Below are 115,343 nucleotides of genomic sequence, written 5' to 3' on the forward strand. Positions count from 1 at the left end.
CCCCCCGGCCTGGTCGTTGCCTTTGCATTGATTGGCTGGCATGTGCCCGGAGGCCTGGAATTAGCCGTTAAACCGGTCAAAGGCGGGCCACCGCTGCTGGTGGTACCGCTGCAGCCAGGCGAGCGCTTTACCCTACACTATCATCATTCGGTGGAAAACGCCCCGATCTGGGAAGAACACAGCCTGGATGCCGAGGGGCGTATTTTCATTGAAGAGGAGCGTTATTTGAAATTCGGCGCCGGCATGGGACGCATGCCCGGTGTGGGCCGCATGGTTAGGCGCGGCGACTATGAGGTCATCGAAGATATGCACATGCCCACCGGTGACTTTATCCTGCGGGTGGGCAGCCCCGGGGTGGATCACACCGTGATCTGGCGCGGTCGTGAAAAAAACCTGTCGGCAGTGGCACCGCACGTGGCGGTGCAGTTTGCAGCCCGACCGGTGAGCTGGCTGTATAGCCTGTGGCGCCGAATCTGGCCGCACCCGGCCACACCGCGGTAAGTATCTGAGTTTTATATTCACCGCAGAGACGCAGAGTTCGCAGAGTAAGTATTTTTTTCATTTGTCGCTGAGACGCCGACAAATGAAAACCACTCAACCGCTTCGCGGCAAAACAATAAAGCTATTTAATATAGCTTGGTAAACAACGGAGCCCTTTATTCTTGCCGGAGGCAGATTTTTTTTGCTTTCCGTCCTCTCAACGGAAAGCAAAATTAAAAAATCATCTCTGCGGACTCTGCGTCTCTGCGGTAAAAAAATTACATTTTTTATTTCGCGCGGCGGGTGGTGAAAAATCAATATAGCTGAATGCGACTATGGACGAATCTAAAGCCACAGAAACGAATACCCCGACGGCCCGCATCATTGCCTGGTGTCTGACCGTTATCGGTGTGGGGCTTAGCCTGTTTCAGCTGTACACCGCCGGGATGGTGGCCATGACCGCCATGCGGCATCGCTCTGTCTTTTTAACCTGCATTCTGGCATTGACCTTTTTAACCAAACCCCTTTACAAAGGCGTCCGTAAAGATAAATTCAACTTTGCCATGCTCATCGATCTGATCTTGATCGCCATGGCAGTTTTCATCGGGCTGTACATTTTTATCGATCTACAGGGTATTTTCGAACGCCAGGGGGAATGGAGCCCGTGGGATTTTCGAGTGGGGGTTGCCCTGGTATTGCTGGTGCTGGAGGCCACCCGCCGGGTGATCGGGCTGAACCTGACCGTCATTGCCATTATGTTTTTGCTGTTCGGCTATTTTGGCCCCTGGATGCCAGAGCTGATTGTCCACAAAGGCTACAGTGTTGAACGCATCGCCACCACCCTTTCGCTGACCACCGAGGGCATCTTCGGTCTGCCCCTGGGTGTTGCGTCCACTTTTGTTTTCATCTTTATCCTCTTCGGTGCATTTTTGGACAAAACCGGCGCCGGCAGCTTTTTTATCAACCTGTCTTATTCGGTAACCGGGCGCTTTTCGGGCGGGCCCGCCAAAACCGCTGTGGTGGCCAGCGGATTTATGGGCTCGGTGGCCGGCAGTGCCGTGGCCAACGTGGTGGCCACCGGCTCTTTTACGATCCCGATGATGAAAAAAATCGGCTACCGCAAACATGTAGCCGCCGCCGTGGAAGCCGCCGCCTCCACCGGTGGACAGCTGATGCCGCCGATTATGGGGGCCGGCGCCTTTCTGATGGCCGAATTTACTCAAACGCCTTATCTGGACATCATTAAAATAGCTTTCATTCCGGCGGTGCTTTACTTTTTTTCGGTGATTTTGTTTGTCCATTTTGAAGCCCAAAAACAGGGCATCTGGGGGCTTCCCAAAGACCAGCTACCAAATATTCTGCAGACCCTCAAAGACGGCATCCATTTCATTATCCCGGTGGCCATTTTGATCATCGTTCTAGTTATGAACTACAGCCCGATGATGGCCGGTTTCATCGCCATTTTAGCCGTCTATTTTACCGCCCTGCTGCGCAAAGGCTCCCGAATTTCTATTGGCACCCTGATCAAAACCCTGGAGCAGGGGGCCCGCAACGCAATTGTGGTGGCCGTGGCCTGCGCCGCCGCCGGTATCATTGTCGGTATTGTCAACTTGACCGGCACCGGTCTGCGTTTTTCCTCGCTGGTGGTATCACTGTCCCAGGGAATTCCCCTGCTGGCCCTGCTGCTGGTGGCCCTGACCTCGCTTTTTCTGGGGATGGGGCTGCCCGTGACCGCTTCTTATATTGTGTTGATCATTCTGGCCGGCCCCGGGCTCATGGATCTGGGCATCCCGCTGCTCACCGCCCATATGGTGGTTTTCTGGTACAGCCAGGATGCCAACGTCACGCCTCCGGTGGCCCTGGAATCCTTTGCTGCATCCGGTATTGCCGGCTCAAGCCCGATGAAAACCGCCTTCACCTCATGGAAACTGGCCAAGGGATTGTATATTATTCCGATCATCATGGCCTACCACCCGCTGCTGCTGAACGGGCCCGCTCCCGAGGTCATCAAAACCGTTATCTTTTCCATTTTATCGATCATTGCCTTTGTGGTCTGCATGGAGCGCTACTTTCTGACCCACCTGAACTGGCCGGAAACCATCCTGCAGGGCGCGGCTGCGCTTTTGCTCATCTGGGCCAATCCGCTTCTTAACTATATCGGCCTGGCGCTGTTCATCCTTCTGCTCATTTATCAATTGATCCGCAGAAAAAAATCCTCCAAATCATTATCCATACAGAAGCCATCTAACAAAAACGTTTAATATCTCCCTTGGCCCATTGAACTGGTTAGGCCGACTTAACCGACACATTTTGTTCAATAAAATTGACGCCTTGTACACAAAATCAGACGGTTTTCTGACATTTAAACCTGGCAGCCGAGATCAAGTCTATATAACCTGCTGAAATTTCTTGGTTTAATTTTATCTGTGCCGTTCTGGAATGCTTCTTGCTGTATATGAGCCGTTAACTGAAATTTATATAAAAAAATCAACGATTAACATAATTTGGGAGGAAAAATGATGAAGAACAAAATCGCCTTTCTGGTCGCCGGTCTTCTGCTGTTGTACTCGGCCAATTGCCTGGCGACAGAGCCAATTGAGGTCCTCACACCGAACCATGAAACCAAACTGACGCATCAGCCGGCCGGTGAAAACAGCCTGCTGATATCGGTGAAAGATGCCAACAACAACCCTATCAAAGGATTAATGCCCAAAGACTTTGTGATCAAAAGCGGCAAACGGGAGGCTCAGATCCAATCCATCGAATCGCTGGAAACCAGCGAATCCGTGCCGCTGAACATTGTAATGGTGGTGGACAATTCGTATTCCATGAGACAACGAAAGGCCATCAAACCATTGCTGGCGGCTTTGGATAAATTTTTTGACAGCCTGCGTCCGATGGACAATGTGTCCATCGTGACGTTCAGCAAAAAAAGCGGCATGGATGTCAAGGCCTACTGGCTCCATACCCAAGCCGCCACCGCCAAGTCGATTCCGGAGCTAAAACAGTTTTTAAAAGACGCCTTTGGCGATGGGCTGACCAGAACGACCTATCTGTATGAAGCCATGGTGGCCGGACTCAGCTTGATTCGCAAAATGCCCCCTGAAGAAAATAAATTTTTGGTGGTTTTTTCAGACGGCGAAGACCTCAACAGTAAATTTAAAAGCTTTGTGGTTGAATCCGAAGCCCACGACATCCGCAACCTGGAAGTTTTTGCGGTTGATTATATGCCCGGTCGAAAAATGGATAAGTTCCTGCAAGCGTTTGTTGAGAAACACAATGGGCAAATTTGGAAAGCCCATTCCGCATCGGAGCTGCTGCCGATCTTTCAATCCTTTTCCACCACCTTATTGCATCGCTATGTTGTCAATTACAAATTTTATCAGCCGCCCAGCGGCACTTTGAGTCTGCAGCCGGCTCAGCTAAATTTTGATATGCTAACCCTGCTGGATGGCTCTCCGGTGCTCAACCAGGTGTTTTTTAAAACCGGCAAAAGCGATATCTCCGACAACTATGTGCTTATAAAAGACCGTGCCCACACAGCGGCCTTTAATGAAAGCATACTGACCAACGCAACAGACCGTTACAAGAATGTGCTCAACATCGTCGGCCGGCAAATGACCGCCGTACCAGAGGCGCAGATCAAAATTGTGGGCTGCAACTCGGATTCCGGCGTTGAGAAGGGCAACCTGGAACTTTCAAAAGCCCGGGCGGAATCGGTGAAAAGCTATCTTTCATCGGTCTGGGGCATCGACAGCTCCCGCATGACGGTCGAGGCCCGTAATTTGCCGGCACAGCCGGCACCGGCCGATAAGCTGGGCAGTCGGGCTGAAAACCAGCGCGTCGACATTATTTATGACTCCGGCGATATGCAGGCCATGGCCGCCAACCAGTTTATTGCCGAAAGCTCCAATCTAAGTGAGATAAAAATCCTGTCTCAGATTGAAGCCGAATACGGGATGGCGGACTGGGAGCTGGATATCCAGGGCGATCAGCAAACCATCAAGACCGTAAAAGGCGCCCAGTTGCTGGCGCCGGAGACCGCCCTTTCACTGGATGATATCGGCCGTGACAAGTTGGCCGCCTGCAGCACCCTGCAGGCGCGCATCAAGGTGACCGACACCAATCAGGATACCTATGAAACCATGACCGCCACGTGTCCGGTTACAGTGACCCGCAGAGAGTTGATCCATGAACTGATTGGGCCGCCAAAAGGCACAGTGGCCCTTGAGCCCGCCAGGCTGACGATTGAAGAGGTCACCACCATCGACAGCTCACCACTGCTCAATTATGTCTTTTTTGAAACCGGTCAAAGCGACATACCCGCCCGCTATGCAACCTTCAGCGGTCAGTCCGAGACCAAGTCGTTTAGCGAAAGCAAGTTAAAAGACACGATGGAAAAGTATACCCATACCCTTAACATTATCGGGAAGCGCCTGCGCGACAACCCCGAAGCGCAGATCAAGATTGTGGGCTGCAACGCCCATCGGGATAAAGAATATAATCGCAAAGATCTGTCCCGCAGCCGCGCGGAATCTGTCAAGGCCTATTTAAAATACATCTGGGGCATCGAGTCTTCCCGCATGCAGCTTGAAGTGCGCAATCGACCCGCGGTGGCCAGCGCCAGCAGCGTGCCCGAGGGCCGCGCTGAAAACCAGCGCGTGGAAATCTATTCCGAATCCCCAGCCATCATGGACACCATCAAAAGCACCTATGTTGCCAAGATCAGCAACTCGGAACAATTGCAGGTCAAGCCCCAAATAGACAGCGGCTATGATCTGCAGCGCTGGAATGTGGCGCTGGTGGGCGATGGAACGCTGATTGATTCGGCCTCGGGACAGGGCGATTTAATGTCCGCATACCAGTTTAACCTCAAAGAGCTGGGCTTGGGTAAAATCGGCACCTACGAGAATATCGGCGCCAACATTGAGGTCGAAGACCGCAAAGGCCGCGTTTATAAAACCCATGCCAGCACCAGCGTGCGCCTAATTAAACGCGAAGAGCGGTTGGCCAAAAAGGAAGGCTACAAAGTCATGGAAAAATACGCGCTGATTCTTTTTGAATTCAATCGCGCCGACATCAAAGAGCGCAACCGGGCTGTGCTGGATCGGATCATTGCCCGCATCAATGAAATTCCGACCGCCACAGTCTCTATCATGGGTCACAGCGATACCATCGGCAAAGAAGCCTATAACATCGATCTGTCCAAGCGGCGGGCCAAGGCGGCCTTTGAAATGATCATCGCCGGCGGCGGCATAAACAGCGGCAATATCTCTTATGACGGCGCCGGCCCGCACAACCCGTTGTTTGACAATGAGCTACCGGAAGGCCGCGCGCTCAACCGCACGGTCACCGTCACACTCGAATACGAACGAAGCAACTAACCGCAAACCTCCCTTAAACAAAGCGCCCGTTTTGAACCGGCACTCGGTTCGAAACGGGCGCTTTAGCTTGCCAATACTTCAACTATTTTATAACTTAAACATTGCGATCTTTGCTTGATGACAGTCTGCCTGAGGATTATAAAAACTCTACTTTTTCAGTCGCTGATTTGACAACGAAAATTCGTTCATTGTTACCCTTCAGATCGGCCGGCGTTAAATAAAAACCCTGGCGATCCGGAGAATAGCCAAGGGTATAGCCGGTGATCTCCTCGCCATCGGAGAAACTAACTTTCATTTTTCGACCGCCGGCGGCAATTTCGTCAGCATAGTTATCCTTGTGCTCTTTGTTGCCTTCAAAATCCTTTACAAAAAATACGGCTTTTAGATCTTCCAGGTTAATTTCAAATATTTTCCCTTCAGCATCTTCCAGGTGAAATTGATTTTTGTTGGGAAATAAGTCGTTGGTTTTGCCTTTCATGATGGTGTTGTCTTTGAATTTGACCACGACCTTATTGGGGGCCATTGCATCCTCCACTGAACAGTTAAGTCAAAATGATATATCGTTTGCCTGCGTCACTTTTTCAATGTAATTTCTATTTTAGCATATTTCCGGTTAAAAGGTGAATTTAAATGCTGGCAGATGCAAACCAGGAAAGGAAACGTATCGCATTTTATTTTAAGGAGGTAAGAATCGAAGAAGGAAAATTAAAAAGCGGGCTCAAGAAATAGCAGATCAATTTATCAGGTTTGCCCGCTGAGTCCGCCTCCGGCGGATTGCGCCCGTAGGTATATAATGTAGAAAGATCTTATATAGAGTAAAAGCGGGCTTAAAAGTGTAGATAACGTTCCCCGCATGAATGCGGGATTTCACATCTGATCCATGCAAATTAAGGTGTTCAACAAAGCAAGGCGAAAACCGATTCAAAAGTGGAGTCCGCCTCCGGCGGATTAGTATTCAAGCATTTTGAAATCGGTTTTTAATCCGCCACGAATATTGGCGGACCATTGGGGGTTAAATGCATTTTTAAGCCCGCTTTTTAGTCGTGCTGGAGGATAAAATTAACTGCCTCATCCAAATCCGTTTGATCTTCCAGGGCCCTGGACACCCGCTCGGCCAGTTCACTTAATATTCTTCTCAAAGCCGTGGCCAGTTTGAGCGCATCAGCATCATTGTGAACATAAGATCCTTTGCTGATCGCCTGGTCCAGCAACGCGAGGGGATTGTAGCCATTAATTAAAAGGGCCTGCGGCATGGCATCGCTGATCAACGCCACCGCGTCTTTAAAGTGCTTTTCCTTCTTGGCTGATTTGAGCTTTTCGATTTTAGAGTCGGACGAACCGCTTCGACGCATCACCCGGATGATCTCATCAAAAATATGAACCTTTTGATTTCTAATCACCCTTTTATAATAGGCCAGCGCGCCGATACCCAGACCCTGAATTTCCGACCGGCGACCCATCAAGAACAAGTCCTTATTTTCTCCCAGGATAGAGATCACGCGGGGGGAAACTTTGGGCCCAAAGGGCGGCCATTCACCGACTTTGATGGCTTCGCCTTCGTCATGGTCCGCATTCCAGCGCGCCATGATGGCAAATATTTTAGAATGGGTCCGGCAGTTGGCGCAGGAATAATGCAGAAAAATTCGGGACCACTTCTCGCTTAAAGGTAATTTTTTGGTCTGGTAGGAATCGAAAAACCGAACACCATTGCAAATGCTGTTGGGGCAATTCAGTTTTAGGCGTGGTTTAATTAAAATGGGCGTTGAATTGGGTGTTCGGCTGATCCCCAGATTAGAGATGATTTGGACTTCTCCGGGTGGGTAGTTGCTCAGAAAATCTTCAAATTTGACCGATTCATTTCGGGCAAGAACTTGCTTTTCTGCAACGGCAGTATTCATGCTAAAGCCTTTATACAAAAGCACCTATGGAGTATCGAAAAATATTGAAACGCCAGTATTGTTTGGCGACTTAATATGATTACCCGAAGCATATAAGAAAGTCAAGTATTATAAATAGTTAGATCATTTTATCTCATATAGTTTTCTACATTTCGACATATTAATTTAAATAGCAAAAAAGGGCGGCCATACGGCCGCCCCTTATCAAATGGATCATTTAAAATCAATCAGGCGCATTGTTATTTAAGATCTTTGATCCAGGCTGAATTTTGAAACCAGCGTTTATTGAGCAGCATCAGTTCACCACTGCCGTCGAGCATTTTCATATAGTTGGTCAACCAGTTAATGAGCAATGTATCTTCTTTGACAGCGATCCCCAGGGGCTCAAAGGTAAGCCGCGACTGTCCGGCCACCAATCCTTTATCCTCATAACGGTAGGCCGTAAAGGCACAATACGGAAAGTCGGCGACGAGCACATCAATTTTATCCTCCATTAAAAAGCCCAAGGCTTCATCATAAGATTCGGCAAGCACCAGTTTGGCATCGGGAGCGGTCTTTTTAACAAAAGCCTCACTGGTCGAAGCTTTGAGGGCAACCACTTTAAATCGGGAATCGTTCAAACTGTCAGCCGCCTGCAAGGAGGCTATGGTTTTCGATTTGGTTAACATCCCTTTACCGGAAACGTAATAGGGGCCAATGAAAGCCACCTTTAAATTGCGTTTAGGCGTCATGGTCATACTGGATATAATGATATCCACTTTATCTTTATGAAGCGCCGGAAGCAGCTTTGGAAACGGCATGGTCTTAAAACGCACTTTGACACCCATTCCGGCTGCGATTCGGTTGGCGATATCGGCATCCAGGCCAATAATTTGACCATCCTTTGTCGTAGCGTTCAAAGGCGGTTGCGAGCCAGTTGTGCCAACGACCAACTCCCCTTTTTTCAAGATGCGGTCCATTACCTTTCCGGCCGGGGCGCTGGTAACACAGACAAATATCAGCACCGATACAAGTGCAGCTATGAAGATGGTCTTTCTCATGGGTGTTCTCCTCTCAGTTAGGTTATCCAGTTGAGCGCGTTAGAGATCGCAAAAGCCTCATCTTATTCTTTGACCGTCAAACGGGGCGATCCGCCAGAGGCGAACAAGCGGGTAACGGGTTCAACCCAAGAACTTTAGATGCCTTTTTAAATAGAAGTTAGTCTTTAAAGGTAAACCCTGTTAGATAATCTTCAAGTCCCTGGCGGGATTTCTTGGAAAGTTCGGTGCAGTCCGCTGGAACCTGAATGCCTTCTGCCAGGCGGGTGGCAAAGACCAGGCAGGTGCGCTGACCGCATTTGCGGCAATTGGTTTTGGGCAGCTGCCGCAGGATCTCAAGGACACCAGGCCGCGGTAATCCTTCGAAGCTCGGTTCGATGCCGTCTCGCGCTTCCCAGGCCGCATTGATCTCAGCCATCAGCCATTGTAATAACTTTTCGGCTTCGTCCGCGTCCTTGAGGGCATTGATAGCAATTTGACGCGCATGCAGCGTAATCAGGCGCCCCCGTGATTTTAAAATCAATGCCGGTGGATCGTTTAAGTATTCAAATCCGCCCAGAACGGTATTCAGATAAGGCAATACCAACGCGATATCCTGCTCCAGATCGGCAATGCAATGCAGGGATTCAAATTCCGGATTTTGCTCCGGCCTGAAAATCACCTTTTTATAGCCACTCAGTAAAGCGATGGGTGTTCTCCGGGTCCAGGTTTAATGGGTTAAAGTATTCCGGATCAAAGCAACCTAACATCATCAACTGTCGAATAGCAAATCGTTATTGATACCCGCTTGTTCTGCTAATGATGAGATGTTGACATCTTCGCCGCTGTTTTCATCCTTTAAAAAATTGCACATCCCATTCAGAGCACACTTCGGGCAACCATCTAAAAACCTTGACGATAACAAAGATCTCATGGTATTTAGCGGTTGGAATTTCTAAACGCGCACCCCTTGTTAAGGGAATGTCATGAAACGAGTAAAAAAAACCCTGTTTTCTGATAGAAAGACAGGGTTCTGAGTTTGTAGCGCCTGCCCTGTCACTGTTTGAATATAAGTAAAGTGGATTAGGGAACAACTTATCTGAAAATAATCCAGAGGGCGCAGATGAAGCCATTACAGCTGGACGTCATATATAAGCTGTTGGGAACCCATAACATACCGGGCTCTCCCCAAGAACTCGAAATTTTGTCCATCCGGATTACGGAACTGGTTCAAGCCAATGGCGAGCAGTGGGTCCGTGAAAACCGCCAAAAGCTCATCGATGAATGGTACTATATCGTGCGCCAGGGAATCATCCATTGAAATCATAGTTTTAAACCTTATACTAATATCTAAATTGTGCATGAGTCGGAGGCTTTCATAGGCAACCCATTTAAGGGCGAAGCTAACCGCCGAAGAGCGGATAGCTTCGCCCTTAAACATCCGCCTGTGGCGGGCCTATAGGAGCCTCAAGGCGAAGACCAAAGGGTGAAATTTAGGTATCAAGGAGGAGAAGATGAAATCCTTGTTCGAAACCTCTGAAATTAACGGTATGCAACTGCAAAATCGGTTTGTGCGCTCGGCCACCTGGGAAGGCCTGGCTACCGAAGACGGAAGCTGCACGCCACCATTGGTTGAAATGATGGAAGCACTGGCTGCCGGTGGTGTTGGATTGATCATCAGCAGCCATGCCTATATTCAAAAAGTCGGCCAGGCCGGTACCGGTCAACTGGGCATCCATAACGATGATATGATTTCAGGGCTCAAAGAGATGACCGCTGCCGTCCACGGCCAAAAAGGCAAGATTGTCTGCCAGCTGGCTCATGCCGGCTTTTTTGGCAATGAGAAATTGTCCGGTCAAACGCCGATCGCACCTTCGGCTATAGACGGTATTGCCGAGGGCATGCGCAAGGAGATGACAATGGATGATATCCAGAGAGTGATCAGCGCCTTTGCCACGGCAGCCCGCAGGGCCAAAGTCGCCGGCTTTGACGGTATTCAGATCCACGGTGCCCACGGCTATCTGCTCAGCGAGTTCATCTCGCCCATGTTCAATCACCGCACGGATGAATATGGCGGTTCCATCGAAAATCGCGCCAGACTGCCCCTGGAAGTGCTGCGGGCCATCCGGGAGGCTGTCGGTGCCGATTACCCGGTTCTCATCAAAATGAATTGTAAAGATTTTAGCGACAACGGTTTACAACCCGCAGAATTTGTTCAGGTTGGAAAGATACTTGCAGATGCCGGTATTGACGCCATTGAAATCAGCGGCGGTCTGCCGATCAGCCCCAAGACCCGCCCAAGCCAACTGGGTATCAACAAAGAGGAAAAAGAGGCCTATTTTCAGGAAGAAGCCAAAGCGCTCAGAAAAGAATCCGATGTGACCCTCATACTGGTCGGCGGAAACCGCTCTTATCACGTCGCCGAAAACCTGATTACCGATGGCGTGGCGGATTATATTTCCATGAGCCGTCCGTTTATTCGGGAACCCCACCTGATCAACCGCTGGAAAGCCGGCGATCTCACCAAAGCCACCTGTGTATCGGATAATATGTGCTTCAAGCCGGCCATCAAGGGCGAGGGCATCTACTGCCTCACCGAAGAACGGGAACAGGCCAAAGAATAAGGTGTCAGGTGTCAGGCCACAGTATGTCAATCGCAGCCTGAAATCTCTCTCAAAATGCTTGTTGTCCACAGGTTTTAAGGCCAAAATTAGGCCCATCGGGCCAAAGACTGACACCTGACACCCGAAACCTGACATCTCCATTAAATAGTAGAAGGCTATATAGCTGGAGCGAATCCCATTGATAGAAAGATCTATAATGTAGACTTTAAATATGAAGACGGTGACGGCGGCGATATTGGAAAAAGACGGCAAGATCCTGATTGCCCGGCGCAAGGCCGATGACCGCCAGGCCGGCAAATGGGAATTTCCCGGTGGTACGCTTGAAGCCGGCGAGACGCCGCAGGCCTGCCTGCAGCGGGAAATGAAGGAAGAATTCGGCATTGGCGTCACAGTCGGCCGATACTTTGGTCAAAGCGTCTATCAGTACGACCACGGTGCGATCAGGCTGATGGCGTATCGCGCAAGCTGGACATCCGGCAGCATCACTTTAAATGATCATGCCGATTACAGGTGGGTATCCCCCGAACAGTTATCTAATTATGATTTTGCGCCGGCAGATATTCCTTTTGTCGACCAATTGCAGCGCAAGGATAAATAGGACGCTTTTTTTCGGCTAATTGGATGGCTTCGCATTCAGCCGGTGGGCACCGCAGAAAATGTATAACCCCTCGTCGTCGACCAGAGTTGCCAGGGTCATGTTGAGTTGAGTGGCCAGATCAACAGCCAGCGCCGTCGGTCGCGATAATGCAAAAATGGCCGGAATGCGCGCACGGGCCGCTTTCTGTACCAGCTCGTAGCTGATACGGGATGACAAAATAACCAGCGCCGCGCTGTCAAGCTTTCCTTCGAGCAACGCCTTGCCAATGGCTTTATCCAGGGCATTGTGCCGCCCCACATCTTCAGCCACAGACAGCAACTCGTAATTTGAATCGTAAAGCACTGCCGCATGAGACGCTTTGGTCCGCCGGCGCAGGGTTTGCTGATCGGTAATATTTTCAAGACAGGCACAGGCCCGCTCAACATCCAGAGGCGATTCGTTTTTGACGGGTTCAATCAACTGGTAAAGCTCTTCGACCAGCTCTTTGCCGCAAATGCCGCAACTGGTCTGGCTGATGTAGCCGCGCCGATCAAGCGTATCCGGTATATTTTTTCTTCTGGCAGAGGTTAAGGTGACAGCAATCACATTGGTATCTTCGCCGTCGCAGAAGGCAATCGAGGTGACGTCATCCAGTGTGTCGATGATGCCTTCCCCCAGGCAAAATCCGGCCGCATGGGCTTTTTCATCTCCCGGTGTGCGCATGATCACCGAATAGGGCTTTCCCTCCAGACGGATCGAGAGCGGTTCTTCGCCGACAAGGTGATTGCCGGTGGTTTTATGGGCCCCTTGATCCCAGAAGAAAATCTTATGATTGTTTGAATCGCTCATCGGTTTTTCCGAAAGACAGCAAAAATTGAAGCATCACCAGTGTCGGTGCTAAATTTAAGATAACGGTCACAAACGACATTTTCAAGAGCTGCAACCGTTTAAGATCACAGCAACTGAATATCATCCCTGGCCAGTAGGCGGTGCATCTTGCCGGCAAATTGTTTCTTGAAAAAGGATTCCAATTCCCGGCTGATGGCAGCAACCTTGCCGGCATCGATACCAGTATCAATCCCCATCTGAGATAGCATCCACACCAGATCTTCGGTGGCGATGTTGCCGGAGGCACCTTTGATAAAGGGGCAGCCGCCGATGCCACCGAAGGTCGTATCGAAATGATCCACTCCAAGCGACAGCGCCGCCAGAACATTAGCAAGGCCTTTGCCTTCTGTATCATGCAGATGCAAAATCACCGGAGTCCCATTGGCCAGCTTAATGACCCGGGCGCAGATCTGTTGAATCGATTGTGGATTGGCCATACCGGTGGTGTCTGCCAGCACGATTTCATCAATACCCTGGTCGAGCTGCTCTTTGACGATATCAAAAACAACTTCAGGATCGATGGCCCCCTCGAATCGACAGCCAAAGACACATTGCAGACCGCCACTGACGGTCAGCCCATGTGTTTTACCGATCTTGATCATGTCGGCAAACTGCCGTCGGGCATCGGTCAGAGAGGCATTGGCATTTTTGCGACTGTGGGTATCACTGGCGGAGATCGAAGCCGCAACGTGCTTTAGACCCGCAGCCGCTGCGCGCTCGATGCCTCTGGCATTCAGCACCAGGGCGCTATAGGTCACGCCGGGCCGCTGTTTCAGGCCGGCACACAGCGCTTCGGCATCGGCCATTTGCGGCATCAGTTTGGGATTCACAAACGAAACGATCTGAATACGCCGCACACCGCCATCGACCAGAGCGTCGATCAGCGCTAATTTCTTTTCGGTGGGCACGAGGGCTTTTTCGCTCTGCAGACCATCGCGCAGCCCCTGCTCTTCAATGACCACCTTGGAAGGATGTTGCTTCATCGTCTTTACCGGCTATTAGGGCTGCTTCCTACAAGCAGTAGGGCAAACTACATTTAATGTAATCAATCTTCTTTAAAAATGAATTCGTTAAAATCACAAATTTCAAGCATCAAATAACAAATAAATCTCAATTCTCAATTTCTCAATGACCCAAACATGTTTGATATTTTGAATTTTGGTCATTTGGATTTATTTGATATTTGAGTTTTGGGATTTGGGATTTAATAATTTGTGTGTTTGGAAATTTTCCTCATTTAAGAATCAATGAAATGTTGTTATATCTTTAAGACCCATTAGGATCAACCTCTTTTGACTATCGCACCCCTGCACCCTCTCCATCATCTGCTTTGACCTATTCCAATTTTTAATATAAAATTAAAGTTTATGGTTGAACAGATCCCTGGAACATTCCACACAGTTATACAACACTAACTTTGCATATGAAGCGACGGAGCAAACATAAAGCATGCTGGATTATCGCGCTCTGCCTTTATGGCGCCATGATGCTGGCACCGGCTGCCATGCCGCTGGTCTGGGCCGAACAGAAGACCAAAGAGGAAAAACAGCGGCAGCGCATGCTTAACCTGGAAGCCGCCAATGCACTCTGGCGATTGAAACGGGCCCTGGAAAAGGAAGGGTTTTACGCCGGTCGCGTCCGGCTCAATGTCTGGCGGGCGGCCGCCATCGATGCCGGCAAATTCGATCCCCAGAAATACGAAGAATTTAGGCTGCAGTTGTATCAAAAATCGGTAGACGTCTCCTTAGAATGTTTTGAATTTTACATCCAGCAGAACAGCCCGCATGATGCCAAAATGTGCCTGCAGACCTGGAAGGCGCACGCTCAGGAGATTGACCAATTCGACGAGGACACTTACAACGAGCTCGACCAGCGTCTCGAGGATTTAAAAAATAATCCGCCCCAATCACCTTCCGAATAATATTCCGGCCCGGGCGGTAGGATTTGACAATCCCAGCTAATTTTTAGTAATTTAGCTCCTACCAGCAATACACCCATACCTTCTTCTAAATAACGCTTTTTTCTAGCCGGTCAGGAGGGCAATTCATGCCAGACAAAACAGCCGGTTTTATCACTGCTATCCTATCCCTTGCCCTTTTCAGCGCCCTGCTGTCATGCGCCTCTGACAACGCAACCTTGCAAATTGAAAACAGCCTTCCGCAAACTGAACTTTCTCATTACAATGATTCTTTTGATGAAATGCGCGAAGATCTGTGGGATAGAGCCGACCATTTGTATCGCGAAGAACAAATGCAAAATTTCAAACCGGCGGACATGTATTTTAAAGATGGCAAATTGTTGCTTCAAACCCGAACCGAAGGTTTCAGCAAAGGGGGGCTTGTTAGCAAGTACAGGCTCAGGGGGGATTTCGACATTCAGCTCGATTTCTTGATGGATTTTACCAGAGATACCGCTGTTGAATATATGGATCAGGTATTCCTTATAAGTGTATTCGACAATCGTGAGCAAATATCTAAAATCAATGCTGTAACGATCGGCCTGTCCATCAGATGGGGAGACGAGCAGGGCTACCTCTTCAGCTTAGGTTTCATCGATGGGAAAAGAAAAGGCAGCTTCGGGAATAGGAAACAAGGCTTCTCCGATAAAATCAGTAATTTCAAAGGATCGTTTCGTATTGTCAGAAGCGGGGAGTACATTAGCACCTTATATAAAGAGGCAGGCGCAACCGACTGGACCCAAAAACTCACAGCCCGCGTAAGCGCTAATGATATGCTGTTTGGCTTTCAGTTACGAAATTTTTTCCCGGAGAGCACCACTATACGGGCAAAACACTCGACAAAGGCAATGATTGATCGCTTTACCGTAAATGCTGCGCACAAAATAATTGAAGAAAAAATCTGAATTTGCATTTTAACCCGCTGTTTCACAAGCAGGGCTAACATGCATGATTATCGCGCTGATGCGCCTACCAGACGGAGGCCTGCATAATGAGACATAAAAAGACCGGTTTCATCATCGGGTCTCTGTCACTCACCATTCTCACCGCCCTGCTGTCATGCGCCACCGATAATGCGCCCTCGCAAATCGAAACCAGCCTGCCGCAAAGCGAGTTTGCCTATTTTAACGACTCGTTTGACAACATGCGAGAAGATCTGTGGGACCGGGCCGGATATTTGTACCGCAAACAGCAAATGAAAAATTTTAAGCCGGCACATATGGGTTTTAAAGACGGTAAGCTGACGATTGAAACCCGCACCGGCGGATTCAGTAAAGGAGGCTTTGGCTCCCGGTTCGCGTTCAGAGGAGATTTCGACATCCAGCTGGATTGCCGTATGATTTTTAAAAAAGGCATCTACGGCATGGATCAAATGTTCGCTTTGGGCGTTGTCAGCACAGGCGCAAAAACGGGCAAATTAAGCTTTATGAGCATTGGCCTGTCCATGAAGGGGGGAACGAACCAGGCCTATCTGTTCTGCAATTACGCCGTGAATGAACGCAGGAAAAAAGGTTATTCGAAGAAAATTAAGTATTTCAACGGTTCATTTCGTATAATGAGAACTGGTATAAAGATCATTACACTTTATAAAGAAAAGGGCTCCATCGAGTGGACAAAAATGAGCACCTTCAGCGTAACGGATGGTGATATGCTGGTTGGTTTTCAAGTTCGGAATTTCTTTGTTAACAGAACATCCATTCGGGCGGATTATTCGGTAAGCGCTGCGATCGATAGATTTCAAATAAATTCCGCCCAGCAAATAATTGAAGACGACATTTGAATTTAGATTCAATTGTGTCCGTTATGTTCAACTTATGCATGAGGCATTTGATATTCGATCAAAACAGGCGATCACTTAGGTCCAAGCAATGTATTATGTGAAGCTCATCGCGGTCTTTTGTTTTTTGTTTCCGTTATCGGCCGGTCAGGCCCAAGCAACTGACAGTGCAAATTTGCCGGCCGGATGCGGTGAGGCCTTGCATTTATTCTGGAAGGGCCGTATGGCCAAAGACGCCAACCGGGCCCGCCAGTATTTTGAGGAAACCATCAAATTGTGTCCGGGCTTCATCCGGCCCTATGAACTTGTCGGCAATTATTACCGCAAAGAAAACCAGACGGGAGCGGCTATCGACTATTTTGAAAAAGCCGCCGAGCTGGGCACCACCAATTACAAACTGTACTATTTGTTGGCCAGTTTGCAATTTCAAAAAGGCGATATGGCGGCAGCTGATCACAACATCAAAAAATCTCTGAGCATCCGCAAAGATTACCCCAAAGCGCTAAAATTAAACCAGGAGATTGAAAAAGTCAGTGATAACGAAGGGCCTGAGATTATTTTGTACGAGCCTTCCACCCGGCGGGGGATGAAACTTGTTAAAACTTATGAAAACCTGACGGTGCGGGGGATGGCCAGCGACAAAAGCGGGGTGGCCTGGGTCAAGGTCAATCAACTGGAGGCGTCCCTGGATGAACACGGCAACTTCCTCAAAGACATCCCCATTCAACTGGGGACCAATACCATTCGGGTGGAAGCCGCCGATACGCTCGGCAATCGGTCGCATATCTCTATTGATATCGAGGGTGAAAAATACGCTCTGCCGCCGCTGACCCGGGTTGAATCCGCAACCCAGCAAAAAGCGCTTTACGGCCGCTCGTTTGCGGTGGTTATCGGTATTAACCAATATGAAAAATGGCCGGGGCTGGAATTTGCGGTGGCTGATGCCCATGCGGTCAAAAATAGACTTCAAAAAACAGGCTTTGATGACATTACCATCATCATGGATCAAGCCGCCACGCAGCGGCGGATCCTCAGCGAGCTTTTCCACGAGCTGCCGCAAAAAGTGGGCCGCAATGATCGCGTTCTGTTTTATTTTGCGGGCCACGGGCAAACGCAAGATATGCCCAGCGGCGGCAAAAAAGGCTACATCATTCCGGTGGATGCCGAAACCGACAGTTATGCCTCAAGCGCCATTTCGATGGAGCAGATTCGCAGCCTTTCCAGCCGGATTGCAGCCAAGCACATCTTTTATGTCATGGATTGCTGTTATTCCGGTCTGGGGCTGAACCGTTCGGCCGGGGTTTGGCCGGGGATCAGCGATTATCTGCGCAAGGTATCGGCCATGCGCGTGGTTCAGATCATCACCGCCGGCGGCCAGGGCGAGCAGGTCCAGGAAAAAGAAGGCCACGGGTTGTTCACCACGTATTTCATAGAGGCCATTGCGGGGGCAGCCGATCTCAACAAGGACAACGTGGTTACGGGCACCGAACTGGGGGCCTACCTGCGACCCACGGTGTCAAATGCATCCCGGCAAACGCAAACACCGCTGTTCGGACGCCTGGAGGGTGAAGGCGAGTTTCTTTTCTTTGTGGATCCCAACCGCTAACCAAAATGAAATTTTAAACATCAGGCTAAAGCCATCTTCGCCAGCACGGCAACGGTTAAATCCGAGGTGCTGGCATTACCGCCAAGATCCGGTGTCAGAACCTGCCCTTCTGCGGTAACCGCTTCAATGGCTTTCATCAAATCAGCGGCAGCAGCGCTCTGATTAAAAAAGTCCAGCATCATCACCACCGACCAAAGCAGGGCGATGGGGTTGGCAATTCCCTTGCCGGCGATGTCCGGCGCCGAACCGTGCACCGGCTCAAACATGGACGGATGGTTGCGCTCCGGATTGAGGTTGGCCGAGGGCGCAATGCCGATACCGCCGGCCACTGCCGGCCCCAGATCTGACAGGATATCACCAAACAGATTGCTGGCCACCACCACATCAAACCAGTCTGGATTCTGAACGAAATGGGCCGTTAAAATATCAATATGGTACTGATCGGCGCTGACATCTTTAAATTCTTTGGCGATGGTTTTAAAGCGCTGGTCCCAAAACGGCATGGTGTGGATAATGCCGTTTGATTTGGTGGCTGAAGTCAGATGTTTTTTCGGCCGGCTTTGCGCCAGTTTGAAAGCATAGCGCAAAATCTTATCGACGCCCTGACGCGTAAAGATCGACTGCTGGACAACGATCTCGCGCTCGGTGCCCTCATACAGCCGCCCACCGATTTGAGAGTACTCGCCTTCATTGTTTTCGCGAACGATATAAAAATCGATGTCCTGGGGTTTTCGTCCGGCCAGCGGCGATCGAATGCCGGGCAGCAGGCGCACCGGGCGCAAATTAACATACTGCTCAAAATGACGGCGAATGGGAATCAACAGGCCCCACAGGGAGACGTGATCCGGCACATCGGGGTCGCCCACCGCCCCCAGCAAAATGGCGTCAAAAGCGCTCAACTGCACAAGGCCGTCTGCGGGCATCATCACCCCGTGCTCCAGAAAATGCTCACAGCCAAACGGAAAGCTGTCGAATTTGATGTCAAAACCATACCGGGTGGCAAGGGCCTCGAGCACCCGCACTCCCTCGGGTACGACTTCTTTGCCAATCCCATCCCCCGGAATCAGCGCAATCTTAAAATTCTTCTTATTCTTCTTTTGATTCATTTTATCGTATAGTGGCGCAGTAATAATTTATTACACTTCAGGAGATGCAAATAGTCGTTGCTCAATTGCTTTTGGATGAAAAAGGTAAACAGGATTAAGCGATTTGTTATGAATCTTATGTTTTTATGTTTATGGGGTTCAGAGGTTTACCTTCAATCGTCATCACCCTTAGAAGGAGGCATGTTTTTTTTATTTATTGCCTCCACAATAAAGGAAGGAACTGCAATAGCAAAGCCGATCCAACCGTATATTAAAGGTATAATCTTAAACCAGGTGAGTGCTATCAAAGCCAAACCAACCCACAGGCCAATCGATGTAATATTGTCGAATTTCAATTTATTATTCCCCTGTTCATAGCATTGTGTTAGATAGCAAATTTTCCATCTGTTGTAATATCTTTATAGAAAAGTGGACAATACTGATCTTGTGATCTTTTGCCAGTATCACAAAATGACACAAATTTCATATACGTAAATGAAATCCCAATAATTTTAATTCTCTAAAAACCTAAATTACCGTGCCGCAGCACAGCTTCGTCAAGTTTACATGTATATTAAGATAATCCAAATATTTCTGATATTCCATTGAATCACTTATCGCCGGTGTTTTTCACAGCATGGAATACAGGTTGGCTTCCCACCCAGTTGATTTGTGCGTGATTCCATAACATTTTCACCGCAGATCGAACATGGAATTGAATCTCGAATCTTGGCCGGTTCAGGTTCCGGGATAGATATTGGCTCTATAGAGAGAAGACTATCTCTGGGGGCTGACATGATCCATTTGGCAAGGGCGCTTTTGTCCTCGTGCAACTCCTCTGGAATTTCCTTGCCGTGGAAATATACACGAACGCCTGATCTTGACGATCGGCAGTATATCGTAAAGACGTGTTTACCATAATCGCGAAATATCAAATTTCCCTTACCAAATGTGCAGCCAGTAACACACTGCAAAGCATCAACACCGCATGCGTCATTCTCTACGATAGCCACAATTTCTTCGTCTTCAGCACGAATCGAGTCAAGTTTGTTCATTGCAGCGGTGGCCATTCTATACCCCGTAGCTAGCCCAGGGCATACATGTCCGTGAAACTGAATAATCTCCTCATATGTCATTTAAAATTTACCTCTTTTTTCTAGAAGCCATCTCAAAAATGCACCTAACGCTCAAGGGCTGTGTTCAAAACCGATTCAAAATGCTCGAATACTATCGTGTATGCTCCACTTTTGAATCGGTTTTCGCCTTGCCCTTGAGCGTGATCTACTATTTTTGAGACGGCTTCAAATCATTTTTTTATGGTTTATTATTTACCGATTTCAAGAATTTCTCTGGCTTCATCACAGGTCGCCACTTCAAATCCCATCTGATGAATCAGCGACACGATTCTTTCGACCAGCTCGGCGTTTGTTTCAGCAGCTTTGCCCGACGCAAAATAGGGACTGTCTTCAAAACCCACGCGCACCACCGCAGCCCCCATGCCGATGGCGGTAGCCAGCAGGGAAAAATCCTTCATCCCAGCATGGATCACTCCCCAGGGCACATCTTTTTCGGGCAGCAGGGTTTTCATAAATAACAGTGTTTCAGCATTGGCCGGCAGCGCCCAGCGCACCCCCAGGACAAACCCAATCGAATAGGGCGCTTTGAGCACCCCTTCTTCCAGCAGCTTGATGTAGGCGGGCAGCATACCGGCAGCAAAAATCTCAAGCTCCGGGACGACGTGGGACTCTTCAATGCGCCGGGCCCAGTAGCGAATATCCGGCATTCGGTTGACATAGACATCTTCACCGAAATTGATGGAGCCCATATTTAATGATGCCACCTCGACCCGGGCATCATCTAAAGCCACGCAGCGTTGCTCGAGGGTCAAATCAGTCAGACCGCCGGTGGAGCCCTGAATGACAATGTCCGAATCTTTGCGAATGAGATCTAAAGTTGCTGAGAAATCCGTGATATCTTCGGTCTGCTCCCCTTGCTGATCGCGCACATGCATATGCACCATGCTGGCACCGGCCTTTTCACAGGCGATTACCTGCTGCGCCACATCTTGCGGGGTCAAGGGATTGGTTGACGGCGGTTTAATTTTTTTGCCGGTCGGGGCAACGGCCACAATAATTTTGCGGGCTTTTTGATGTTTCATTGCATCTATTCCTGGTAAGAAGTGTTGGGTTGGAAGTTTTGAAATGGTGTAGATTGGAACGCGACTACCTGTCAATACATAATCGGTAATTGGCATCGAAGATATCCAATTGGGGTTGCCACACAGTCAATTTGCTAGGTATAAGGCATCACGTTAAAGCGCACGCCGGATTCTGCAAAAGAAAGCCATTGGGCATGTCTAAATTTATCTATTCCTTCAGTATCATTTTATTCGGTTTGTCACTGGGATACATCATTCAGATCCTGGTCAAACAACAGTGGATCAAGTTGCCCCTTCATATCGATGACCTCAGAAAGCTGCTGCAGCGCATTGCGCTTCTTTTTCTCAATCCGATTGCTATTGTCGGCGCGATCTGGGTGGTGAGCTTAAAAAGTGTTGCCCTGGTGGCGCTGCCCTTTATCGGGCTTTTTGCGCTTCTGGCCGGCGGCGTGATGGCGCTGAGCGTCGCCCATATGTTGAAGCTGGAACCGCAAAAAACCGGCGCACTTTATGGATGCGGAGCGTTTACCAATATAGGTTCCATCGGTGCCATGGTGTGTTTTGTGTTTTTGGGCGAGAAGGGATTTGCCCTGGTGCCGATCTATAAACTGTTTGAAGAGCTGTCCTATTATTCGATTGGATTTCCAATTGCCAAATACTACAGCAGCAGTTCGAGCAAAGAGCACATCAGTGATCGGATTAAAAGCTTTACCCGGGATCCGTTCATTCTGGTGGCGGTTTCCAGTATTGTCATCGGTGGTTTACTCAATTTTAGCGGTGTTCAACGGCCAGATTTTTATAAAAACGTTATTTCGGTTTTTGTTCCGCTGGGTACCATCTTGCTGTTGACTTCCATCGGGCTTGCCCTGAAATTCAGAAAAGTGCGTGATTATCTCAAAGAGTGCATGTCGATTTCAGTTATCAAATTTATCCTGGTGCCCATTTTGGCAACCTCACTGGCCTACCTATTTGGTTTCAGCCAAATCGACAACGGCCTGCCGCTAAAGGTCGTTATGATTCTGGCCTCTATGCCGGTGGCATTCAATGCCCTGATCCCACCCTCGATTTATGATCTGGATCTGGATCTGGCCAATTCATGCTGGTTTTTTACTACGGCGCTGCTCATTGTCGTTTTGCCGGTTTTATTGATCCTCATTACCTGGATATAAGTTTTATATCTATAATCCGGGATGTTACCAGCCGACCTGCCATCTTCTATTGGGTGTAATCCGTATCTTCATCAAAGCCATCGAGCATATTGACGCTTACAATGACAGATTATCTGCAAAAAATCTTTTATCTTACTAAAATTATTAGCTATACGTTATATAAAATATTTCTTGACAATAAGGCCCCAAAACGGTATTAAATTTTGCATACAAAATGCAAAATACAAAATTATCCTGCATGCGGCACTCTACACCTCTGAATCCATGAACCAATTTCAACCTTCCCAGCCGCTGAACATGCAATCCGACCAGACGTGTGAAAGGATAAGGCGATGAAAAATCTAGGCGCAGAGCATGAAAATTTAGATCAAAAGGCCTATGAAATCGTCAAGCACATGATCACCGAACGCCAGATTCTGCCCGGCGAAAAAATCCCCCAGGAAAAACTGGCCCAGGAGCTGGGTATCAGCCGCACTCCCCTGGTCAGTGCCCTTAAATTTTTGGAACATGAAAAATTGGTGGAGTCCAAGCCCCGCCGCGGGTATTTCGTGCGCCTGTTTTCCAAAGAGGAGATGGTCAGCATATTTGAGCTGCGCGAAGTATTGGAGGGTCTGGCAGCCAAACGGGCAGCGGCCAACATCACCGATGAACAAATCGACATCCTAAGGGGTTTTTTCAAATCCTTTGCCGAATATAGCGACATTACCGATTTTAGAGCTTATGCCAAAGAAGACCGTCGGTTTCATAATTATATTACCGAAATCGGCGCCAAGGAATTTTTAAAGAGCATCCTGCAAACCTACAACTTTATCACCGCCAGTTATCAATACCTGTCGACTGAAGGGTTGGTCAGGCCGCCCAATGAAACCATCGAAGAGCATCTGGCCGTGATAAAGGCCATCAGCGAAAGGAATCCGGAGGCGGCCGAAATTTTAATGCGGCGGCATTTAAGAAAGACCATTGCACACCTCAGACAGGATATTAACGATGAACAACAGGAATCTGACAGTGATAACATTATCCGGCCGTCATTTTGATCTGACACCCGGGCTTTGAAGGAAAGTGATATGGAATACCGTCGGCTGGGACGATCCGGCCTAAACATTTCCAAACTGGCGCTGGGCACAATGAATTTCGGCAATCCAACCGATAAGACCGAAGCATTTAGCATTATCCATGCGGCCTTGGATGCCGGGGTTAATATCCTGGACTGCGCAGATGTTTATGCAGACGGAGAAAGTGAACGCATCCTCGGCAAAGCCCTGGCTGACAATGGCAAAAGAAACGAGGTGTTCCTGACGTCGAAAGTATTTTTACCCACCGGCAGCGGGCCCAATGATGCCGGAAATTCAAAGCATCATATTATCAGCGGCTGCGAAAACAGTTTAAGACGACTCAAAACCGACTGGATCGATATTTATTTTCTGCACCGCACTGATTTTAACGTGCCCCAGGAAGAATCGCTGGCAGCCCTGGATTTGCTGATGCAGCAAGGCAAGGTGCGCTACATCGGCTGCTCAACCCATCCGCCCTGGCGGACAGTGGAGGCCTGGTGGATCGCCGACAAGCACCATTATCCCAAATTCATTTGCGAGCAACCCCCCTATAACCTGCTCGATCGCCGGGTTGAACAGGAGATCGTGCCCATGTGCAAAGCCTATGATATGGGCATCATCTCCTGGTCGCCGCTGGCCCAGGGTGTTTTAGCCGGCCGCTACCAGGATGCGGCTGATATACCAGCGGGCAGCCGGGGGGCTTTTAAGTCGATTTATGCCGAACGCATCACCCAGGCGGGCATTGAAGTCGCTCGGCAGCTGGCCCGACACGCTGCAGACAAAGGCTGCAGCCTGCCCCAGCTGGCGGTGGCCTGGGTGCTGCATCAACCGGGGATAACCGCCTCGATTATCGGCCCGCGCACCCTGAATCATTTAAATGAATTACTTCTGGCAGCTGATCTTGATCTCGATGATGCCGATTTGGCACTTTGCGATCAGCTGGTAGAACCCGGTGGATTTGTATCGAATCATTTTAATACAGCCGGCTGGCGCACCTAAACCAAGGTGACCGCCGGAGCGAACAGAAAGTGGTCTTAGCTAAAATTGATGTACACTGAAACCCGTTAAGGCCGGTTGGTCGTGAGTAGCCGGCATCATGCAGAAAGGAGGTATAAAAAAAGCGTATCCTAAAGGCGTTTGGTTTTGCCTGAAATTTAATTCCTGGTGAAATCGGCAGCGGAGCGTATCGATCACCCGATATCGTGCAGCAGGCTGCCAAACATTAGATGGGCCTAAACGGTCCAGGAAAACCAACACATCAAAAAAGGAGGGTTAGGCAATGAAAAAGGTATTGTTTATTGGTCTAGTAATACTGCTGGCCATGGCAACCGGCGTTCACGCCGCTGATAATTTTCCAAAACGCAACATCACCAATGTGGTCGTCTGGGGCGCAGGCGGCGGAACCGATACCTGCAACCGCATCATCTCCGCTGAGATGCAGAAATTTTTAGGGGTCAACATCAATGTGATCAACAAAACGGGTGGAGTGGCCGGTTCGGTGGGTATGATGTACGGTTTTTCCAGACCCCACGACGGATACACCTTAACCGGTCTGTCTGAATCCAACGTCACCGCCGGTGTGCAGGGTGGCTGGGACAAAAATTTTAACGTTTGGGACGTTTTTATCGTTGGCGGTTCACCGGATATCATTTCGGTCACCCCGGACACGCCCTATAAGACGCTTAAAGACCTGATCGAAGCCGCCAAAGCCAAACCCGGCAGCATTAAAGCAGCGGCCAGCGGTGCCGGCTCCATCCATCATCTGAATCTGCTGGCAGTGGAAAACGGCTCCGGCGCTGACTTTAACTTCATTCCTTACAAAGGTTCGGCACCCAGCCAGAATGCGGCCATGGCCGGTGAAGTATCGGTGGTGGTCACCTCTTTGGCCGAGCAACAGCAACTGCTGCGCGGCGGCAAATTAAGAGCTCTGGCCATGCTGATTCCGCAGCCGTTTGAAGTCGAAGGACTGGGCACGATCCCTTCATCGTTTGATTCATATCCGAACCTGTCCAAGTACCTGCCCATCTCCCAGGCCATCGGATTTGCGGTTCCGGCCGATGTTCCCGAAGACCGTAAAGCTGTTCTGGTGAAAGCGTTCAAACAAGCCATGGCCACAGATAAGGTCAAAAACTGGGCCAAGGAAAATTACTACCTGCTGTCGGGCAAAACCGGCGCAGAGTCAAGAAAAGTATTTGACGCCCTGCAATCCAATTTTGCCTGGACCCTGTGGGAGCTGAAAGCGGCTAAAGTAGACCCGGCAAGCCTCAACATACCCAAACCATAAACATTGAATGTGTCAGAGGCAGGTATTGGAAAATACCTGCCTCTGACAATTCTTAATTTGGAACAGCCGAGCGCCTAGCGCTCATTCGGTATAATATAGAAGGTCGTTCATCATGCTGGAAAAAGAAAAACTTCGTAAGGCAGATGCCTACTCGGGCATCATCATTGTTTTGTTCGGCGCCTGGGTGGTCTGGCAGGCGTCTAAAATGCCCATGAAAGACAGCTGGGGCGGTGTGCAGAATGTCTGGTTCGTTTCGCCGGCCCTGTTTCCGCTGTTTGTCGGCGGAATGATCATGTTGCTGGGTCTGCTGCTCGTTCGAACGGCGCTGAAAACCATTGGTCTGAAAGCCTTCGGCAACACCCTGCAATGGCTGTTCAGCAAAGAATTGCTTCAGTTTTTAAACACCATGTCCAATTTGCGGTTTTATGCGATTGCCGCGCTTTTTTTGGCACTGGTTTACCTGTATATCCCGCGAATCGATTTTTTTCTGAGTGCGTTTCTGTTTTTAAGCGTTTTTATTACAATGTTCTACTTTGATGAGCCTGAGCTTCTCAAAAAACTCTTCTTTTTCTACCTGGCCGGAACGGTCTTTTTTATCATTTACTTTGCAGCGCGAATAGACGGGTTGCTCAGCCAGGCAGTGCCCTTCGCAAAAGACATTCTGGCTCTGTTGTTTATCCTTGGATACTGTTTTTATGCCTGGCGGCTGACTCGAAGCAGTCCGGTATTGCGCAGGAAATATCGAATTGGTCTGATTGTTGCCATTGTGGCGCCCCTGCTCGTTGGTGCGATTTTCAAATATTTTCTGCTGGTGCCCATGCCCGCCGAGGGTATGGTGGTCGCCCTGTTGGATGCGATTTGGTACTTTGAATTTTAATATAAGGGAAGCGTTTTTTCATGGTGATTTTCGAAAGAATCGGGACCTATTTCCAGATGGTATTTCATCTGGCATCAGACCCGTTAAATATATTGATTCTGCTCAGTTCTGTGATGATGGGCATTATGTTTGGCGCCATGCCGGGACTAACGTCCACTTTAGGAGTTGCGCTGTTAACGGCCTTGACCTACGGCATGGACACCCCCACCGCCATGCTCTGCCTACTGGCGATCTATGTCGGTGGGACCTACGGCGGATCGTATGCCTCCATTTTGATCAATATCCCCGGCACAGCAGCTTCGGCCGCCACCGCTCTGGACGGCTACCCGCTGGCCTGCAAAGGTGAGGGCGGTCGCGCCATTGGCCTGACCACCACCGCATCGGCCATCGGTACGATTATCAGCATGCTGTTTCTGGTCAGTATATCGCCACTCATTTCGTTTTTTGCGCTTCAGTTCACGTCATTTGAGTTTTTCCTGCTGGCATTTTTCGGCATTCTGATCAGCGGCACTCTGACCAGCCCGGATCTGGTTATTAAAGGATGGATCGCGGGCTTTTTGGGACTTTTTATGGCCTGTGTCGGCCGCGACCTGCTGCAGTTTTATCCGCGGTTTACTTTTGGCATACCAGAACTGGACAGTGGCATTGAAGTGGTGCCGGTGCTGATTGGTGCTTTTGGCATACCGCAAATCATTCAGGTTCTAAAGGACCGCTTCCAGATCGGTGAGACCCAGAAGTTTCAGCGCATCCTGCCTGAGTTTGGAACTATTGTGCGCAATATTCCCCGAATTATTCGCTCCGCCCTTATCGGTGTGGGAATTGGATCGGTGCCCGGCATCGGCGAAGACATTGCCGCCTGGGTATCCTACGGCACGGCCAAAAACACCTCCAAGCACCCGGAGCGCTTTGGCAAAGGTGAAATTACCGCTGTTCTGTCCACCGAGGTGGCCAACAATGCCTGTGTGGGCGGCGCTATGATCCCGCTGCTTAATCTTGGCATTCCAGGCAGCCCGCCGGCGGCCATGCTGCTTGGCGCTTTAATGCTGCACGGCGTCACACCCGGTCCGATGATTACTTTTGAGCACCCCACTTTTATTATGGAGGTGGCGGCCATCCTGCTGCTGGCGTCATTGAGCATGTGGGTGGTGGGCATGCTGCTGGCCAAACAAGTGGTTAAGGTACTGCGCATCCCGGTTCAGCTGTTTATGCCCATCATCGGCATTTTGTGTATCATCGGCTCCTATGCGCTGGGTATCAATATCTGGAATCTGTACTTGATGCTGCCGGTGGGCATTATCAGCTATTTTCTAATCGAAATGGGCTATCCGATTGCCCCGCTGGTCATCGGCGTCATCCTGGGGCCTATGGCCGACGAGAATCTCAGACGGGCGCTGATGGTATCTCAGGGCAGCTTTCTGCCGGTTTTTACCCGACCGGTTTCGCTGATTCTTTTTCTGGTGATTGTCTGGACCGTGGTCAGCCAGTTTCCGGCCTACCGTAATTTTAAAAATAAGTTGATGGACAAAATTTTCCGCCGCAAATCTTGCGAGGCTGACTTCGAGGTCGATGTACCCGATGAAGGCTAATGCAATCAAGGAGGATGAAATGTTAAAGATGGGTATTATCACTGGGTTTTTGTCCCAGACAAAAGACCGCTTTCATGAATACAACAAGCCGTTAGATCTGGATCAAAAATTTAAGCTAATGACCCAGATCGAGGGCTATGACGGTGTGGAGATCGTTTATCCCTACGAGGTCAGCGACCCCAAGACCACCAAAGAGATTTTAGACAAATACAATCTGAATATCGCCGCCGTGAATGTGAATGTCAAAGCCGAGCCCGAGTTTCGCAACGGTGGCTTGACCTCCCATGACAAGGCCGTGCGCGATAAGGCCGTGCGCTTTATCAAAGAAGCCAAGGATTTTGCAGAAGCCGTCGGGGCCGATAAGGTCACCTGCTGCCCGCTGGGGGATGGCTATGAGTTTTCGTTTCAGTATGACTACGCCACCACCTGGAAATATTTGATTGAAACCTTTGGCGAAGCCGGTAGCTATAAAACCACCGTACCACTGTGCATCGAATATAAACCCAGTGAAACCCGCGGTCGCTGTTTTGTGGACAATGCGGCCAAAACCCTGTGCCTGCTCAACGATATTCAGTGCAAAGACATGGGGGTCACGTTGGATTTCGGGCATTCCATGTACGGCAACGAAAATCCGGCCGAAGCCGTATCGTTGCTGGCCAATAGCCCCTACCGCTACTACATTCACGTCAATGACAACGATGGTCGCTGGGATTGGGACTATTTTTGTGGGACCAAGCATTTTTTAGAGTATGTCGAGTTTCTGTATTACCTCAAAAAATACAACTACAACGATTACCTGACCTCAGACACCTCGCCAACCCGCTGGGAAATCAAAGGCACCTTTGAAGCCAACAGCCGGTTGTCCAACCGAATCTGGAAGCTATTCGAGCAAATTGACATGGATGAGTTTGAGGGATTAATTGCCGGAAGCGATTATCTGCAAACATGGCAATTCATTGAGGCCAACATTTTCTCGTTAAAATAAAAGCAAAGGAGTTTAAATTACAATGTCTTCAGAACCTATGAGCATAGAAGAACTCGAAAAAATGGCGGTGGCCGTCCGCTGTGACATCATCGATATGATCTGCACCGCGTCGGCCGGTCATCCGGGCGGCTCGCTTTCAGCCACTGATGTGGTCACAGCGCTTTACTTCCGCGTAATGCGCATCGATCCCGAAAATCCGGACTGGCCCGACCGCGATCGCTTTATTTTATCCAAAGGCCATGCCTGTCCGGTCTGGTATGCGGCTCTGGCCGGGCGCGGCTATTTTGACAAATCGCATCTGAAGACCCTGCGCCAGATGGGCAGCATCCTGCAAGGCCATCCGGACATGAACAAAACCCCCGGGATCGATATGACCGCCGGCTCTCTGGGTCATGGGCTGTCAGCCGGGCTGGGCATGGCGCTGAGCGCAAAGCTGCAGAAAAAAGATTATCATGTCTTTGTGGTCATTGGTGACGGTGAATCCCAGGAAGGATCCATCTGGGAGGCCGCCATGGCGGCACCGCGCTTCAAGCTGGATAATCTGACCGCCATTTTAGATTACAACCACCTGCAAAATGACTACAGCGTGGATGATATCATGCCCATTGATCCGGTGGCCGATAAATGGCAGGCCTTTGGCTGGAACGTGATCGACATTGACGGCCATGATATGGCGCAGGTGGTGCAGGCGCTGGAGGAAGCCAAATCCCACCAGGGCGCTCCGACCATCATCGTAGCCAATACGGTCAAAGGCAAAGGGGTGTCATATATGGAAAATGTATGTGAATGGCACGGCAAGGCACCCTGCCAGGAAGAAGCCGATCAAGCCTTAGAAGAGCTTAGGAGGTAATTAACGTGGCAATTAATCAATATCATTATCTTAGTCCCGAAATCGTGTCGCTGCTGGCATCTGATGAAGTGTTCGCCAAAACCGAGCAGCAGCCAACACGCTATTCCTATGCCGAAGCCATGCTGGAGCTGGGTGATAAAAATCCCAAAGTCGTGGTGCTCGACGCGGATGTGTCCAAATCAATTAAAACCAACGAATTTGCCGATAAGTTTCCGGATCGCTCATTTAACTTCGGCATCGCCGAGCAAAACATGATGGCGGCGGCGGCCGGCATGGCAACCACCGGTTTGATTCCCTACGCCACGACCTATGCCGTATTTGCCAGTATGCGGGCGTTGGACATGGTGCGCAACAGCATCCACTACCCCAAACTCAACGTCAAAATCGCCGCCAGCCACGGGGGCATCACGCCGGGGCCCGACGGCGTCACCCATCAGGGGCAGGAGGATTTGTCCATCATTCGCGCCATCGCCAATTCAACCATCATCGCACCGGCCGATCCGGCAACCACCAAGTTGGCCACATGGGCGGCCGCTGATTATCAAGGACCGGTTTACCTGAGTTTTACACGCGATCCGGTGCCGGCTATTTTTGATCTCAACTATCCTTTTGAAATCGGCAAAGCCGTTACCGTGCGCGATGGCAGCGATGCGACCATCATCGCCAACCGCGACCTGGTGGTGCAGTCGTTGATTGCCGCCGAACATTTGTCCCGAAAGGGGATAGACGTTCGTGTGATCGATTGCCACACACTCAAGCCCCTGGATGAGGAAGCAGTGCTTACGGCTGCCAGCGAGACCGGCGCCATTGTGACCGCTGAGAACAACGTCTTCTACGGGGGGTTGGGCAGTGCGGTGGCCGAGGTTCTGGTGGAAAATAATCCCATTCCCATGAAACGCATCGGGGTGCGCGATACCTTTGCCGAGTCCGGCCCTTATCTGGATTTGCTGGAAAAATACGGGCTTTCCGCCAATCATATTGAAGCCGCAGTCGAAGAAGTCATCAGCCGCAAAAATTTTCATCAAAATTAATGCGAAGTTTATTTGATTTTTTCACCGCTCGTTGTGCTCAAGGCCTGAAATAAGAGATATTTTACCGCAGAGACGCAGAGATCGCAGAGAGAAAAGTTTCTTTGCCTTGTCGCTGAGACGCCGACAAGGCAAAACTATCTCAACCCTGCGGGTTATAAAAAATTAATTCTCAGCTGTATAAATAGTTGAGCCTCTTAAATGTTACCAAAATAGCAGTATTATGGATGATGTTTATAATTTGTATAATATTTGCCGAAGGCAGATTGTTTTTTGCTTTCCGTCCTCTCAACGGAAAGCAAAAAGAAAAAACATCTCTGCGGCCTCTGCGTCTCTGCGGTGAATAATTAAAAAGTGGCAGTTGCATTAAACCACTTTGATTGCTAAGTTCTCTGTGATAGATAGCGTTGACAATTTGAACTTTCAAGGAGGTTTGCATCATGGGCGCAAAAAAATGGCGGACCCATAACCCTTCAGGCAAAAAACGTGTGATCGTCACCAAAGAGCTGCCCGGCGAGCGCTGGCTCAATATTCTGACTGCTGCCGATTGCAAAATCGAGATCTGCACCTCACCCGATGTGCTCAGCAGCGAAGAGATTATCGCGGCCATCGGGGATTCATGTGACGGCGCTATCGGCCAATTGACTGAGCCCTGGGGTGATGATCTGTATGCCGCCCTTAAAGCCGCCGGCGCCACGGCCTACAGCAACTATGCCGTGGGCTTCAACAATGTGGACGTGGATGCTGCTACCCGGCACGGTATCCCGGTGGGCAACACCCCGGGGGTGTTGACCGAAACCACCGCCCAAATGGCGGTGGCATTGACCTTTGCCGCCGCCCGCCGCGTTGGTGAAGCCGAACGGTTTCAAAGAGAGGGCAAATACAAAGGCTGGCTGCCATCGTTGTTTATGGGTAATCTGCTGTGGCGCCAAACAGTGGGGGTTATTGGCGCCGGTCGCATCGGCGCCGCCTATGCCCACATGATGGTCGAAGGCCACAAGATGAATCTGGTCTACTATGACCCGCACAAAAATGAAGACCTCGAAAATCATGTGGCAAATTACAGCAAATTTTTAGAATCCCAGGGCCAGGCGCCGGTATCCTGCAAACGCGCAGAAACTGTTGAAGAATTGTTGCAGGAAGCCGACTGTGTCAGTATCCACACGATTTTAGATGACAGCACCCACCACTTAATCAATGCCGAGCGCCTGGCGCTGATGAAAGCAGATGCCATCATCGTCAACACCAGCCGCGGGCCGGTCATCGATGAGGACGCACTGGTGGCGCATTGCCAAAAAAATCCGGAATTCAAGGCCGGTTTGGATGTATTTGAAGATGAGCCCGAAATGAAACCGGGTCTGGTGGAGCTCGATAATGTCGTGATCGTGCCGCACATTGCTTCTGCCACCAGCTGGACCCGCCAGGGCATGGCCACGCTGGCCGCCAGTAACGTGGCCGCTATACTGCAAGGCTATCCGGCCTGGCAGCGACCGGACATTTCCGTATTTTTAGAAGGCGAGGCGCCAAAGGCGGCGCCCAGCATTATCAACGCCGAAGAGTTGGGTATTTCAATATACGAAGACAATAAATAGTCTTAGAAGTCATTTTTCGCGGTTCGACCGGTCATGTCCGATAAAAAGCTGAAGATAGATCGAAGAATCCTTGGTCATTATTCAAATCAGCATATTTTCGATATACGATATGAATTAGCTACCCACTTTGGACTATCAACGACTGCCAAAAGATCAACTGCTCAACAGCCTGCTGCCGGAATGGCCCCAGGATTTGAGACCGGCCATTCAAAAACAAATCAAAGCCGATGGCCGCAAGGTGGTGGTTTTAGACGATGATCCCACCGGTACCCAGACCATCCACGGCCTGCCGGTGCTCACCCACTGGTCGACGGAGGCGCTGGCGGCTGAGCTGCAAAACGACCTGCCCGCATTTTACATCCTGACCAATTCCAGAAGTATGACCTTGCCGAAAGCGCAGGAGGTCAGTGCCGAAATCGGTCACAACCTCGCGGCAGCCACCGCTCAGACCCGGCGAGAGTTTGTGGTCGTCAGCCGCAGTGATTCGACCTTGCGGGGCCATTTCCCCGGTGAAGTCGCCGCGCTATCGGATGCTCTGGGCCAGCCCTTTGACGGGTGGTTGATCATTCCGTTTTTTCTGGAAGGCGGCCGCTACAGCATCGATGACGTGCACTATGTGGATGAGGGAGAGATTCTGGTCCCGGCGGCCCAGACCGAATTTGCCCGCGATCGCGCATTTGGCTATATGGCATCAAATTTGCGCGACTGGGTTGCCGAAAAAACCAACGGGCAAATGGCGGCTCAAGATGTGGCCAGTGTTTCGATCAGCATGCTGCGCAGCGGCGGGCCGGAAGCCGTAACCGACTTGTTGATGACGTTAGATGCCAGTCGCTGCTGCGTGGTCAACGCCGCCAGCTACCGCGATCTGGAGGTCTTTGTGCAGGGGTTGTTGGCAGCCGAAGCCCGCGGCAAACGCTTTTTATATCGCACAGCGGCTTCCTTTGTGCAGGTGCGGGCCGGCATTTCCCCGCGCCAACTGCTAATACAAAAGGATTTGCAAATGCCGTCTACCGGTGGAGGCCTGATAGTGGTCGGCTCTTATGTGCCGCGCAGCACCCAGCAGATTAAGGCGCTGCTGCCTGCAACCGATATGTCGCAAGCCGAAGTAAACGTCAACGCGCTGCTTAGCGATGAGCTGCGCAATGCTGAAATCCGGCGGGTGGCCCGAAAAGCCGAGCAGGCGCTCAAACAGGGAAACGATATGCTCATATTCACCGGCCGCCGGCTGATCACCGGCAAGGATGCAAAGAGCAACCTTCACATCGGGCAAAAGATCTCAGAAGGCCTGATTGACATCGTGCTGCACATTGAAGCCACGCCGCGCTATATTCTGGCCAAAGGCGGTATTACCGCCAGCGATATCGCCACCCGGGCCTTGATTGTCAAAAAAGCCATGGTGCTCGGCCAGATTCTGCCGGGAGTGCCCGTCTGGCAGCTGGGAAGCGAAAGCCGCTTTGCAGGTATGGCTTACATTGTATTTCCCGGCAATGTCGGTGATGAGCAAGCGCTGTTCAAGGTCGTGCAGCAGCTAAGACCGGCGTAAGATGAATTTTACAAACTATTTCATCTTTTTTTAATTCAGCGCATAATAGTATGAAGGATCGCGGAATAAATTATTAGCAGCGCCATCGTGCACTGTCTGAATGCATTAGGGCGCGTTGCGAAAGAACATCCATAGCCTCAATGTAGCTTTATGAGCCCCACGTTGATTTTAAATTAACAGTTGATTTTGTATTTGATCTTTGTTCTTTCGTTACGCTCCTTTATGCATGAGTTTGCACGATGCAGTCGCTGATATTTTATTCCGCGATCATCGATGGTTTGACAAAGAATTTTCGTCCCCAAAATGAAAAGATCAATCGATGCATAAAATCGGATATCTGTATGTTTGTTTGGCGGCCGTGTTGTGGGCGGCTGCCGGCAGCGGGGCCAAATTCCTGTTCAACAGCGGCATGACGCCTTATCAGCTGATTCAGCTGCGGGTCACGCTGGCCTTTGGCGGCTTGTTGCTGTGGCTGGTCGGGCGCAACCGGCAGCTGTTAAAAATCGACGTTAAAGATCTTTTTTACTTTTCTCTGCTAGGCATCCTGGGCATCGGTGCCGCCCAGTTTTTTTACCTGTTTGCCATCAGCAAGATCAAGGTGGCCGCTGCTATTTTACTGCATTACACCGGCCCGGTTTTTGTGGCCTTGTATGCCGCTGTTTTCCGGCATCAAAAATTGACGCTCAAAAGCGGATTGGCGCTATTGGGAACTGTGGCGGGCTGCTTTCTGGTGGTCGGAGCTTACAACCTGGACCTGTTTGCCCTTAATCGCGCCGGCATAATCGGCGGACTTCTGGCAGCGGTAGCCTTTGCCACCTATACCCTTTTGAGCGAATACGGCATGGCAAAATACAGCCCCTGGACGGTTTTGCTCTACGGGCTGCTGTTTGCCGCCCTGGCCTGGAATCTCCTGCATCCCCCGCTGGAAGCGCTTTTGCGATCCTATACCCCGGCCGTATGGTTCTGGATTTTATTCATTGCCGTCTGCGGCACGATCCTGCCTTTTGGGCTGTATTTTGAGGGCGTCAACCGTATTCGTTCCACCCATGCCAGTATTACAGCCACACTGGAGCCCATCACCGCCAGTGTTATTTCAGCGCTCTTTTTAGGGGAGATGCTCAGCCCGCTGCAGGTGCTGGGCGGCCTAGTGGTGATCGCATCGATTATACTGCTGCAATGGGAAAAAGAAAGGGATGGCCGTTAAGCTTGGCGATGTTGGTGTTAGCTGGCGTCTTGCTTATCAATACTTAAAAATTTGAGCCCGAATCCATCGGGGCCGGACCAGACGACTTCACCTTTGACAATGGCCTTCTGGTCGTTTTTTAACGGCAGCACAAATGTAATGCTTTGCCCGGCGGATATGTGCGAGTCGACTTCAATAAAACCACCGGCAGTGCTGATATTTTTTACGAGCCCATTGAATATGCGGTCATCGGCGGCGAACTGAACGGATTTGATGTAGGTTTTGCGTTGATGCCGCCGAATATCTTGCCACTCTCTGGTTTCGTCTTCTTTCAAATTGACTTTATGGTGATCAATGGTGTGCTGAGCCCCATAGCCATAATAATATACCGATTTTTTCAATTCCTTGCGCCAAACAATTTCAACCCGATAGCATTCGTAAAGGCCCTGCTCGGTTGCGAAAGGTGAATTATCGATTCCGACAAAAACCTCTTCACCGGGCTGCAACAGATTATCAGCCTCAAAATATAATCCCGTGGCGCTGAAATTGAGCATCTTGGCTTTGTGAATCGTGCCGGCCTTTAAATTTTCAATTGTCACCAGGCATTGATGCTCGATGCGGGCGTTCTCTCTTTTTTCAGGGTTTTCTTCCATGTCGCTATATAACATTCAAAGGATTACCGATTAAGCTGATTTCTCAACAATATAAATGGGTAGATATTTTTTTCTTAGATTGTCCAACTCGGCTCTGACCATGGTGAACATTTTGATAATAATGGCATTCATTTCCTGCAAGGCCTCCAGTTGGGCCACGACTTCAGGGTAATAATGTTTTCCCCGCACCCGTTTGAGCTTTTTCAACAGCTTGGGGGATAGCATTTCAAATCCGGGGGGCGCGTTTAAGATCGCATCCAGCAACAACTGATTGCTGCCCTCCATCAGCGATTTTTCAAAATGCGACAGTATCTGTGATTCGGTCATACCGGCCAGACGGTCCCGGACCTCCCGTTCCTTTAAAAATCTAAGCAGGCGATCACCATTGGCTTCCGGATCTTGCGATAATTTTTCTTCCAGTCGCTCAAGCAATTCCGCAGCACTTCGGCGCGACTTTAGCATTTCAAGTTTGGTGATGGCCTTCTCAATGACCTGGCGTCGCGCAATATTTCGATCATTCTCGTTTAGATTCTTATCATCCTGGATTCTTTGGAATTCATTCATAGTGTAATCGCGCATCAACAAAATGTCATTGTACACTTTTTCAACGGATGCGGCGATATCTTCCGGCAGTACTTTATGCGCTTTGGCCAACTGCAATCGAAGTTTGGGTATTAGGTTGTCCAGCATTTTTAACCGTCGTTGGTGGTTAATAAATTAAATAGTTACATTACGTTATACCTTAACTTCTTATCGGCACAATCCAATAAAAGATTAAACCATAATAATTTATGCAAAATTTATGCGAAAATCGCAAGTTTGTTTATAATTTATTTTTATATTAAATATCAAGCGGTTATAAAACTGCCTTATTTATGCCGCGTAAGGTGTGAAAAATATTATCCAATTTGTTGAAGTTTACCTCACAATTTTAAATGTGCCTCATTTATTAAAAATTGGTTTGAATTATTTGACTTAAATTCATAAATTCTTTATACACATATTGGAGGACATCCAAATTTATGGCGAATTCTGGACGAAATCGCCCAAAAGCTCAGCAGCCGGGCTGAAAATGAAATTCTGGAATTGGCGCTAGTCAGGATGTGAACGGAGGTAAAAGAGCAGAATAGTGGCATGAGATCTATCGCAAAACAATACACGCAAGCAAAATTTGCGGAGCCAGTCGTGAAGGCCGCTAGGGTTAAACAAAAACAGGACCCGAGACGCTATCCCCGCAAACCCTTCTTCAAATCCATACTTATCACTTATAACGATCAAAAATATAGAGGCGTCATTAAAAATGTCAGTCGCGGTGGCGCTTTTATTGAAACCCGAGCCAAATTTCTGTTTGGTGAGGTCATTGATCTGATCGTTCCCAGTAATGGATATTATAAGGGTAAACGAATCCGCGGCTGGATGGTGCACTCGGGGCAGCGGGGCATCGGCGTTACCTTTAAACGCATATTTGACAGAAGGTCCGGCAAAGAGCGCAGACATGCCATCGATCGCAGAATCGGCCTGGATCGCCGCAAAAGGCTAAAACCAAGAGACCGTCACCGCGAAATGAACCTCTTAAGCCCCAGTATCAGACTCTAGTCATGGTTGCGGGCGCAAATCGCGCCTGTAGCCGGCCACTCTCCTTTTACTTTCCACCGAATTTACATCGCCCGACGCACAAAAACATGACATTGTTAGGTAAAATCGACTAAACCCTCCAGCTTTTACGCGGCACGGCTGTCATCGATGGAAACTTTTGACTGCGCGAACCATTCCCTAAAGTTGGCGTTCAAATATTTTTGCTTGACAATTGCGTGCGCATTCTCTAAATGAAGACCCTATGATTAGCGAACAAAAAAATATCTTTATAAATGCTTTGAGAAATTGGTGGTGGCTCAGCTCTAAACTGGGGGCGAGCCTGCCATGATAGTGTAGTATTATAATTAACCAATAAACCGTGGGCACCTCCAGAAGGTCCCACGGTTTTTTTATTTGCAAACTTTTAGGCCGAGGGACCATTCGTCTCTCGGCCTTTTTTATTAGGAGAATCAAATTGAAGATAAAACCGACTTTTTTAGAATTTAAACAGATGGCGCAATCGGGAAACCTGATACCGGTGCATCAGGAATTTCTGGCAGATACCGAGACGCCGGTGTCAGCCTATCTGAAGTTGAAAGACGATTCATACTCTTATCTGCTTGAAAGTGCTGAAGGTGGAAAGCGTTGGGGACGCTACAGTTTTATTGGCCGCAAGCCTTATCTACGCGCCACATCTCGCGACAGCCAAATGGAAATCTGGGCAGTTGACGAAGAAAAAGTATTAGAGAACGTCGAGAATCCTTTGAATGTCATGCGAGATCTGTGCGCACAATACAAACCGGTGGCAGTCAATGATCTGCCGCCGTTTCAGGGCGGATTTGTGGGATTTTTTAACTATGATCTGATCAGAAAATGGGAACATCTGCCCCATATTTCGCCGACAGATAGAATGCGTCCGGAAGCCGTTTTTATTGCCTGTCGTCATTTGGTAGTCTTCGATCATTTTACCCATTCAATTAAAGCAGTGGTCTTGGCCCATCTTAAAGAAAATGAAGATTTAAAAACAGCCTACTCACGGGCATGCCAGGAGGTTGAGCAGATAACGGCAAAACTGCAAAGCCCCTTATCACCGGTTTCAAAAAACGGTTCATTAACCCTAACTGATCTTAAATCCAATTTTTCAAAAGCTGACTTTGAAGATGTCGTCTGTAAAGCCAAGGATTTTATCGTTGCCGGTGAAGCCATCCAGATCGTTCTATCCCAAAAATTTTCGGCAACGGTATCCGGTGAAGACTTTGCCCTTTACCGAAGCCTCAGGAGCGTCAATCCATCGCCATATATGTTCTATTTAAATTTCGGCGATATTAAACTTATCGGTGCTTCTCCGGAGATACTGGTGCGTTTAACAGACGGCAGAATCGAACTTCGCCCCATTGCTGGTACCCGGCCCAGAGGTGCAACTCCTGAGGAAGACCAGGCATTGGAAAAGGATCTTATTACCGACCCCAAAGAACGCGCCGAGCATATCATGCTGGTTGATCTGGGTAGAAATGATGTCGGCAAGGTGGCGGCCTCCGGATCTGTATCGGTGCCGCGGCTTATGGAAATCGAGCGCTATTCACACGTGATGCATATCGTATCCCGGGTCGAAGGCATCTTGAAATCAAACGCAGACTGCTTTGATGTGTTTATGTCCGCATTTCCCGCCGGAACCGTCAGCGGCGCTCCCAAGATCCGTGCAATGGAAATTATCAGTGAATTGGAGCCCTGTGCACGGGCGTCATACGCTGGAGCGGTCGGCTATTTCGGGTTCAACGGCAATATGGATTTTTGCATCACCATCCGCACCATTGCGATTATGAATAACAGGCTGTCCGTTCAAGTCGGCGCCGGTATTGTGGCCGACTCGTCTCCTGAAAACGAGTATGAAGAGACCCTGAAAAAGGCCGGCGCCATGTTTAAAGCCATCGAAAAGGTAAAAGACAATGATATTGCTAATTGATAACTATGACTCCTTTACCTACAATCTGGTCCAGATCCTCGAGCAGCTTGACTACGAAGTAAAGGTCTTTCGAAACGACTGCATCGATATTCAGCGCATTTCAGCACTGAAGCCCTCAGCCATAGTGGTCTCGCCGGGTCCGGGCACACCTGCCGATTCGGGAGTTTCCATTAAGGCCATCGCGCATCTGGGGTCAACGATTCCGATTCTGGGCGTATGCCTCGGACATCAGGCCATTGCCGCATCATATGGCGCAAAGGTGGTCAGGGCTGAACGTATCATGCACGGCAAAACCTCCATGATCCATCACGACGGACGCAGTGTCTTTAAAGGTCTGGCCAATCCATTCAAGGCGGTACGTTACCATTCCCTTATCGTGCAAAAAGACACGGTCCCCAATTGTCTTGAAATCAGTGCCTGGACAGCAGATGGGGAGATCATGGGCTTAAGGCACTGCCAATACCCAGTGGAGGGTGTCCAGTTTCACCCCGAATCCATTTTGACCGAAGCAGGGTCAAATCTTTTAGAAAATTTTTCAACAAACGGAGGAAAACACCATGATTAAAGAATTAATTTCAAAAGTCGTTAAAGGCGAAGATCTCACAGAGGCTGAGATGGAAAAGGCCATGGCAGAGATAATGACCGGAACCGCCACCCCGGCACAAATCGGAGCGTTCATCACTGCCTTGAGATTCAAAGGCGAGACCGTTGATGAGATTACCGGTGCAGCCAGGGCCATGCGGGCCAGGGCCACAAAAATTAACGTCAACAATCATCTGGTTAACATTGATCGCGATGAGATCAATATCGATGACGAGACAATCCTCGATATTGTCGGCACTGGTGGTGACGGAACGCGCACGTTTAATGTATCCACGACAACGGCATTTGTGGCCGCGGGCGGCGGTATAAAGGTGGCCAAGCACGGCAACCGGGCGGTCTCCAGCCTGTGCGGCAGTGCAGACGTGCTTGAAAACCTAGGTGTGAATCTGGAGGTGACCAGTACCGATGTTGAAAAATGCATCAAGGAGGTCGGTATCGGATTTCTCTACGCCCCTATATTTCATGGGGCGATGAAACATGCTGCCGGCCCCAGGCAGGAGATTGGTATCCGCAGCATTTTTAATCTCCTGGGCCCTGTAACCAATCCGGCCAGTGCTTCGGTTCAGGTGCTGGGTGTCTACGAACAAAGCCTGACAGATAAAATTGCACTGGTTCTAAAGCGGCTGGGAACCAAAGAAGCCTTTGTGGTATGCGGTGAGGGAACATTTGATGAAATCAGCATCTGCGGACCGACACAGGTTGCCCATCTTAAAAACGATACTGTCAGCACATTTCAGATGACGCCGGAAGAGTATGATTTTGAAAGAGCGGGGCTGGATGACATTGTCGGCGGCGACGCAAAGGAAAATGCCAATATTACCCGCCAGGTCCTGAGCGGAGAGAAGAGTCCCAAAAGAGATATGGTATTGCTGAATGCATCGGCCGCTTTTGTGGCCGCGGGGTTGTGTACGGATTTCAAAGAGGGCATCCAGATCGCAGCAGATTCGATAGACTCCGGCAAAGCGCAGGCTAAACTCGATCAATTGATTGAATTCACCCGTCACTGCAAGCCCTTTGTTCGCAGGGAACCCTGAGGAGATTCGTATGCATGATCGACTGATTGAGATACTCGCTCAAAAACGGGATGAAGTGACCCAACTGAAAAGGTCCATGCCAGACAACAAGGACAAAGAGGGGCCGCCCCTGAGGGATTTCAAGGCCGCCATATCAAGACCGCAGCAGATCAGCCTGATCGCTGAGATCAAGTTTGCCTCGCCTTCAGCCGGACTTATCCGCGAAAAGGCCAACCCCGCCGCTATTGGCCGCATATATGAGGAAGCCGGGGCGGCAGCGATCTCATTGCTCACCGATCAGCGGTTTTTTAGGGGTGATCTGGCGCAACTGCCAGACCTGAAAAAGGCGATCTCTTTGCCCATCCTGCGAAAGGATTTTATTATCGATGCGATTCAGATTTGGGAAGCTTTTCTTTACGGCGCCGATGCCCTTCTTTTGATTGCGCGCATTTTGTCACAACAGCAATTATCTGAATACATCATGCTGTGCCGCGAGCTGGGCATGGCCCCTTTGACCGAGGTTCACAGCAAAGAGGACCTTGAAAAAGCCCTTGCCTGCAAAGCTGAAATCATCGGCATCAACAATCGCGATCTGGACAGCTTTATCGTTGATATGAATACCACTTTTGAGCTGGCGTCACTGATACCAAATCATTGTGTTAGCGTTAGTGAGAGCGGCATCAATGGAGAAGACGATATGATCGCGTTGAAAACAACCGGCATTGACGCGGTGCTGGTCGGCTCGTCATTGATGCGAAGCAAGGATCTGGGGCACAAAACCCAACAAATCGTTAATGCCGGCAAGATGAGAAATGGATAACGTAAAGGTAAAAATTTGCGGCATCACCAATGCGGCGGATGCATCGGCTGCGGTCGAACTCGGGGCCAATGCCCTTGGTTTCATTTTTGCCGATAGTCCCCGTCAAATGACGCCACAAAAGGTGCGCACAATCGTTCGCATGATTCCACCATTTGTTAAGACAGTGGGCGTCTTTGTCAATGAGACAGCAACCACTATAAGGGACGTTAGGCAGTATTGCGGTCTTGATCTGGTTCAGCTGCACGGAGATGAGTCGCCGGCTTTTTGCGATGAACTGATGCCTTACGTGATAAAGTCATTGCGAATAAAAGATGACTCGTGTCTGCAAACAAGCCGTGCATATCAGGGAAAAGTCAGAGCCCTGCTCCTGGATACGTGGGCCAGGGAAAAGGTCGGCGGTACTGGGAAAACATTTGATTGGCAGCTTGCCATAAAAATCAAAGAAATAGGGATTCCGATCATTTTAGCGGGCGGGCTGCGACCGTCAAATATCAATTCGGCCATTCAGACCGTAAATCCTTATGCGGTTGATATCAACAGCGGTATTGAAGAATATCCCGGCAAAAAGAATCCTGCGCTGATGAAGGCTGTGATGGAAGCACGGTAGACCCTGATGTCAGGGGTGGGGGGATGTTCAACTTCTGACAATAACCAAATGAGTTGCCGGGCATGTCAATTTCTGTAAGGCGCTATGATTTTCAATGTGCCTGTGCCGCGATATTTGGGATTCCACCACCGCCATGGGTTTTATCAAATGCTGTGGTGCCCGTCATCCCAAATATCGCGGCACGGTGTTGCTCGGGGGGGTAATCATCGCCATAGCGCCATACAAAAAACGACATGTCCGGCTGACAACCGCAGCCATTGAGATTAAATGAGGGGACCGGAATTTCGTTGATCGGTCGCTCCATGAATCATTAGCGACTTTCAGATGTTGCACAAAATACTTCTCGACCCCTTGATTATATAAGAGGAACGCGGTGCTTGAATCATATATCAGGAAAAGACTTGAAAAAAAGGATATTCTGCTGATGACCCATATCGTCCTGGGATATCCCAGCTTTGACGATAATATGAGGATCATCGAGGCAATGACGGCGGCCGGTGTGGATCTGATGGAATTACAGATCCCATGTGCCGATCCCCATGCCGATGGTCCTGTTATTGCGCGCGCCAATCAGCAGGCGTTAACAGGAGGGGCGACGGTAGAGAAGTGTTTGAATCTGGCCAAAAAAGCCGCCCGCACGTTTAATATCCCTTTTTTGATTATGACCTACTACAACGTCCCTTTTAAATTCGGCGTGGACCGTTTTATAGCCGCCATGTCGCAGGGCGGTCTGCGGGGTGCCATCATACCGGATCTGCCCAAGAAAGATGGGCGCTTATATTTGGATGCCATGCATGCCCACAACCTGGCGCCTATCCTTATTTTTTCACCATCCACAACTCTCAAGGGCATGAAAAGCATCGCCGCTTCCGGCGGTGGTTTTATCTACTGCATTGCCAGAGAAGGGGTCACCGGTGAAGCCACGGATTTCTCAGAAAAACTGGAAGCATATCTGCATAAATGCCGCCAAAGCACTTCGCTTCCCTTGGCCCTTGGTTTCGGAATCAGAAAGAAATCCGACATTGATTTCCTGAAGGGCAAAACGGATATTGCCGTTATCGGATCTCAAATGTTGCGCCTCGTGGAACAAAAAGGTGTTGCTACGGTGGGAGACTTTGTTCGCAGTCTGCGTTGAGAAAAATGCATCCGCAGGCGGCTGTTGACAAAACCCTTGACACCCCTTATTTGTTGATATAATAAGTTTCGAACTATTTTGGTGTTAAAAGGATTCAAAAATCATGACGCAATCAGCAGGCAGAACCTTTTTTTATTTCTGGTATTTTTATTACGGTACCGGTCTGCCTGGAGTACGCTGATTTAGCACACACATTTAAATAGCGATATCAGCCGCGGGCAGACCCAAGCTCGCGGCTTTTTTGTTTTAAAAAGCCGCGCTTATAAAATTCGCGGCTTTTTTTATAAGCTATCTTAAAAATGCATCTAACGCTCAACGGCTTTGTTCCAAACCGATTCGAAATGCTCGAATACTAGCGTGTATGCTCTGCTTTCGAATCGGTTTGCGCCGCGCCCTTAAACGTAATCTGCTATTTTTAAGACAGCTTATACTATAAAAAAGTAGAAGAATTGAGGGGAAGAAAATGAAATCCACGACTGACGACCTGCGAATTAAGGGATACCAACCGCTGACAGCGCCGCACATTTTAAAAAATGAAATACCTATCAGCAACGCGGCCCATGAAACGGTTGTATCCGGAAGAAAAGACATTGAAGCGATCTTGCAGAAAAAAGATCGACGCCTGCTGGTGATTGTGGGGCCGTGCTCCATCCATGATGAAAAAGCCGCCCTGGAGTATGCATCCCGCTTGAACCAACTGCGCCAACAGGTGGCCGATACACTTTTGATTGTCATGCGGGTCTATTTTGAAAAACCCCGCACCACCGTGGGGTGGAAGGGAATCATCAACGATCCCTACCTGGACGGCACCTGTGACATGACGGCCGGTTTGCGCAAGGCGCGCAATCTGCTCAAGCAAATAAATGGAATGGGATTGCCCGCCGCCACCGAGATGCTGGATACGATCACCGCGCAATATGTGGCCGATATGGTCAGCTGGTCGGCCATCGGGGCCCGCACCGCCGAATCACAAACCCACCGGGAGCTGGCCAGTGGCTTGTCCATGCCGGTGGGGTTTAAAAACAGCACAGACGGCAACTTATCAACGCCCATCAATGCACTGATGGCGGCCCGCGCTCCGCAAAGTTTTTTAGGGATCGACCAGGACGGCAAAACCTGTGTGGTTCAAACCAACGGCAACCCCTGGGTGCATATTGTTCTGCGGGGCGGCAAACGACCCAATTACGATCCCATCAGCCTGGAAGAAGCGCGCTTGAGACTGATAGAAAAAGATCTGCCGGAAGCGATTATGGTCGATTGCTCGCATGCCAATTCGATGAAAAAATTCCAGGGCCAGTCGGTGGTCTGGAAAAGTGTGATTGGTCAGTACCTGGACGGTAACGAAGCCTTGATCGGCTTGATGCTCGAAAGCAACCTGCATGAAGGCAACCAGCCTTTCACCGGCGATGCATCCACTTTAAAATATGGCGTGTCCATCACCGATGAATGCATTTCGTGGGAAACCACCGAGCAATTGCTGCTATGGGCGCATGAAAAACTGAAGGGTTATTTGAGATCAGCTGCAGCATGAAATATTAGTCCGCCTCCGGCGGATGCAAACGCATACATCAGCAAAAAACTATTAATAAAATATGAAAACCATTGCCATCAACATAGATTCCAGCCCATCGCGCATTTTAATCGCCGAGCGACTAGAGAATCTACAGCGTTACATTCCGGTGGCCAAGCCGATTATCGTCACCGATGTGAATGTCGGCAAACTGTATCCCCTGGATGCCATCGCCGGAGGCGTGATTACCATCGGTACCGGGGAGACAATTAAGACCCTGGACACCGTTGAAGACATCTACGCGCAGCTGCTATCTTTGCAGGCGGACCGCTCCGCGTTTATCGTCGGTGTTGGCGGCGGCATTGTCTGCGATATTACCGGATTTGCGGCATCTACGTTTATGCGTGGGGTGCGGTTTGGTTTTGTGGCCACCAGCCTGCTGGCCCAGGTGGACGCCAGCGTGGGCGGCAAAAACGGCGTTAATTTTCAAGGATACAAAAATATGGTCGGGCTATTTCATCAGCCGGAGTTTGTCATCTGCGATCTTGAGGTATTAAAAACCCTGCCGCCCAGGGAAATTTCGTGCGGTTTGGCTGAAATCGTTAAACACGCGGCCATTGCGGATGCAGACCTTTTTGCCTTTTTAGAAGAACAAGCGGAAAGCGTACTGGCATTAGATCCCGAGGCGATCGAAAAGCTCGTGCTGAGATCGGTGGAAATCAAATCGGCGATTGTCAGCCGCGACGAAACCGAAAAAGGCGAGCGCCGTTTGCTGAACTTCGGTCATACCTTTGGGCATGCTATTGAAAAGGTCAGCGGCATATCGCACGGCGAGGCGGTTAGCATCGGCATGGTGATGGCCGCGGCTTTATCGGTCAAAAGAGGTCTGCTGTCAGCACAGGAAGACCGGCGGCTGCGCGATCTGCTTGCAAAGCTGCAGCTTCCCAACGGCTTTGCTTCTGATCCGCAAAAAATTCTGGATGCTGTTACCAAAGACAAAAAAAAGGCCGGAGACCGCATCCATTTCATTTTGCTCGCTGGAATTGGCAACGCCGTAGTGGAGCCCATCGCCATTGAAGAACTCGAGGAGGCCCTGTATGCCTGATTCAACTCTCGACAAACACGACAGCCAGCTGCAAGGCGACATTCCAACACTGCGCCTGGCCATCGATGAGATCGACGCGAAAATTTTGGATTTGATCAATCAGCGGCTTTTGCTGGCACAGCAAATCGGCGCGGCGAAAAAACAGGGCGGCATTCAGGTGACCGATCGTCAGCGCGAAAAAAACATCCTGGATCGTCTGCGACAAAAAAACAACGGACCATTGGATGGCGATAGCCTGCAGGGTATTTTTGAAGCCATTATTGCCGCCGGCCGCAGTGTCCAAACAACAGGTCGAGGGTCAAAATGATCGATGCCCATACATCCCTTTTTGGCCTGATCGGCAACCCGGTGGCGCACAGCCTCAGCCCGGCAATGCACAATCAGGCGTTTGCAGCCACCGGCTGCAACGCGGTTTATCTGGCATTTTGCGTCTCAGACCCGGGTGCCGCAATCAAAAGCTTCAGGGCATTGAATGTGAGGGGACTCAGCGTCACCCTGCCCCATAAAGTGGCGGTTATGGAATCTCTGGATGACATTGATCAAACGGCTGCCGACATCGGCGCAGTAAACACCATCGTCAATCACAACGGCAAGCTGATCGGCTATAACACTGACTGCCAGGGCGCTATCAAGGCCTTGCAGACCCAGACCACCATAGACGGAAAAGCGGTGGCGGTCATCGGTGCCGGCGGGGCGGCCCGGGCCATCGGCTTCGGGCTGGCAACTGTTGCCGAACGCCTGACAATTTTGAACCGCACCCGCAAAAGCGGTGAACGTCTGGCCGCCGATCTGCAGGCCGAATTTTTACCCATAAAAGAATGCCAGCCGAACCGTTATGACATACTGATCAACACCACACCGCTGGGCATGCATCCGGATACTGCGGCAACGCCGATCGCGAAACAAGCATTATCCAAAGAAATGGTGGTCATGGATATTGTTTATAATCCATTGCATACCCAGCTTTTAAAAGATGCCGCCGCTAAAGGATGCCGCACCATCGCCGGTCTGGACATGTTTGTCTTCCAGGGGGCGCTGCAATTTGAGCTGTGGACCGGCAAACAAGCACCGGTGGAAGTCATGCGAGCGTCAGTTTTAAAGGCACTAGCAAACAAATAGACATCCAGTATGTTTTAGATAAGCACAAAGACAAGTGCGCTAAAGTTGGGAGTGATCTAAAGTGACTAAAGTTAAGGAATTCTGTCGTTTTTATAAAAAGATGGAGCAAAGCGACACATTAACTTTAGTCACTCTAGGCCCTTTAGCTCATTTTAGTCACTTCATCTAAGAAAGCTTTAGGATTAACTTGAAACTATATGAAAAAGATAAAAACACAAAAGATTGCCAATTGTCGCGTGGCGGTTCCCGGCTCAAAGAGCTATACACACCGCATGCTGATTGCCGCAGCTTTGGCAGACGGGGTGTCTGCCGTTAAAAACGCACTGATTAGTGAAGATACGCTATTGACCATGGAGGCCCTGCGGCAAATGGGGATTCCAATTGCCGTCAATGGTATCGATGTGCGCGTTGAGGGTACCGGTGGTTGTTTGGCATCCTGCGCTGCGCCGATTGATCTGGGCAACTCCGGCACGTCCATGCGGCTGCTTGCCGGTGTGGCTGCGCTGGGCAAAGGAGCCTACATTCTGACCGGCAATGCCCGCATGCAAAAACGGCCGATACAGGATCTTCTAGATGCATTGCAACAAATGAATGTTCAGGCCCGATCGGTTAACGGCAACGGCTGTCCACCAATTGAAGTGAACGGCGCAATGATAAATGCTAAAAAGGTGGAGATTAACTGTCAAATCAGTAGCCAGTATCTTTCCGCCCTGCTGCTGATGGCACCACTCACTGCACGGGGACTTGACATTGAGGTGGTCGGCGGTCCGGTGTCCAAGCCCTATGTCGATATGACCGTGGCCCTGATGGAAAGCTTTGGCATTGCGCTGGATCGCAAGGGCTATCAAAAATTTTTCATCCCCGGCGGGCAATCCTATCGTGCCGGCCGATACGCAGTTGAAGCGGATTGCTCCCAGGCAGCCTATTTCTGGAGCGCGGCCGCCATCAGCGGAACCCAAATAAAAGTGACGGGCATCAACAGCGCTTCACTTCAAGGCGATGTGCACTTTGTCGATTTGCTCGAACAGATGGGGTGTGGCGTTTCCAGGGAATCAGACGGCATTGCGGTTAGCGGTGGGTCGCTAAAGGCGATTGAAGCCGACCTGGCCGATATGCCCGACCAAGTGCCCACCCTGGCTGTAGTGGCCGCCTTTGCCCAGGGGACCTCCGTTATCAAAAACGTGGCGCATCTGAAATCAAAAGAAAGCGACCGTTTAAGTGCCACGGTAACCGAGCTGAACAAAATGGGCATCGAGGCCAGCTGCACCCAAAACAGTTTGACCATCAGGGGAGGCCGGCCGCAGGAGGCGGTGGTTGAAACTTACAATGACCATCGCATCGCCATGAGTTTTGCCATCGTAGGTTTAAAGGTGCCGGGGATTCGTATTCGAAACGAAAGCTGTGTCGAAAAATCCTTTCCGACCTTCTGGCAAGTTTTTGAGGAATTATATCAGTGATGAACCTTTTTTTGATCGGGTACCGCTGCAGTGGTAAAACCACGGTCGGCAAATCGATTGCCAAAAAGCTTGGCTGGGCCTTTGTCGACGCAGATGCGATGCTGGTCGCAGCAAGCGGAAAAAACATTAAGGACATCATCGACATCGATGGCTGGGCGTCTTTTCGCCGTATGGAGCATATAACGCTCACGCAGATCTGTGCAAAGAAGCGGCAGGTGGTGGCCACCGGTGGCGGCGTGGTACTCGATGCCGCCAACATCGCGGCCATGAAATCCAGCGGCCAGGTGATCTGGTTAAACGCAACGGCAGACACCATTCGCTCCAGGATGCAGGCAGATGCCAACACCGAGCATTTACGACCGGCGCTGACCGACAGAGGAGCGCTGGCAGAAATCGAAAACCTGTTAACGGAACGCCGCCCGCTTTATGAACGTGCCAGTGATGTTCTTGTTCACACAGACGGCATCCCGGTGGCAGAAATTGCCAAACGGATCCTTGACAAGTTAAATGAGGGAAATGCTGATAAGCGTTAGGGTTAGAGCTTTATAAGAATTTTGATTTACGGGTTCGAATTCCCTGGCTCGCTGTAGCCTATTTTGATGTTTCTAAGGCTTGCTACGGGCGCCCTGAAAACTCACCGAAAAGGTTCAAACAGTTCAGGGCGCTTACCTGCGCTTCGCCAAGAAACATAACAAAATAGGCTGCAATGCGAATCCAGGAAATCCAAACCCTTAAATGATTTGATTTAAGCGCTGTCAAATATTAGGAGGAAAAAGTATATGTCCAGTTCATTTGGCACCTTATTTCGCGTCACCACTTTCGGTGAGTCTCACGGTCAGGGCGTCGGGGCCGTGGTTGACGGTTGCCCCCCGAGAATATCGCTAAACGATGCCGATATCCAGCCCCAGTTGGACAGGCGGCGCCCGGCGCAGAGCAAATTAACGACTTCAAGGGAAGAGGCCGACCGGGTTGCCATACTGTCCGGGGTCGACAACGGCATGACCCTGGGAACGCCCATCGCATTAATGGTTGAAAATACCGATCAGCGACCGGGGGATTATCGCCAGATGCGCTCGATACCGCGACCCTCGCACGCCGATTATACCTACCAGATGAAGTACGGTATCCAGGCTTTGAGCGGCGGCGGGCGCGCCAGCGCCAGAGAAACCATCGGCCGTGTGGCCGCCGGTGCCATTGCCGAAAAATTTTTGAGCGAGCAATACGGGATAGACATTGTTGCCTGGGTCAACTCTGTTTCTAAGATCGAGGCGGCGCCGGCGGACATGTTGAATATTACACGCAATGATGTCGATCAGAATGCGGTGCGCTGCCCGGATGCATCCACAGCGGAAAAAATGATCACCGCGATCGAAAATGCAAAGGAGGCCGGCGATTCGCTGGGTGGCATTATTACGTGTGTCTGCCGCAATGTTCCCGCCGGGTTGGGCGAGCCGGTGTTTGACAAAGCAGAAGCCATGCTGGCCCAGGCCATGCTGTCAATTCCGGCGACCAAAGGCTTTGAAATCGGTTCGGGTTTTGCCGGTTCACGCATGCGCGGATCTGAACATAACGATGCTTTTATAAAAAAAGGGGCTCGACTGGGCACTGCAACTAATTATAGCGGGGGCATGCAGGGCGGCATCTCCAATGGTGAGCCGATTATTTTCAGGGTCGCCTTCAAACCCCCGGCCACCATTAGCCTACCGCAAAAAACCGTCGATTTTGAGGGCGCAGATACGGTTCTGGAAGCCAAGGGGCGTCATGATCCCTGTGTGGTGCCGCGCGCCGTCCCCATTGTCGAAAGCATGGCGGCATTGGTGCTGGTCGACCTTACCCTGCGACAGAAGATGCGGGCCAATGAAACTATCAAATAAAATAAACGCCATATCTGGTTCACAAACTGTGGCCTTTACCACCCTGATTCAACAGTTGCAGCAGGAGGGCCGGCAGGTGATCGACCTGGCCGTGGGCGAGCCGCAGCTGGACACACCGGCAGCAGTGATCGAAGCCACCCAAAATGCGCTGACCGCCCAAAAGACCCGCTACAGCCCGGCAAACGGTCTTTTAGAGCTTCGAACCCAGCTGGCACAGCAGTTTGACGGATGGGGTCTGGACAACATTCTCATTACTAACGGCGCCAAACAGGCCTTGTATATGATATTCCAGACAATCTGCGATTTTGCCGATGAGGTGATTGTCCCGGTGCCTTACTGGGTGAGTTTTGTCGAGCAGGTCAAACTGGCCGGTGGCCACCCAGTTTTGGTGGCAACCCAGCATCATCAGCTCAATATCGCCGCCATTGAACAGGCGCTTACCCCGCGCGCAAAGGCCATTTTGATCAACTCACCCAACAATCCCAGCGGAGCGGTCTATCCGATTGAGGACTTGCAACAAATCGCCCGGCTGGCGGCGGATCGCGACCTGTTTATTATCGCCGATGAGGCCTATAACGCATTTGTTTATGACGGGGCTGTCGATAGGAGCATGTTCGACATCGAGGCCGCTCGCGACCGGTTAGTCGTGACACGCAGTTTTTCAAAAAGCTACAGCATGACCGGATTTCGCATCGGCTATGTTGCTGCACCGGCTGAAGTCATTGCCGCCCTGTCTAAAATTCAAAGCCATTTGACCGGCAATGTCTGCACCTTTGCCCAATACGGTGCCCTGGCAGCCCTGGCATTGGAAAAACAATGGCTAGCCACCCGGCAAGCAGACCTGCAGCATAAAAGAGATATGGCATATGAACGCGTTTCCCAGATGTTCGACTGCCTGCAACCGCAAGGCGCCTTTTATCTTTTCCCGGACGTATCAAAGGCTTTAAAAAATGATGAAACATCGGAGGCGTTTGCTCGGCGAATTTTAGCGGAGGGCGGCGTGGCGGTGGTTGCCGGTGAGGCCTTTGGCATGGCCAAGCATCTGCGCATTTCCTTCGCGGTTTCAGAGGAAAATCTCATCAACGGACTAAAACGTATAGCAGAGGTAATATGATCGGCATTATTGGATTCGGACGTTTTGGAAAACTGGCCGCCAGGTATCTGGCCGAAGATTTTGAGGTCATGGTTTACCATCGAACCGACAAATCAACCGAGATCAAAAAATGCGGCGCCCGCACAGCTTCGCTCAAAGAGGTTTGCCGCCAGAAAATTATTATTTTATGTGTCCCGATTTCCAAATTGCAGGAGGTGCTCGTAGACATCGCACCGCTTCTGAAAGAGGGGGCTGTGGTTGTCGATGTCTGCTCGGTAAAAGTCTATCCGGTCCAGTGGATGCAGGAAATGCTGCCGAAAACGGTTTCGATTCTGGCCACCCATCCGATTTTTGGCCCCGACAGCGCTGCGGATTCTTTAAAAGGCCACAAAATCTTTATCAGCCCAATCCGTATCGATACCAACCATTATCAAAAGGTCAAAACCTATCTGGCATCAAAAGAATTGGTTCTAATCGAATCTACCCCGGAGGATCATGATGAGCAGATCGCTGTCAGCCTGGCGCTGACCCATTATATCGGCAGAAGCCTATCAGAGTTTGGCGCAGCGCCGCTCGGTATCGACAGCGAGGGGTATAAACGCTTGCTGCATATCCTGGAGGTGGTTGAAAACGACACCTGGCAACTGTTTCATGACATGCACCATTATAATCCGTATGCCCAGGAAAAACGGGTCACGTTTATGCAGGCTATGCGAAAAATTGATGATCAGTTAAATTAGCTGAGCGTATTATATTGTTGATTAGGTCGCGACATAAATCATCAGCGACTCCATCATGCAAACTCATGCATAAAGGAGCGTAACAAAAGAACAACTATCATATTTAAAAAAGGGCTCAATTACAAAATCCACATTGAGCATATGAACTACTTCAAGGCTATGGGTAGTTCTTTCGCAACGCTCCCTAATGCATTCAGACAGTGCACGCTGACGCTGCTGATAATTCATTCCGCGACCGTTAAGGATTGTTAGCAAATACTTTTCTTAGTTAAACCAGGAGCAAAACGATGCCTGACAATGCAAAGCATTTAAAAATCTTAGTTATTCATGGACCCAACCTCAACATGCTCGGCATGCGGGAGCCGGAAATATACGGCCATCAAAGCCTGGAGGAAATAAACGAAGCACTACGGGCGCAGGCAAAGCAGCTGGGTCTGGCGGTGGAAACCTTTCAGTCCAATCATGAAGGCGAAATGGTCGACCGGATTCAGAAGGCAAACGACGCCTTTGATGGCATAATTATCAATCCGGCGGCCTACACCCACACCAGTGTCGCCATCCGGGATGCGCTTTCGATGCTTACGATACCGATTGTTGAGATCCATCTTTCCAACATCAACAAACGGGAATCTTTTCGGCATACCTCCTTGATGGCCGATATTGCCACAGCCCGCATTGCAGGATTCGGGGCCCAGGGGTATCAGCTCGCACTGGAAGGGGTGGCACATTTGCTGTACGTGGATTAGAAGCCATTTTAAAACCCCTTTCGGCCGGTTTGCGGCTTTTGTAAAGCGCTAAGCTCGTTGCGCTAAATCTTGCAAACTCGGGCGAATGCCCTCAAACAGTTCAAGATTTTTCGCTTCCCTTCGCTAAGCGCTTTTAGACAAAAAGCCGCAAAATTAGCGCCAAAGCGGCTTTAAAATAGCCTCTTATCAAAACGGTTCGGGCCGTTTGTTAATTAACAAAAAACCATTGACAATTAGGTCTAAAAACAGATATGTAGACCAAAACTTTGACTAGGCAGACAACATGACTATCATCACCAACACAAATGGATTATTTAATTTCGGACGCTTCTTTTTTAGCTTTAGAGGCGTCCATCCGGTTGTCTGACGCACAGCGTTAAGCGTTAATACCCCCGGGTGGACTTGAGCCACTCGGGGTTTTTTATTGTTATGAGCCTCGAGATCAGTAATCTCGGGGCTTTTTTATTGGAATATGTCTCAAAAATGCATCTTACGCCCAATGCCTGCGTTAAAAACCGATTCAAAATGCTCGAATACTGTCGTGTATGCTCCACTTTTGAATCGGTTTTCGCCTTGCCCTTGGACGTAATCTACTATTTTTGAGACATATTCAACTAAAATAACCAGCTGGCTATCACAGATACCTATTCGTATTTTTGAACTTATAAATTGCTTAACTTTTGATTACTAAATTCAGAGAAGAAGGAGAACACAATGAAACTGAAACAAATTTCCGTACCCATTGAAAATTCGCATGACAGACTTTATGAGATTACAAAAGCGCTGGCGGGCAAGGGGATTACACCCAGGGCGTTTACGCTGGTTGACAAAGGCAATTACGGGGAGCTTCGCCTGCTGGTTTCGGACTTAATTGCCGCCCGGCAAATTTTAATGCAGATGGACATCCCCGGGCACATCGACGATGTGGTGGCCCTTGAAATCCAAAACGAACCCGGGCATTTATCTCAAATCATCGCAGCCTTAATGGAAGCTGACATTACCATTAAATACAGCTACGCTTATGCGGGCAACCATTTGGGCAAAACAGTGATGATCTTTTGTTTCAGTGATAATGACAAAGCCCTGCAGGTTCTGGCCCAAAAGCGCATCCACGCTTTGGATTATCTGACCTTTGACATGCTGGAAGATGCGGCCTAAGGGGTCGACGGTAATTTGAGCGATGCTCAGATCGGCACTTCCGAAGTTATTTAGATAAAGGATTGTTGTTATGAAAAATCTTAAACTGGTCGCCCGCGAAACCAAAACGCGCACGGTGGTCAATGTATCCGGAATTGAAATCGGCCGTGATTTTGTTGTGATCGCAGGACCCTGCAGCGTAGAAAGCGAAATGCAGCTGCTGGAGACCGCCAGGGCTGTCAAAGCTTCCGGTGCGGATATGCTGCGCGGTGGCGCTTTTAAGCCGCGTACCTCACCCTATGCCTTTCAGGGGCTCGGTATTCAAGGGCTGAAAATTCTGGATAAAGCAAGGCAGGAAACCGGACTGCCGATTATTACCGAGGTGGTCGATCCCCGCGATGTGTCCTGGGTGGCCGAGTTTGCCGATGTGTTGCAGATTGGCACCCGCAACATGCAAAACTTCTCCCTTTTGAAAGAGGTCGGCAAATCAGGACGGCCGGCACTGCTCAAACGCGGCATGTACTCCACCCTCGAAGAATGGCTCAATTGTGCCGAGTACATTTTAAGTGAGGGCAATCCGGATGTGATTCTCTGTGAGCGCGGCATCCGGACCTTTGAAACCTACACTCGTAACACACTGGATCTCAGCGCGGTACCGGCTATCAAGGAACTCAGCCATCTGCCGATCATTATCGATCCGACCCACAGCACCGGCCGCATCAGCCTGATTGAGTCGATGAGCATGGCAGCGGCCGCCGCCGGTGCCGATGGCATGATCGTCGAAGTGCATCACAAACCTCAAGAGGCCCTGTGCGATGCGGACCAGGCCCTGACACCGGATAGTTTTGCAACCATGATGAAGCGTCTGAGACCGCTGTCATCTTTTCTGGAAAGCCTGCCATCGGCGCCAACCGCTAAAACCAACCGGATAAAGTGAGCAAAAATGAAACCGGAAGAAATTCGGAAAAAGATTAGCAAGATTGATCGCGAGCTGCTGGTATTGCTGCAGGAACGAATGGGGCTGGCTCTGCGATCCAATAAATTCAAAGAGACCCTGAGTGACCCGCAGCAGGAAAACGACATGCTGGCACGCGCCGAGCGTTTAAACCTGGATTTGATCGAAAGCACATTCACCCGACGCCTGCTGCATACCATTATTGACGAAACCAAACGGTTGCAGGATGAAGACCGGTCTCTGGCTGCTTTTCAAGGTGAACACGGAGCTTACGGTGAAGTGGCCGCCCGGCAGCTGGTCCCAAAAGGCGCCTATATCCCCTGTCTGGAGTTTATCGACGTTTTCCGCGGCGTTGAAGACGGCTACTTCGATCTGGGGGTGGTGCCGGTGGAAAACTCTTTGGAAGGCGCCGTTACGCAGGTTAACGATCTACTGACAACCACCGATCTGAAAGTCATCGGTGAAGTCAAGGTGACCGTCAGCCATTGTCTGCTGGCTACCGAGGAAACCGACTATCGTGAAATCCGCCAGGTCTTCTCACACCCACAGGCTTTAGCTCAGTGCCGCAATTTTTTGATGCGCAACAAACTTGAAGCGCGCCCGTATTATGATACCGCCGGCGCGGCCAAGATGCTCGCCCGCGAAAATCCCAAAGCGGCGGCAGCCATTGCCAGCTCTTTATGCGCCGAATTGTACGACCTTGAAATTATCAAAGAAGGCGTTGAAGATGGGCCAGCCAATTCAACACGATTTTTGCTGCTGGCCCGGGAGCCGCATCCCGACAACGGTGATAAAACTTCCATCATCTTTGCCGTGCCGCACGAGGCAGGGCGATTGTACGCGGTGCTCCGACTGTTTGCCGATGCCGGGGTCAACCTGACGCGCATTGCTTCCATGCCGCTGCGCTCGGATCCGGGCAACTACAGTTTCTTTCTCGATTTTGAAGGGTCGGATAAGCAGGAAAAGATTGCGACCGTTTTAAAGGAAATGCAAGGCCTCACCAAATGGATGAAATATTTAGGCAGCTATCCTGCTGATCGCGATCGTTGACAACGATGGCTTTTCAGCTATTCTTAATTTACGAAATAATGCCCATCCGACTTGACAGGCGCGGCATAACAAGGATATTTTCTGATGAGTCTCTTGATCCTCCGACTTGAAAGGAGAATTAAAATGAGAATCAAAACCACTGTTTACATCGTCATTTTAAGCTCGCTTTTCATTTGGGTCAGTGCTTCCTATTTAGCCGCCGCGGAAATCTACACCTGGACCGATAAAGACGGCAATATGCACATTACCAAATACCCGCCACCCAAAGGCGCCAAGCTCAAAGATGTGACGGAATATACAAGTGATGCCGAAAGACAGGAATTCAATAGCCAGGAGCCGCAGGGTAGTCGACCAGTTACAGAACGTGATGCGACAGAAGCTACGGAGGCCCAGCGCAAGGCGGACATAGCGGCTAAAAAAGCCGAAGAGGCCAATATCAAGGCATCTAAAGCAGCTCAAAAGGCCTATGATACAAAATACAAAAAAGCGATTCAGGAAAGACAACAGCGCCAGGGTCGGATAACTGAAGATGATGTCATAAAGGCCGAAAGTGAGGCCGCCCAGGCTGCGGAAGAAGCAAAAAAGGCCTGGGAAAAAGCCCAAAAGGCCAGAATTAAGGCTAAAGAAGCGCAAGAACGTGCCAACCAATAGAATTCAGCCGGACAATTTAAATCAGCAGCCGGATCTTTATCCGGCTTTTTTTGTCCGCAAAGCGCTGCCTCTGAATGCATCAGGGGCGTTGTGAAAGAGCAGCGAGAAGCGTATAGTGCGCTTTAAAACCAAATGCAAAGCTTTGGTAAAACCCCTTTTAAAAGCGCTGGCCGCCAAACATTTGCATCATCATAAATAGGAGAATTTTTCTAAATGTCATTTTTATCGGATGCTCAAATTGTTATCACCGCACTGGAAAAATACCATCAGGAGTCCATCAGCCGGCAAAAACCGGTTATCCATCAGCCCCCGCTGGAAGCATTGGCTTCGGATCTGGATTTAAGTGCTTACATAAGCGACGGCCGTTTAAGCGGCGAACGCCTGGCGCAATTTTTAAGCAAATATCTGGAATCCACCACCCGCCTGCTGCATCCGGCTTATCTGGCCCACCAGGTGGGCACATCCCATTATGCCGGCGCTCTGGCCTCGCTTATCGACGGCTTTACCAACAACCCCATGGCCATTTATGAAATGGGCCCGGGAGCCGCCAGTATCGAGTGGACCATTGTCAACTGGCTGCTCACAAAAGTGGGCTGGCCGCCACAGCCACTCAAGAGATCTCAACAGACGAATCAGATTTTTGGTGGCGGTGTCTTGACCCACGGCGGCTCGCTGGCCAATTTGACCGCTTTGGTGGCAGCGCGCAGCCGGGTGGCGCCGGATGCCTGGCAGGAGGGCAACCCCGGCAATCTGGTCATACTGGCACCTGCTGAAAGCCATTACTCAATCGCCCGCGCAGCCGGTATTATAGGCCTGGGCTGCAATGCCATCCGCACCATGGCAGTGGATGATCAAGGTGTCGTCATTCCCGAAAAATTACCAGAGACGTATGCGCGCTTAATGGATGAGGGCAAAACCGTTATGGCAGTCGTTGCCAACGGCTGCAGTACCGCGGCCGGGCTCTATGATCCCATCCGCAAAATGGGTGAATTTTGCAATGCACAGCAGGTGTGGTTTCACATCGACGGCGCCCACGGCGCCAGCGCGTTGCTCTCAAATAGACTTAAAGAGCGGCTCGATGGCGTGGAACTGGCGGATTCACTGATCTGGGATGCCCACAAGCTACTGCGCACACCGTCATTATGCACGGCCGTTCTGGTCAAAGACGCCCGCACCATTGATCAGGCCTTTCAGCAGGATGCCAGTTATATCTTTCATGAGAAAGATCAGCCCGGTTTTGATTTTATCCACCGTACGGTTGAATGCACCAAGGCGGGTTTGGGACTAAAATGGTTTTTCGTGCTGGCCGCACTCGGCGAGCAGGGACTGGCCAAGCATGTCGACGATCAATATGACCGCGCACAGCAGGCCTATGATTACATTGAATCGCAACCGGCGTTTAGCTGCGCTGTTGCACCGCAAAGCAATATTCTCTGTTTTCGAGTCGATGGCAGTGATGCGCTCCAGCTGGAGATAAGAGACAAACTGATCTCACAGGGGGACTTTTATCTGTCAACCACCGAGTTTGGCGGCCGCCGATATTTGCGCCTGGTGTTTAACCACCCCGATACCAGTCTTGATGACATCAAGCAATTGATTCAGAATATTCGTCAACTCGTTAATGAAAGTTAGAGATTATTGTACCCCTGCAATAGGTCTCACGCAAAGGCGCAAAGGCGCTAAGAGATTTCTAAGCTGAAAGTTATAGTCCTTTGTGCTCTTTGTGTCTTTGTGGTTATATGCGCACTCGGTTTTCACCACGAAGAACACGAAGCCCGCGAAATTCATAAAAGGACTAATCGTTTTTATGATTATTTTTCTTTGCGGCTTAGCGTCTTTGCGTGAAAATTTATTAAAAAAACAGAATTCCTTTGTAAACTTGAAACAGAAAGGAAAAAGATTATGCCAACCGTGAAATTAATCGAATACGAGGAGGCCAGCCCCGAAGTAAAGGCAGTTTACGATGACATCATGGCCACGCGCCAAATCGACTGGGTCAACAATTTCTGGAAGGCACTGGCAGTGCAGCCGGCGCTTTTGCGGCGCACCTGGGAAGGGGTCAAAGAAGTGATGACACCCGGTGCGCTTGATCCGTTAGTTAAAGAGATGCTCTATGTTGCGGTCAGTGTCACCAATGGCTGCGCCTATTGCATTAACAGCCATACCGCGGCGGCCCGAAAAAAAGGCATGACAGATGAAATGCTGGCCGAGTTGATGGCGGTGGTGGGCATGGCCAACCAGACCAATGCTATAGTCAATGGTTTTCAAGTAGAATTGGATGAAGTCTTTAAAGACGGCGGGCGTCAGACTTAAGGCAAATCGCCAAATGGCTTTGGTCAGCATGAAAAGGGAATCCAATGGGACGGATTCCCTTTTTGAATTTGAATCCGTATTTAAGGGCGCCCTTGTAAAGATAGCATTTGCGGCAAAGCACTAATTGGCTGTTTGAACAGACTCAAACAATTTGGTGTATTCGCCATAGCCTTCTTTTTGCAGTTCTTCTCTGGGAACAAATTTCAGAGCGGCCGAATTGATGCAATAGCGCAGGCCGGTAGGTGCCGGACCATCCGGAAACACATGCCCCAGATGCGAATCCCCATGTTTGCTGCGAACTTCGGTTCGCACCATGAAAAACTTACGGTCTTCATGTTCGACGATATTTTCAGGTACCAGCGGTCGCGTAAAACTGGGCCAGCCGGTTCCCGAGTCAAACTTGTCTGTCGAAGCAAACAACGGCTCACCGGAAACGACGTCCACATATATCCCTTCTTTTTTGTTGTCATGATATTCGTTATTGAAGGGCGGCTCGGTACCGTCTTTCTGGGTGACCTTGTATTGCATGGGCGTTAACTGCTGTTTGAGCACCGCATCGTCGGGTTTTGAATATTTGGAATTATCGCCGGATTTCATCGATTTGGCGGCGGGCTTGGCCTCATCGCCCCACTTGCTTTTCAGAAATTGATCGCGGCCTGATCCGTAACGATACATTTTATAGCGCAATGGGTTTTTGCTGTAATAGTCCTGGTGATATTCCTCAGCCGGATAAAATTTGGTCAAGGGAACAATTTCGGTGGCGATCGGTTTGGAGAAACGTCTCGATTTTTCCAATTCCGCTCTGGATTCCTCCGCAATGCGCTTTTGTTCTTCATCGTGGTAAAAAATAGCCGGTCGATACTGGGAGCCGCGATCGACGAACTGCCCGCCGGCATCGGTGGGATCCATATGTCGCCAAAGCACATCCAGCAGTTCTTTGTAAGTGATTTTGTCTGGATCGTAAGTTATCTGAACCGCTTCGGTGTGACTGGTGCCGCCGGACGCTACCTGCTTGTAGGTCGGATTGGGCTCTTCACCCCCGGTATAGCCGGATATAACCTCGATGACACCGTCGACTTTTTCAAAATCCGATTCAACACACCAAAAACAACCACCGGCAAAAGTTGCGGTTTTATAGCCTTTGGATTCTGTTTTCATAAGGGTACTCTTTTCTTCGTTTTTAGCTTGTTTATCATTTGATTTTTGAAATCCGAATAGGACAATGCCTATCAGCAATATAGCGCTTATCGTAATAATTGTTTTCATCATAATGAACTCCATTCAAAACGATGCGTTTTAAGTTTTACAGCAGAAATATAAGCATTAATTGGTTAAAAGTCAGATTTTTGTTGCCTTAGTCGTAACAGGTGGCGGGACATTACAGATGGGTTCTGCTTTTGGGGAACAAACTGGCCACAACTCCCTGATATTGATCATAAAATCCAACTCCCAAAACAGCATTTTGATGGCGAATCAACACATAACCGCTGCCGTTGCAGGACTGGATCTGGTCCTTTTGAAGAGTAAACGGCTTGCGGGCTAAGTAAGAATGCAGCTGGTCGCAAGACGCATTAATGACATTGCGATCGGCCTTGCGGCCAAAGGCGGTGGCACATGAGGTGGTCAATTTGGGGTATTTAAAATGAAAATGAAACAGCGGTAGTCCGCTGATGCATTTGGCCATATGTGGCGGTCGGTGATCGGCGGCTACAGCGTAAATATCGCGCCGGCTTTTATTGAGCAGTTGCAAATTATCAAAGGCACTACGATCGATACCGAATCGCGTGCTAAGGATGTTAAACATCTGCTCAGCGTCGTTCAAGCGCTGTTGGGTGCTGCCGGAAGCGGTCTCAAAATCAGGGTGACTTAATTCGAGCGGCTCGACCGCTTTGTGAGCAACACCGTCGATCTTTTCCAGGAGAGCAATATAAAATCCGCCGGTATCGTTTAAATGCGGCCAAATCCGAATCGAGTGCCGCAGATCGTCGTGAAAGGTTGCACCTGCCCAGGACGTCATACCCGGAGCGCTGTTTAAGCCCGGCAGGTTGACCGGTAAAAAGCGAACCACACCGGGCATTTTTTTTAGAACAGCGTCGACAATAGCCTCATTTTCTTCCGGCGCATAGGTGCAGGTGCTATATAGTATGCGGCCCCCGACCCGGCAGCGGCGGATGGCGGATTCCAGCAGCAGCTGTTGCTTGTGGAAGCGTTTCGGCATTGGTTGGAAGGGCGCCCGATTTAAAATACCCGGATGGCGTCGACTGGTGCCTTCGCAACTGCAGGGCACATCCACCAGAACACAATCAAAATCCCCGGCCGCTCGTGGATAAGCGGTGCCGTCATGGCAGGTCACACTGACATTCATCAACCCCAGCCGGTCTATGGCCGAGCGCAGCGGCCGGATACGTTCCCAGAAAATATCGTTGGCTATCACGGTGCCGCGGTTTCCCAGAGCCTGGGCCATCAAAGCGGTCTTATTGCCCGGAGAAGCGCACAGGTCCAGAACACGCTCACCGGGCTGCGGATCCAGCAGCAAGGCCGGGATCATTGAGCTGGCCTCCTGAATGTGAAACCACCCGGCCAGATAGGACCAGTGGCGCCCCAAACGCCTGTCTCCATTTTGACTGCAAACGCGATAGGCCTCTGAATGCCACTCGAGCGGGGTCAGTGTGTAGCCGTCCGGTTCGAGGACATCGACCAGTTGCCGGGTGGTGGTGCGCAGGGTATTGGTCCAGGCAAACAACGGCTGGGGCCGGCTGGCCGCCTCTACAAAAGCATCAACATCATCAACAATCGAATAATACCGCTCTAAGGTATTCATCCTTAATAAACCTGCTTTAAAAGCGTAAAAGCGGGACGCCCATAAAATTATAAGTTTCTATCATAATCGTACAAATCTTTATCATGGAATGACCGCTAGCCACCCCATTCTTTGACCAGCGCATTAAATGCCTGGGCGCCGGAATCCAAGCACGGCTGGAAGCCGCCTCCCGGATTGCTCCATGCCGACGCCAGATAAAGCCCCTTGAAGGGCGTTGTATTTTCAAGCCTGTTCATGTAGGCATTGTTCATTGCCTGCTCATAGCCGTAAATGGCACCTTCCGGGTTGCGGGTATAGGTAATGTTGGTCAAGGGAGAGGCCGCCTCAACAACTTCAATCATGGAGCTGAGCCCGGGAATCACACGCTGTTCGGCCTTTTTGATAAGAGCCTCCGCAATTTGTTCTTTTTGCATATTGTAGGCTTTTTTACGGCCTGCAAAATAATCACCTGCATACGGTTTCCAGGGTTCGTAACCGCTGAGTATCAGCAACTGAACGGTTGAAGTGCCCGGTTGTGAGTAACCATCAAAAGCATGGTCGTAAATGGTAACGCCCAGCCCACTTTTGCTTGGATCGCAGGCCAAGCATGCTTGATAGCTTCGTTCCGGATCGTAGTGCTCGCTGAAAAAAATTTCATACCCGTTGACCGATTTTCTGATGTCACGGTTCAGACCCAGCCAGACTAGAAATGTAGATAAAGACGGGCGATAGTCCTTTATCTTCTCCGCATAGGACTTTGCCTTACGCGGCAAATCTTCAGGTGCTGTATCGCGTGTCAGCAAATCCAGTGTCGCAGGTACACTGGCATTAGAAATAACTGCTCTGGCGGTGATTTTTTTCCCATTGTCAAGCACCACGCCAGTAACTGCTCCCCTTTTCAGGGTAATGGCGATTGCCTCGGTGCCCAGCAGCATTTGCCCGCCGGCGCCGTCTATGGCCTGCACTAAAGCATCACTTAAATCCTGGGAGCGGTGTTTGATGTAATGACCGCCGAATCGAATATAGGCCGCGGTAGCAACAGCGTAATAAAAGCCGGATAGCTTAGATGGAGGAAGCCCATAGTAAGGCCAGAAAGTTGATAAAATACTCCTAAGCTTGGGATCCTGGGTATATCGATCGAGAACCTGCGCTAATGTATCTTTGCGGATGGCCCACATATTTTTATGAGTCATCGGAAATCGAATTAAATCCCACCAGGAATCTCGCTCAAACGGTTTTATGGCCTCATCGATGACACCTAAAATCTCATCGAAAAATCCCTGAATTCCTTTGGCTTCATCAGGAAAAAGCTGAGTCAGCTGTTCTACAATGGCTACTGGATTCTTCTGGGGCCAGGTCATGTCATGATCGGGTGTTATAATGCGGCACAGCTCGGGCAATTCGACAGTCTCGACTTTTTCCAGCACACCGGCGCCCTCAAGGGAGTCTTTTAATCCACCCCGGGCACTTAAGGTGGCATGCAAAGATACATCGAATGTATATTTGTCTCGATCAAAGCTTGTAGCGTAACCGCCTGGTCGGTCATGCTGCTCGATCAAGGTGACCGGAAAACCGCTGTTGGCCAAATGTGCTGCTGCACTCAAACCGCCCAGCCCGCCGCCAATGACAACCACCGGGAAGTCTTTTTTAGGCTCAATAGCGGCAGCCAGCGCTTTCACCCTTGTCCAGTCAACCGAAAAGGCAGCCGTTGCCGCCGCAGCCAGACGTATAAATTCACGCCGCGAAAAATTGGTGCCAGTTTTTGCTTTCATCACAGCCTCCGAAAAATTAGATACCTGAATAGTTTTTGTGAAGGGACGCCCATAAAATTATAAGTTTCTCATTGATACTCACTCTATCTTACAACAAAAAAATGCTCTAATAATCCTGAATGGCGGTTTCAGCACCTCACTTGACGACATATTTTTTGCTGTCTCGATAGCACCATGTAATTAATGATATATCGATTGGAATCGGTTGGTTCAACCCCTTGATGTATTTTGTAGAACGGCTTGCGCAAGCTATTTTTTATTTTATATATAATTTCAAATACTTAAAATCAATCGTGTTCCTTTTATATAATACAGATAACACCAGGATATGAAATACATGTACCTAGAAACTTATAATTTTATGGGCGTCCCCCTAAATTTTTAATTCGTCAGCCGGGTAGATGTATGACGCAAGTTTCGGGTGGACGATCGTTTGCGATTGTGTGTATAACCACAAAGCCAAAACGAGCACCAAGGAAACAAAAAATTATAGCTTTAAAAACTTAGAAATCTCTTAGCGCCTTTGCGTGAGGTTATTTTGAACGAAAAAGTAATCACCACCACCTGCTCTTTTGACTGCGGGGCGCGCTGCCTGCTCAAAGTACATGTGGCCGAAGGCAGGATCACCCGTATCGGTACCGACAGCCGGCGTGAACGAGCCTTGACCGCCTGCATCCGCGGTCTGTCTCAAAAGCATGTCGTTTATGCGCCGGATCGCCTTACGCAGCCCTTGAAAAGAACCGGCCCTCGCGGACAGGCACAATTTGTACCCATTTCTTGGGATGAAGCACTGAACACGGTGGCGCATAAATTGGCCGAGGTTAAAAAAACTTACGGGGCACATGCCACTTTGCTGATGAATTATTACGGCAACGAAGGCGCCCTGAACAACAGCATCAAAACAGCCCAGCGCTTTTTTAACCAGTTTGGCGGGTGCACCACCGTCTGGGGCAGCACCTCAATGGAAGGCGCCAGATTCGCATGTGAAACCACCTTCGGCTCCCGCTTTACCGCCAACAGCCGCGACAACCTGCTGCACTCAAAATATATAATTTTGTGGGGCTGGGATCCGCTGGTCTCCCGCTTCCGGCCTTATACAGCAGCCTATCTCCGTCAGGCCAAGAAAAACGGCGCCAAAATTATAGCAGTAGACCCGCGCTTAACTGCATCCGGAAAAACGCTGGCTGAGCGTTGGATTGCCATCCAACCGGGCAGCGATACGGCTGTGATGATGGCCATGGCCCATGTCATGATGGATGAGGGCCTCTATGATCGAGACTTCATTGCTACCCATACTTACGGATTCGAAGACTTTAAGGATTATGTCTTGGGGAAAGCCGATGGGATCCCCAAAACCCCGCAGTGGGCCTCACAGAGAAGCGGCGTGCCGGTGGAAGACATCTTTGACCTGGCCCGGGATTACGCGGAATTGAAACCGGCGGCGCTGTGCGCCAGCTGGGCACCGGGCCGCAGCACATTTGGCGAGCAGTTCCACCGGGCAGCGATGACGCTGGCCGCGATGACCGCCAATATCGGCAATGTCGGCGGCCATGTGGCCGGGGGCACCGATCGTATGGATATGGGGGACCTGGCAGCATCATTGCCCGTACCTGACAAAGAAAACCCGGCAGTGCATGTCAATGAAATTTACGACACCCTGTTAAAAGGCCGCAGCGGCGGTTTTCCGGCAGATATTAAGCTGCTTTATGTGGTCGGCTGCAATATGTTAAATCAGTTTTCAAATATTAACAAAGGCGTCAAAGCACTTAAAGCCCTGGAATTTATGGTCGTTCATGAACTGTTTTTAACACCCACCGCTCGCTTTGCCGATATTGTCTTGCCGATCACCCATTATCTGGAACAGGAAGATATCGGCCAGCCCTGGCTGGGGGGCCCTTACTGTATCTATATGAACAAGGTCATTGAGCCCAGAGGGGAAACCCGTTCGGATCTGGCTGTTTTTACCGCGCTGGCAGGTCTTCTGGGCATTGAGGGCTACAATCAACGATCCGACCGGCAGTGGTTGGATTCATTTCTGGCCGCCACGCCGCATTTTCCGGATCCAGAGGAATTTCGTCAAAAAGGTGTGTATCGCGTAGCACTCGCTGAGCCCCGGGTGGCTTTCGAAAAACAGATTGAGGACCCTGAGCGCCATCCGTTTGCGACCCCCAGCGGCAAAATTGAAATCTACAGCCACAAAATTGCCCAGATGGGCAACGCCCAAATTCCGGCAATTCCCCAGCACATGGATCCCTGGGAAAAAACGGCCCGTGAGCAATTAATCGAATTTCCGCTGCAGCTGGTCAGCCCGCATGCCAAAACCCGCGTCAATTCTCAATTTGACAACATTGCCCAACTGAAAGAAAAAACCGATGATCGCATGTGGATAAACACAGAGGATGCTGCTAAACGCGGTATTAAAACTGACGATGGGGTTTTAGTTTACAATGCGTGCGGTCGTCTGCGCACCCGGGCCAAAGTCACGGATCGCATCATGCCCGGAGTCGTTAGCCTGGATGCCGGCGCCTGGTATCAGCCGGATGCCGATGGTGTTGATAATGGCGGCAGTGTGAACGTTCTCACCAAAGACAGCATGTCCCCCGCAGGCGCCTTTCCGAGCAATACCTGCCGCGTCCAAGTTGAAACCTTGCATGAAGATTAATGAGAGACTGTATAAGCCCTTAATAATACCAGGCTAAATAAGTCCGATATGTCGACCAAAATATCTGTCATGTAAAAGGATGAAAATCATTTTATCTCATTAATCTTCACCCGATGGGCGAGCCGGAGGCTTCCATTTGCTGCGTTATTAAGGGCGAGGCATAGTTCACTATAGCCTCGCCCTTAAATGCCTTGCATATGAAAACCTCCAACTCGTGCAAGGTTCAACTCAATATGCATGAAGATTAATGAGAAGCTGTAGAAATAGTTAACAATACCAAGCTAAACAAGCCCAATATGGCGACCAAAATACCTATTATGCAAGGTTCCAACTTATTTGCTTGAAGATAGATGAGAAACTTATAATTTTATGGGCGTCCCCTTAGTTTAACGCATGGATATGAAGTAAAGAGTCATACCCTTGTCATGCCTTGAATCAGGGCCATGACATTTTGCCCGAGAACATCATGATTGTATCCGCCTTCCAGAATAGCAAAACAGCCGCCTCCATTGGCGTCGGCAGTTGATCTAACCTGGCGGCCAATTTCTTCGTAATCCTCGGTGTAGAGTAGACCGCCCCAGTCTTCAGCGTGGTTATCGAAACCAGCGGAAATGCCGATCAAATCCGCCCGGCAGTTTTTCATAACCGTTTCCACCTCTTTAAGGTAATCGCTGCGGTTGCGGCCTTCGGTATTAATAACGGTCACCCAATTTCGCTTATCTAAAATATTTACCGTGCCGTCACCGAAATGATAATCGATATCCAGCACGCAGGCAGTTTTGATTTTTTTCTGGCGTCGCAGCGTCTCTAAGGCCACAGCCATGTTATTAAAAAAACAAAACCCCCAGGCTGAAGCCGCCGAGGCGTGATGCCCCGGGGGGCGGATCAGCCCGAAGCAGGGTTCAGACAGACCGATTTGAGCGGCCTGAATGGCGCCGCCAGCGGCCAGCGCGGCGATTTCGTATAATCCCTGGTTTTCAACCTGCTGGATATACATTTCGGTGTGGATGGCGGCAATGTGCTGACGGACGGCAGGCTCTGCTTGAATGAACGCTACGTGCGGTTCAATGGTATTGACGATGGCCTCCATGCGTCCGGCGGCGGCTGCCGGGTCACCGGTATATACCTTATAAAAATCCTCATGAAAAACGACTTTCATTTCATATATTCCTTTTTATACGTACACGAACAAAATTGTCAGGAAAATTCGCAAAGCTTATGATTGCATCAAACTTATGCAAATTCACACCATTTTGCAATCCGCTATATTTTTCAAAGAAGGGACGCCCAAAGACCAGGCCGATTCAAAAGTGGAGACCGCCTTCGGCGGATTAGTGCGCCTGAGGCGCATAGAATGCATTTTTGAGATGAGTTCTAAAAAAAAGGAACCAGAATTATTCTGATTCCTTTTTCGAACCCCCTTGTCGGGTACTGCCGTGGCACGTTCGGCCAGACAATTTACGGGCTGTGGCCCGTTTGTTATTTTTTCATACTGCTTTTAATCGGCGTGACTGTAACCGATTTAATACCGTCTTTAACATCCATCGTCACTTTGTTTTTCCAATCACCATCATCGTGCCAAACCACGTAGTAGTGTCCGTTGTCCAGGCTCACATTTAAGTCCACTGTTTCGGAAGCCTTGAGCTCGCCGCCCGCCAGGTTGAACGGATGCGGCCAGTCATAAGTGTGATCGATCCAATACAGCAGGTAAAACATTTTTTTGTTGGTGGTGTTGTCAAACTTGATGGAAAAATTGGCAAATGCGATGGCAGGCAGTAAAATGATGACCAGAACAAATATTAATTTTTTCATAGGCGGCTCCTGAAACGATTTCGACGTTTAACAGCTTGTCTCTATTATTATTATCGCCATAAATGCCGTAACACTTTAATAAAAATGCACGGATTGAACCTTATTCTCAGACAGGATCTACAGGATTTTGAGGATAATTCTCTTAGTCGCTCTCCAGACGAGAGCGACTAAACTCAATCCGCTTTCAGCGGAATAAACTATTTCGGTATTCAACCTAAAGCGGGGAAGACTCCAAATTTCTGGATTATATATTCAGTTCATGAAAGTACGTAATATTCGCCGCAGGCGATAGGGTTTGGCCGTTATCTTCCGGATAACGGCCAAAAGAAATCCTGATAATACTGCTTGGCGCGGCGTAGCTCGCCAGAGCGAAGACGGGTAAATCCTGTCTAAAAAGCTTTATATGATGTTGAACGGAGTTGCGAAAAGGAATGAAGCGTGGAAGTGGAATATTTAGGAAGAAATCCAAATAATATATAAACCGGTTGGTATATTTTATTGTTTTTGGAGCTGTTGGATGTAAAAATGCAGCTCGTTGACGGCCTGATCCAAAATAGCGGGGTCGCGGTTGCAGGCATGCAGGGCAGCGGCGCCGTTTAACGCCATGATGATGTGGCGGGCAATGGCATTGAAATTCAGGTTGTCTTTGAGCCTTCCCTGCTGATGGGCCTGTTTGAGCCAGGCGCATAGCAGGCCGGCAAGCTGGTCAAAACCTTGCATTATATGACTGCTCAGGGCGGCTGATTGACCGGAAAGCTCCACCAGCATGCTGTGGAAAAAGCAGCCGCCTTCAAATACCTGATTTCCAAGCTTGTGTTTAATATCATTGTCAATCAGCAGCTGGATGCGCTGCAGCGGATCGGAAACAGCGGCGATACCCTCAAAAACGACATCCCGCCAGATACGCATGGCTTCATCGTATACCGCATACCAGAGCGTTTCCTTGCTGGCAAAATGCCCATAGAATCCGCCCTTGGTCAAATCAGTAGCGGCCGTGATGTCATTAATCGAGGTGTTGAAATAACCTTTGATGCAGAACAACTGCAAAGATTTTTCAATGATGTGCTGACGTGTTTGAATGCCTTTGGCAGCCAATTAAGCCTCCAACATAAAATATACCAACCGGTTATTATATAAATCGAATTTTTATCATTTGTCAAAGTAAATTTTGGGCATTTATCGGTCGGAAGACCAACATCAGGGAAGACGAAGTCAATAGATTTGCTGGGTTTATCTCGGATACAGACCGACTTGTGGAGAGATGGCCTGTCGCGGGTAGCTTTGGCACTTACCAGATCTGCTCAAGCGGGTGGATCAGTTGATACTTGTCCGGATTTTTCTGTATGAAATCCCAGATGTCGTCTGGCTGGGCGGCTCCCGGCTCAACATTAAAGTCTTTGCCTGCTTTGGCAAAGGCATAAGCCACCAACCACGAGCAGATCGGGTAATCTTTGCTTTGTAAAATTTTGCGAAAAACATAAGCGCCCAAAAGCAGCCAATCCAGCAGATGGCCGATCACCGTAAAAATGCCGTACCTTTTGCCCACCTGGGCCACTGCCTTTTCGACGATTGTATCGGTTTCAGCAGACGTCAGGTTGATCGGGCGATAGATGGCCACCTTGTCATGACTAAATGGACCGTAGCGCTTCCACAATTTATGCTTGCGAACGCGCAACAGGGTTTCAACCACCTGGCTGTTTTCCAGATCACCTTCGGTCACCACAATACCGGTGTGGTTCACTTTGGTTCTGCTCTCACCGATGGTGCGCGTAAAAAACCGAATGAGTTTTGAAAAAAACCCGGCACCATAGGTCAGGAACACATCACCGGGAAGCAAATTAACCTTATCCACATCCTCCTCCTCCTCAATCCTGCATGAAAATTAGTGATAAATGATACATTAATCAGGCGATACGCGAAAATTTCTCCTGCTGTAAACAGATCATTTTTTGAGACGGCTATTTGACATATTTGTGCAATTCCAAATTTCCGTCAATGAATTTCAGGTTGTATTTAAAAATATCAATCTTCCAGACAGGCCCGATTTTTTTCAGGTGAAAATTATAGCTGCCGACGAAGGTACGGCTGTTCTGCCCTGTGACGTTGGGCAAATAATGAAAGGCAATGCCATAGCAGAAAACATCCGCCTCATCTGCTTTTAAGGAGACATCGTAGTTGCCGGCCTGGTGATGGATGGCTTTCAACCCTTTAAGTCCCTGGGCCCAGCCATCTGCTATTTGCTGTGGCGTTAATTTGTTGGGCTCACCGCCCATGACAGAGGTCATATCAAGCACAACTTCATCAGCAAAACAGGCTTTGACGCCTTCCCAATCCCGGTTGTCGGTGCTGACAAACAGGCGGTTGACAGTTTTGATGACGTTTTTCTCTTCAACTAAAGCGTTGGTCTGTTTTTCAAGCGCCGTCACGCTTGTTTCCTGGGTATGGCTACATGCAACCGTAAGCAGGATTAACAAAAAAAGGAAAAAGGTTTTCATATCGCCTCCTCTATTGCGACTCTTTGATCATAATTTCAAGCTGATATTCGATTTAGAAGTAAGAAATGAGATTGGAAACCAAAAATAACAAAAAATTGAAAATGGTTTTTAAAATAACGTGCGCTGGGGATCGAAAATTCCTATACCTTATCAGTTTGCAGGCGGTCAAATGAAAATTAATTTTGCCATACCCGGTCAGACGAAGATTGGGGTCTTACGTTTCACTTAATGACTGCTGGTCGATTGTCGGGCCATGCCCAGATATATGGCCGCCAGGGCAATCAGCACACCCAGCCAGTTGAACAGGGTGGTCGGTCTTTGAAAAAACAAAACGTCCCAGACAAACGCCAGCGTGGGCTGAAGCAATAGAATCAAGCCTGAAAAAGATGCGCGAACTTTCGGTAGGGCGTTGGTGATCAGAATCCAGCCGACGGTATGGCTGAGCAGGCCCAAGGCAAGCAGGGCCAACAGGCTCTGCAGATCCGGTATCTTAAATGAAGTTTGCCTGAAGACAATCTCTGCCCCTAAAAAGATGGCCGTGGTCAATGAGACCATCATCAGCACATAAAAAAAAGAAGTGCCCATCTGGTCAGCCTGCAGTTGACGAAGCGACAGCAAAAATCCCGCATAGCAAATCGCTGCCGCCAGGCCGTAATAAACGCCGATGCGATATTGGATTTGCAGGTCGGACCAGCTAACCCCAACGATCATAAACAGACCCACAAAAGCAAGGGGCAAGGATACCAGGTAAATCCATCGCATCGGCTCCTTTAAAAACAGCACCCCGACCGCGGCCAGAATGAACACCTGAAAGTTCGGCAGAATCGTGCCCAGCCCCGGGCCGATGTATTCAATGCTGTAATGATACAGCCACAGGTCCAGGCCCAGCAGAAAACCGCATAGCAGACTCAACAATAGATGGCGCAGACCGAACCAGCGCAGCTCACGACGATACAGTGCCGCCAGCAGCAAAGCAGCGCCACCGAAAAAAACCCGGTAGAAGGCGGAAACATTTGGCGCCACATGGGCCACCTTAACCCAGACACCGGTAAAACTGATCAGCACAGCTCCGATGACAAGGATCAGCAAAGTGAGTTGTTGCGTCTGGCTTTTTAAGCGTTGGGCGCTGTCCATGGAATTGGAATCCATACCATCATATGCATGTCTTAAATTTATTGGTTATATATAGGGCTGTCGTTACCGCCACCGCCAGAGCCAAATCCTGCCCGTTTAGGCCTTAAAACATCTGAGGCCTGCCTATTATGGTATTCGAAGCTTTTTTGCAACCATAGCGTTTCAAGCTTCGATTTCGAGTGTCAAATGCCAATAAAACGATGGACGTCTGTATTTTAGTTGCTTATATTAGTGCGGGTTAAAATGGACTTTGTAACCGGGGAATGATCAGCCGATTAAAAAATGAACAAACCTTCTGAAAAATTTGTCAACTACTATGAGCTGCTGGAAGTGGATCCACAAGCCGGGCCCCAGGAGATCAAGCAGGCCTATCTCAAGCAGGTCAAACTATGGCACCCGGATAAAAATCGCGATCGTACGGCGCAGGCGGAAGAAAAAACCAAAGTGCTCAATCAGGCCTATCATGTACTGTCTGATACCGAAGGCCGCAAAAACTACGACCGCATGCTCCGATTTACAAGAGGCAAGGATTTTACAGAATTCATAAACGATGATGCCATTCGCAATAAACTCAATAAGGCTTACCCATCCTTAAGAAAGGTCCTTGAAAATGTTGCTGAGCTGTATGCGCTGTTCAAAGACGCGGTCAAAGGCGAATACAAACTGCACTCGGCCAATATTGCCATGATTGGCGGTGGCTTGCTGTATTTCATCCTACCCGCAGATCTGATCCCGGATTTCATTCCCCTGGTTGGGTATTTAGATGATCTGGCGGTCTTAACCACGATTATGAATTCGTTAAAGGGTGAAATAAATGCATATCGCACCTGGAGAAAAACCGGATTAAAGGGACAATTCCAAAAATAATAGCCAAAATTTTTGTTGATTTCTCGAATTTTATTATATATAGATTAAAACCGAATTAAATCGCTTTTGACGTCTATACTTGTTGAATTTGATTCAGTAATCTGACTTCTATAAAACTATTGTTGGAGGCTCTAAATGTTTAAAACCAAGACGACTCTCAAATTTGTGGTGGTGCTGACTGCGATTGCGGGGCTCCTGTTCGTGGTGGGATGCGGAGACTCACAAGAAAAGCAACAGATGACTCAATTTATCCAGGAATTTGGCGGTGTTGTGCAGGAATACGCCAAAGCCGAAGATGGCCAAAAAGCAGAATTAGAGGCGAAATTAACTTCCCTTATGTCCAAGTGGACCCAGATGAAAATAGATATGGGCAGTAATATTACACCTCAAGCGTTAGATAAACTGGATGCCGAGTATCAAAAATTAGCCAAGGAATTTAAATCCCTTTCCGGTAAATCATAAAATAGTTTTTTTGCCGCCAACGGTTTAGGGCCGGCTGATAGAATAAAATAACAACATTTGACCCCATCTTTGTTTCTCTTTTATACCGAATTAGCGGGGCGCAGGATAACCTGCGCCCTGGCTTTTTTGGAGCCTTGTCCTGCCTTGTTTGATTGCCCGCTTTGTATTGTCCATCAGTTCAAATGAAGCGCCGCATGACGATGTGACGATGGGCGCCATTAAAGTAAGATAAATTCGACACGGACTTCAATCCGACAACACCGAGCACCAAATATTATTGGCCAGCCTCAACAACGGAATACTGCAACTGCCCTAAATTAAGATCGGTGTCGGGCAGTTCCTGAATGATGCTGACTTCCCAATCACCCAGACGTTCGGTTGGGATTTTTTTCCAGGTTCGATACCGCAGAGAGCCGGGGAGCTCGAGGTTGCTGACGCTTCGAACTTTATTATTGCGCTTGAAATGAATGATGATGTCGGGTTGATCTCCGGCAGGCACAAGGAAATTCATCCATAAAAAGACTTCCCGGTCTTTCTCAATTTGTCCCCCGGTAACCACTTCCTGGCATTCGTATTTGTAAGGTCCTTCTTCATAAATCTGGGCACATAATTTGTACGCTACCAGGACGGCACCCATGCCTTTACCCTGATAATAGTAATCAATTACTTTTTGGGCTTCCGCGGGTGTGGGTTTTTCCTGTGCCAGCAGGATCGACGGCAGACAAAATAGCAAAAAAAGAAGCAGTCCTATTTTTTTCATATTACCTCCTTATCCTATAATTCTGCTGAAACCATTTTGAGATTTGTCCAGGGACATAACATGTGAGTGCAATTTTTATGCTGAACCCTGTATTTTAAAATTTGTTAGAAATTTAAGAGGTTATACTATTGGCAGGCAACCGGCACACAGGAAAGGATAAAAAAAGTAGACACCGGTGGATATTTTTCTGCAATTTAAAGGTTTGAAACCACCTTTCCGTAAATTTGCTCGATCTCTTCAGCAAATTTTTCATAAATATTGGCGCGTCTGACCTTCATGGTCGCCGTCATTTCATCATCATCATGATCCAGTTCTTTGGTCAGCAGCAAAAACTTGCGCACATTCTCCACCCGCGCGAAACGCTCATTGACTCGGTCCACTTCTTGCTGAATCATCCTGCGAACTTCGGACAAACGGGCCAAAGATTTAAAATTGGTATAGGGCAGGCGCTGATCTGTAGCCCACTTGCCCGTATTTTCAAAGTCGATTTGGATCAGAGCGGAAACGAATTTTCTGCCATCGCCCAGTATAATCGCCTCCTTGATGTACGGGCTGACTTTAAGTTCGTTCTCCAGCAAAGACGGGGCGATGTTTTTCCCCCCCGAGGTAATCAAGATATCTTTTTTGCGGTCCACAATGGCCAGGTGCCCGTCTTCATCCACCTCTGCGATATCACCTGTCAAAAGCCATCCATCCACTACTGTTTTCTCAGTGGCCTCGGGATTTTTATAGTAGCCAGCAAAGATGCTCGGCCCTCGCTTCATCAATTCCCCGTCCGGACCGAGTTGATAGGCGATGCAGCTGATCGGCTTGCCGACCGTTCCCAGCTTTATATCATCGCCCATATGGATGAAAGACAGGCCGGTGCATTCGGTCATGCCGTATCCTTCCTTGGCCTGGATGCCGATGGCGTGAAAAAAACGCAGCACTTCCGGGCTGACCTTGGCTGCCGCCGAAAAACACAGGCGCACCTTGCGAAGACCCACATAGTTTTGCAGCGCCCGAAACATCAACCCATAGGCCGTCCATCGGCCCAGCTTCAAGCCCGCACCGATTTTCTTTTTGGCCAATCGCCGGTCACATACCTGGTACCCGATAGCCATGCACCACTTAAAGAGCCAGCGTTTAAGCCAACTGGAATCCTCAATTTTAACGGTTATGGAGTTTTGAAGTTTTTCCCAGATACGGGGAACGCCAAGGAAAACGGTGGGTGCAATCTCCCGAAGATCGCTCTGGATGGTGGCCACACTTTCGGCAAAGTTGACCGTAATCCCTAAATGGATCGGCAGGTACAAACTGAAAATCTGCTCAGCGACATGACATAGAGGCAGATAAGACACCGCGCTGTCTTTTTCATCAGCTTCCAGAGCCTCGGATGTCGCCAGGGTAGTGGCTTCGATGTTGCGGTGGTTGACCATGGCCCCTTTGGGCAGGCCGGTGGTGCCCGAGGTGTAAATCATCATGCAAACATCTTCGGCACGCCCTTTTTGTACCTGGCGCTCAAAAAGATCCGGCTGCTCCTCAGCCAGTTCCTGGCCCAGCACTTCCACGGCTTGAAAGGAGATGATGTTATCTTTCGGATAATTTCTCAATCCCTTCATGTCTTTGACGATGATTTTTATAAGCTTGGGAAGATCCTGCAGAACTTGCAGAACCTTGTCGGTCTGCTCCTGGTCCTCACAGACCACGATCACCGAATCAGAGTGTTTGACAACATAATGGACTTCCGGGTATGGGCTGGTGGGGTAGACCCCCAGGGGCACACCGCCCAAGCTGATGCAGCCCAGACTGGCGTATAGCCATTCGCAGCAATTCTCACTGAGGATCGATAGATGATCGCCCCGCTTGAAACCCAAGCGCACAAGCCCCAGCGCGAAATGCTTCACATGCGACTGATATTGATTCCAGGTGACGTTTTGCCAGATGCCAAAATCCTTTTCCCGCAGAGCGATCTGCTGGCCGCGCTCGGCGACACGCTCTAAAAATGACTGTATCAGGGTTTTACCGCTCAGCTCAGCCATCGTTTCCTCCGCTTGTAGTGCTTGACATCGCGGTAGCTGCTCTTGCTGTCGGTATGGCCCACGCCCATATAAAACTCCTGCACGTCGCGATCGTTGAGCAAAAGATCCACCGGGCCATCCAGAACCACCCGGCCGTTTTCCATGATATAGCCATATGAGCTGATCTCCAGGGCCATCTGCGCATTCTGCTCCACCAGCAGCATGGTGGTGCCTTCATTTTGATTGATCTGGCGAATGATCTCAAAGATCTCATCGACCAGCAAGGGCGCCAGGCCCATGGAGGGTTCGTCGAGCATCATCAGCCGGGGCTGGGCTAAAAGCGCCCGGCTGATGGCCAGCATCTGCTGCTCGCCGCCGCTCAAGTATCCGGCTGTTTGCTTCATGCGCTTTTTTAAGACCGGAAAATAGGCAAAGCACTTGTCCAGGTCTCGACTGACGCCGCTGCGGTCTTTACGGGTGTAAGCCCCACAGGTTAAATTTTCCTCGACGGTCAGATCCTCGAAGATGTGCCGCCCTTCCATGATTTGAAAAATTCCGCGGCGCACAATTTTGTGCGGTGCCAGACCTGCCAGAGACTTTCCCCGGTAATGAATACTGCCTTCGGTAATCTCGCCGTCTTCCAGAGGTAAAAGTCCGCTGATCGCCTTGAGGGTAGTGGATTTGCCAGCCCCGTTAGATCCCAGCAGCGCCACAATGGCGCCCTCCGGAACTTGCAGGGAAAGACCCTTTAATACCAGGATCACATTGTTGTAAATGACTTCGATATTGTTGACTTCCAGAATGGGCGTCAAACCATCCCCCTGTGATACCATCAAATCGCCAAATTGTTTTCAAAAAGCAATTTCAAAACCCCTTTGAGGTATATTTTGCGGTCTTTTGTTAAAAGCGCTTAACGAAGTGTAGCGCAAAATCTTGAACTGTTTGAGGGCGTTCGCCCGAGTTTTTTCCGCCTATGGCGGATTAGCGGAACGAGTTTAGCGATTTTCAAAAGCCGCAAACCACGGAAAAGGGGTTTTGAAACTGCTTCAAGACCTTCACATACCTGGATCTTGTACTCGCCCTGTTGAATCCCCTTCGGGAGCCGCTTTGCGGCATTCAACAGGGCGAGTCGGAGGCTTTCAATTTCCTATTACTTATTATGCAAGGTTCGGCAAACGTCTGGATTAGTCGAGATAAATCCAATCCGACGCCGATACAAACTTCCCGGCTTTCGCCCGGTACACCTTACCCATGGCCGTCGCGTTGGTGTCGCCAAAGCTGACCAGGCCGGCCAGGCCACCGGTATCCCATTTTTGGACCAGCGGGATAGCGTTCTTTAAATTTTCGCCGGTGATCGGCAAACCTTTTTCATGCGTGATTTGAGCCAGCTTCACGAAAACCATTCCGGTGAACCAGCCCTGCAGGTAAGAGTTGGGCCGATAGGTCACCTCCGGGTGGTGCTTTTGGTTGTAGGCCTTGATGTTCTTGATCATGGGCACGTCATCCATGTAGTAATAAGCGTAAGGTGATACGCCCATATAGCCTTCCCCATCCGGGCCCAGCTTGTCGAGCAGCATCTTGCTCATGGCCCAGAAAGTGCCCATAAAGGTGATATCCAGGCCGAAATCTTTGGCGCCGGTGATCACTTCCGGAATCGGTGAAACCACGTAGCCCTGGAATATGCAGTAGTCGGGTTTTTTGCGCTTGAGATCCAGCAACTGGCTGGTGACATCCACGGCCCCGACCTTAGTGACTTCTTCGGCGACCACTTCGATACCCAGCTCTTTGGCCAGCTTGCGGGCAAACGGAATCGGGTCGCGCCCGAATTCGGTATCGCTATAGAAAAATGCCACCCTGGGCGCCACACCTTTTTTCTTGGGATTTTTGGCAATGTATTTCAACAGCACACCAAACTGCTGGGCGTAAGTTGGCCCGCTGACAAAGATGTAGGGATTTTTCTCCCGGACGCTAAGCTCTTCTGAGAAGCTGGTTGAGCCGTAAAGCACTTTATAGCGATTGTTGATCTCAGGCGCCAGGGCCTTTCCCTGGCCAGTGGATTCGCCGTACATCATGGCCGGTTTATCCTGAGCCATCATCTTTTTAAAAGAAGCAATGGCGCGCTTGAGATCATAACCGGTGTCTTCATAGATGTATTTAAACTTCATGCCCCCCACGCCACCTTGCTCGTTGGCATAATTTAACGAATCCATCAGTCCGGCATTAAGGTGCTTGCCGGCAAAGGCAAAACGGCCGGTGATCGGCTGGCAAGCACCCACTTTGATAACATCCGCTGCAATCACATTCCCCGCTGACCCGAACAAAAACAGCATCAACGTCAGTGCCATTAAGATTCTAACGTGTTTCATAGCTGACTCCTTTCCATTTGGGTTATAATTTCGATGATTGTCAGTTCTTTCCTGTACACAACTCGACAGCCTTTCTAACAAAAACAGGTTTTCTATCAGGTTAACCGGTTGTGCCCGTTATAAAAAATGTATGTTTATAGTTAATCCGCCTGCGGCGGACCAACGGGTAACGGGCTCAACTCATAAAATCCGGACACTTTGAACCGAAATAAGCACAAGCTTTTAGCGCTCGATACTGTTCGAGGTAGCTCCTAATACTCAAAGGGCCACAGCCGAAAATAATCTTTCACACGACGCCACATTTCAGCCAATCCATGGGGCTCGAAAACCAGAAACACCACAATGAGCAGACCGAAAACGACCTGCTGCAGCGGAAACAGATAGCCCATGGCCTGGGGGAAAGCATCCACCATCAGGCTCAGTGTGTTTTTGAGTATTTCAGGCACCAGGGTCATGAATATGGCACCCAAAATAGCGCCCAGCACACTGCCCAGCCCGCCGACAATAATCATGGCCAGATAGCGAATACTTTCCATCAGCGGAAAATGTTCAGGGGTCACGGTTCTTAAAAAGTTAACCCACAGACACCCCGCGACTCCGGCCATAAAAGAACTGATGCCAAAGGCGTACATTTTATAGTGCAACAGGTTGATGCCCATCAATTCGGCTGAAATATCCCGGTCACGGATGGCGATAAAAGCCCGACCGACACGCGTCCGAAAAATATTGCGCGCTAATGTCACACAAATGACCACCACCGCCAGGGTCACAAAATAGAACTTAAATTCATTATCCAGCGAAAATCCCAGCACAGTTGGCACAGGCAGGTTGATGCCCCGAATACCGCCGGTCATGGACTCCCAGTGCACGAAAATAAACTCAAAGATAACCTGGGCAGCCAGCGTGGCAATGCATAAATATAAGCCCTTCATTCGCATTGAGGGCCCACCGACGATCAGACCAAAAACAGCGGCCGACAGCCCGGATAACGGCAGGCACAGTAAAAAAGGCACCCCCAGCCGGGTCGTTAAAATCGCCGCGGTATAAGCGCCGATACCCACAAAAGCCGCATGCCCCAGAGAGATCTGACCGGCAAAACCAGTTAAAATATTGAGCCCCACCGCCGCCACAATGGCCACGCCCACCAGATTGGCCATGTACAACCCGTAATTGCCGACAACAAAGGGAAATAATAAAAGGGCCACAAATAAAATACCCAACCAGAAACGAACCGTGGGTGTTTTAAAAACCGCTTCATCTGCGACATAACTATCTTTAAAATCTCCAATTCGCATACGAACAATTGTCCCCTAAAGCCTTTCGATTTCTTCTTTGCCGAAAAGACCGTATGGCTTGATTAACAGTATCAGTACCAGCACAACAAACGGCGCCACATCTTTAACCCCACCGCGAAAATAGGGGTCCAAATAGCCGCCGGCCAAGTTTTCGATGATGCCCATGATGAAACCGGCCAAAACAGCACCGCCTATGGAATCCAGGCCGCCAAGAATAACCACCGGAAATATTTTAAGACCGATATGCCCCAGGGTAGGGTGCACGCCGCCGATGTTGCCGATGATAATCCCGCCCAGGGTGGCGGCAACGGCCCCAAAAGCCCAGGAAAGCGTAAACATGGCCTTGACGTTAATACCCATCGAAAAAGAAGCGCTTTGATCTGCGGCCGTGGCGCGCATGGCGATGCCAACTTTGGCGTATTTAAACAGCAGCGCAAAGACAATCACGACCACAACCGCCAAAACAAATCCGTAAAAAAGGTTGGAGCGGATGACGATTTCACCGATAATGATCGGGGCCCGGGGCACGATCGCTGGAAAACTGCGAAAATCAGATCCCCACACCATTTCGGCAATGCCCATCAAAATTGAACTCAGACCGATGGTCACCATAACGATGCTGATGGTGGGCTGCCCGAGCATGTGTCTCAATACCAGGCGCTCAACCGTAAAGCCCAGCAGCGCAGCACCGGCCATGACACCGATAAAAGCGGGGATGGCTGGCAGGCCCAGATAAACCATAAAAGAATAAAAAAAATAGGCCCCGATCATCATGAATTCGCCGGTTGCGAAATTGATGATGCTCGTGGCCTTATATATCAGCACAAAACCCAGAGCGATTAGCGCGTAAACCCCCCCGACCGCAAAACCGCTAACGAGCAATTGTAGAAATATGTCCATTGCGCGCCTTTTTCTCTCCCAGGTAGGCTTTGATCACCTCCGGGTGCTGTTGAACATCCTCGGGCTTACCCTCTGCCAGTTTCTGGCCAAAGTTGAGAACCAAAACCCGATCAGAGATATCCATGATCACTTTCATATCGTGCTCAATCAGCACGATGGTCATGTTGCGCTCCTCATTGATGTCCAGAATAAACCGGGCCATATCTTCGGTTTCTTCGGCATTCATGCCGGTGACCGGCTCGTCCATCAACAGTATTTTCGGCCGCATTGCTAACGCACGGCCAAGTTCGACGCGTTTTTGGAGACCGTAAGCCAATGATCCCACCGGCAGCTTCCGGATGGCTTCGATTTCCAAAAAATCGATAATCTCTTCTTCGACTTTGCGCCTGAGCGCCATCTCTTCCCGATGGGCCGGCCCCCAGTAACACAAAGATGCCAGCAGACCGGTTTTCAGATGGCTATGGGCGCCGAGTTTGATATTGTCCAAAGCGGACATGCCGCGATACAAGGCGATATTTTGAAAAGTACGGCCGATGCCAAGGGCGGCGCGCCGATGCGCTGCCATGTGGGTGATGTCCTGGCCGTCAAAAGAAATTTGTCCTTCGTCGGGATGATAAAAACCGCTGATGCTATTTAGAATGGATGTCTTACCGGCGCCGTTGGGTCCAATGATGGCAAAAACTTCGCCCGGGATAACCTCAAAGCTGACATCGGACAAAACCTGCAGGCCACCGAAAGATAAAGAGAGGTTGCTGACCGCAAGAAGGCTCATGCATTTTTCTATAGCCTATGGTGCGGCGATGCGCAAGACTGGAATATCATGCCGGGAAAGAACTACGTGTTTGAGGGACTTGAGCGTTATAATCGCCCGATGGCGCTGACAGTTGACGGTGTACATGCTTTTTATGCAGAACTGAATATCGGTCTTTGCTGCGGTCAAGGGGTATATTTTCGCGGACAAGATACCAGGCTAATATTGATGGGGCCTATCATCGGCACCCAAAATTTCAATCATAACCTTTTACCGTTCACAAAAAGCTGAGCAGCTGTCGACAGGCACCGCCGTGTGCACACGCCAAAATAATTTGGGAGTGGTGCCGTTAAGCAATTGTGTGCAGATTATCTTGTCCGGCTAAAAAACACCCCTTGACCTGCAAAACGACCCGACCGCTCAGGCATTCACTGGAAAAGGGGAGAAAAAATGCGTATTACAGATTCAGCGCGCAATGGGCAGCGCCCAGCAGCGCGGCTTTGTCGTTAAGGATCACCCGCACCGCAATTTTTTCCATAAATTCTTTAAAGCGGCCCTTGGCAATGAACGCATCCATGAAATCCTTGCGCTCAAGAGCAGGTAATATTTTGGGTGGAATGCCACCGCCTAAGAACAGGCCTCCGGTCGTCATACCCGTGAGGGCCACATTGCCGGCAACAGATCCGAAAATGCGGCAAAACCGCTTCAAGGCCGCCCGGCAGAGCGGATCGTTGCCGTCAATGGCGCTGGCGGTAATCACGCGTGCGGCATCGGCTGTGCGCATGGCCTTTTTAACTTTGGGCGATTCGGCGATGCCGCCGATAAATTTCAGACCGTTATAAATATTAACCAATCCCTCACCGGAAAGCACGCGCTCTGCACTAACATAACCAAAGCGGGCGTACAGATAGTGCCACAGATCGATCTCGGATTCATCAGCGGGGGGAAAACCCGCATGCCCGCCCTCGGAGGCTACCGGGCGGTAACGACCATCCGCATACACCAGCAAGGCCAGCCCCAAGCCGGTGCCCGGCGCCACCAGACCGATGTTTTGGTTTTTGTGAACCCTGAGGCCGTTTAGCGCAGTGACCTCACGGTGGTTAAGCAATGGTATGGCAAGGGCAGTGCCGGTCAGATCGTTGATCAAGCGCACCTGCTGCCAGCCAAAGCGCTTTTGCAGCTTTTTCTCCGATACGACCCAGGGAAGGTTGGTGGTACGACATTCACCGTTGATCACCGGCCCGGCAATACCGAAGCAGGCCTTTTTGATCTTTGCCGGATAGCGCTGGTGCATTTTGTCGATGATGGTTTCAAGGCTGCTCGCCTCCCGGCTGGAAAATTTGGCCGACACCAGGGCTTTGGGGCGAGACTTTCCGGTAACATACAGACCGAGGTTGGTTTTGGTGCCGCCAATATCGCCGGCCAGCACACAGGCCGATTCTTTAAAAGATTTGGTTTTAGGTTTCGACATCATCAAGAGGCCTTGTCTTGAGTTATCGTTCAGGGCACTTAAATTCCTGTGCTTGATCGCAGTATTACCACTACCGTCGCCACTTTAAAAGCGTATTAAAAATTTTGTGCACCCGGGGCGTCAGCCGCGTGCGGTTGTATGCATCACCTGCTTTTTTAATGGCTTCGGCCTGGGTCGGATACGGGTGAATCGTACGAGCGATAGTACCCAATCCGGCACCCGCAGTCATGGCCACCGTGATTTCGGAAATCATATCCCCGGCGTGCCGGCAGACCATGGTCGCCCCCAGTATTTCATCGGTTCCCTTTTTTACATACACATCCAAAAACCCGTCGTCATCGCCTTCAAGGATGGCGCGGTCAACCGTATTCATTTCAACGGTAATGGTTTCCACCGCCATGCCCTTTTCTTCTGCCTCATGGGGGTAAAGACCTACATGGGCCACTTCCGGATCCGTGTAGGTGCACCAGGGAACTGTCAGGGCGTTTGATTTTGAGCGACCGAAAAACAGAGCATTTTGAATAACAATGCGCGCGGTGGCATCGGCGGTATGGGTAAATTTGTACGGAAAGCATATATCTCCGGCGGCATAGATATGACGGTTGGTGGTTTGCAAACGCTCGTTGACCTGAACACCTTTTTTGTCATAGGCCACACCGGCTGATTCCAAATTCAATCCTTCCACATTCGGTGTGCGCCCGACTGCCAGCAGCAGTTGATCGACCACCTCATCATACTGATTGCCGTGGGAGTCGACCACCAGATGAATTCCGTCGGTTTGCTTGCGGATTTCAAGGTTTTTGCCGCAGCATCTGAGTTTAACGCCGTCTTGCGCCATGACCTTTTCCACGACTTCAGCCGCACGCGGCGCATCGTTGGGCATAATGCCATGCATGGCCTCGATTAAAATGACATCACTGCCGAAGCGGGCAAATGATTGCGCCAGCTCACAGCCGATGGGGCCTGCTCCGATCACCCCCAATCGCCGGGGCAATTCGGTAAGTGAGAAAACCGTTTCATTGGTCAAAAATTCCACTTCGGATAGACCGGGTATGGGCAGCTCCAATGCGCGTGAGCCGGTCGCAATGCAGGCCCTGGCAAATTTTATGGCCTTGCCGCCCACTTCGATAGTATCGGGTGATGTAAATCGAGCAGACCCTAAAAACACATCCATGCCAAGCGCTTTGAACCGTTGGGCCGAATCATGTTTGCTGATATCGGCGCGCAGACGCCGCAGGCGTTCCATGATCGCTGCAAAATCGACGCGAACACCATCGGGCACGTGGATACCGTATTGACCAACAGCGCGCACATCGGCTGCAGCGCGCGCAGCCCGGATCAGGGCCTTGGAAGGCACGCAGCCAACATTTAAGCAATCGCCCCCCATCAGACTGCGCTCAATTAGGGCCACTTTGCCACCCAAACCGGCGGTGCCAGCGGCGGTGATCAGTCCGGCGGTTCCAGCACCGATGACCGCCATGTTGTAGCGGCCATCAGGCTCTGGATTGATCCAGTCTGAAGGGTGAACATTTCCGATCAGTCGCTGGTTATGGGCATCATATGGCTGGGCCTGTGGAAATTCATTTGGATTTAACATCGCTGTTCCTTTCTGCGCGATCAAAATGACGAATGTAATCAATTGAACAATAAGAAGACAAAACCAGGCTGTCAAAGAAGACACTTTTTGCTTTGGCATAACTGTCGATTGGGAATTCGAAACCTTACGCGTTTATGGCTGGCAATTTTATTTTTTTGTGCAAGGGCCACAGCAGCCGATCCACCGAGTTGACAAGTCCTGCTTAGTGGTTAACTAATCCATCATATACGCAATTGAGGAAATCTTATGACAACCACCGCAGAACACCAACGCTTGCTCGAATACCACGAGCACAAAGCCAACTGGAAAAAATGGGGCCCGTACCTAAGTGAGCGTTCATGGGGCACCGTACGCGAGGATTACAGCGCCGACGGCAGTGCCTGGGATTATTTCCCCCACGATCATGCCCGCAGCCGGGCCTACCGCTGGGGAGAGGATGGCATTGCCGGCATATCGGATCGTTTCCAATACTTATGCTTTGCACCTGCTTTGTGGAACGGCAAAGATCCGATTTTGAAAGAGCGCATGTTCGGCCTGACCGGCGCCGAAGGAAATCATGGCGAAGATGTCAAAGAATATTACTTTTACCTGGACAACACACCAACCCATAGCTACATGAAAGCCCTGTATAAGTACCCACAAGTAAAATACCCCTATACCGATCTGGTCGCTGAAAACAGGCGACGGAATGCTCTGGACTTTGAATATGAGCTGCTGGATACCGGTGTCTTTCGAGAAGACCGCTACTTTGATGTTTTTATTGAATACGCCAAGGCCGATGAACGGGATATTTTAATTCAGATTAAGGTTGCCAATCGGGGGCCGGAATCAGCCGTTTGCCATATACTGCCCACACTCTGGTTTCGCAATACCTGGAGCTGGGGATATGAAAAAAGCCCCATGGGCGAAGTTGCCGAAAAACCACAAATGAAGCAAATTCAAGGATTGACGGGTGCGGCGGCCGCAACGGCACAACATTCTGCTACCGGTACGTATACTCTTTACGCTGAAGCTGCCGAAGAGCTCATTTTCACCGAAAACGATACCAATGCAAAACGCTTTCCGGATATACCCGGCAACCACCAGTTTAGCAAAGATGCATTTCATCGCTACCTGGTGCACAATGAAAAAGACGCCGTCAATCCGGAGTGCGAAGGCACCAAGATGGCGGCTGTTTATCGTATAGAGCTGGCCGCCGGCCAGGACCACATCATACGATTGCGCCTTAGCAGCAAAGACTTGCCGTCGGCATTTGCTGATTTTGAGGCCATCTTTGAAAAGCGTCGCTTTGAAGCTGATAAATTTTATGCCGCAATTCAAAATCCACAGCTGAGTGCAGACGAAAAAAAAGTGCAGCGGCAAGCGCTGTCCGGCATGCTCTGGACCAAGCAATTCTACTATTACAATGTGGAGCAATGGCTGAGGGGTGATCCAAGCTTTCGATCAGTCCCTGTGACCCGACACACCGGGCGCAATCACGAGTGGCAACATCTCTACAATTTCGATATCATCTCCATGCCCGATAAATGGGAATATCCCTGGTATGCCGCCTGGGATCTGGCCTTTCACTGCCTGCCGCTGGCTTTGGTTGATGCCGATTTTGCCAAACGCCAGCTCGCCCTGATGGCCCGCGAATGGTACATGCATCCCAACGGACAGCTACCGGCTTATGAGTGGAAATTTGGTGATGTCAACCCGCCCGTGCATGCCTGGGCGGCATGGCGGGTCTATCAGATTGATGCCAAGCAAAAGGGCCAGGCCGATCGCGAATTTCTTGAAAGCATTTATCACAAGCTCCTGCTGAATTTTACATGGTGGGTTAACAAAAAAGATGAAGAAGGCCGCAACGTCTTCCAGGGCGGATTTCTGGGTCTGGATAACATCAGCGTGTTCGATCGCAGCGAACCGCTGCCCACCGGCGGCCACATCGATCAATCCGATGGCACCGCCTGGATGGGATTCTATTGCCTGGTCATGTTAAAAATCGCTTTGGAACTGGCCAAAAATAACCCCGTCTACCAGGACAGCGCCAGTAAATTCTTCGAGCACTTTTTACGCATTGCCCGGGCTATGACCGGTGACTACCGGCGGGGGGTTAGCCTCTGGAATGAAGAAGACGGTTTCTTTTATGATGCCTTGCATTTGCCGGATGGCGGCGTTATTCCCCTTAAAGTGCGCTCGCTGGTAGGCTTGATGCCGCTGCTGGCGGTGGAAACGCTTGAAGCCGATTTGATTGATTCGCTGCCCGATTTTAAACGGCGCATGAACTGGTTTTTTGAAAATCGGGTGTATCTGCGAGACGGCGGCCATGTGGCCTGTGTAAGGGCACCCGGGCGACATTCGCGCCGGCTGCTGTCGATTGTCAATCGGGATCACCTGCTCCGCGTGCTCAAACCCATGCTCGCTGAAGATGAGTTTCTATCTGAGTTCGGCATTCGCTCACTTTCCAAATATCACAAAAAGCATCCGTACTCTTTCCACGTCGATGGCAACGCCCACACCATTGGTTACCAGCCGGCCGAATCCGAAAGCGGTCTGTTCGGCGGCAACTCCAACTGGCGTGGGCCGATCTGGTTTCCGATTAACTATTTACTGATCGAAGCCCTTCAGAAATTTGACCACTACTATGGTGAGGATTTTAAAGTGGAGTGCCCGACCGGATCCGGAAAGATGATGACTCTGGGTCAGGTGGCTACCAATCTTTCGCGACGGTTGATTAAGCTTTTTTTGCGCAACAGCACGGGCAAACGGCCGATATACGGCTCAGTGGATGTTTTTCAAAATGACCCCCATTGGCAGGAATTGATACTTTTCAACGAATACTTCCACGGTGACAATGGCGCCGGTCTGGGGGCCAGCCATCAGAACGGCTGGACCGGACTGGTGGCCAAACTAATTCAGCAATCCGGCGGTTGGTTTGGGTAAAAATCGTTTTAATCATCAGCGGTACGATCTGAATAATTTTCGCTGGCGCCTTCGATAACACCATCCGCAAACACTTTCCAGCTGTCAAAAGCGGGAAAGGTTTCATTCATTTCGTCGAGTTCCGTGGACAAAGTTTTGAATACCGTACTGTCAAGTGAATTTAGCACCGTCTCTAAAACCATATCCAAAAAATCCGCTTTGGGGATACTCTCGTCAATTTCGGTTCGGTTGGCAATCTCATAACCCTGTCTGAAACCCAAGCCTAAAGCCCGCTTTGTCAGGTCGGTTAGATGTTTCTCGGTCATCGATCACTCCCGTTATGCCGCGCCGGAGGGCACTAGCCCGCGCCCAACCCGAAGCAATTAAAACACCAAACACACTTCAGATGCCGACTACATCATTTGGCGTCTTTTTCTTTTCTAAGCCGAATTAGGACGTTGTAAAGCCCCTTGCGCTTGAGCTCGTCGAAGTTTTCAAATACGGCTTCTTCAAGAATTCTGAATTCGGGAATCGACCAGCGCGCGTAAAGTTGAAGATAGTCGGCAAAGGTTGCTTTTGAAAAATCAAGCCGCCGATGAGCTTGACGCCACTCGCCGGTTCGTTCAATTTCATGCAGTTGTAAGACCTGCTTGACCATCTCCTTTAAGGCCAGATCCTGAACATCCGCAAGCACTTCCGCATTCTGCTGTTTCCAGCTTTCCCGATCTTCATGTTCGAGGGGAATTATTTTCGCCATCGGGCACTTTCCTTTAGCTTAAACCGCAGGCAATTTTGAATCAGTAGCACCTGAAGGCTTCCTGAATCGCTTCCGATACCAGTATCCAGGGTGGATTATCGAGCTTGTCCGGGTTATTGGACAGATAATCTTCGACGACAAGCTTGACCTCCTTGATTTTAACACCTTTGGGAATACAAATCTTATCCGGCTTCATGGTGCCGTCATTTATGGCGCGATAGGCAAAAGTCACACCTGAAATAAATCCCAGACCATAACCATACAATTGAGGATCGTTGCTTTCGATACAGGCCAATAGATTATGGCCGCTGTTCATAGGGCCGCATTCCGCAGACGAAACGGCCGCCATCGCCAAAATAAGGACCACACTCGTCACGATTGTGAGCGATTTCATACATGCCCCTCCTTTCCCCTTTTAAATGCCTTGGAAGGGTATTGATTGAATGCTCAATAGAACATTGACCTAGCGATCAAATTCTGTGTCTGAAAAGAGCACCGTTTCCTGTTATAAAGCTTCAGGGATCAGTGTGCAAGGTAAATTCAAGGTGTCAGGTGTCGGGTTTCAGGTGTCAGGGACGAATAGAAGCGCTGACACCTGAACACTGAAACCTTGGATTCAAGGTTGTTCGACCATTACCGACATCCCTGTTGTAACCCGCCCGTCGCGGATACGCTGGGAGAGAATTTCTTGGAAGATTTCGTTTTGCCGATCATCCGCCCCGCCGATTTCCACCCACTGACCGTATGGGACGCTTAATTCCGTCTGGGCGTCGTAAAACCGAATGACACCATCCTCACGGTTGTCATAAGAAAGGCGCGGAACGATCTTTAAAATAACATGGTTACCCGCAACTGTCGGGGTCACTTCAAATCCGGTTTCAACGCTTTGCCATTCGACCGTTGCGCCGCCCGGAGCATGCCTTCTGACAAATGGCGAGCTGCTTAAGTAAGGGATTTCTTTGCCGGTACGGATAAAGGCCGGACTGCCGGACATGGCAACCACCCAGGCTTCGGTGTGGCCCCTTTGCCGGTATTCACGATCGCTGTATGATCTTACCGTTCTGCTTTTTTTGCGGCCACCGATAGTTACCGTCAGATCATCACTGGAATAGCGGCTGCTAGCAGCATGCGCTTGCCGGCGGCCGGCACTGCCGGTATTAAATCGAACGCGAATGCGGACTTGCTCAACCGGAATATCAAATCGCTCAACGTAAGCGTACACGCGTTGGATCGCCTCAGCGTTATCCACGACAACCAGTGAATTTACCCGTTGACTGACTGTCACGCGGCCCTGATCTGAAAGCAGGCTTTCAACAACCGGCACCAGTTCGGCCGCGCGGCGATATAGGACTTTGATAACCGCCACTTCCTGTGCTGCGACACTGTTTGCCAACATCAAAACAATCAGCATCGTGCCCAAAGCGCATATCGTTGTGTATTTCATTTTTTTATTTTGAATATTCAGCGGTCTTATTTTCTTTGACTGTACCATAAAAAAATTTTATCATGCCAGTCTCTTAGAATCAAACAGGTTTGCCGGTTACCCGTTTAGCCCGTTGGGCCCGTTAAGAAGGAGTACTGTCTATTTTTTATTCATCTAACCGGCAAAAAGACCAACCCGCCATAAGGGGACAAGCGGGTAACAGGTTCGACCGACAGAACTTAGATTCCATTTTAAATGATTGCTATTTTCAGAGAGGAGGTCCATGTTCTATGTTTTTATCATTACTGAAAAAGCGCAGAAGCATTCGAAAATACCAGGACCAAAAGCTGGATCCGACAACGATTGATCAATTGGTGGAAGCGGCGCTGCGCGCGCCGACATCGATGGGTAAAAATTCATGGGAATTTGTCGTTGTGACCGAACCCGAAATCCTGGCAAAACTGTCCGGCGCAAAACCCCATGGGGCCAGCTTTTTGAAAAATGCCGCCCTGGGAATCGTTGTCTGCGGCGATCCGCAAATTACCGATGTATGGATTGAAGACGCATCGATTGCATCCGCATTTATCCATCTGGCTGCTACATCGCTTGAACTGGGCAGCTGTTGGATTCAAATCAGGGAACGAAAACATGATGATCAGCAGTCGGCTGAAGCCTATATTGCCGGTGTACTGAATCTACCGGAGCATATGAGGGTAGAATCCATCATCGCCATTGGATATCCGCAGGAGAGCAAGTCGGAGCATCCCAGAGAATCGCTGCCATTTAATAAGGTCTCACTCAATACCCATGGCGCTCCTTATTCGCAAAAGATTTAAGGGTTAAAGTTTTGCAATCGATTTTTCATTTGACTAAAAACGGGAATGAAAAATATAATACGGGTGGACCTTTTGACCCTATCATTTTAACCCCCTGTATCTGATTATGGATGACGACAAACGATACCTCACCGCGCAGGAGCTGTTAAACGATTCATTTGAGCTGGGGCTGCGCATCTTCAAAAGCGGATTCAGGCCCAGTTTTATCATCGGGGTATGGCGGGGCGGCACACCGGTCGGCATTGCGGTTCAGGAAATACTGGACCATCTGGGTGTTAAAACCGATCATATCGCTATTCGCACCTCTTCTTATTACGGAATCAAAAAAAGAGACAAAGAAGTTCGCGTCCATGGACTAGAGTATGTCATCCGTCAAGCCAACTGGGAAGACGGCCTGCTGCTCGTTGACGATGTCTTTGATACCGGCAGCAGCATTAAAGCCATCATCGAGGCCCTTACCGCAAAAATGCGCCGCAACCTGCCAAAAGACATCCGGGTTGCCACGGCCTGGTTTAAACCGAAATATAATTTAACAGACATCGTGCCGGATTATTATATTCATGCGACCGATAAGTGGCTGGTATTTCCCCACGAGCTGGAAGGCCTTACCCGAGAAGAAATCTTCGAAAATAAGACCGGCATGAAAAAGCTATTTGAAGATGCGGGATTGGTGTAAACGCTGTCAGCCTGAAGTGTCGCGGTCAGCTATAGGTGCAATAAAAACACAAATTTTAAGATTTTTGCTATTGTTCTTTATTACTTTAAGGTGTAAGGGTTTTTTTGACCCATGATGCCTGCCCTCTTTTTTCGCGGTTTGGTGTTATGGTTAGGCTATCTCGGTTGTTCCGTCTAGGGCGACTGGGATAGCCTGTACTTTTTGGGCCATCTGGTTAAAACATGACGCCTCATCTCACAATGAGAAGCAGGGCTTTAGATTTGAGGCCGGTGTCTGGTTCGTGAACGCTGGCAAGAAACATTGGTTTGTGTTATGAATGAACGTTAGCGCCATTTCAGGTGAAAGGAGATCACATTTGAACGCCCTTCGCAGACTAATTAGGCCTGCCGCTTTGCTGCTGGCTCTCCACTTGCTGTTGCTTTCAGGATTGTATCAATCGGGCTTGGCGGCCATGATCAGTACCGAAACGACGATCAAAATCGATCACAGCCAGCAGATGCGGGACCGTATCAACCAATATCTGCTGCGCGAAGATATCATCGCACTATTGGAATCCCGCGGCATTGACCCGGCGGAGGTTGTCGCCCGGGTGGATAGTTTATCAGATGCTGAGCTGGAACATATCGCGGATTCCATCGATGAGCTGCCGGCCGGCAGCGGCTTTTTTGAAACCTTTATCATCATCTTATTTTTGGTATTTTTGATTCTGTTGATCACCGATATCTCCGGCTATACCGATATCTTCCCTTTTGTCAACAAACAGGCCGCGACAAACAAATCCAGCGGTCCGGCAGTGGTTGAGCCCAGTGCTAAATCGCAGACGGCCTCCACGCAAACGACTGTCGGAATCAACCCGGACACGCCTTTGAACATTTATTTCAATCCCAACTCAAATGACCTCACCGCCAAAGCATATGAAAGGCTTGATCGTGTGGCGCTCTTTATGGCGCAAAATCCGCAATGGCAGATTAGCATAAAAGGCTTTTCAGATTCGACCGGCACCTCATCCTATGACCAAATGGTGTCCGAAGTCCGCGCCAATACCGTTAAAAATTATCTGATCGCAAAGGGCGTAGAGCCCTCAAAAATTTCAACCGTGAGTGGAAAGCAAAGCCAGACGGGCAGTCAGGTCCTTATCGAATTTAAATAAACCTGCAGACGCTGGATAAAATTCAATACTTATCAGGAAGGGTCTACACCGTTTCAGCGGCCAACCGCTCAACCGGCCGCTCGTTCATCAACCAGTGTACAAATGCGGCCATTAAACCCAGCACCACGCCCAGCCACCAGACCATATCGTAGCTTCCGCTGTGATCATACAGCCAGCCACCCAGCCAGACACCAATGAAGCTGCCCACCTGATGGCCCAGAAAAACTATACCGTAAAGCATGGCCATGTAACGGGTCCCGAACATCAACGCAACCAGTCCCGAAGTCGGCGGCACCGTCGCCAGCCATAAAAACCCCATGGTGGCGCTGAACACCAGCACGGAGGTGAGGCTCACCGGGATTAACATAAACAAGGTGATCACGACCGCACGCACTGAATAGATCCACACCAGCAGAAAGCGCATCGACATTTTGCCGGATACAACCCCGGAAATATACGCACCGAATACATTGCACAGACCGATAAGCGATATGCTCCAGGCACCCACTTTAGGCTCAAAACCCAGATCGGTGATAAACGCCGGCATATGGGCTGTGATAAAGGCCACATGAAAACCGCAGACAAAAAATCCCATCACCAGCAGCAAAAATGATCGGTATTGTATGGCTTCCTGGAGCGCTTGAGGAACTGTCTGGTCGTTAGCGTTTTGCGCTTGCCCGGCCGGCTGTCTTCCGGAGTAGGGCGCCAGTGGAATGGCCAGCACCGCCATTAACAAAGCCGAACCGGCCAGGATGTTGAGGGCGGTGGCCCAGCCATAGGTATCGATCAACAATTGGGACAGCGGCACAATTGCAAATTGACCGATGGAGCCGGCGGCGGTTCCCAGCCCCAGCGCCCACTGCTGCCGCTGCGGGCCCACTGCTCTGGCCATAGCCGGCAGGATAATGCCAAAGGAAGTGCCCGCAATACCGGCACCCACCAATATCCCGGCGGAAGCGTTCAATCCCCAGGGGCTGGCCACTCCGGGCATCAACACCATACCCAGAGCATATAAAAAAGTTCCGGCAATGACGACTTTAACGTTGCCGAAACGATCCGCCAGACCGCCGGCAAAAAAGGCAATGATTCCCCAGAAAAGATTTTGAACCGCCAAGGCGATGGATATGATTTCACGGCCCCAGCCGTTGGCTTCGGTTATGGGCTTGACAAACAGACCGAACCCGGCGCGGTAGCCAAAGGACAGCAGCAAAAGCAGACAGGCAGTGGCAATTAAAAAACCACTGACGCCATTGCTTTGGTTTGGTGTTGAAGTGTTTGCCACGAGTGATCTCCGGTTTTTGGTGAATACCAAATTACCACAAACACCTCCGCTCGGTTTTCAAGCAGTCGTTCGGATCCGCAGTAATCCAGCAAGCAAAAACCCCATTTTTCCAACCTGAAAAAATGGGGTTTAAACTATTTAACCGGTGAACGGGCTAACGGGTAACGGGCTCAACCGGTGGAGTTTAGCAGAATTCGACACCCACTCCATACGGATAATCACCCCCATCCTCATCGCCGGTATCTTTACACCACTTGACGACACCACAAAATTCGTTGGGACAGGATTTAAACGGGGGATTATCCAGTCTGAATCTAACCCGGGTACCGGGCTTGAAGGCAAATTCAGTGATAAAGAACATGCCATCGCCACTCATATTGTTAATTTTACCATATGCAAAGGAGCCTTTGTGTTCATCCTCCAGCAAGATGGTTGAATTATGGTAAAAGCGTTTACATTTTCGGTAATCAATTGCAGCTTCCATTCTTCACCTCCATTTAGCAGAACGTCATCATCGGAAATTCGCGATTTAAATCACAGTATCATTCACTATCGGCGAGTTTTAAACGGGGGGAAAAGCTATTGGAAAATCTGAAACCACCTTCTGAATAAAAATTATATACTACATTGTGGTATATGTCAAGATTAGAATTATGTCCGCAGGAGGGAATTAATTGCAGGTTTAAGGTAGACTATCGGATGTTAATCACAGCCAAACGATTGGGTGATGTCACCCAAATCATTGCCGAAATCAGCCTTGAAAAATCCAAACCGATGGCCCTCGAACCAGTGAAAATCATCACCGCTCCAGTACATTTGATCTTTCAGGCGCGTTTCAGCATAAAAATAGATATAGCGGTTGTGAGTATCGGCAATGTGCTTTTTTTGACCCGCCTGCAACGCAAACCAGCCCCGGGTTGTCCAGTGTTCCGGTTCATTTTTGGCGGTCAGAAAACGCACAGCCACGTAAATGTGGTGTTTGCAATTGTTTTTGATAAAAATCCTGGAAAATAGGTCTTCAGTTGAATCTTTGCTGGCCAGCACATGTCGAATCTGGGCTAAGATGGCATCCGCAGTCGCCTTGTCTTTTTTGATGATGTGGTCTTCTTTGGCATCAATAATGACCTGGGTGGTATTAGCCGTCACCGGGACAATTGTAATGCTGATCTCCAATTCGGGTGTTGATGCCAGAATGATGGTTTCATCCGTATAAGGGGTTACCGAATGTATCCGCATATCCATTTGGGTCAGGGCGCTGCGAGCCGCCTCGGTCACATCGCGCTCATCACCCATTAAAGTTTCTTTGGCAATATTGGAGGTGGTATAGCGATAATACTCGCCACCCCCGGCCATCGCCCCGGGCACAACCACCTCGGCACATCCACCCAGCAAACCGATGCAACCCAGCAGCCCGATGATCGTCAGACCGATTTTCAACCCATCTGTGTCAGTCAAAAATTTTCGCATCTTGTCTATTTCTGTCGTGCTTACGCATGCTGAGACCCTTTATTGTGTCGTAGAAAGTAAGCAGCATTTATTCTTTTTCAATAATTTCAACGATTTTATGATTAGGCGATTTCGCCGCGTATTGACGGCAGGATGGCATCATGGTAAAGGTTAGCCGTTATTCCAATGTGCTAACCGCAAAGAAGAGGTAGCCATGTGATGCGACCGTTAATCCCCATCATTTGCAGGAAGTGATGGGGTTTTTTATTTACGGCAACCCCTAAGGAGCAGCACCATGACATATGAAAGCGCCCGCAGAAAAGAAATTCGTCAGGCGCACGTGCGCCAGATCGAAGAATTTGCCCGCACTTATAAAAAAAGCAAGCCCACCGTATTGCTGATTCCCGGGGGCATGGGATCACAGATCGATCGATCAAAAAAACCCTATAAAGGCGCTGCTTCTCTGCCGTTTAATTACGACCCGATCTGGATGGACCCGGGTATTATTTTTGAAAAAGAAGCCTTGCAGCTTGAAATTCTGCTAAACAACCATGATATCGGCAATCACATCTGCATCCCCAACGGCCCCCTGCGTTTTTTGCTTAAACCCTATAATGCCACCGAAGACTATTTTCGGGACAAGGGTTATAACTACCTGGTATTCGGATTTGACTGGCGCCGTACGGTTCGCGAGTCGGCCGGGTTTTTGCAATTTTTCCTCAAGACGCTCAAACAGCGGGTCCAGGAGTTGTGGCAGGAAAACCCGCTGCCCAATACCACCATTTTATGCCACAGCATGGGTGGCCTGGTGGCCAAAGTATTTTTGCACAAGGTGTTTAAAACCAGCACCAAGACAGCAGATGTGCGCGCATGGATGTCGCGCCTGGTGACAGTGGCAACGCCCTTCTACGGTACCGCCACCCATATAAACCGTTACTACAAGGGCCAGAAACCGTTGAACACCATCTACAATACCAAAAAATTGGCCCGTCTGACCGGAACGCTCATGGGCACCTATATCCTCATGCCGCTAGATAAAAAAACCTACAACCGCAACGCCGCTAAACTGGAAATCGGCCGCTACCCTGTGCGTGACAAGAAAAACTCCGCCATAGAAGCCGACCCTTTCGATCCCCAGATGTTTGCCCGCTACCCATCCTGGGTCAGGCCGGATTTTTTGGCGGCCGCCATCCAAATGCGCAACATCATCACCCGGCAGCTGCCGCCTGCCGTCGTGAAACGGGTATTTCATATCCGCGCCCTGCAGCGGCGCACCTGGGTGGAGTTAAAATGGAAACCCGTAAATGGTGCCACCTTCAATCCCAACAAGGATAAATCACCTATAGACGGCAAACACGGCGCGGGCGGCGGGGGTGACGGCACAGTGCCCTTCTGGTCAGCGCGATTGGTGCAGATTCCCGACAGCCAAGTGTTTAATCTTAAAAAAGCAAAAAAGCACCAGGAATTGCTCGAGCATCCGGAAACCCTCAGGGTCATCCATCGCCTGATCCAAAAGAACAAGATGCCAAAGAGCGTCAAGGCGCCCGATAAGATTCTGGGCGGCCCAAGGGCATCGCTAAAGGCCACCGAAGAATTTATGGCTCAGGTGGCGGCCGGCAAGATCAAACGCAGCGATCCGCAAGCGCTGGATCAAAAAGTGTGGCGTCGGATCGTTCAGGAAGCCAACCTGTGCTAATATAGAAAATCAACTGGTGGATTAAAATATCATGGTATGGCAAGCTGTTGCACGATCAGTCTGCCAATAGTATAATTTTTTGTCTTCGAAGATCTGTGGGGAAAACACATTTAAAAGTAAATGAATTATAGGTCGAGTGCAGATTTGCATCGTTTATCCAGTACACATGTAAAAACGCAACTCGCTCAATAACTGACTTAACCAAGCGCTACACTTAGCCGGAAGAGGCGAGGCGGGTTCTATTCAGGGATAAGTACGAAGTCGGCTGGTGAGCTTAAACACTAACAAGAGAAAGTAGAAAACGGAGGCAGGATCTATGCCTACATACTACGAACACAAGAGACCCGGGGTCGTTCATTGTTATGCAGTAGGCAATTATTCGTTTGAAGAAACATTCAATAACTATCAAAGTGCTCTGAATGATCCCAACAGTTCAAACGGCGTTCATTTGATCATGGATGTCAGGGAGAGCGACGAGACGCGCACAGCACAGGAAATGGAGGCGCTTGCAGATCTGCTCGCCAATTCTCCTACTTTCCAGGGCCGCTGTGCCATTATCGTCGACGCGGAAGCACAGGTTAGATATGGCCTGGGCCGCATGTTGTCCGCCTTCGGGGAAATGAGAAATTTAGAATTTGAGGTATTTCATGATGAGGACGCAGCGTACTCTTGGATAGAAAACCCAGAAACATAAATAAGCGAATTAAAGGAGACCTTATGAAGAATAATTTTATGGCATTATTCCTTATCCTTTTATTTGTAGCGGTATCTATATCCCCAGTGAATGCCAGCGAGCTCAATCTGGGTACCTGTCTTATCGACTCGCTAACAGGGAAAGAAAGGAAAAATCTTGCCAAATGGATATATTTTGCAATTGCAGCACATCCTGAAATGAGCTCATATTCGAACATCAAACAAGAAGATAGAGTCAAAATCGACAAATATGTTGGTAATTTGGTTACACGGCTATTAGCAGAAGATTGTGCATCAGAATTTAGGTCAGCTCAAACAACTGATCCTTTAGCACTTCGCAAAGCATTTGAATTAGTTGGTCAGGTAGCTATGCAAGAACTTATGACCAATCAGAATGTAAAGACTTCTATCACTAGCTATGTTAAATATACTGATCAAAACAAAATACAAGAGGCATTAGGAACACCATAGCATCCAACCAGTCACTCGAGCGGACCTGTTGCCCTACGCGCAAACCAGGCCGTTCAAGTCACCGTTATACATCACATTATTTGAGAGGGGACTAATGAAATCATATATCACTTGCCTTGCTATGCTTTTTCTTATTTTAGGTTGCGCTGGTTCTCAGGTTGATTCACAAAAGATATTTGGCGCTGAAATTCGGGATTACGGTATCTGTAACATCAATCTAAAAGAGACGGTATCATCTGATACTACGGCAAGCGGAGGTTATAATATTACTGAGGGAGTTGTCTTCATCAGCAAGACTACTAATATTCCAGCGGAAAAAGGACTCTCATTTGGCATCAAATATGTCATAAATGGAGAGCCGGAAGGCTCAAAAGTGACGCTAAAAGTAGTCGCCATACATCCGCCTATTAAAGGAAAAACTAAAAGCAGCGCCATAGTCGATGCTAAAATTGGTACCTGGAGGGCCGAGCATTACACTTTTAATGAAAGCTATGAAATGGTTAAGGGGGAATGGATTTTTCAAATTTATCACAAAGAAAATTTGCTGATAGAAAAATCCTTTATGGTAAGTAAATCATAAGCTTATAAATAGCAATGGTATAACCTGCGGCTTTTATGGACTCGCTGCCCTCGCTACAAAGCCGCCCCGTTAGGTTTTTTCGCTCCTCTCCAAAATCACATAAGTGCCATCCCGGAGAAGATGATGAATAAAAAAATCGCTTTGGTTACAAATGTCCTGGACTATGTTGGTCCGCCCGCGGTTAAAGCTCTATTGGAAGGCGGATATCACGTTTTGGCTCAAGATCCCGCCTTTAATGATACAAAGATACAAGAGGATTACGAAGACAAAAATCCCGGCACAGTTCCGATAAGCCTGCAGGACCCAAAGGCGCTCATTGAGCACGCATGGGATCATCATAAAAAGATTGATGTTCTGGTAAGTAACGATACGTTTCCCGCGATACATATTCCAATAGAGGAAGCGAATGTGGAAGATTTAAATGCAACGATAGAAAGTGTCCTGGTCTATCCATTTAAATTAATGCAGGCGGCCATTCCACGTCTTAAAAAACAAGGTAAGGGCAATGTCATCATGATCACATCATGTCGTACCGAACTGCCTTTGCCGGGTGGCGCTATACCTGACATCGCGAGGGCCGGAACGAATGCGTTGGTTAAATCTTTAAGTATAGAGCTAGCGCCTTTCGGTATTCCGGTAAACGCCATTGCACCCAATTACCTATACAGTGAGGCCTACTTTCCAAAGACAAAATTTATAGATGACCCTATCGGCAAAGCATTCATAAGGGAAGTTGTGCCGGCAGGCAGGCTCGGTGAACCGGAGGAAATAGGTGAGTTGGTAAACTATCTGGCCACTATGAAAGGTTCATTTCATACGGGCACAATAATCAAATTTGCAGGCGGTTGGCCTGCTGCTCCCAAAAGGCCGATCTAATCAAATCCAGTTTTACGTTTTGCTGCTCCCGACGGGGCTCCGTTGCGCAGAAGCGCCTGAAAATCAAACCTGAGGAATCGTCTAATTGATAACTTTCCATAACAGCAGCGACTATCAACAGCAAGCTGCTGAACTGAATCGATAGTTGGACCGTGCTATGCCCAGAAAAAAGAAACTTCGAAGAAAAAACAAAGCCGCTCATCGGCTGCCGGTGGACGAATCAAAGCTCAACATGGGCAATACGTATGATTCTCCGCCCGAATACTACTACGATATCGAATTCACCTGTCGCGATTGTGGCTCGGTCGAAATCTGGAAAGCCGCCCAGCAAAAATGGTGGTACGAGGAGGCCGGTGGATACTTTTTCGCCACGGCCGTTCGCTGCCGCGAGTGCCGCGCAAAAGAGCGTCAACGCAAACAAGAGGCCCGCAGGACCCATCTTGAAGGAGTGATGCGAAAAGACAAACAAGACTCGTGACAAAAAAGCGCTGTAGTTGAACCTGATCCTTAGACTGAAAAACAATGAATCTCTTATTTGATCTGGATGGTACGTTGACCGACCCTTTGACAGGCATTACCAACTGCATTGAGTATGCGCTGGATAAGCTGGGCAAACAATTGCCGTCCGGGAAAAATTTGCGCTGGTGCATCGGGCCCCCGTTAAGGGAAAGCTTCGCAAAACTGCTGGCCACTGAGGACAAAGCCCTTATTGAGAAAGCGGTGACGCTTTACCGTGAGCGGTTTGGCAGTGTGGGATTATACGAGAATCAAGTCTATGGCGGCATCGCCGATGTGCTGGCATCCCTGCAAAACTATGGCCATACACTTTATGTGGCCACATCCAAACCGACCATTTATGCGCAGCGAATTATCGCGCACTTTGCACTGCAGCACTACTTCAAGTGTATCTATGGCAGTGAACTTGACGGAACCCGGGGCGACAAGACAAGTCTAATAGCCCACATCCTGCAAACAGAATTGCTTTCACCTGCTGTGGCGGTGATGATCGGTGATCGTGAGCATGATATGATTGGTGCAAAAGAAAATGGTGTCAGTGGTTTTGGCGTTCTGTGGGGATATGGAACCAGAGATGAATTAGAGCGCTCCGGGGCACAGGCTGTTTTCAAAAACCCACCGGAATTGGTTCGCGCATTCAGTGCAATGGGGACGGCCGGCAGGCATCAATGATGCTATTTCTCCTCCCCCGGAGCTGTTCTGATAGGGTCATCGGTTAGCGAAAAAAAGCGCTTCCAGTTCGGCCAGGTCTTTTACCGGATCATGGTCATAGTAGGCATACAGCGCCTCTCCATTGTTTTCATCTTCAAAAACGATGCTGTGCTTTCCCCTTTGAGGATTGAAAATACACTCGGGGAAAAGATGATGGTTGTGCCAGGCTGTACCGGCTGCGCAACAGGCCCGGGCGCGATCCATTATCTTGCCGAAGGCTTCGTTTTTATCCGCCTTCTGATCAGCTGTAATCGTATCATCAGGGTTCTCTTTATTGTTTAAAAAGCCGGGTCCATAGCACAGTTCGGCCATCTGGCGCGTTTCCGGCATGGGTTTTTCGGAAAAACTGCACGCGAATTCTTCACCCGTCAATTCAATTTCGATGATGATTTCATATTCGTTCTTTCGCCGACTGAATATGCAGGCGGGGCCGATCATGTGAAAATGCCATTTTTGGCCGGCCTGATTTAATTCCGCCGCTTTATCGGCGAGCGCTGCAAAGGAGATGTACTTCATGCTGGCCCTTCTTTTCGTAAAATCAATTTGAAGTTATCTCAAAAATGCATCTAATCCGCCGGAGGCGGACCCTTGGGCGTGATCTACTATTTTTGAGATAACTTCTAACAGGTTTGATGCTTTTCTAATCCATAATGAGGCCGCCGTTGATATCAAACGTCGCGCCGGTAATATACCCGGCACTGTCGTCTGCCAGAAAGGCGACGATCCCGGCAATCTCTTCCGGTCGGGCAAGCCGGCCCAGCGGAATTTCCTTAACAGCCGTTTTCCAGCGATCGGACTTCAGTATGGCTTCGGTTTCCACCCAGCCCGGCGCCACCGCATTGGCAGTAATGTTATGGGGCGCCAGCTCCAGCGCCAACGATTTGGTCAGGCTGATAACACCGGCCTTGGATGCAGCATAATGGGCGATTCCGGCTGTCGGCCGTCGGCCATCGCAGGAGCTGATATTGATAATTCTGCCGCTTTTTTGGGGAACCATTGCCAATTTGGCGACGCTCTGGGCGGCAAACAGAGTCCCCTTGAGATTGACGGCGAAAACCCGGTCCCAGGTTTGCTCGTCAATTTCCAGCAAGGGTGCCGATGGATATATGCCGGCATTATTGACCAGGATGTCAATCCGCCCGAAATGATCGATCCCTTTCTTTACCACCTGCGCGCAATCCTGCAGCACAGCGACATTGGCTGCTACCGCCAGGGCCTTTGACCCTTTGGAGGTGCACTCTGCAATAACGGTGTCAGCCGGCGAAAGCGTCCGTGAGCAGGCGATGATGTTGGCCCCCTGCTCGGCCAGATGCACGGCAATGGCCCTGCCGATACCGACCCTGGCACCGGTCACCAGGGCTGTCTTTTCCTTTAAAGCCATTTGTACCCCCGGTATGAAAATGTTAAGGCGCTGTGTTAAATCCGATTTTCGGTTTGATGGCCGTGAACCAGCTTGAGATCCAGATCAAATCCGCTCAGAGAATCGGCCACCGCTTTCAGTTGAAAGTCGTCGGGCGTTTTAACTTCCGATAGCGCATAGGGCCGCCCCAGATGCGCATATTTATTTGCTCCCAGTCGGTGATAGGGCAAAACTTCAACCGGGAGCCCTGCGCGGGTTTTAGCCAGAAACTCACCGGTTTTTCTGATCATCCCCGGAGAATCATTGTAACCGGGTATCAGCGGCAAGCGCACCAGAACATCTTTGTTGCTTTTTAACAGCTTTAATAAATTGTTTTTGATTCGATGGTTCGATACGGCCGTGTAACGCTTATGTGCAGCAGTGTCTTCCACTTTAAAATCAAAGATGACCAGGTCCACATGGGAAAGCAGGGCATCGAAATGCGCTTCAGGCGCATGGCCGCAGGTTTCAATTGCCGTATGGACCCGACGGATCTGGCAATGGGAGAGGAACACGCTGGCAAACTCCCGTTGGAGCAGAGGTTCACCGCCGGAGAGGGTGACGCCGCCGCCGGAGCGGTCCCAGAAGGCCCGATCCGCTTTGATCTGCTGCCAGAGCGTTTTGACATCAATCGTATAACCGCACAGCTCGACCGCATCGGACAGACAAACCCGGGCACAGAGGCCGCATCCGGTGCAGCGCTGTGGATGGTACCGGCGTCGGTCAGACTCAAATTCAACGGCTGCATTCGGGCAGGCCTGCTCGCATTCACGGCACAGGGTGCAGTGATCCCAGTTGTACAGCACTTCCGGGTGGGCATGCTGTGATTCGGGATTGGCACACCAGCGGCATCTTAAGGGGCAGCCTTTCATGAAAACGGTGGTCCGGATACCCGGTCCGTCATGGATGGCATAGTGCTTGATATCAAATATCAGGGCTGTATCGGTTTGCGGCATCAATCGACCCCGTGGGCGGTACGCATGATGATTTCATCCTGCAAATCTTTACTCAGCGACACAAAATAATCACTGTAGCCGGCGACTCTTACAATCAGGGAACGATACGAGCGGGGATCTTTCTGAGCAGCCAGCAGGGTTTCTTTTGAGACCACGTTGAACTGCATGTGGTAGCCGCCGAGGGCAAAATAGGTCCGTATCAGTTCGGAAAATTTCTCCAATTGCTCCCGGCCAGCTAAAATTTGCGGTGTAAATTTCATGTTCAGCAGGGTGCCCGCCGTGCGGGCATGGTCAACCTTGGCCAAGGATAGAATCATGCCGGTGGGCCCGGACATATCCTGCCCCTGGACGGGAGACACGCCTTCAGACAGGGGCGCACCGGAAAAACGGCCGTCGGGAGTCGCCGCCGTGGAATGTCCCATGGGAATGTGGGTTGTCGTGGGGATCATGTTGGCCCGATACGCTTCGCCGTAGACGTTCAGGTGACCGCCGAGGATGTCACTGAACAGGTTCACGGTATCGACTGCCAACCGGTCGACGTGTTCATCGTTGTTACCGAATTTGGGCCCGTTTTTCCACAGCTGTTTCTGCAAAAGCGGCTGTGACGAAAAATTGTCTAACAGCGCTGCGTGAATCTGCACAAGAGTGTATTGTCCGGTCAAAAAACAAAATTGCCGGATCGCCGCCAGCGAGTCTGTCAGGGTGCCCAGCCCCACGCCGCACATCATGGGCGCATTGTAGCGGGCGCCGCCCTGATGAAAATCTTTTCCCTTTTCAATGCAATCATCCATCACCAGGGATGTAAACACGACGGGGCAGTGTTTGGAAAAGGCTTCCAGAGCAGCCGTATCATAGGAGACCTTCAGGGCCACGGCCGCTTTAAGCTGTTGTGCAAAGGCCTGCCATACATCTTCAAAGGCGTTAAAATCGGTGATTTTACCCGCCCGCGGTCCCAGCTGTTTGCCACTGGTCATGCTGATGCCGTCGTTAAGCGCCAGCTCGAGGCATTTGGGTAGATTCACATATCCTGTGGAGGCCATGTTGTCACAGCCCTGGGCATTGACCTCGACACACCCGTTAACACCGCCATTGCGGGCATCTATCAGTGATTTGCCGCTGGATAACAAACTGATGACTTTGACATCATCATTGAACATGGCGGGCATGCCGGTCCCGTTGCGCACGACTTCACAGGCCCGCATCAGGAAATCCTTATCGGTCTTAGAACTGACCAGGCATGATAACTGGGGCTGGGGGAGCGCCAGGGCATCAAGGGCGTTAAGACAAAAATAAGAGATGTCATTGGTGCCGTCACTGCCATCAGCCCCGAGTCCGCCGATATTCAAGTTTTGAAAATCAACATAGGTGTTGCTGGCTTTAGCCGAAGCACCGGCTTTGGCCACCGTCATTTCGTTAAATTTGATCCACAGGCAATTGATCAATTCCTGCGCGCCGGCCTCATCGATCTTCCCGCTTTCAAGGTCAGCCTGATAAAACGGGTAGACATACTGGCAAAAGCGGCCGGGAGAAATAGCGTAAGAATTGCTTTCAAGATTCAAGATGAGATGCACAAACCAGAATGACTGCAGTGCCTCGTGCAAGGTTTTAGCTCTGTGTTCCGGCACGCGCCGGCATATGAGGGCAATGTTCTCCAGCTCCCTGCAGCGAACCGGATCTTCGCAGTCGGCTGCCAGATCGGAAGCCAGCTCTGCATATCGATGCGAAAAAGCGATCGCTGCATCGGCGACCATTATCAGGGTCTCATAAAAGGCGCTTTTTTGTGGAAAATCATCCTGGGTTTCAGCCAACTGCGCCTGCTGGGCGGCAATTTCAGCCTTGATTCCGCAAAACCCCAGTTGGAGTACTTTTTCATAATTGACCGAGATATGGCCGATGCTGCGGTCGATGTAATAATGAAATAAAAGACCCTCCTTTCCGGCCGCCAATGCTTTCTCGGGCGCTTGCTCTAAAATGCGGTCATAAACGGTCCGCCCTTTCCAATAGGGGATAACCCGCTGTTCTAAAGCCGTCTTGGTATCAGCATCAATCTCAAAAGATGTTTCTTCCCTATCCGCCAGGGTGTCCAGCTCATCTTCAAGCCATTTGACGTTGAATTCAGGATAAACTGGAGATCCTTTTGCCAGGGGGACCTTGCAACCCACAATCAATTCATCGGCCTTTATGCTGATGGCGCTTTTTTGCAGGATTCGATCCAGGGCTTTGGCGCGGCAAATTGCCGGTGGGTCGTTTGCGGCATTTTGATACGCTTCGGTCACCAGTAGCGCCCTCTCGGCAAAAACCTGCGGGCGCACTTCGACCAGCCGTGCGCGCAAACGCGCAACCCGCTCGCTGGTCAATTGCGGATTGTTCTGGGCTGCTTTTATTTTGTCCGACATATACTAAACCCTCCCTGATGGTCTATTATGATCGCCGGTTCAACCGCTAATGCACAGCAATGACGTTTCTGGCGGTTAAAAACAGCCATCCTGGTCTACCGGTGGTCCTACCAAAAAAATCTACTCAATCACATCTGTTTTGTCAATCTTAAATTTGAGCATTTTGATCAGCTTGACATTGAAAATGTGATTAAGATATTAAAATAAAGACCTTTTATATCATAACGGCCAAATCATCCAGTTTCTCAACTGTAAATGATGCGGTGCTTTTGTTAGGCCCGCTAATGAGGGTATTTCAAACCACTGGTTGACCAAAAATAAAATGCTGAGGAATAATCGTTGAAAAAGAAAAGAGACGACGTTATCGCCAAACTGAAAGAGCTCATCAAAACCAAGATGTACACCAAAGGCAGCAAGCTACCGGCCGAGCGTGATCTCGCGGAAATGTTGGGCGTCAGCCGCTCACTGCTGCGTGAAGCCATTATCACCCTGGAAGCCTGGGGGGTTCTTGAATCGGTTGAACGCCAGGGCATATTCGTGCTAACACCCTTTCTGAGCGATTTCACCGATAGCATGCAGTTTATGCCTTTCTGGCTCGAGGATCTTTTGCCGCAGGTTATGGAAATGCGCTGGATTTTGAGCGTATCAGCAGCGGAATTGGCTGCCCACCGTCGTACGGATGAAGATTTGATGAAAATGAGAGCCTGTATCGAAAAGCTAAAGTCCGGTAACAGTGAATCAAAGGATAAAAAAGAGGAGCGCTCATACTGGGAGATCATGCTTCACAATCTGTATATTTCCGCCACGCATAACAAAGTCATGGAGCGTGTCAACGAAGGTCTGGCATCGCTGATTGAAAGAAACACCAATCTCAGCAACGTTGTCTTCATGACGATAGACGACTGGTTCGACCTGGTGGTCTCGCAACACGAGCAACTGGTTCAGGCCATTGAAGAACAGAATGCCCGCAAGGCCAAGGCCATAATGATTCAGCACCTGGAAGATTCGATTCAAAAAATAGAAAAATTGAGTGAGGAAGGCATGTTTCCTATTGCCTACAAGAGAACGCAACCTCTGTCCTAGACATGCGCCGGGTTTTAGGTGCCCGCCTTTTTGCCTTTTTCGGCAACCTTTTTATTGAATTTTGCGGCATCGATGACAAAGCGCTCGTGGGTTCCTTCGGAAATCTTGTCAATGCCGTCATCGGCGACAATCGAAAAGACCAATCTGCGGCCGTCGATTTCCTTCAGCTTTACCGATACGGTAACCGTCAGACCCGGTGGTGTGGCCGCCAGGTGATTCAGGTTTAACCCGATGCCCACAGTTTGCTCGTCGGGCCAGTCGAGGTGGGGGTTAATCGCCTGAATACACGCCCACTCGAACAGACCCACCATGAAACCGGTGGCCAAAACTTTTGGCATCTGCTGCAATTCCGGGGCTTCGGGATACAAATAGGGGACCGTTTTGTCTTCCGGGACCAGGAATTGAAATTTGAACGCCAGACCCTTCTTCAAAGACTCTTTCATGATAAACTCCGCTATGAAGTAAAAGGTGAGAGGGTTATCTTTTAGCTCGACTATCAGTTTTCAAAAGGAACTGCAACCGACAGCAATATGAAATCAGAGCCGATGGTCCTAAAACTCGATTCCAACCATCGCGCCGCTCAAAAAGGTTTGGGCATTCAAAAAGCCGATGTTGGAGTCCCGGTACCGGTAGCCGGCCATTATGGTGGCGAAAAGAGCGTCGACCCCGAACAGATCAGAGCGTGTGAACATCCCGAACACAGAATAATTGGTATCATTGCGGGTTTTGCTAAAAACCGGGTGCCGCTCATCGTAGTCATCCCAGCCAACACTACCTTTTAACATAAGCTGATAGGTTTTTGAAAATTTGCGAAAGCCCAACCCGAATTGGTAACCGTTGTAGGCATTGGCCTCGCCGTCGATGTCAGCGACAGTCAGCTCAAAGCCCGGTGTCAACGTGATGGTTTGCCCCAGGCGGAAGTCATATTCAACTTCAGCTTTGTGAGCGTAGCCGTCGCGCTCCAGATCATTGAAGCGATCCCCGATATCATCGACATTAACGTCCGTCCGGGAAAATGCATAGGAAAGGTTAAAGCCGCTGCCCAGAATTTTCTCGTAAGCGACGCGCGTGCCGTAATTGTGCTCGCGGGTTTCCTTACGGTTGACGTCTGTCAGGTAAGGATCCCGCCAGACTTCTGAAAATAAGCGGGCAAAAACAGATATGTCCAGGCGGCTGCCGTCTGAAAAGGGCTGCACAAAACCCAGCGACAGCCCGGGCGGCCCGCTGAGTTCCGGCGGGGTTCCAAAATAGATCTGTCGGCCGCTTTCGGCGAAGGTATATTGCAAGTTAAACAACACCAGCGGCAGAAATGAATCGTACCAATCGGCATCGCCGCTTAAAGAATCTATACGGTTGTTTTCATCACTTGTTTTAAGCTGATCGGTGCTGGTCATATATCCAGCACCTGCTGAGATGCGACCGCTAAAGCCTTCCGCTTTTTCTGCGGGGCCGGCGGCAAAGGCAATCGACGATGATACTAGAAGGACAAACAAAATCATCGGTATGGATTTAAAATTTCGCATGGGCAATCCTTTTATTTCAGAAAACCGCGTTTATTTTGACAGATGACTGTAAACTTGCATAATGCGCACCACGTCTTACCGAAAGTAAACGGCATCTTGTATGCAGGCTTTTAATATATTTGAGCACACATTTCAATTCGTTTGGACGAATTACTTTACTTCAATCAGATCAATCTTTATAATGGGTTCGGTCGGAAAAGATTGCCATTTGTGCTTTAAGGCTTAAATTATTGTAAATATGGACGAACAAATCAAAACAGCGAAGGAGACGACCCGAACCGGTCGGTCCCGCAGCCGGCGACGCCTGATCATCAATATTGGGCTGTCATTGGCGGTGATTGTGGCCGGCATCATCGGTGCCGCCTATATTACCAAGACAGCACCCAAGGCGCGCCGGCGGCCGCCTGCCAAAATCGCCCCTTTGGTTGAAGTGGCCCGGATAACACCCGGCGTTCACAATGTTGCCGTTCAGGCAATGGGAACCGTGGTGCCGGCCAGAGAGATCGTTCTCGAATCGCGTGTCTCCGGGGAAATCGTGGCACTTCACCCGCAGTTTGCTGTCGGTGGCTTTTTAGAAAAGGGGTCAGAGGTGTTGCGCATCGATCCGCTTGATTATGAATTGGCGGTCACCCTGGCCCAGGCCCGGGTTAAAGACTCGGAGAGCGTGCTAAAAGTCGCCGAAGAAGAGGCCGCTGCAGCCATAGAGGAATGGCGTCTGTTATATAAAAACAATCCTGAAGATGCTAAAATTCCGGCATTGGTGGCCAAAGAGCCGCAATTGGAGGCTGCCCGCGCCAAACTGGCCGGTGAACAGGCCGATCTGAGAAAGGCCAGACTCGATCTGGAAAGGACGCGGATTAAGGCGCCCTTTAATGCTATCGTGCGCAATAAATTTGTCGATCTCGGATCTCAGGTATCCAGCCAGGAACAGCTTGCCGAGCTGGTAGGCACCGATATTTATTGGGTTCAGGCCTCCATCCCGGTTGATCGTCTCAACTGGATAATGATTCCACGCCAAGCCAGCGAAACCGGCTCCATCGTCCGCATTTTTCACCGCAATGATTTTGAACATCAAGGCACAGTCATCAAGTTGCTGGGTGATCTGGAACAAGAAGGCCGCATGGCAAGGGTGCTCATCGAAGTCAAAGACCCTTTAGGCCTTAGCCCGAAGGCAAAAAAACAGCTGCCGCTTTTAATCGGTGAGTATGTGCGCCTTGAGATTGATGGCCGGCGGCTAGATAATGTGTACCGCATTCCGCGTGCCGCGCTGCGTGAAGACACACGCATCTGGGTGGCCTCGAGCGAAAACACCCTTAAAATCCGTGAAGTGGATGTTCTGTGGCGTGATGCCGAAACGGTTTTGTTCAAAGACGGCCTCGAGCCGGGTGACCGTCTGATCATTTCAGAGCTGCCCACTCCGGTTGAGGGGATGGCCATACAGATCGCCCAATAAGCCGCGCACCCGCCTTAGACCGCAAACAAATGACAAACCTGGATCTTGCTTTAACCTAAAAGTTACATTCAGGCACTGAAACAAATGAAAGATAATTCACAAAAAAATATCTATCGCGGCCCCATTGCCTGGATGGCCGGCCATTCTGTGGCCGCCAATCTGCTGATGGCCATCTTTTTGGTTGGCGGGCTCTTCTGGGCCCTCCAGATCAAAAAAGAAGTTTTTCCTGATTTTGAACTCGATATCGTCCGGATAAGCGTTGCTTACCCCGGTGCCAGTCCGGAGGAGGTCGAACGCGGCATCATTCTGGCGATAGAGGAAAGAGTTGAAGGACTGGAGGGCGTTAAGGAGTTTAGCGCTAAAGCTCAGGAAGGCATCGGCACCGTCAATGTGGAGATTATCGAAGGTGAAAACATTGAGCGACTGGCGCAGGACATCAAAAACGAAGTAGACCGCATCACCTCGTTTCCGGAAGAAGCCGAAGAAGCCCAGGTCATTATCGCAGAGCGCCGCCGCCCGGTGGTGTCGCTGGCGCTTTATGGCGATCAAGATGAATGGATTCTGCGCGAGGTGGCCGAAGATATCCGCGATCGACTTTTGCAGGATCCGGACATTACCCAGGTGGAGATGGAAGGGGTACGCAAATATGAAATCAGCATTGAAATTTCCCAATCAAACCTGCGGTCGTATAACCTGACCCTGGAAGAGGTCGCCAACAGAATTCGCCGCGCATCGGTGGAATTGCCCGCCGGATCCATCAAAGCCGAAAGCGGTGACGTTCTGGTACGCGTCGTAGAACGGCGGGATTACGGCCAAGAATTTGGCAAAATTCCGATTATCACCGCCAACGACGGCACCCAGGTGCTGCTGGAAGATATTGCCATCATCAAAGACGGATTTGAAGAAACCGACAACTTTGCCACCTATAACGGACAACCGGCAGTTAAGATTGAGGCCTTTCGCGTCGGCGATCAAACACCGATATCAGTCTCTGACGCTGTCCGCCGGCAAATGGAAACCATCGATCAAATTCTACCTCCCGGCCTGGAACTGGAGGCCCGCAACGATCGATCCGAAATTTATCGCCAGCGCATGAACCTCATGCTGCGCAATGGCTATCTTGGGCTGGGACTGGTATTTATTTTGCTGGCGATTTTTTTAGAAGCCCGTCTGGCTTTTTGGGTCAGTCTTGGTATACCGATTTCAATTCTGGGATCATTTCTATTTTTACCGCATGTAGGCTCGTCGATTAACATCGTCTCCATGTTTGCCTTTATCGTTACACTGGGAATTGTGGTCGATGATGCCATTGTGGTCGGAGAAATCATCTATCATTATCGCCAGAGCGGGTTGGCCTGGTTTGAAGCGGCGGTGCGCGGCGCCCGAGAAATTGCAATGCCCATTACCTTCAGCGTGCTGACCAACATGGTCGCCTTTACACCCATGTTTTTTGTCTCCGGTATAATGGGCAAAATCTTTATCCATATTCCCTTTGTGGTCGTCAGTGTTTTTACCGTGTCGCTTATCGAAAGTCTGTTCATCCTGCCGGCGCATATCGGCCACCGGCGGCGCCCGAATCCGGGCGGGCCTGTTGGCTGGCTGATGATACAACAAGCGCGCTTTAGCGAATTTTTCAGTCGCCTTGTTCGCACGCGCTACGGGCCGTTTCTCGAGACGGCCCTGCGCAACCGCTATCTGACGCTGTCCATCGGCGTTGCGGTGCTGGTCATCACCGTCGCTTTTGTTAAAAGCGGCCGGATGGGATTTGAGCTGTTTCCCAAGGTGGAATCTGATTTTTCACTGGCAACCGCCAAGGTGCCCTTTGGAACTGCTGTGCAGAAAACCGAACGCGTGAAGCAGATCCTGGTAGAAGCTGCCCAGCAGGTAGCGCAGGAAAACGGCGGTGATCAGCTGGTGCGCGGTATTTTTGCGGTCATTAACGGCAACCTTGCCACGGTGCGCGTTTACCTGACCCCGCCGGACGACCGCCCGATCTCAACCGCCAGACTGACCGAGTTGTGGCGCGAACGCGTCGGCAGACTTGCCGGATTGGAATCTCTCAAATTCGAATCCGATGCCGGCGGACCGGGCCGCGGTGCAGCCATTTCCGTCGAATTGAGTCATCGCCGGATCGATGTTTTAGAAAAGGCCAGCGCGGAGCTGGCCGCTGCCCTGGGTTTTTTTCCGAGCGTCACCGACATTGACGATGGCTTCTCTCCGGGCAAGCAGCAGATCGATTTTCAGATCAAACCGGAGGGCCGCAGTATAGGCCTGCGCTCGCGGGAAGTGGCCCGACAGGTTCGCCACGCCTTTTATGGCGCCGAGGCATTGCGCCAGCAAAGGGGGCGCAATGAAGTAAAGGTCATGGTGCGGCTGCCCAAAAATGAACGCGTCTCAGAATACAACCTTGAGCAAATGGTCCTGCGAACGCCTTCCGGCACCGAGGTGCCTTTAAATGAGGCCGTAACATTAAAACGCGGCCGGGCGTATACCACCATCGATCGCCGAAACGGCCGACGGGTGGTGACGGTGGCCGCGGATGTCAGGCCGCGCAGTAAAGCCGATCAGGTGCTGCAGTCTTTAAAGGCCGACTCTTTGCCGGCTCTGCAAAATAAATTTTCCGGTCTGACATACAGCTTTGAGGGTCGACAGGCCGACCGGCGCGAAAGCATGCGCAGCCTGATGATCGGTTTGATGATGGCCCTGGTGGTCATCTATGCCATGCTGGCGTTACCTTTCAACAGCTTTATCCAACCCGTTATCATCATGCTGTCCATTCCCTTTGGGATTGTGGGTGCCGTGATCGGGCATCTGATCATGGGGTACAGCTTGAGCATCATGAGCATGTTTGGTGTTGTGGCCCTTTCCGGTGTGGTGATCAATGACTCGCTGGTGCTCATTAATTATGCCAACCGCAACCGGCAAGACGGCATGCGGGGACCCGAAGCGGTGCACGCTTCTGCCATCCAACGTTTTCGGCCCATTATGCTCACCACGTTAACCACTTTTGGCGGCCTGACACCGATGATTTTTGAAACATCCCGCCAGGCCCGGTTTTTAATCCCCATGGCGATTTCGCTGGGCTTTGGGATTGTTTTCGCCACCCTAATCACACTGGTTTTAGTGCCTTGCTTTTATGGGGTTGTTGAAGATTTGCGGTCTCTTGTTGGCAGACGTGATCTTGCCGCAACAAGCCAAAGCCGGCCGCCGGAGAAGCTGCTTTCCGATCGACACTGAGAAAACCAAAACCGCATGATTGACAACTTGATGGCCGGTCTTATATTTTAGATACGGAACAGGTGTCGCTTCTGCAGCCTACAGACCTCATCTGTTCTCCTCCTTAACGGGCGACTCTAACGAGCCGCCCTTCTGATTATTTAACTCAGACGAAACTCAGCCCAATCGACTGTTAAATATAGCTGTTGTCACCTCAACACGGCATGAAGTTCGAATTTCAACTCCCTAAACCCTCAACAAGCACAGTCCATATCGTTGCAAGCATGACAAATTGATGTGCGGCGCTCAAAAAAAAATAATCATTCATTTTTTTATTAGGGTTTTGACTTATAGTCTGACTTCCGGTATGCTGGATTTGTCTTCAACGGACGATAAAACCCCAAAAAAACGTCAGCAACGCTCTGGATAGCTAAAAAGTAACCGCTAATAAAGGACCTGGAGCCATGAAAGAATTGATCAGCGAAATTGCGCGCGCACTTGTTGACAACCCGGAACAGGTAACGGTCACTGAAGTAGAAGGTGGACAAGCGTTGATATTGGAGCTTAAAGTCGCCAAAGAAGACATGGGCAAGATAATCGGCAAACATGGCAGAACCGCCCAGGCGATTCGAACGGTATTAAACGCCGCTTCGGGCAAGGCTAAAAAACGCGTCATCCTTGAAATTCTGGAGTGATTAACTCTGCCCCACCTTATCCGTTGCAGGGATCATAACAGGCTCCCTGAACGGTGAGGCAGTTCGGTTTATATTCGTCGAAGAAGACTTTTGCTGGACCAAACGATAGAAGCATTCCATCCGGATACGGTGGAATGCTTTTTTTTTGGGGGCTTACAACAATCGCTGCTGGTCTTGCCGGGCGAATGGTCGTTTCGAATGCCGCCAATCAACAAAATACTATAAAGAAAAGCCATAATATGACTTGCATTTAATTTATATATTTTATAAAGATTTTTAAAAGAAAACTGCACCTCGGTATTGGGAAGATTTTCTGAGGCGCGTTCTTTGTGAAAACCTGCCTCTAAATTTCCCTTCGTGCCCCGCCAAAAGCAGGCGGATGCTATATTCAGAGACAACTATCCGCAACAAAGCCTGCCGGCTGTATGAGTCAAGATATTGCCGGCGGAAAGGATATGAATAGAATGGCAAATCCCGCGCTCAAAGTCGAAGATATCCATAAAAGCTTCGGCACCATCAAAGTCTTAAGGGGCATATCCATAGAGGCCTACGAGCAAGACGTCATATCCATTTTGGGCAGCAGCGGTTCCGGCAAAAGCACGCTGCTGCGCTGCATTAATCTGCTGGAAACCCCCACATCCGGCAAGGTCTACGTCAAAGGCGAGCTCATTAAAATGCAGGAGCTGCGCTCGGGAGAGCGTAAGGCGGCGGACCGCAAACAGGTGGAGCGCATCCGCTCCAAACTGGCCATGGTCTTCCAGCAATTCAATTTGTGGGCCCACATGACCGTTATCCAAAACGTGATGGAAGCCCCGGTAAATGTGCTCAAAGTTTCCAAGGCCGAAGCGAACGAAAGGGCTGAAAAACTATTGCAGCGTGTCGGTCTGTATGAACATCGCAACTATTACCCTGCCCATCTATCGGGCGGCCAGATGCAGCGCGCGGCCATCGCGCGGGCCCTGGCCATGGAACCGGACATGCTGCTCTTTGATGAGCCGACCTCCGCCCTTGATCCGGAGCTGGTGGGTGAAGTGCTTAAAGTGATGCAGGATTTAGCCGAAGAAGGGCGCACCATGCTGGTGGTCACACATGAAATGGGATTTGCGCGTAATGTTTCCAGCCGGGTCATCTTTTTAGATTCGGGCCTGGTCGAGGAAAATGGACCCCCCAAGCAGGTTTTCGAACATCCCAAGTCGGATCGCTTTCGGGAATTTTTAGTCGGTGCTTTTGACTAGACCGGTACTTTTGTTAAATCTTAAAACCTTATCTCTGGAAAAATGGCACCTGCACAGAGGCGTACATACCCAATAGACAGCACCCCAAGACAGATGCGCAAACTATGCGCTTTGTTGATGGCCGTGCTGATTTCCATATTACTGGCGGCCCCGGCTGTTGTCGCTGATTGGAAGCAAATCAAAATTGCAACCGAAGGCGCCTATCCCCCCTGGAATTATTTTGACGAATCCGGCAAACTGGTCGGATTTGAAATCGAGCTGATCAAAGATCTGTGTGGGCGCATGAATGTAGAGTGTGAAATCGTTACCCAGAAATGGCGCAGTATCATCGAGGGGCTGAATAAGGGGAAATATGACGCCATTATTGCGGCCATGTCGATTACCGAGCCGCGTAAAAAATTGGTCACATTCTCGCGCAGCTATGCCGATACACCCAATATTTTTGTGGTGCGCAAAGACAACCCCATTGCCAGCTTCCAATCCGAGCTTGAGCATTTGACGCTGG

At 49.8% G+C, this 115,343-nt stretch carries 109 protein-coding genes (1 of these 109 running past the window's edge); 66 read left to right on the forward strand and 43 right to left on the reverse strand.

The genetic code is table 11. From position 1 onward, the window contains the following. From QNJ26_00785 to QNJ26_00795, 3 genes are all read left to right on the forward strand, one after another. The coding region (locus tag QNJ26_00785) for a DUF1850 domain-containing protein (protein MDJ0984046.1) at window positions 1-501 on the forward strand (501 nt) is incomplete at its 5' end. 314 nt (window positions 502-815) lie between these two features. Continuing rightward, the gene (locus QNJ26_00790; GenBank protein ID MDJ0984047.1) at window positions 816-2,741 is read left to right on the forward strand and encodes a TRAP transporter permease; all 1,926 of its coding nucleotides are present in this window, start codon (window positions 816-818) and stop codon (window positions 2,739-2,741) included. A gap of 255 nt (window positions 2,742-2,996) precedes the next feature. Beyond that, window positions 2,997-5,864: an OmpA family protein gene (locus tag QNJ26_00795; GenBank protein MDJ0984048.1), complete on the forward strand. Its 2,868-nt coding sequence runs from the start codon at window positions 2,997-2,999 to the stop codon at window positions 5,862-5,864. A 136-nt stretch (window positions 5,865-6,000) separates the two neighbouring features. On the opposite strand, the gene QNJ26_00800 is transcribed toward QNJ26_00795, so the two are convergent. From QNJ26_00800 to QNJ26_00815, 4 genes are all read right to left on the reverse strand, one after another. After that, a complete protein-coding gene (locus QNJ26_00800) occupies window positions 6,001-6,387 on the reverse strand; it encodes a hypothetical protein (protein ID MDJ0984049.1) in 387 nt (128 codons plus the stop codon). Window positions 6,388-6,901: 514 nt separating this feature from the next. Beyond that, the gene (locus tag QNJ26_00805; GenBank protein ID MDJ0984050.1) at window positions 6,902-7,762 is read right to left on the reverse strand and encodes a hypothetical protein; all 861 of its coding nucleotides are present in this window, start codon (window positions 7,760-7,762) and stop codon (window positions 6,902-6,904) included. A 239-nt stretch (window positions 7,763-8,001) separates the two neighbouring features. Next, window positions 8,002-8,802: a transporter substrate-binding domain-containing protein gene (locus tag QNJ26_00810; protein MDJ0984051.1), complete on the reverse strand. Its 801-nt coding sequence runs from the start codon at window positions 8,800-8,802 to the stop codon at window positions 8,002-8,004. Between the two features lie 157 nt (window positions 8,803-8,959). Beyond that, window positions 8,960-9,460 carry a (Fe-S)-binding protein gene (locus QNJ26_00815; GenBank protein ID MDJ0984052.1) on the reverse strand — a complete coding sequence of 167 codons (501 nt, stop codon included), beginning with the start codon at window positions 9,458-9,460 and terminating at the stop codon, window positions 8,960-8,962. Between the two features lie 441 nt (window positions 9,461-9,901). Here QNJ26_00815 and QNJ26_00820 point away from each other — a divergent pair, with 441 nt between their 5' ends. The 3 genes from QNJ26_00820 (at window position 9,902) to QNJ26_00830 (ending at window position 12,000) form a co-directional block, all read left to right on the forward strand. Continuing rightward, window positions 9,902-10,099, forward strand: a complete 198-nt coding sequence (locus tag QNJ26_00820; protein ID MDJ0984053.1) for a hypothetical protein — start codon at window positions 9,902-9,904, stop codon at window positions 10,097-10,099. Between the two features lie 193 nt (window positions 10,100-10,292). Next, on the forward strand, window positions 10,293-11,402 hold the full coding sequence (locus QNJ26_00825; GenBank protein ID MDJ0984054.1) for an NADH:flavin oxidoreductase: 1,110 nt from the start codon (window positions 10,293-10,295) through the stop codon (window positions 11,400-11,402). 211 nt (window positions 11,403-11,613) lie between these two features. Further along, window positions 11,614-12,000, forward strand: a complete 387-nt coding sequence (locus QNJ26_00830; protein ID MDJ0984055.1) for a (deoxy)nucleoside triphosphate pyrophosphohydrolase — start codon at window positions 11,614-11,616, stop codon at window positions 11,998-12,000. A gap of 15 nt (window positions 12,001-12,015) precedes the next feature. On the opposite strand, the gene fdhD is transcribed toward QNJ26_00830, so the two are convergent. Beyond that, window positions 12,016-12,828 carry a formate dehydrogenase accessory sulfurtransferase FdhD gene (fdhD, locus tag QNJ26_00835; protein ID MDJ0984056.1) on the reverse strand — a complete coding sequence of 271 codons (813 nt, stop codon included), beginning with the start codon at window positions 12,826-12,828 and terminating at the stop codon, window positions 12,016-12,018. Window positions 12,829-12,932: 104 nt separating this feature from the next. Continuing rightward, complete coding sequence (locus tag QNJ26_00840) at window positions 12,933-13,850, reverse strand: hydroxymethylglutaryl-CoA lyase (GenBank protein ID MDJ0984057.1); 918 nt, start codon at window positions 13,848-13,850, stop codon at window positions 12,933-12,935. Between the two features lie 440 nt (window positions 13,851-14,290). On the opposite strand from QNJ26_00840, the gene QNJ26_00845 reads away from it, so the two are divergent. The 4 genes from QNJ26_00845 (at window position 14,291) to QNJ26_00860 (ending at window position 18,207) form a co-directional block, all read left to right on the forward strand. After that, the gene (locus QNJ26_00845; GenBank protein MDJ0984058.1) at window positions 14,291-14,788 is read left to right on the forward strand and encodes a hypothetical protein; all 498 of its coding nucleotides are present in this window, start codon (window positions 14,291-14,293) and stop codon (window positions 14,786-14,788) included. A 215-nt stretch (window positions 14,789-15,003) separates the two neighbouring features. Beyond that, window positions 15,004-15,729 (forward strand): hypothetical protein, encoded by a 726-nt coding sequence (locus QNJ26_00850; GenBank protein MDJ0984059.1) that lies wholly within the window; start codon window positions 15,004-15,006, stop codon window positions 15,727-15,729. An 86-nt stretch (window positions 15,730-15,815) separates the two neighbouring features. Next, on the forward strand, window positions 15,816-16,604 hold the full coding sequence (locus QNJ26_00855; GenBank protein ID MDJ0984060.1) for a hypothetical protein: 789 nt from the start codon (window positions 15,816-15,818) through the stop codon (window positions 16,602-16,604). A gap of 88 nt (window positions 16,605-16,692) precedes the next feature. After that, complete coding sequence (locus QNJ26_00860) at window positions 16,693-18,207, forward strand: caspase family protein (GenBank protein ID MDJ0984061.1); 1,515 nt, start codon at window positions 16,693-16,695, stop codon at window positions 18,205-18,207. 20 nt (window positions 18,208-18,227) lie between these two features. Here QNJ26_00860 and QNJ26_00865 read toward each other — a convergent pair whose 3' ends face one another. The 4 genes from QNJ26_00865 to QNJ26_00880 form a co-directional block, all read right to left on the reverse strand. Then, the gene (locus tag QNJ26_00865) at window positions 18,228-19,313 is read right to left on the reverse strand and encodes a tartrate dehydrogenase (GenBank protein MDJ0984062.1); all 1,086 of its coding nucleotides are present in this window, start codon (window positions 19,311-19,313) and stop codon (window positions 18,228-18,230) included. 152 nt (window positions 19,314-19,465) lie between these two features. Further along, window positions 19,466-19,648, reverse strand: coding sequence for a hypothetical protein (locus QNJ26_00870; GenBank protein ID MDJ0984063.1), 183 nt, complete (start codon window positions 19,646-19,648; stop codon window positions 19,466-19,468). Window positions 19,649-19,906: 258 nt separating this feature from the next. Then, window positions 19,907-20,428: an FmdE family protein gene (locus tag QNJ26_00875; protein MDJ0984064.1), complete on the reverse strand. Its 522-nt coding sequence runs from the start codon at window positions 20,426-20,428 to the stop codon at window positions 19,907-19,909. A gap of 188 nt (window positions 20,429-20,616) precedes the next feature. Continuing rightward, the gene (locus QNJ26_00880; GenBank protein MDJ0984065.1) at window positions 20,617-21,450 is read right to left on the reverse strand and encodes a 3-keto-5-aminohexanoate cleavage protein; all 834 of its coding nucleotides are present in this window, start codon (window positions 21,448-21,450) and stop codon (window positions 20,617-20,619) included. Window positions 21,451-21,644: 194 nt separating this feature from the next. Here QNJ26_00880 and QNJ26_00885 point away from each other — a divergent pair, with 194 nt between their 5' ends. From QNJ26_00885 to QNJ26_00940, 12 genes are all read left to right on the forward strand, one after another. Continuing rightward, window positions 21,645-22,619, forward strand: a complete 975-nt coding sequence (locus QNJ26_00885; GenBank protein MDJ0984066.1) for a hypothetical protein — start codon at window positions 21,645-21,647, stop codon at window positions 22,617-22,619. Between the two features lie 332 nt (window positions 22,620-22,951). After that, a complete protein-coding gene (locus QNJ26_00890) occupies window positions 22,952-23,656 on the forward strand; it encodes a GntR family transcriptional regulator (GenBank protein MDJ0984067.1) in 705 nt (234 codons plus the stop codon). 30 nt (window positions 23,657-23,686) lie between these two features. Continuing rightward, complete coding sequence (locus QNJ26_00895; protein ID MDJ0984068.1) at window positions 23,687-24,673, forward strand: aldo/keto reductase; 987 nt, start codon at window positions 23,687-23,689, stop codon at window positions 24,671-24,673. A gap of 280 nt (window positions 24,674-24,953) precedes the next feature. Beyond that, window positions 24,954-25,958, forward strand: a complete 1,005-nt coding sequence (locus tag QNJ26_00900; protein MDJ0984069.1) for a tripartite tricarboxylate transporter substrate binding protein — start codon at window positions 24,954-24,956, stop codon at window positions 25,956-25,958. 112 nt (window positions 25,959-26,070) lie between these two features. Continuing rightward, a complete protein-coding gene (locus QNJ26_00905) occupies window positions 26,071-26,835 on the forward strand; it encodes a hypothetical protein (protein MDJ0984070.1) in 765 nt (254 codons plus the stop codon). A 20-nt stretch (window positions 26,836-26,855) separates the two neighbouring features. Next, complete coding sequence (locus tag QNJ26_00910; protein MDJ0984071.1) at window positions 26,856-28,421, forward strand: tripartite tricarboxylate transporter permease; 1,566 nt, start codon at window positions 26,856-26,858, stop codon at window positions 28,419-28,421. Window positions 28,422-28,440: 19 nt separating this feature from the next. Beyond that, window positions 28,441-29,406 carry a sugar phosphate isomerase/epimerase gene (locus tag QNJ26_00915; protein ID MDJ0984072.1) on the forward strand — a complete coding sequence of 322 codons (966 nt, stop codon included), beginning with the start codon at window positions 28,441-28,443 and terminating at the stop codon, window positions 29,404-29,406. 22 nt (window positions 29,407-29,428) lie between these two features. Continuing rightward, window positions 29,429-30,256 carry a transketolase gene (locus QNJ26_00920; protein MDJ0984073.1) on the forward strand — a complete coding sequence of 276 codons (828 nt, stop codon included), beginning with the start codon at window positions 29,429-29,431 and terminating at the stop codon, window positions 30,254-30,256. Window positions 30,257-30,261: 5 nt separating this feature from the next. Then, window positions 30,262-31,287: a transketolase C-terminal domain-containing protein gene (locus QNJ26_00925; protein ID MDJ0984074.1), complete on the forward strand. Its 1,026-nt coding sequence runs from the start codon at window positions 30,262-30,264 to the stop codon at window positions 31,285-31,287. Between the two features lie 437 nt (window positions 31,288-31,724). Further along, window positions 31,725-32,876, forward strand: coding sequence for an NAD(P)-dependent oxidoreductase (locus tag QNJ26_00930; GenBank protein ID MDJ0984075.1), 1,152 nt, complete (start codon window positions 31,725-31,727; stop codon window positions 32,874-32,876). A gap of 127 nt (window positions 32,877-33,003) precedes the next feature. Next, window positions 33,004-34,419 (forward strand): four-carbon acid sugar kinase family protein, encoded by a 1,416-nt coding sequence (locus tag QNJ26_00935; protein MDJ0984076.1) that lies wholly within the window; start codon window positions 33,004-33,006, stop codon window positions 34,417-34,419. A 319-nt stretch (window positions 34,420-34,738) separates the two neighbouring features. Continuing rightward, window positions 34,739-35,623 carry a DMT family transporter gene (locus QNJ26_00940; protein ID MDJ0984077.1) on the forward strand — a complete coding sequence of 295 codons (885 nt, stop codon included), beginning with the start codon at window positions 34,739-34,741 and terminating at the stop codon, window positions 35,621-35,623. Between the two features lie 17 nt (window positions 35,624-35,640). Here QNJ26_00940 and QNJ26_00945 read toward each other — a convergent pair whose 3' ends face one another. Both QNJ26_00945 and QNJ26_00950 read right to left on the reverse strand, forming a co-directional pair. After that, the gene (locus tag QNJ26_00945; GenBank protein MDJ0984078.1) at window positions 35,641-36,270 is read right to left on the reverse strand and encodes a PilZ domain-containing protein; all 630 of its coding nucleotides are present in this window, start codon (window positions 36,268-36,270) and stop codon (window positions 35,641-35,643) included. Between the two features lie 15 nt (window positions 36,271-36,285). After that, window positions 36,286-36,945 carry a hypothetical protein gene (locus tag QNJ26_00950; protein ID MDJ0984079.1) on the reverse strand — a complete coding sequence of 220 codons (660 nt, stop codon included), beginning with the start codon at window positions 36,943-36,945 and terminating at the stop codon, window positions 36,286-36,288. A gap of 444 nt (window positions 36,946-37,389) precedes the next feature. Here QNJ26_00950 and QNJ26_00955 point away from each other — a divergent pair, with 444 nt between their 5' ends. The 24 genes from QNJ26_00955 (at window position 37,390) to QNJ26_01070 (ending at window position 59,721) form a co-directional block, all read left to right on the forward strand. After that, the gene (locus tag QNJ26_00955) at window positions 37,390-37,851 is read left to right on the forward strand and encodes a PilZ domain-containing protein (GenBank protein MDJ0984080.1); all 462 of its coding nucleotides are present in this window, start codon (window positions 37,390-37,392) and stop codon (window positions 37,849-37,851) included. A 454-nt stretch (window positions 37,852-38,305) separates the two neighbouring features. Further along, window positions 38,306-39,793 (forward strand): anthranilate synthase component I, encoded by a 1,488-nt coding sequence (gene trpE, locus QNJ26_00960; protein ID MDJ0984081.1) that lies wholly within the window; start codon window positions 38,306-38,308, stop codon window positions 39,791-39,793. Continuing rightward, window positions 39,777-40,358, forward strand: coding sequence for an aminodeoxychorismate/anthranilate synthase component II (locus tag QNJ26_00965; GenBank protein MDJ0984082.1), 582 nt, complete (start codon window positions 39,777-39,779; stop codon window positions 40,356-40,358). The genes trpE and QNJ26_00965 overlap by 17 nt, the downstream gene beginning before the upstream one ends. Beyond that, a complete protein-coding gene (gene trpD / locus QNJ26_00970) occupies window positions 40,351-41,430 on the forward strand; it encodes an anthranilate phosphoribosyltransferase (protein ID MDJ0984083.1) in 1,080 nt (359 codons plus the stop codon). The genes QNJ26_00965 and trpD overlap by 8 nt, the downstream gene beginning before the upstream one ends. A gap of 10 nt (window positions 41,431-41,440) precedes the next feature. Next, window positions 41,441-42,229, forward strand: a complete 789-nt coding sequence (trpC, locus tag QNJ26_00975; GenBank protein ID MDJ0984084.1) for an indole-3-glycerol phosphate synthase TrpC — start codon at window positions 41,441-41,443, stop codon at window positions 42,227-42,229. Then, window positions 42,222-42,836: a phosphoribosylanthranilate isomerase gene (locus QNJ26_00980; protein ID MDJ0984085.1), complete on the forward strand. Its 615-nt coding sequence runs from the start codon at window positions 42,222-42,224 to the stop codon at window positions 42,834-42,836. Before trpC ends, QNJ26_00980 begins: the two co-directional genes overlap by 8 nt. Before the next feature lie 133 nt (window positions 42,837-42,969). Then, the gene (locus QNJ26_00985) at window positions 42,970-43,107 is read left to right on the forward strand and encodes a hypothetical protein (GenBank protein MDJ0984086.1); all 138 of its coding nucleotides are present in this window, start codon (window positions 42,970-42,972) and stop codon (window positions 43,105-43,107) included. Between the two features lie 102 nt (window positions 43,108-43,209). Next, window positions 43,210-43,971: a tryptophan synthase subunit alpha gene (trpA, locus tag QNJ26_00990; protein ID MDJ0984087.1), complete on the forward strand. Its 762-nt coding sequence runs from the start codon at window positions 43,210-43,212 to the stop codon at window positions 43,969-43,971. 463 nt (window positions 43,972-44,434) lie between these two features. Continuing rightward, complete coding sequence (locus tag QNJ26_00995; GenBank protein ID MDJ0984088.1) at window positions 44,435-45,502, forward strand: 3-deoxy-7-phosphoheptulonate synthase; 1,068 nt, start codon at window positions 44,435-44,437, stop codon at window positions 45,500-45,502. Window positions 45,503-45,563: 61 nt separating this feature from the next. After that, window positions 45,564-46,586 (forward strand): 3-dehydroquinate synthase, encoded by a 1,023-nt coding sequence (gene aroB, locus QNJ26_01000; GenBank protein MDJ0984089.1) that lies wholly within the window; start codon window positions 45,564-45,566, stop codon window positions 46,584-46,586. Further along, window positions 46,579-46,893, forward strand: a complete 315-nt coding sequence (locus QNJ26_01005) for a chorismate mutase (protein MDJ0984090.1) — start codon at window positions 46,579-46,581, stop codon at window positions 46,891-46,893. The genes aroB and QNJ26_01005 overlap by 8 nt, the downstream gene beginning before the upstream one ends. Continuing rightward, on the forward strand, window positions 46,890-47,705 hold the full coding sequence (locus QNJ26_01010) for a shikimate dehydrogenase (GenBank protein ID MDJ0984091.1): 816 nt from the start codon (window positions 46,890-46,892) through the stop codon (window positions 47,703-47,705). Before QNJ26_01005 ends, QNJ26_01010 begins: the two co-directional genes overlap by 4 nt. 197 nt (window positions 47,706-47,902) lie before the next feature. After that, the gene (gene aroA / locus QNJ26_01015; protein MDJ0984092.1) at window positions 47,903-49,162 is read left to right on the forward strand and encodes a 3-phosphoshikimate 1-carboxyvinyltransferase; all 1,260 of its coding nucleotides are present in this window, start codon (window positions 47,903-47,905) and stop codon (window positions 49,160-49,162) included. Beyond that, entirely contained in the window at window positions 49,162-49,695 is a 534-nt protein-coding gene (locus QNJ26_01020; protein ID MDJ0984093.1) for a shikimate kinase, read from the forward strand. Before aroA ends, QNJ26_01020 begins: the two co-directional genes overlap by 1 nt. Window positions 49,696-49,941: 246 nt before the next feature. Next, window positions 49,942-51,036: a chorismate synthase gene (gene aroC / locus QNJ26_01025; protein ID MDJ0984094.1), complete on the forward strand. Its 1,095-nt coding sequence runs from the start codon at window positions 49,942-49,944 to the stop codon at window positions 51,034-51,036. Next, entirely contained in the window at window positions 51,020-52,150 is a 1,131-nt protein-coding gene (locus tag QNJ26_01030; protein ID MDJ0984095.1) for a pyridoxal phosphate-dependent aminotransferase, read from the forward strand. The genes aroC and QNJ26_01030 overlap by 17 nt, the downstream gene beginning before the upstream one ends. After that, window positions 52,147-52,869 carry a prephenate dehydrogenase/arogenate dehydrogenase family protein gene (locus tag QNJ26_01035; protein MDJ0984096.1) on the forward strand — a complete coding sequence of 241 codons (723 nt, stop codon included), beginning with the start codon at window positions 52,147-52,149 and terminating at the stop codon, window positions 52,867-52,869. The genes QNJ26_01030 and QNJ26_01035 overlap by 4 nt, the downstream gene beginning before the upstream one ends. 287 nt (window positions 52,870-53,156) lie before the next feature. Continuing rightward, window positions 53,157-53,615: a type II 3-dehydroquinate dehydratase gene (gene aroQ / locus QNJ26_01040; GenBank protein ID MDJ0984097.1), complete on the forward strand. Its 459-nt coding sequence runs from the start codon at window positions 53,157-53,159 to the stop codon at window positions 53,613-53,615. Between the two features lie 714 nt (window positions 53,616-54,329). Continuing rightward, window positions 54,330-54,773, forward strand: coding sequence for an amino acid-binding protein (locus QNJ26_01045; protein MDJ0984098.1), 444 nt, complete (start codon window positions 54,330-54,332; stop codon window positions 54,771-54,773). Between the two features lie 70 nt (window positions 54,774-54,843). Next, window positions 54,844-55,689 (forward strand): 3-deoxy-7-phosphoheptulonate synthase, encoded by an 846-nt coding sequence (gene aroF / locus QNJ26_01050; GenBank protein ID MDJ0984099.1) that lies wholly within the window; start codon window positions 54,844-54,846, stop codon window positions 55,687-55,689. Window positions 55,690-55,695: 6 nt separating this feature from the next. Continuing rightward, window positions 55,696-56,757 carry a prephenate dehydratase gene (gene pheA / locus QNJ26_01055; GenBank protein ID MDJ0984100.1) on the forward strand — a complete coding sequence of 354 codons (1,062 nt, stop codon included), beginning with the start codon at window positions 55,696-55,698 and terminating at the stop codon, window positions 56,755-56,757. Between the two features lie 123 nt (window positions 56,758-56,880). Further along, the gene (locus QNJ26_01060) at window positions 56,881-57,408 is read left to right on the forward strand and encodes a DUF4124 domain-containing protein (protein ID MDJ0984101.1); all 528 of its coding nucleotides are present in this window, start codon (window positions 56,881-56,883) and stop codon (window positions 57,406-57,408) included. Between the two features lie 213 nt (window positions 57,409-57,621). Next, on the forward strand, window positions 57,622-59,040 hold the full coding sequence (locus QNJ26_01065) for a pyridoxal-dependent decarboxylase (GenBank protein MDJ0984102.1): 1,419 nt from the start codon (window positions 57,622-57,624) through the stop codon (window positions 59,038-59,040). A gap of 270 nt (window positions 59,041-59,310) precedes the next feature. Further along, window positions 59,311-59,721 carry a carboxymuconolactone decarboxylase family protein gene (locus QNJ26_01070; GenBank protein MDJ0984103.1) on the forward strand — a complete coding sequence of 137 codons (411 nt, stop codon included), beginning with the start codon at window positions 59,311-59,313 and terminating at the stop codon, window positions 59,719-59,721. 120 nt (window positions 59,722-59,841) lie between these two features. Here QNJ26_01070 and msrB read toward each other — a convergent pair whose 3' ends face one another. From msrB to QNJ26_01085, 3 genes are all read right to left on the reverse strand, one after another. Beyond that, the gene (gene msrB / locus QNJ26_01075; protein MDJ0984104.1) at window positions 59,842-60,879 is read right to left on the reverse strand and encodes a peptide-methionine (R)-S-oxide reductase MsrB; all 1,038 of its coding nucleotides are present in this window, start codon (window positions 60,877-60,879) and stop codon (window positions 59,842-59,844) included. A 220-nt stretch (window positions 60,880-61,099) separates the two neighbouring features. Beyond that, entirely contained in the window at window positions 61,100-62,542 is a 1,443-nt protein-coding gene (locus QNJ26_01080; protein MDJ0984105.1) for an RsmB/NOP family class I SAM-dependent RNA methyltransferase, read from the reverse strand. 95 nt (window positions 62,543-62,637) lie between these two features. Continuing rightward, on the reverse strand, window positions 62,638-64,293 hold the full coding sequence (locus QNJ26_01085; GenBank protein MDJ0984106.1) for an NAD(P)/FAD-dependent oxidoreductase: 1,656 nt from the start codon (window positions 64,291-64,293) through the stop codon (window positions 62,638-62,640). Between the two features lie 538 nt (window positions 64,294-64,831). On the opposite strand from QNJ26_01085, the gene QNJ26_01090 reads away from it, so the two are divergent. Continuing rightward, complete coding sequence (locus tag QNJ26_01090) at window positions 64,832-66,955, forward strand: molybdopterin-dependent oxidoreductase (protein MDJ0984107.1); 2,124 nt, start codon at window positions 64,832-64,834, stop codon at window positions 66,953-66,955. Between the two features lie 412 nt (window positions 66,956-67,367). On the opposite strand, the gene QNJ26_01095 is transcribed toward QNJ26_01090, so the two are convergent. From QNJ26_01095 to QNJ26_01120, 6 genes are all read right to left on the reverse strand, one after another. Continuing rightward, window positions 67,368-68,114: a histone deacetylase family protein gene (locus QNJ26_01095; protein ID MDJ0984108.1), complete on the reverse strand. Its 747-nt coding sequence runs from the start codon at window positions 68,112-68,114 to the stop codon at window positions 67,368-67,370. 320 nt (window positions 68,115-68,434) lie between these two features. Then, window positions 68,435-68,767, reverse strand: a complete 333-nt coding sequence (locus QNJ26_01100) for a hypothetical protein (GenBank protein ID MDJ0984109.1) — start codon at window positions 68,765-68,767, stop codon at window positions 68,435-68,437. Between the two features lie 495 nt (window positions 68,768-69,262). Beyond that, window positions 69,263-69,862, reverse strand: a complete 600-nt coding sequence (locus QNJ26_01105) for a TetR family transcriptional regulator (GenBank protein MDJ0984110.1) — start codon at window positions 69,860-69,862, stop codon at window positions 69,263-69,265. Window positions 69,863-70,055: 193 nt separating this feature from the next. Beyond that, a complete protein-coding gene (locus QNJ26_01110) occupies window positions 70,056-70,619 on the reverse strand; it encodes a hypothetical protein (protein ID MDJ0984111.1) in 564 nt (187 codons plus the stop codon). A 106-nt stretch (window positions 70,620-70,725) separates the two neighbouring features. After that, on the reverse strand, window positions 70,726-71,262 hold the full coding sequence (locus QNJ26_01115; GenBank protein ID MDJ0984112.1) for a nuclear transport factor 2 family protein: 537 nt from the start codon (window positions 71,260-71,262) through the stop codon (window positions 70,726-70,728). Between the two features lie 225 nt (window positions 71,263-71,487). Next, window positions 71,488-72,411, reverse strand: a complete 924-nt coding sequence (locus tag QNJ26_01120; protein MDJ0984113.1) for a DMT family transporter — start codon at window positions 72,409-72,411, stop codon at window positions 71,488-71,490. A 267-nt stretch (window positions 72,412-72,678) separates the two neighbouring features. On the opposite strand from QNJ26_01120, the gene QNJ26_01125 reads away from it, so the two are divergent. Both QNJ26_01125 and QNJ26_01130 read left to right on the forward strand, forming a co-directional pair. Next, window positions 72,679-73,263, forward strand: a complete 585-nt coding sequence (locus QNJ26_01125) for a DnaJ domain-containing protein (GenBank protein MDJ0984114.1) — start codon at window positions 72,679-72,681, stop codon at window positions 73,261-73,263. 135 nt (window positions 73,264-73,398) lie between these two features. Further along, entirely contained in the window at window positions 73,399-73,725 is a 327-nt protein-coding gene (locus tag QNJ26_01130) for a hypothetical protein (protein MDJ0984115.1), read from the forward strand. A gap of 274 nt (window positions 73,726-73,999) precedes the next feature. On the opposite strand, the gene QNJ26_01135 is transcribed toward QNJ26_01130, so the two are convergent. From QNJ26_01135 to QNJ26_01175, 9 genes are all read right to left on the reverse strand, one after another. Continuing rightward, window positions 74,000-74,485, reverse strand: a complete 486-nt coding sequence (locus QNJ26_01135; GenBank protein MDJ0984116.1) for a hypothetical protein — start codon at window positions 74,483-74,485, stop codon at window positions 74,000-74,002. A 194-nt stretch (window positions 74,486-74,679) separates the two neighbouring features. After that, entirely contained in the window at window positions 74,680-76,506 is a 1,827-nt protein-coding gene (locus QNJ26_01140) for an AMP-binding protein (GenBank protein MDJ0984117.1), read from the reverse strand. Then, window positions 76,494-77,318 (reverse strand): ABC transporter ATP-binding protein, encoded by an 825-nt coding sequence (locus tag QNJ26_01145; protein MDJ0984118.1) that lies wholly within the window; start codon window positions 77,316-77,318, stop codon window positions 76,494-76,496. The genes QNJ26_01140 and QNJ26_01145 overlap by 13 nt, the downstream gene beginning before the upstream one ends. Before the next feature lie 351 nt (window positions 77,319-77,669). Beyond that, window positions 77,670-78,851 (reverse strand): ABC transporter substrate-binding protein, encoded by a 1,182-nt coding sequence (locus QNJ26_01150; GenBank protein ID MDJ0984119.1) that lies wholly within the window; start codon window positions 78,849-78,851, stop codon window positions 77,670-77,672. Between the two features lie 251 nt (window positions 78,852-79,102). Beyond that, window positions 79,103-80,146 carry a branched-chain amino acid ABC transporter permease gene (locus QNJ26_01155; protein MDJ0984120.1) on the reverse strand — a complete coding sequence of 348 codons (1,044 nt, stop codon included), beginning with the start codon at window positions 80,144-80,146 and terminating at the stop codon, window positions 79,103-79,105. 15 nt (window positions 80,147-80,161) lie between these two features. Beyond that, window positions 80,162-81,046 (reverse strand): branched-chain amino acid ABC transporter permease, encoded by an 885-nt coding sequence (locus tag QNJ26_01160; GenBank protein MDJ0984121.1) that lies wholly within the window; start codon window positions 81,044-81,046, stop codon window positions 80,162-80,164. Continuing rightward, window positions 81,018-81,818: an ABC transporter ATP-binding protein gene (locus tag QNJ26_01165; GenBank protein ID MDJ0984122.1), complete on the reverse strand. Its 801-nt coding sequence runs from the start codon at window positions 81,816-81,818 to the stop codon at window positions 81,018-81,020. Before QNJ26_01165 ends, QNJ26_01160 begins: the two co-directional genes overlap by 29 nt. 436 nt (window positions 81,819-82,254) lie before the next feature. After that, on the reverse strand, window positions 82,255-83,271 hold the full coding sequence (gene glk, locus QNJ26_01170) for a glucokinase (protein MDJ0984123.1): 1,017 nt from the start codon (window positions 83,269-83,271) through the stop codon (window positions 82,255-82,257). A gap of 67 nt (window positions 83,272-83,338) precedes the next feature. Beyond that, complete coding sequence (locus QNJ26_01175) at window positions 83,339-84,865, reverse strand: mercuric reductase (GenBank protein ID MDJ0984124.1); 1,527 nt, start codon at window positions 84,863-84,865, stop codon at window positions 83,339-83,341. 246 nt (window positions 84,866-85,111) lie between these two features. On the opposite strand from QNJ26_01175, the gene QNJ26_01180 reads away from it, so the two are divergent. Then, window positions 85,112-87,790, forward strand: coding sequence for a hypothetical protein (locus tag QNJ26_01180; protein ID MDJ0984125.1), 2,679 nt, complete (start codon window positions 85,112-85,114; stop codon window positions 87,788-87,790). Between the two features lie 8 nt (window positions 87,791-87,798). On the opposite strand, the gene QNJ26_01185 is transcribed toward QNJ26_01180, so the two are convergent. The 4 genes from QNJ26_01185 to QNJ26_01200 form a co-directional block, all read right to left on the reverse strand. Continuing rightward, window positions 87,799-88,095 carry a hypothetical protein gene (locus QNJ26_01185; protein ID MDJ0984126.1) on the reverse strand — a complete coding sequence of 99 codons (297 nt, stop codon included), beginning with the start codon at window positions 88,093-88,095 and terminating at the stop codon, window positions 87,799-87,801. A gap of 92 nt (window positions 88,096-88,187) precedes the next feature. Next, the gene (locus tag QNJ26_01190) at window positions 88,188-88,526 is read right to left on the reverse strand and encodes a hypothetical protein (protein MDJ0984127.1); all 339 of its coding nucleotides are present in this window, start codon (window positions 88,524-88,526) and stop codon (window positions 88,188-88,190) included. Between the two features lie 40 nt (window positions 88,527-88,566). Next, the gene (locus QNJ26_01195; GenBank protein MDJ0984128.1) at window positions 88,567-88,920 is read right to left on the reverse strand and encodes a Rap1a/Tai family immunity protein; all 354 of its coding nucleotides are present in this window, start codon (window positions 88,918-88,920) and stop codon (window positions 88,567-88,569) included. Between the two features lie 222 nt (window positions 88,921-89,142). After that, window positions 89,143-89,970, reverse strand: coding sequence for a secretin N-terminal domain-containing protein (locus tag QNJ26_01200; GenBank protein ID MDJ0984129.1), 828 nt, complete (start codon window positions 89,968-89,970; stop codon window positions 89,143-89,145). Window positions 89,971-90,239: 269 nt separating this feature from the next. On the opposite strand from QNJ26_01200, the gene QNJ26_01205 reads away from it, so the two are divergent. The 3 genes from QNJ26_01205 (at window position 90,240) to QNJ26_01215 (ending at window position 92,611) form a co-directional block, all read left to right on the forward strand. Continuing rightward, complete coding sequence (locus QNJ26_01205) at window positions 90,240-90,785, forward strand: nitroreductase family protein (GenBank protein ID MDJ0984130.1); 546 nt, start codon at window positions 90,240-90,242, stop codon at window positions 90,783-90,785. Window positions 90,786-90,891: 106 nt separating this feature from the next. Next, on the forward strand, window positions 90,892-91,461 hold the full coding sequence (locus QNJ26_01210) for a phosphoribosyltransferase family protein (GenBank protein ID MDJ0984131.1): 570 nt from the start codon (window positions 90,892-90,894) through the stop codon (window positions 91,459-91,461). Between the two features lie 355 nt (window positions 91,462-91,816). Next, window positions 91,817-92,611, forward strand: coding sequence for a PA2779 family protein (locus QNJ26_01215; GenBank protein ID MDJ0984132.1), 795 nt, complete (start codon window positions 91,817-91,819; stop codon window positions 92,609-92,611). Between the two features lie 43 nt (window positions 92,612-92,654). Here the strand turns inward: QNJ26_01215 and QNJ26_01220 are convergent, their stop codons facing one another. The 3 genes from QNJ26_01220 to QNJ26_01230 form a co-directional block, all read right to left on the reverse strand. Then, window positions 92,655-93,893, reverse strand: coding sequence for an MFS transporter (locus tag QNJ26_01220; protein ID MDJ0984133.1), 1,239 nt, complete (start codon window positions 93,891-93,893; stop codon window positions 92,655-92,657). 184 nt (window positions 93,894-94,077) lie between these two features. Next, a complete protein-coding gene (locus QNJ26_01225) occupies window positions 94,078-94,377 on the reverse strand; it encodes a PilZ domain-containing protein (protein ID MDJ0984134.1) in 300 nt (99 codons plus the stop codon). Window positions 94,378-94,595: 218 nt separating this feature from the next. Next, window positions 94,596-95,360, reverse strand: coding sequence for a DUF3568 family protein (locus QNJ26_01230; GenBank protein ID MDJ0984135.1), 765 nt, complete (start codon window positions 95,358-95,360; stop codon window positions 94,596-94,598). Between the two features lie 274 nt (window positions 95,361-95,634). Here QNJ26_01230 and QNJ26_01235 point away from each other — a divergent pair, with 274 nt between their 5' ends. From QNJ26_01235 to QNJ26_01265, 7 genes are all read left to right on the forward strand, one after another. Continuing rightward, window positions 95,635-97,035, forward strand: a complete 1,401-nt coding sequence (locus tag QNJ26_01235; GenBank protein ID MDJ0984136.1) for a hypothetical protein — start codon at window positions 95,635-95,637, stop codon at window positions 97,033-97,035. Window positions 97,036-97,351: 316 nt separating this feature from the next. Then, the gene (locus QNJ26_01240; GenBank protein ID MDJ0984137.1) at window positions 97,352-97,729 is read left to right on the forward strand and encodes a hypothetical protein; all 378 of its coding nucleotides are present in this window, start codon (window positions 97,352-97,354) and stop codon (window positions 97,727-97,729) included. Window positions 97,730-97,752: 23 nt separating this feature from the next. Next, a complete protein-coding gene (locus QNJ26_01245) occupies window positions 97,753-98,199 on the forward strand; it encodes a hypothetical protein (protein ID MDJ0984138.1) in 447 nt (148 codons plus the stop codon). A 94-nt stretch (window positions 98,200-98,293) separates the two neighbouring features. Further along, window positions 98,294-98,779, forward strand: a complete 486-nt coding sequence (locus tag QNJ26_01250) for a DUF3859 domain-containing protein (GenBank protein ID MDJ0984139.1) — start codon at window positions 98,294-98,296, stop codon at window positions 98,777-98,779. Window positions 98,780-98,902: 123 nt separating this feature from the next. Continuing rightward, complete coding sequence (locus QNJ26_01255) at window positions 98,903-99,655, forward strand: SDR family oxidoreductase (GenBank protein MDJ0984140.1); 753 nt, start codon at window positions 98,903-98,905, stop codon at window positions 99,653-99,655. Window positions 99,656-99,812: 157 nt separating this feature from the next. Beyond that, window positions 99,813-100,133, forward strand: coding sequence for a zinc-ribbon domain containing protein (locus QNJ26_01260; GenBank protein MDJ0984141.1), 321 nt, complete (start codon window positions 99,813-99,815; stop codon window positions 100,131-100,133). Between the two features lie 44 nt (window positions 100,134-100,177). Beyond that, window positions 100,178-100,843 carry an HAD family hydrolase gene (locus tag QNJ26_01265; protein ID MDJ0984142.1) on the forward strand — a complete coding sequence of 222 codons (666 nt, stop codon included), beginning with the start codon at window positions 100,178-100,180 and terminating at the stop codon, window positions 100,841-100,843. Window positions 100,844-100,879: 36 nt separating this feature from the next. Here the strand turns inward: QNJ26_01265 and QNJ26_01270 are convergent, their stop codons facing one another. From QNJ26_01270 to QNJ26_01285, 4 genes are all read right to left on the reverse strand, one after another. Beyond that, window positions 100,880-101,398, reverse strand: a complete 519-nt coding sequence (locus QNJ26_01270) for a hypothetical protein (protein ID MDJ0984143.1) — start codon at window positions 101,396-101,398, stop codon at window positions 100,880-100,882. 124 nt (window positions 101,399-101,522) lie between these two features. Beyond that, window positions 101,523-102,263, reverse strand: coding sequence for a 3-oxoacyl-ACP reductase family protein (locus QNJ26_01275; protein MDJ0984144.1), 741 nt, complete (start codon window positions 102,261-102,263; stop codon window positions 101,523-101,525). 35 nt (window positions 102,264-102,298) lie between these two features. Then, window positions 102,299-103,237 (reverse strand): glycyl-radical enzyme activating protein, encoded by a 939-nt coding sequence (locus tag QNJ26_01280; GenBank protein MDJ0984145.1) that lies wholly within the window; start codon window positions 103,235-103,237, stop codon window positions 102,299-102,301. Beyond that, complete coding sequence (locus tag QNJ26_01285) at window positions 103,237-105,633, reverse strand: formate C-acetyltransferase/glycerol dehydratase family glycyl radical enzyme (protein MDJ0984146.1); 2,397 nt, start codon at window positions 105,631-105,633, stop codon at window positions 103,237-103,239. Before QNJ26_01285 ends, QNJ26_01280 begins: the two co-directional genes overlap by 1 nt. Window positions 105,634-105,972: 339 nt before the next feature. On the opposite strand from QNJ26_01285, the gene QNJ26_01290 reads away from it, so the two are divergent. Beyond that, window positions 105,973-106,716, forward strand: a complete 744-nt coding sequence (locus QNJ26_01290; GenBank protein ID MDJ0984147.1) for a FadR/GntR family transcriptional regulator — start codon at window positions 105,973-105,975, stop codon at window positions 106,714-106,716. Between the two features lie 14 nt (window positions 106,717-106,730). Here QNJ26_01290 and QNJ26_01295 read toward each other — a convergent pair whose 3' ends face one another. Together QNJ26_01295 and QNJ26_01300 are read right to left on the reverse strand one after the other, a co-directional pair. Continuing rightward, window positions 106,731-107,159 carry a thioesterase family protein gene (locus tag QNJ26_01295; protein MDJ0984148.1) on the reverse strand — a complete coding sequence of 143 codons (429 nt, stop codon included), beginning with the start codon at window positions 107,157-107,159 and terminating at the stop codon, window positions 106,731-106,733. Between the two features lie 108 nt (window positions 107,160-107,267). Continuing rightward, window positions 107,268-108,239, reverse strand: a complete 972-nt coding sequence (locus QNJ26_01300) for a DUF2860 family protein (GenBank protein ID MDJ0984149.1) — start codon at window positions 108,237-108,239, stop codon at window positions 107,268-107,270. Between the two features lie 238 nt (window positions 108,240-108,477). Between QNJ26_01300 and QNJ26_01305 the strand changes: the two genes are divergently transcribed. The 5 genes from QNJ26_01305 to QNJ26_01325 all read left to right on the forward strand — a co-directional run. Further along, complete coding sequence (locus QNJ26_01305; GenBank protein MDJ0984150.1) at window positions 108,478-109,692, forward strand: efflux RND transporter periplasmic adaptor subunit; 1,215 nt, start codon at window positions 108,478-108,480, stop codon at window positions 109,690-109,692. Between the two features lie 84 nt (window positions 109,693-109,776). Then, window positions 109,777-112,929, forward strand: coding sequence for an efflux RND transporter permease subunit (locus tag QNJ26_01310; GenBank protein MDJ0984151.1), 3,153 nt, complete (start codon window positions 109,777-109,779; stop codon window positions 112,927-112,929). Window positions 112,930-113,372: 443 nt separating this feature from the next. Then, complete coding sequence (locus tag QNJ26_01315; protein ID MDJ0984152.1) at window positions 113,373-113,603, forward strand: KH domain-containing protein; 231 nt, start codon at window positions 113,373-113,375, stop codon at window positions 113,601-113,603. A 464-nt stretch (window positions 113,604-114,067) separates the two neighbouring features. Then, window positions 114,068-114,838, forward strand: a complete 771-nt coding sequence (locus tag QNJ26_01320; GenBank protein MDJ0984153.1) for an ATP-binding cassette domain-containing protein — start codon at window positions 114,068-114,070, stop codon at window positions 114,836-114,838. A gap of 93 nt (window positions 114,839-114,931) precedes the next feature. Next, window positions 114,932-115,343, forward strand: partial view of a transporter substrate-binding domain-containing protein gene (locus QNJ26_01325; GenBank protein ID MDJ0984154.1) — the start only. Its footprint extends 437 nt past the window's final position; the window shows 412 of its 849 coding nt (coding positions 1-412); its start codon is at window positions 114,932-114,934; its stop codon lies off the right edge, out of view.

Source organism: Desulfobacterales bacterium (genome assembly GCA_030066985.1).
Lineage (GTDB): Bacteria > Desulfobacterota > Desulfobacteria > Desulfobacterales > JAHEIW01 > JAHEIW01.

Coding starts and splice junctions, on each gene's coding strand:
- QNJ26_00790 (MDJ0984047.1), top strand. CDS start 816: ATGGACGAATCTAAAGCCACAGAAACGAATACCCCGACGGCCCGCATC.
- QNJ26_00795 (MDJ0984048.1), top strand. CDS start 2,997: ATGATGAAGAACAAAATCGCCTTTCTGGTCGCCGGTCTTCTGCTGTTG.
- QNJ26_00800 (MDJ0984049.1), bottom strand. CDS start 6,387: ATGGCCCCCAATAAGGTCGTGGTCAAATTCAAAGACAACACCATCATG.
- QNJ26_00805 (MDJ0984050.1), bottom strand. CDS start 7,762: ATGAATACTGCCGTTGCAGAAAAGCAAGTTCTTGCCCGAAATGAATCG.
- QNJ26_00810 (MDJ0984051.1), bottom strand. CDS start 8,802: ATGAGAAAGACCATCTTCATAGCTGCACTTGTATCGGTGCTGATATTT.
- QNJ26_00820 (MDJ0984053.1), top strand. CDS start 9,902: ATGAAGCCATTACAGCTGGACGTCATATATAAGCTGTTGGGAACCCAT.
- QNJ26_00825 (MDJ0984054.1), top strand. CDS start 10,293: ATGAAATCCTTGTTCGAAACCTCTGAAATTAACGGTATGCAACTGCAA.
- QNJ26_00830 (MDJ0984055.1), top strand. CDS start 11,614: ATGAAGACGGTGACGGCGGCGATATTGGAAAAAGACGGCAAGATCCTG.
- fdhD (MDJ0984056.1), bottom strand. CDS start 12,828: ATGAGCGATTCAAACAATCATAAGATTTTCTTCTGGGATCAAGGGGCC.
- QNJ26_00840 (MDJ0984057.1), bottom strand. CDS start 13,850: ATGAAGCAACATCCTTCCAAGGTGGTCATTGAAGAGCAGGGGCTGCGC.
- QNJ26_00845 (MDJ0984058.1), top strand. CDS start 14,291: ATGAAGCGACGGAGCAAACATAAAGCATGCTGGATTATCGCGCTCTGC.
- QNJ26_00855 (MDJ0984060.1), top strand. CDS start 15,816: ATGAGACATAAAAAGACCGGTTTCATCATCGGGTCTCTGTCACTCACC.
- QNJ26_00860 (MDJ0984061.1), top strand. CDS start 16,693: ATGTATTATGTGAAGCTCATCGCGGTCTTTTGTTTTTTGTTTCCGTTA.
- QNJ26_00865 (MDJ0984062.1), bottom strand. CDS start 19,313: ATGAATCAAAAGAAGAATAAGAAGAATTTTAAGATTGCGCTGATTCCG.
- QNJ26_00875 (MDJ0984064.1), bottom strand. CDS start 20,428: ATGACATATGAGGAGATTATTCAGTTTCACGGACATGTATGCCCTGGG.
- QNJ26_00880 (MDJ0984065.1), bottom strand. CDS start 21,450: ATGAAACATCAAAAAGCCCGCAAAATTATTGTGGCCGTTGCCCCGACC.
- QNJ26_00885 (MDJ0984066.1), top strand. CDS start 21,645: ATGTCTAAATTTATCTATTCCTTCAGTATCATTTTATTCGGTTTGTCA.
- QNJ26_00890 (MDJ0984067.1), top strand. CDS start 22,952: ATGAAAAATCTAGGCGCAGAGCATGAAAATTTAGATCAAAAGGCCTAT.
- QNJ26_00895 (MDJ0984068.1), top strand. CDS start 23,687: ATGGAATACCGTCGGCTGGGACGATCCGGCCTAAACATTTCCAAACTG.
- QNJ26_00900 (MDJ0984069.1), top strand. CDS start 24,954: ATGAAAAAGGTATTGTTTATTGGTCTAGTAATACTGCTGGCCATGGCA.
- QNJ26_00905 (MDJ0984070.1), top strand. CDS start 26,071: ATGCTGGAAAAAGAAAAACTTCGTAAGGCAGATGCCTACTCGGGCATC.
- QNJ26_00910 (MDJ0984071.1), top strand. CDS start 26,856: ATGGTGATTTTCGAAAGAATCGGGACCTATTTCCAGATGGTATTTCAT.
- QNJ26_00915 (MDJ0984072.1), top strand. CDS start 28,441: ATGTTAAAGATGGGTATTATCACTGGGTTTTTGTCCCAGACAAAAGAC.
- QNJ26_00920 (MDJ0984073.1), top strand. CDS start 29,429: ATGTCTTCAGAACCTATGAGCATAGAAGAACTCGAAAAAATGGCGGTG.
- QNJ26_00930 (MDJ0984075.1), top strand. CDS start 31,725: ATGGGCGCAAAAAAATGGCGGACCCATAACCCTTCAGGCAAAAAACGT.
- QNJ26_00940 (MDJ0984077.1), top strand. CDS start 34,739: ATGCATAAAATCGGATATCTGTATGTTTGTTTGGCGGCCGTGTTGTGG.
- QNJ26_00945 (MDJ0984078.1), bottom strand. CDS start 36,270: ATGTTATATAGCGACATGGAAGAAAACCCTGAAAAAAGAGAGAACGCC.
- QNJ26_00950 (MDJ0984079.1), bottom strand. CDS start 36,945: ATGCTGGACAACCTAATACCCAAACTTCGATTGCAGTTGGCCAAAGCG.
- QNJ26_00955 (MDJ0984080.1), top strand. CDS start 37,390: ATGAGATCTATCGCAAAACAATACACGCAAGCAAAATTTGCGGAGCCA.
- QNJ26_00965 (MDJ0984082.1), top strand. CDS start 39,777: ATGATATTGCTAATTGATAACTATGACTCCTTTACCTACAATCTGGTC.
- trpD (MDJ0984083.1), top strand. CDS start 40,351: ATGATTAAAGAATTAATTTCAAAAGTCGTTAAAGGCGAAGATCTCACA.
- trpC (MDJ0984084.1), top strand. CDS start 41,441: ATGCATGATCGACTGATTGAGATACTCGCTCAAAAACGGGATGAAGTG.
- QNJ26_00980 (MDJ0984085.1), top strand. CDS start 42,222: ATGGATAACGTAAAGGTAAAAATTTGCGGCATCACCAATGCGGCGGAT.
- QNJ26_00985 (MDJ0984086.1), top strand. CDS start 42,970: ATGGGTTTTATCAAATGCTGTGGTGCCCGTCATCCCAAATATCGCGGC.
- QNJ26_00995 (MDJ0984088.1), top strand. CDS start 44,435: ATGAAATCCACGACTGACGACCTGCGAATTAAGGGATACCAACCGCTG.
- aroB (MDJ0984089.1), top strand. CDS start 45,564: ATGAAAACCATTGCCATCAACATAGATTCCAGCCCATCGCGCATTTTA.
- QNJ26_01005 (MDJ0984090.1), top strand. CDS start 46,579: ATGCCTGATTCAACTCTCGACAAACACGACAGCCAGCTGCAAGGCGAC.
- QNJ26_01010 (MDJ0984091.1), top strand. CDS start 46,890: ATGATCGATGCCCATACATCCCTTTTTGGCCTGATCGGCAACCCGGTG.
- aroA (MDJ0984092.1), top strand. CDS start 47,903: ATGAAAAAGATAAAAACACAAAAGATTGCCAATTGTCGCGTGGCGGTT.
- QNJ26_01020 (MDJ0984093.1), top strand. CDS start 49,162: ATGAACCTTTTTTTGATCGGGTACCGCTGCAGTGGTAAAACCACGGTC.
- aroC (MDJ0984094.1), top strand. CDS start 49,942: ATGTCCAGTTCATTTGGCACCTTATTTCGCGTCACCACTTTCGGTGAG.
- QNJ26_01030 (MDJ0984095.1), top strand. CDS start 51,020: ATGAAACTATCAAATAAAATAAACGCCATATCTGGTTCACAAACTGTG.
- QNJ26_01035 (MDJ0984096.1), top strand. CDS start 52,147: ATGATCGGCATTATTGGATTCGGACGTTTTGGAAAACTGGCCGCCAGG.
- aroQ (MDJ0984097.1), top strand. CDS start 53,157: ATGCCTGACAATGCAAAGCATTTAAAAATCTTAGTTATTCATGGACCC.
- QNJ26_01045 (MDJ0984098.1), top strand. CDS start 54,330: ATGAAACTGAAACAAATTTCCGTACCCATTGAAAATTCGCATGACAGA.
- aroF (MDJ0984099.1), top strand. CDS start 54,844: ATGAAAAATCTTAAACTGGTCGCCCGCGAAACCAAAACGCGCACGGTG.
- pheA (MDJ0984100.1), top strand. CDS start 55,696: ATGAAACCGGAAGAAATTCGGAAAAAGATTAGCAAGATTGATCGCGAG.
- QNJ26_01060 (MDJ0984101.1), top strand. CDS start 56,881: ATGAGAATCAAAACCACTGTTTACATCGTCATTTTAAGCTCGCTTTTC.
- QNJ26_01065 (MDJ0984102.1), top strand. CDS start 57,622: ATGTCATTTTTATCGGATGCTCAAATTGTTATCACCGCACTGGAAAAA.
- QNJ26_01070 (MDJ0984103.1), top strand. CDS start 59,311: ATGCCAACCGTGAAATTAATCGAATACGAGGAGGCCAGCCCCGAAGTA.
- msrB (MDJ0984104.1), bottom strand. CDS start 60,879: ATGAAAACAGAATCCAAAGGCTATAAAACCGCAACTTTTGCCGGTGGT.
- QNJ26_01080 (MDJ0984105.1), bottom strand. CDS start 62,542: ATGAATACCTTAGAGCGGTATTATTCGATTGTTGATGATGTTGATGCT.
- QNJ26_01085 (MDJ0984106.1), bottom strand. CDS start 64,293: ATGAAAGCAAAAACTGGCACCAATTTTTCGCGGCGTGAATTTATACGT.
- QNJ26_01095 (MDJ0984108.1), bottom strand. CDS start 68,114: ATGAAAGTCGTTTTTCATGAGGATTTTTATAAGGTATATACCGGTGAC.
- QNJ26_01100 (MDJ0984109.1), bottom strand. CDS start 68,767: ATGAAAAAATTAATATTTGTTCTGGTCATCATTTTACTGCCTGCCATC.
- QNJ26_01115 (MDJ0984112.1), bottom strand. CDS start 71,262: ATGAAAACCTTTTTCCTTTTTTTGTTAATCCTGCTTACGGTTGCATGT.
- QNJ26_01120 (MDJ0984113.1), bottom strand. CDS start 72,411: ATGGATTCCAATTCCATGGACAGCGCCCAACGCTTAAAAAGCCAGACG.
- QNJ26_01125 (MDJ0984114.1), top strand. CDS start 72,679: ATGAACAAACCTTCTGAAAAATTTGTCAACTACTATGAGCTGCTGGAA.
- QNJ26_01130 (MDJ0984115.1), top strand. CDS start 73,399: ATGTTTAAAACCAAGACGACTCTCAAATTTGTGGTGGTGCTGACTGCG.
- QNJ26_01135 (MDJ0984116.1), bottom strand. CDS start 74,485: ATGAAAAAAATAGGACTGCTTCTTTTTTTGCTATTTTGTCTGCCGTCG.
- QNJ26_01140 (MDJ0984117.1), bottom strand. CDS start 76,506: ATGGCTGAGCTGAGCGGTAAAACCCTGATACAGTCATTTTTAGAGCGT.
- QNJ26_01145 (MDJ0984118.1), bottom strand. CDS start 77,318: ATGGTATCACAGGGGGATGGTTTGACGCCCATTCTGGAAGTCAACAAT.
- QNJ26_01150 (MDJ0984119.1), bottom strand. CDS start 78,851: ATGAAACACGTTAGAATCTTAATGGCACTGACGTTGATGCTGTTTTTG.
- QNJ26_01155 (MDJ0984120.1), bottom strand. CDS start 80,146: ATGCGAATTGGAGATTTTAAAGATAGTTATGTCGCAGATGAAGCGGTT.
- QNJ26_01160 (MDJ0984121.1), bottom strand. CDS start 81,046: ATGGACATATTTCTACAATTGCTCGTTAGCGGTTTTGCGGTCGGGGGG.
- QNJ26_01165 (MDJ0984122.1), bottom strand. CDS start 81,818: ATGAGCCTTCTTGCGGTCAGCAACCTCTCTTTATCTTTCGGTGGCCTG.
- glk (MDJ0984123.1), bottom strand. CDS start 83,271: ATGATGTCGAAACCTAAAACCAAATCTTTTAAAGAATCGGCCTGTGTG.
- QNJ26_01175 (MDJ0984124.1), bottom strand. CDS start 84,865: ATGTTAAATCCAAATGAATTTCCACAGGCCCAGCCATATGATGCCCAT.
- QNJ26_01180 (MDJ0984125.1), top strand. CDS start 85,112: ATGACAACCACCGCAGAACACCAACGCTTGCTCGAATACCACGAGCAC.
- QNJ26_01185 (MDJ0984126.1), bottom strand. CDS start 88,095: ATGACCGAGAAACATCTAACCGACCTGACAAAGCGGGCTTTAGGCTTG.
- QNJ26_01190 (MDJ0984127.1), bottom strand. CDS start 88,526: ATGGCGAAAATAATTCCCCTCGAACATGAAGATCGGGAAAGCTGGAAA.
- QNJ26_01195 (MDJ0984128.1), bottom strand. CDS start 88,920: ATGAAATCGCTCACAATCGTGACGAGTGTGGTCCTTATTTTGGCGATG.
- QNJ26_01200 (MDJ0984129.1), bottom strand. CDS start 89,970: ATGAAATACACAACGATATGCGCTTTGGGCACGATGCTGATTGTTTTG.
- QNJ26_01205 (MDJ0984130.1), top strand. CDS start 90,240: ATGTTTTTATCATTACTGAAAAAGCGCAGAAGCATTCGAAAATACCAG.
- QNJ26_01210 (MDJ0984131.1), top strand. CDS start 90,892: ATGGATGACGACAAACGATACCTCACCGCGCAGGAGCTGTTAAACGAT.
- QNJ26_01225 (MDJ0984134.1), bottom strand. CDS start 94,377: ATGGAAGCTGCAATTGATTACCGAAAATGTAAACGCTTTTACCATAAT.
- QNJ26_01230 (MDJ0984135.1), bottom strand. CDS start 95,360: ATGCGAAAATTTTTGACTGACACAGATGGGTTGAAAATCGGTCTGACG.
- QNJ26_01235 (MDJ0984136.1), top strand. CDS start 95,635: ATGACATATGAAAGCGCCCGCAGAAAAGAAATTCGTCAGGCGCACGTG.
- QNJ26_01240 (MDJ0984137.1), top strand. CDS start 97,352: ATGCCTACATACTACGAACACAAGAGACCCGGGGTCGTTCATTGTTAT.
- QNJ26_01245 (MDJ0984138.1), top strand. CDS start 97,753: ATGAAGAATAATTTTATGGCATTATTCCTTATCCTTTTATTTGTAGCG.
- QNJ26_01250 (MDJ0984139.1), top strand. CDS start 98,294: ATGAAATCATATATCACTTGCCTTGCTATGCTTTTTCTTATTTTAGGT.
- QNJ26_01255 (MDJ0984140.1), top strand. CDS start 98,903: ATGAATAAAAAAATCGCTTTGGTTACAAATGTCCTGGACTATGTTGGT.
- QNJ26_01260 (MDJ0984141.1), top strand. CDS start 99,813: ATGCCCAGAAAAAAGAAACTTCGAAGAAAAAACAAAGCCGCTCATCGG.
- QNJ26_01265 (MDJ0984142.1), top strand. CDS start 100,178: ATGAATCTCTTATTTGATCTGGATGGTACGTTGACCGACCCTTTGACA.
- QNJ26_01270 (MDJ0984143.1), bottom strand. CDS start 101,398: ATGAAGTACATCTCCTTTGCAGCGCTCGCCGATAAAGCGGCGGAATTA.
- QNJ26_01275 (MDJ0984144.1), bottom strand. CDS start 102,263: ATGGCTTTAAAGGAAAAGACAGCCCTGGTGACCGGTGCCAGGGTCGGT.
- QNJ26_01280 (MDJ0984145.1), bottom strand. CDS start 103,237: ATGCCGCAAACCGATACAGCCCTGATATTTGATATCAAGCACTATGCC.
- QNJ26_01285 (MDJ0984146.1), bottom strand. CDS start 105,633: ATGTCGGACAAAATAAAAGCAGCCCAGAACAATCCGCAATTGACCAGC.
- QNJ26_01295 (MDJ0984148.1), bottom strand. CDS start 107,159: ATGAAAGAGTCTTTGAAGAAGGGTCTGGCGTTCAAATTTCAATTCCTG.
- QNJ26_01300 (MDJ0984149.1), bottom strand. CDS start 108,239: ATGCGAAATTTTAAATCCATACCGATGATTTTGTTTGTCCTTCTAGTA.
- QNJ26_01305 (MDJ0984150.1), top strand. CDS start 108,478: ATGGACGAACAAATCAAAACAGCGAAGGAGACGACCCGAACCGGTCGG.
- QNJ26_01310 (MDJ0984151.1), top strand. CDS start 109,777: ATGAAAGATAATTCACAAAAAAATATCTATCGCGGCCCCATTGCCTGG.
- QNJ26_01315 (MDJ0984152.1), top strand. CDS start 113,373: ATGAAAGAATTGATCAGCGAAATTGCGCGCGCACTTGTTGACAACCCG.
- QNJ26_01320 (MDJ0984153.1), top strand. CDS start 114,068: ATGGCAAATCCCGCGCTCAAAGTCGAAGATATCCATAAAAGCTTCGGC.